Origin of the sequence: [Clostridium] scindens ATCC 35704, from assembly GCF_004295125.1 — a bacterium.
Lineage (GTDB): Bacteria > Bacillota > Clostridia > Lachnospirales > Lachnospiraceae > Clostridium_AP > Clostridium_AP scindens.
The window spans coordinates 2,684,750-2,800,092 of the sequence record NZ_CP036170.1; the positions used below are offsets into that span (position 1 = coordinate 2,684,750).

Annotated in this window: 102 protein-coding genes, 1 tRNA gene, 5 pseudogenes and 1 riboswitch (2 of these 109 running past the window's edge); of the genes and pseudogenes, 94 read left to right on the forward strand and 14 right to left on the reverse strand. The window is 49.1% G+C overall.

Annotated elements, in window-relative coordinates:
* The 7 genes from HDCHBGLK_RS13850 to rseP form a co-directional block, all read left to right on the forward strand.
* Positions 1 to 152: the final stretch of an MATE family efflux transporter gene (locus tag HDCHBGLK_RS13850; protein WP_004607197.1), read on the forward strand. The gene continues 1,192 nt to the left of window position 1, outside the view; 152 of the gene's 1,344 nt are visible here — the last part of the coding sequence; its start codon lies beyond the left edge, outside the window; it ends in the stop codon at positions 150 to 152.
* An 86-nt stretch (positions 153 to 238) separates the two neighbouring features.
* Positions 239 to 937 carry a UMP kinase gene (gene pyrH, locus HDCHBGLK_RS13855; RefSeq protein WP_009249008.1) on the forward strand — a complete coding sequence of 233 codons (699 nt, stop codon included), beginning with the start codon at positions 239 to 241 and terminating at the stop codon, positions 935 to 937.
* A gap of 19 nt (positions 938 to 956) precedes the next feature.
* Positions 957 to 1,508: a ribosome recycling factor gene (frr, locus tag HDCHBGLK_RS13860; protein WP_004607195.1), complete on the forward strand. Its 552-nt coding sequence runs from the start codon at positions 957 to 959 to the stop codon at positions 1,506 to 1,508.
* Positions 1,509 to 1,575: 67 nt separating this feature from the next.
* A complete protein-coding gene (locus HDCHBGLK_RS13865; RefSeq protein WP_004607194.1) occupies positions 1,576 to 2,298 on the forward strand; it encodes an isoprenyl transferase in 723 nt (240 codons plus the stop codon).
* Positions 2,291 to 3,097 carry a phosphatidate cytidylyltransferase gene (locus tag HDCHBGLK_RS13870; protein ID WP_004607193.1) on the forward strand — a complete coding sequence of 269 codons (807 nt, stop codon included), beginning with the start codon at positions 2,291 to 2,293 and terminating at the stop codon, positions 3,095 to 3,097. Before HDCHBGLK_RS13865 ends, HDCHBGLK_RS13870 begins: the two co-directional genes overlap by 8 nt.
* A gap of 47 nt (positions 3,098 to 3,144) precedes the next feature.
* On the forward strand, positions 3,145 to 4,287 hold the full coding sequence (locus tag HDCHBGLK_RS13875) for a 1-deoxy-D-xylulose-5-phosphate reductoisomerase (protein ID WP_004607192.1): 1,143 nt from the start codon (positions 3,145 to 3,147) through the stop codon (positions 4,285 to 4,287).
* Positions 4,288 to 4,295: 8 nt separating this feature from the next.
* Positions 4,296 to 5,327, forward strand: coding sequence for an RIP metalloprotease RseP (gene rseP / locus HDCHBGLK_RS13880; protein ID WP_004607191.1), 1,032 nt, complete (start codon positions 4,296 to 4,298; stop codon positions 5,325 to 5,327).
* Positions 5,328 to 5,412: 85 nt separating this feature from the next.
* On the opposite strand, the gene HDCHBGLK_RS13885 is transcribed toward rseP, so the two are convergent.
* Positions 5,413 to 6,678, reverse strand: coding sequence for a peptidoglycan-binding protein (locus tag HDCHBGLK_RS13885; protein ID WP_004607189.1), 1,266 nt, complete (start codon positions 6,676 to 6,678; stop codon positions 5,413 to 5,415).
* 166 nt (positions 6,679 to 6,844) lie between these two features.
* Between HDCHBGLK_RS13885 and HDCHBGLK_RS13890 the strand changes: the two genes are divergently transcribed.
* The 5 genes from HDCHBGLK_RS13890 (at position 6,845) to HDCHBGLK_RS13910 (ending at position 13,997) form a co-directional block, all read left to right on the forward strand.
* Positions 6,845 to 8,053, forward strand: coding sequence for a transglutaminase domain-containing protein (locus HDCHBGLK_RS13890; RefSeq protein ID WP_004607188.1), 1,209 nt, complete (start codon positions 6,845 to 6,847; stop codon positions 8,051 to 8,053).
* 201 nt (positions 8,054 to 8,254) lie between these two features.
* A complete protein-coding gene (locus tag HDCHBGLK_RS13895; RefSeq protein WP_009249003.1) occupies positions 8,255 to 9,325 on the forward strand; it encodes a carbamoyl phosphate synthase small subunit in 1,071 nt (356 codons plus the stop codon).
* On the forward strand, positions 9,325 to 12,522 hold the full coding sequence (carB, locus tag HDCHBGLK_RS13900) for a carbamoyl-phosphate synthase large subunit (protein WP_004607186.1): 3,198 nt from the start codon (positions 9,325 to 9,327) through the stop codon (positions 12,520 to 12,522). Before HDCHBGLK_RS13895 ends, carB begins: the two co-directional genes overlap by 1 nt.
* A 165-nt stretch (positions 12,523 to 12,687) precedes the next feature.
* Positions 12,688 to 13,206, forward strand: a complete 519-nt coding sequence (locus HDCHBGLK_RS13905) for an RNA polymerase sigma factor (protein ID WP_009249001.1) — start codon at positions 12,688 to 12,690, stop codon at positions 13,204 to 13,206.
* Positions 13,203 to 13,997, forward strand: coding sequence for a hypothetical protein (locus HDCHBGLK_RS13910; RefSeq protein WP_130574615.1), 795 nt, complete (start codon positions 13,203 to 13,205; stop codon positions 13,995 to 13,997). Before HDCHBGLK_RS13905 ends, HDCHBGLK_RS13910 begins: the two co-directional genes overlap by 4 nt.
* A gap of 120 nt (positions 13,998 to 14,117) precedes the next feature.
* Here the strand turns inward: HDCHBGLK_RS13910 and HDCHBGLK_RS13915 are convergent, their stop codons facing one another.
* A complete protein-coding gene (locus HDCHBGLK_RS13915; RefSeq protein ID WP_039909206.1) occupies positions 14,118 to 15,296 on the reverse strand; it encodes an IS110 family RNA-guided transposase in 1,179 nt (392 codons plus the stop codon).
* Between the two features lie 254 nt (positions 15,297 to 15,550).
* On the opposite strand from HDCHBGLK_RS13915, the gene HDCHBGLK_RS13920 reads away from it, so the two are divergent.
* The 9 genes from HDCHBGLK_RS13920 (at position 15,551) to HDCHBGLK_RS13960 (ending at position 24,214) form a co-directional block, all read left to right on the forward strand.
* Entirely contained in the window at positions 15,551 to 16,438 is an 888-nt protein-coding gene (locus tag HDCHBGLK_RS13920; protein ID WP_039909549.1) for an ABC transporter ATP-binding protein, read from the forward strand.
* The gene (locus HDCHBGLK_RS13925; RefSeq protein ID WP_004606346.1) at positions 16,435 to 17,670 is read left to right on the forward strand and encodes an ABC transporter permease subunit; all 1,236 of its coding nucleotides are present in this window, start codon (positions 16,435 to 16,437) and stop codon (positions 17,668 to 17,670) included. The genes HDCHBGLK_RS13920 and HDCHBGLK_RS13925 overlap by 4 nt, the downstream gene beginning before the upstream one ends.
* Positions 17,671 to 17,814: 144 nt before the next feature.
* Complete coding sequence (locus HDCHBGLK_RS13930) at positions 17,815 to 18,453, forward strand: cell wall hydrolase (RefSeq protein ID WP_004606345.1); 639 nt, start codon at positions 17,815 to 17,817, stop codon at positions 18,451 to 18,453.
* A gap of 92 nt (positions 18,454 to 18,545) precedes the next feature.
* Complete coding sequence (locus tag HDCHBGLK_RS13935; RefSeq protein WP_009248996.1) at positions 18,546 to 19,220, forward strand: response regulator transcription factor; 675 nt, start codon at positions 18,546 to 18,548, stop codon at positions 19,218 to 19,220.
* On the forward strand, positions 19,217 to 20,218 hold the full coding sequence (locus HDCHBGLK_RS13940; protein ID WP_004606343.1) for a sensor histidine kinase: 1,002 nt from the start codon (positions 19,217 to 19,219) through the stop codon (positions 20,216 to 20,218). Before HDCHBGLK_RS13935 ends, HDCHBGLK_RS13940 begins: the two co-directional genes overlap by 4 nt.
* 213 nt (positions 20,219 to 20,431) lie before the next feature.
* Positions 20,432 to 21,199, forward strand: a complete 768-nt coding sequence (locus tag HDCHBGLK_RS13945) for an ABC transporter ATP-binding protein (protein WP_009248995.1) — start codon at positions 20,432 to 20,434, stop codon at positions 21,197 to 21,199.
* The gene (locus tag HDCHBGLK_RS13950; protein ID WP_004606340.1) at positions 21,192 to 23,180 is read left to right on the forward strand and encodes an ABC transporter permease; all 1,989 of its coding nucleotides are present in this window, start codon (positions 21,192 to 21,194) and stop codon (positions 23,178 to 23,180) included. The genes HDCHBGLK_RS13945 and HDCHBGLK_RS13950 overlap by 8 nt, the downstream gene beginning before the upstream one ends.
* A 156-nt stretch (positions 23,181 to 23,336) precedes the next feature.
* A complete protein-coding gene (locus HDCHBGLK_RS13955) occupies positions 23,337 to 23,822 on the forward strand; it encodes a cytidylate kinase-like family protein (protein WP_004606339.1) in 486 nt (161 codons plus the stop codon).
* Positions 23,823 to 23,869: 47 nt separating this feature from the next.
* Entirely contained in the window at positions 23,870 to 24,214 is a 345-nt protein-coding gene (locus HDCHBGLK_RS13960) for a cupin domain-containing protein (protein WP_004606338.1), read from the forward strand.
* 87 nt (positions 24,215 to 24,301) lie between these two features.
* Here HDCHBGLK_RS13960 and HDCHBGLK_RS13965 read toward each other — a convergent pair whose 3' ends face one another.
* Positions 24,302 to 25,405 carry a pyridoxal phosphate-dependent aminotransferase gene (locus HDCHBGLK_RS13965; protein WP_004606337.1) on the reverse strand — a complete coding sequence of 368 codons (1,104 nt, stop codon included), beginning with the start codon at positions 25,403 to 25,405 and terminating at the stop codon, positions 24,302 to 24,304.
* 101 nt (positions 25,406 to 25,506) lie between these two features.
* On the opposite strand from HDCHBGLK_RS13965, the gene HDCHBGLK_RS13970 reads away from it, so the two are divergent.
* The 25 genes and pseudogenes from HDCHBGLK_RS13970 to HDCHBGLK_RS14090 all read left to right on the forward strand — a co-directional run bounded on the left by HDCHBGLK_RS13970 (position 25,507) and on the right by HDCHBGLK_RS14090 (position 53,437).
* A complete protein-coding gene (locus HDCHBGLK_RS13970) occupies positions 25,507 to 28,827 on the forward strand; it encodes a DUF5717 family protein (RefSeq protein ID WP_004606336.1) in 3,321 nt (1,106 codons plus the stop codon).
* A gap of 12 nt (positions 28,828 to 28,839) precedes the next feature.
* Complete coding sequence (locus HDCHBGLK_RS13975; protein WP_004606335.1) at positions 28,840 to 30,129, forward strand: DUF5716 family protein; 1,290 nt, start codon at positions 28,840 to 28,842, stop codon at positions 30,127 to 30,129.
* A complete protein-coding gene (locus tag HDCHBGLK_RS13980; protein ID WP_004606334.1) occupies positions 30,104 to 30,886 on the forward strand; it encodes a hypothetical protein in 783 nt (260 codons plus the stop codon). Before HDCHBGLK_RS13975 ends, HDCHBGLK_RS13980 begins: the two co-directional genes overlap by 26 nt.
* Positions 30,887 to 30,987: 101 nt before the next feature.
* Entirely contained in the window at positions 30,988 to 31,839 is an 852-nt protein-coding gene (locus HDCHBGLK_RS13985) for an amino acid ABC transporter substrate-binding protein (protein WP_004606333.1), read from the forward strand.
* Between the two features lie 89 nt (positions 31,840 to 31,928).
* On the forward strand, positions 31,929 to 32,579 hold the full coding sequence (locus tag HDCHBGLK_RS13990; RefSeq protein ID WP_004606332.1) for an amino acid ABC transporter permease: 651 nt from the start codon (positions 31,929 to 31,931) through the stop codon (positions 32,577 to 32,579).
* A gap of 11 nt (positions 32,580 to 32,590) precedes the next feature.
* Positions 32,591 to 33,277: an amino acid ABC transporter ATP-binding protein gene (locus HDCHBGLK_RS13995; protein ID WP_004606331.1), complete on the forward strand. Its 687-nt coding sequence runs from the start codon at positions 32,591 to 32,593 to the stop codon at positions 33,275 to 33,277.
* A 113-nt stretch (positions 33,278 to 33,390) separates the two neighbouring features.
* Positions 33,391 to 34,098 carry a phosphoribosylaminoimidazolesuccinocarboxamide synthase gene (purC, locus tag HDCHBGLK_RS14000; RefSeq protein WP_009248990.1) on the forward strand — a complete coding sequence of 236 codons (708 nt, stop codon included), beginning with the start codon at positions 33,391 to 33,393 and terminating at the stop codon, positions 34,096 to 34,098.
* A 12-nt stretch (positions 34,099 to 34,110) separates the two neighbouring features.
* Positions 34,111 to 35,538, forward strand: a complete 1,428-nt coding sequence (gene purF, locus HDCHBGLK_RS14005) for an amidophosphoribosyltransferase (protein ID WP_004606329.1) — start codon at positions 34,111 to 34,113, stop codon at positions 35,536 to 35,538.
* 42 nt (positions 35,539 to 35,580) lie between these two features.
* On the forward strand, positions 35,581 to 37,014 hold the full coding sequence (gene purB / locus HDCHBGLK_RS14010) for an adenylosuccinate lyase (protein ID WP_039909547.1): 1,434 nt from the start codon (positions 35,581 to 35,583) through the stop codon (positions 37,012 to 37,014).
* Between the two features lie 47 nt (positions 37,015 to 37,061).
* Positions 37,062 to 37,436: a hypothetical protein gene (locus HDCHBGLK_RS14015; protein WP_004606327.1), complete on the forward strand. Its 375-nt coding sequence runs from the start codon at positions 37,062 to 37,064 to the stop codon at positions 37,434 to 37,436.
* Positions 37,437 to 37,499: 63 nt separating this feature from the next.
* On the forward strand, positions 37,500 to 38,870 hold the full coding sequence (locus HDCHBGLK_RS14020; protein WP_004606326.1) for an alanine/glycine:cation symporter family protein: 1,371 nt from the start codon (positions 37,500 to 37,502) through the stop codon (positions 38,868 to 38,870).
* 152 nt (positions 38,871 to 39,022) lie between these two features.
* Positions 39,023 to 39,135: riboswitch (glycine riboswitch) on the forward strand.
* 163 nt (positions 39,136 to 39,298) lie between these two features.
* Positions 39,299 to 39,685 (forward strand): GrdX family protein, encoded by a 387-nt coding sequence (locus HDCHBGLK_RS14025; protein WP_009248988.1) that lies wholly within the window; start codon positions 39,299 to 39,301, stop codon positions 39,683 to 39,685.
* Between the two features lie 73 nt (positions 39,686 to 39,758).
* On the forward strand, positions 39,759 to 41,039 hold the full coding sequence (locus tag HDCHBGLK_RS14030) for a glycine/sarcosine/betaine reductase component B subunit (protein WP_009248987.1): 1,281 nt from the start codon (positions 39,759 to 39,761) through the stop codon (positions 41,037 to 41,039).
* 18 nt (positions 41,040 to 41,057) lie between these two features.
* A complete protein-coding gene (gene grdB, locus HDCHBGLK_RS14035; protein ID WP_082210532.1) occupies positions 41,058 to 42,368 on the forward strand; it encodes a glycine reductase complex selenoprotein B in 1,311 nt (436 codons plus the stop codon).
* Positions 42,369 to 42,395: 27 nt separating this feature from the next.
* Entirely contained in the window at positions 42,396 to 43,340 is a 945-nt protein-coding gene (trxB, locus tag HDCHBGLK_RS14040; protein WP_004606321.1) for a thioredoxin-disulfide reductase, read from the forward strand.
* A gap of 13 nt (positions 43,341 to 43,353) precedes the next feature.
* A complete protein-coding gene (gene trxA, locus HDCHBGLK_RS14045; RefSeq protein WP_004606320.1) occupies positions 43,354 to 43,671 on the forward strand; it encodes a thioredoxin TrxA in 318 nt (105 codons plus the stop codon).
* 64 nt (positions 43,672 to 43,735) lie between these two features.
* Positions 43,736 to 44,206 (forward strand): glycine/sarcosine/betaine reductase complex selenoprotein A, encoded by a 471-nt coding sequence (grdA, locus tag HDCHBGLK_RS14050; protein WP_081702180.1) that lies wholly within the window; start codon positions 43,736 to 43,738, stop codon positions 44,204 to 44,206.
* Between the two features lie 99 nt (positions 44,207 to 44,305).
* Positions 44,306 to 45,844, forward strand: coding sequence for a glycine/sarcosine/betaine reductase complex component C subunit beta (grdC, locus tag HDCHBGLK_RS14055; RefSeq protein WP_025643674.1), 1,539 nt, complete (start codon positions 44,306 to 44,308; stop codon positions 45,842 to 45,844).
* 12 nt (positions 45,845 to 45,856) lie between these two features.
* On the forward strand, positions 45,857 to 47,011 hold the full coding sequence (gene grdD, locus HDCHBGLK_RS14060) for a glycine/sarcosine/betaine reductase complex component C subunit alpha (protein WP_004606316.1): 1,155 nt from the start codon (positions 45,857 to 45,859) through the stop codon (positions 47,009 to 47,011).
* 134 nt (positions 47,012 to 47,145) lie between these two features.
* Entirely contained in the window at positions 47,146 to 48,081 is a 936-nt protein-coding gene (locus HDCHBGLK_RS14065; protein WP_233440693.1) for a hypothetical protein, read from the forward strand.
* 117 nt (positions 48,082 to 48,198) lie between these two features.
* Positions 48,199 to 49,431, forward strand: a complete 1,233-nt coding sequence (locus tag HDCHBGLK_RS14070) for a GNAT family N-acetyltransferase (protein ID WP_004606314.1) — start codon at positions 48,199 to 48,201, stop codon at positions 49,429 to 49,431.
* Positions 49,428 to 49,889 carry a threonine/serine exporter family protein gene (locus HDCHBGLK_RS14075; protein ID WP_004606313.1) on the forward strand — a complete coding sequence of 154 codons (462 nt, stop codon included), beginning with the start codon at positions 49,428 to 49,430 and terminating at the stop codon, positions 49,887 to 49,889. Before HDCHBGLK_RS14070 ends, HDCHBGLK_RS14075 begins: the two co-directional genes overlap by 4 nt.
* A 43-nt stretch (positions 49,890 to 49,932) precedes the next feature.
* Positions 49,933 to 50,118: pseudogene (locus tag HDCHBGLK_RS14080) on the forward strand (hypothetical protein); the annotation flags it as partial.
* Position 50,119: 1 nt separating this feature from the next.
* Positions 50,120 to 51,580, forward strand: a complete 1,461-nt coding sequence (gltX, locus tag HDCHBGLK_RS14085; RefSeq protein WP_039909545.1) for a glutamate--tRNA ligase — start codon at positions 50,120 to 50,122, stop codon at positions 51,578 to 51,580.
* 9 nt (positions 51,581 to 51,589) lie between these two features.
* Entirely contained in the window at positions 51,590 to 53,437 is a 1,848-nt protein-coding gene (locus HDCHBGLK_RS14090) for an ATP-dependent helicase (RefSeq protein WP_004606310.1), read from the forward strand.
* Here the strand turns inward: HDCHBGLK_RS14090 and HDCHBGLK_RS14095 are convergent.
* Positions 53,420 to 53,710: a DUF1292 domain-containing protein gene (locus HDCHBGLK_RS14095; protein ID WP_004606309.1), complete on the reverse strand. Its 291-nt coding sequence runs from the start codon at positions 53,708 to 53,710 to the stop codon at positions 53,420 to 53,422. The two genes, HDCHBGLK_RS14090 and HDCHBGLK_RS14095, sit on opposite strands and share 18 nt — an antisense overlap.
* 149 nt (positions 53,711 to 53,859) lie before the next feature.
* On the opposite strand from HDCHBGLK_RS14095, the gene HDCHBGLK_RS14100 reads away from it, so the two are divergent.
* From HDCHBGLK_RS14100 to HDCHBGLK_RS14165, 15 genes and pseudogenes are all read left to right on the forward strand, one after another.
* Positions 53,860 to 54,870, forward strand: a complete 1,011-nt coding sequence (locus HDCHBGLK_RS14100) for a sugar ABC transporter substrate-binding protein (protein ID WP_004606308.1) — start codon at positions 53,860 to 53,862, stop codon at positions 54,868 to 54,870.
* A gap of 29 nt (positions 54,871 to 54,899) precedes the next feature.
* A complete protein-coding gene (locus tag HDCHBGLK_RS14105) occupies positions 54,900 to 56,591 on the forward strand; it encodes an alpha-amylase family glycosyl hydrolase (protein ID WP_009248981.1) in 1,692 nt (563 codons plus the stop codon).
* A 5-nt stretch (positions 56,592 to 56,596) separates the two neighbouring features.
* Positions 56,597 to 57,271 (forward strand): TraX family protein, encoded by a 675-nt coding sequence (locus HDCHBGLK_RS14110; protein ID WP_004606306.1) that lies wholly within the window; start codon positions 56,597 to 56,599, stop codon positions 57,269 to 57,271.
* 23 nt (positions 57,272 to 57,294) lie between these two features.
* Positions 57,295 to 57,831, forward strand: coding sequence for a DUF5662 family protein (locus HDCHBGLK_RS14115; RefSeq protein ID WP_004606305.1), 537 nt, complete (start codon positions 57,295 to 57,297; stop codon positions 57,829 to 57,831).
* 65 nt (positions 57,832 to 57,896) lie between these two features.
* Positions 57,897 to 57,981 (forward strand) — tRNA-Leu (locus tag HDCHBGLK_RS14120).
* 153 nt (positions 57,982 to 58,134) lie between these two features.
* On the forward strand, positions 58,135 to 58,725 hold the full coding sequence (locus tag HDCHBGLK_RS14125; protein WP_004606303.1) for a hypothetical protein: 591 nt from the start codon (positions 58,135 to 58,137) through the stop codon (positions 58,723 to 58,725).
* A 109-nt stretch (positions 58,726 to 58,834) separates the two neighbouring features.
* On the forward strand, positions 58,835 to 60,361 hold the full coding sequence (gene pap, locus HDCHBGLK_RS14130; RefSeq protein WP_039909544.1) for a polyphosphate:AMP phosphotransferase: 1,527 nt from the start codon (positions 58,835 to 58,837) through the stop codon (positions 60,359 to 60,361).
* Positions 60,362 to 60,364: 3 nt separating this feature from the next.
* Positions 60,365 to 60,637, forward strand: coding sequence for a DUF2804 family protein (locus tag HDCHBGLK_RS14135; RefSeq protein ID WP_004606301.1), 273 nt, complete (start codon positions 60,365 to 60,367; stop codon positions 60,635 to 60,637).
* Positions 60,638 to 60,663: 26 nt separating this feature from the next.
* On the forward strand, positions 60,664 to 60,753 hold the full coding sequence (locus tag HDCHBGLK_RS20095) for a DUF2804 domain-containing protein (RefSeq protein WP_233440694.1): 90 nt from the start codon (positions 60,664 to 60,666) through the stop codon (positions 60,751 to 60,753).
* Positions 60,754 to 60,776: 23 nt separating this feature from the next.
* Positions 60,777 to 61,784, forward strand: a complete 1,008-nt coding sequence (locus HDCHBGLK_RS14140) for a deoxyguanosinetriphosphate triphosphohydrolase (RefSeq protein WP_004606299.1) — start codon at positions 60,777 to 60,779, stop codon at positions 61,782 to 61,784.
* Between the two features lie 47 nt (positions 61,785 to 61,831).
* Positions 61,832 to 63,607: a DNA primase gene (dnaG, locus tag HDCHBGLK_RS14145; RefSeq protein WP_004606298.1), complete on the forward strand. Its 1,776-nt coding sequence runs from the start codon at positions 61,832 to 61,834 to the stop codon at positions 63,605 to 63,607.
* Positions 63,608 to 63,646: 39 nt separating this feature from the next.
* The gene (gene rpoD / locus HDCHBGLK_RS14150; RefSeq protein WP_004606297.1) at positions 63,647 to 64,762 is read left to right on the forward strand and encodes an RNA polymerase sigma factor RpoD; all 1,116 of its coding nucleotides are present in this window, start codon (positions 63,647 to 63,649) and stop codon (positions 64,760 to 64,762) included.
* Positions 64,763 to 64,775: 13 nt separating this feature from the next.
* Positions 64,776 to 65,474: a tRNA (adenine(22)-N(1))-methyltransferase gene (locus HDCHBGLK_RS14155; RefSeq protein WP_004606296.1), complete on the forward strand. Its 699-nt coding sequence runs from the start codon at positions 64,776 to 64,778 to the stop codon at positions 65,472 to 65,474.
* Between the two features lie 25 nt (positions 65,475 to 65,499).
* A complete protein-coding gene (locus HDCHBGLK_RS14160; protein ID WP_009248973.1) occupies positions 65,500 to 66,291 on the forward strand; it encodes a Nif3-like dinuclear metal center hexameric protein in 792 nt (263 codons plus the stop codon).
* Between the two features lie 35 nt (positions 66,292 to 66,326).
* Positions 66,327 to 68,004 (forward strand): annotated as a pseudogene (locus HDCHBGLK_RS14165) (nucleoside kinase).
* A gap of 46 nt (positions 68,005 to 68,050) precedes the next feature.
* On the opposite strand, the gene HDCHBGLK_RS14170 reads toward HDCHBGLK_RS14165, so the two are convergent.
* The 5 genes from HDCHBGLK_RS14170 to aroC form a co-directional block, all read right to left on the reverse strand.
* The gene (locus tag HDCHBGLK_RS14170) at positions 68,051 to 69,937 is read right to left on the reverse strand and encodes an extracellular solute-binding protein (protein WP_004606293.1); all 1,887 of its coding nucleotides are present in this window, start codon (positions 69,935 to 69,937) and stop codon (positions 68,051 to 68,053) included.
* Entirely contained in the window at positions 69,934 to 70,782 is an 849-nt protein-coding gene (locus HDCHBGLK_RS14175; protein WP_039909543.1) for an ABC transporter permease, read from the reverse strand. The genes HDCHBGLK_RS14170 and HDCHBGLK_RS14175 overlap by 4 nt, the downstream gene beginning before the upstream one ends.
* The gene (locus HDCHBGLK_RS14180; protein ID WP_004606291.1) at positions 70,754 to 71,827 is read right to left on the reverse strand and encodes an ABC transporter ATP-binding protein; all 1,074 of its coding nucleotides are present in this window, start codon (positions 71,825 to 71,827) and stop codon (positions 70,754 to 70,756) included. Before HDCHBGLK_RS14180 ends, HDCHBGLK_RS14175 begins: the two co-directional genes overlap by 29 nt.
* A gap of 31 nt (positions 71,828 to 71,858) precedes the next feature.
* Positions 71,859 to 72,398, reverse strand: a complete 540-nt coding sequence (locus HDCHBGLK_RS14185) for a helix-turn-helix domain-containing protein (protein ID WP_004606290.1) — start codon at positions 72,396 to 72,398, stop codon at positions 71,859 to 71,861.
* 163 nt (positions 72,399 to 72,561) lie between these two features.
* Positions 72,562 to 73,662, reverse strand: coding sequence for a chorismate synthase (gene aroC / locus HDCHBGLK_RS14190; protein ID WP_009248970.1), 1,101 nt, complete (start codon positions 73,660 to 73,662; stop codon positions 72,562 to 72,564).
* Between the two features lie 174 nt (positions 73,663 to 73,836).
* Between aroC and HDCHBGLK_RS14195 the strand changes: the two genes are divergently transcribed.
* From HDCHBGLK_RS14195 to HDCHBGLK_RS14245, 11 genes are all read left to right on the forward strand, one after another.
* Positions 73,837 to 75,552, forward strand: coding sequence for a L,D-transpeptidase family protein (locus HDCHBGLK_RS14195; RefSeq protein WP_004606288.1), 1,716 nt, complete (start codon positions 73,837 to 73,839; stop codon positions 75,550 to 75,552).
* A 34-nt stretch (positions 75,553 to 75,586) separates the two neighbouring features.
* The gene (tgt, locus tag HDCHBGLK_RS14200) at positions 75,587 to 76,720 is read left to right on the forward strand and encodes a tRNA guanosine(34) transglycosylase Tgt (RefSeq protein ID WP_004606287.1); all 1,134 of its coding nucleotides are present in this window, start codon (positions 75,587 to 75,589) and stop codon (positions 76,718 to 76,720) included.
* 97 nt (positions 76,721 to 76,817) lie between these two features.
* A complete protein-coding gene (gene yajC / locus HDCHBGLK_RS14205; protein ID WP_004606286.1) occupies positions 76,818 to 77,123 on the forward strand; it encodes a preprotein translocase subunit YajC in 306 nt (101 codons plus the stop codon).
* A gap of 143 nt (positions 77,124 to 77,266) precedes the next feature.
* A complete protein-coding gene (locus HDCHBGLK_RS14210; RefSeq protein WP_004606285.1) occupies positions 77,267 to 78,046 on the forward strand; it encodes an ABC transporter ATP-binding protein in 780 nt (259 codons plus the stop codon).
* A complete protein-coding gene (locus tag HDCHBGLK_RS14215) occupies positions 78,036 to 80,081 on the forward strand; it encodes an FtsX-like permease family protein (RefSeq protein WP_004606284.1) in 2,046 nt (681 codons plus the stop codon). The genes HDCHBGLK_RS14210 and HDCHBGLK_RS14215 overlap by 11 nt, the downstream gene beginning before the upstream one ends.
* Complete coding sequence (locus HDCHBGLK_RS14220) at positions 80,078 to 80,761, forward strand: response regulator transcription factor (protein ID WP_004606283.1); 684 nt, start codon at positions 80,078 to 80,080, stop codon at positions 80,759 to 80,761. The genes HDCHBGLK_RS14215 and HDCHBGLK_RS14220 overlap by 4 nt, the downstream gene beginning before the upstream one ends.
* Entirely contained in the window at positions 80,748 to 81,674 is a 927-nt protein-coding gene (locus tag HDCHBGLK_RS14225) for a sensor histidine kinase (protein ID WP_004606282.1), read from the forward strand. Before HDCHBGLK_RS14220 ends, HDCHBGLK_RS14225 begins: the two co-directional genes overlap by 14 nt.
* Before the next feature lie 72 nt (positions 81,675 to 81,746).
* Positions 81,747 to 83,090: an ABC transporter substrate-binding protein gene (locus HDCHBGLK_RS14230; RefSeq protein WP_039909585.1), complete on the forward strand. Its 1,344-nt coding sequence runs from the start codon at positions 81,747 to 81,749 to the stop codon at positions 83,088 to 83,090.
* 14 nt (positions 83,091 to 83,104) lie between these two features.
* A complete protein-coding gene (locus HDCHBGLK_RS14235; RefSeq protein ID WP_004606280.1) occupies positions 83,105 to 83,947 on the forward strand; it encodes a carbohydrate ABC transporter permease in 843 nt (280 codons plus the stop codon).
* Positions 83,947 to 84,816: a carbohydrate ABC transporter permease gene (locus HDCHBGLK_RS14240; protein WP_004606279.1), complete on the forward strand. Its 870-nt coding sequence runs from the start codon at positions 83,947 to 83,949 to the stop codon at positions 84,814 to 84,816. The genes HDCHBGLK_RS14235 and HDCHBGLK_RS14240 overlap by 1 nt, the downstream gene beginning before the upstream one ends.
* A gap of 58 nt (positions 84,817 to 84,874) precedes the next feature.
* Complete coding sequence (locus tag HDCHBGLK_RS14245) at positions 84,875 to 87,139, forward strand: glycogen/starch/alpha-glucan phosphorylase (RefSeq protein ID WP_004606278.1); 2,265 nt, start codon at positions 84,875 to 84,877, stop codon at positions 87,137 to 87,139.
* Between the two features lie 77 nt (positions 87,140 to 87,216).
* On the opposite strand, the pseudogene HDCHBGLK_RS14250 reads toward HDCHBGLK_RS14245, so the two are convergent.
* Positions 87,217 to 87,732 (reverse strand): annotated as a pseudogene (locus HDCHBGLK_RS14250) (nitroreductase family protein); the annotation flags it as partial.
* A gap of 128 nt (positions 87,733 to 87,860) precedes the next feature.
* On the opposite strand from HDCHBGLK_RS14250, the gene HDCHBGLK_RS14255 reads away from it, so the two are divergent.
* The 3 genes from HDCHBGLK_RS14255 (at position 87,861) to pflA (ending at position 91,325) form a co-directional block, all read left to right on the forward strand.
* Complete coding sequence (locus tag HDCHBGLK_RS14255; RefSeq protein ID WP_004606275.1) at positions 87,861 to 88,184, forward strand: winged helix-turn-helix transcriptional regulator; 324 nt, start codon at positions 87,861 to 87,863, stop codon at positions 88,182 to 88,184.
* 148 nt (positions 88,185 to 88,332) lie between these two features.
* The gene (pflB, locus tag HDCHBGLK_RS14260; protein ID WP_004606274.1) at positions 88,333 to 90,585 is read left to right on the forward strand and encodes a formate C-acetyltransferase; all 2,253 of its coding nucleotides are present in this window, start codon (positions 88,333 to 88,335) and stop codon (positions 90,583 to 90,585) included.
* Positions 90,586 to 90,599: 14 nt separating this feature from the next.
* Positions 90,600 to 91,325, forward strand: a complete 726-nt coding sequence (pflA, locus tag HDCHBGLK_RS14265; protein WP_004606273.1) for a pyruvate formate-lyase-activating protein — start codon at positions 90,600 to 90,602, stop codon at positions 91,323 to 91,325.
* A gap of 96 nt (positions 91,326 to 91,421) precedes the next feature.
* Here pflA and HDCHBGLK_RS14270 read toward each other — a convergent pair whose 3' ends face one another.
* Positions 91,422 to 92,567 carry a glycosyl hydrolase family 18 protein gene (locus HDCHBGLK_RS14270; RefSeq protein ID WP_039909542.1) on the reverse strand — a complete coding sequence of 382 codons (1,146 nt, stop codon included), beginning with the start codon at positions 92,565 to 92,567 and terminating at the stop codon, positions 91,422 to 91,424.
* Positions 92,568 to 92,724: 157 nt separating this feature from the next.
* Between HDCHBGLK_RS14270 and HDCHBGLK_RS14275 the strand changes: the two genes are divergently transcribed.
* The 3 genes and pseudogenes from HDCHBGLK_RS14275 (at position 92,725) to HDCHBGLK_RS14285 (ending at position 96,399) form a co-directional block, all read left to right on the forward strand.
* A complete protein-coding gene (locus HDCHBGLK_RS14275; protein ID WP_004606271.1) occupies positions 92,725 to 92,964 on the forward strand; it encodes a FeoA family protein in 240 nt (79 codons plus the stop codon).
* A 193-nt stretch (positions 92,965 to 93,157) separates the two neighbouring features.
* Positions 93,158 to 95,229 (forward strand): annotated as a pseudogene (gene feoB / locus HDCHBGLK_RS20100) (ferrous iron transport protein B).
* A 45-nt stretch (positions 95,230 to 95,274) separates the two neighbouring features.
* On the forward strand, positions 95,275 to 96,399 hold the full coding sequence (locus HDCHBGLK_RS14285) for a M23 family metallopeptidase (RefSeq protein WP_004606269.1): 1,125 nt from the start codon (positions 95,275 to 95,277) through the stop codon (positions 96,397 to 96,399).
* Between the two features lie 3 nt (positions 96,400 to 96,402).
* Here the strand turns inward: HDCHBGLK_RS14285 and HDCHBGLK_RS14290 are convergent, their stop codons facing one another.
* Positions 96,403 to 96,582, reverse strand: a complete 180-nt coding sequence (locus HDCHBGLK_RS14290; RefSeq protein ID WP_004606268.1) for a hypothetical protein — start codon at positions 96,580 to 96,582, stop codon at positions 96,403 to 96,405.
* A 171-nt stretch (positions 96,583 to 96,753) separates the two neighbouring features.
* Here HDCHBGLK_RS14290 and HDCHBGLK_RS14295 point away from each other — a divergent pair, with 171 nt between their 5' ends.
* The 3 genes from HDCHBGLK_RS14295 to HDCHBGLK_RS14305 all read left to right on the forward strand — a co-directional run bounded on the left by HDCHBGLK_RS14295 (position 96,754) and on the right by HDCHBGLK_RS14305 (position 99,149).
* Positions 96,754 to 97,110 (forward strand): hypothetical protein, encoded by a 357-nt coding sequence (locus tag HDCHBGLK_RS14295; protein WP_004606267.1) that lies wholly within the window; start codon positions 96,754 to 96,756, stop codon positions 97,108 to 97,110.
* Positions 97,111 to 97,254: 144 nt separating this feature from the next.
* Positions 97,255 to 98,403 (forward strand): YibE/F family protein, encoded by a 1,149-nt coding sequence (locus HDCHBGLK_RS14300; RefSeq protein WP_130574616.1) that lies wholly within the window; start codon positions 97,255 to 97,257, stop codon positions 98,401 to 98,403.
* Positions 98,400 to 99,149 (forward strand): YibE/F family protein, encoded by a 750-nt coding sequence (locus tag HDCHBGLK_RS14305; RefSeq protein WP_004606265.1) that lies wholly within the window; start codon positions 98,400 to 98,402, stop codon positions 99,147 to 99,149. Before HDCHBGLK_RS14300 ends, HDCHBGLK_RS14305 begins: the two co-directional genes overlap by 4 nt.
* Positions 99,150 to 99,151: 2 nt before the next feature.
* On the opposite strand, the gene HDCHBGLK_RS14310 is transcribed toward HDCHBGLK_RS14305, so the two are convergent.
* The gene (locus HDCHBGLK_RS14310) at positions 99,152 to 99,826 is read right to left on the reverse strand and encodes an MgtC/SapB family protein (RefSeq protein ID WP_004606264.1); all 675 of its coding nucleotides are present in this window, start codon (positions 99,824 to 99,826) and stop codon (positions 99,152 to 99,154) included.
* 191 nt (positions 99,827 to 100,017) lie between these two features.
* Between HDCHBGLK_RS14310 and udp the strand changes: the two genes are divergently transcribed.
* The 10 genes and pseudogenes from udp (at position 100,018) to HDCHBGLK_RS14360 (ending at position 111,098) form a co-directional block, all read left to right on the forward strand.
* A complete protein-coding gene (gene udp / locus HDCHBGLK_RS14315; RefSeq protein WP_004606262.1) occupies positions 100,018 to 100,800 on the forward strand; it encodes a uridine phosphorylase in 783 nt (260 codons plus the stop codon).
* A gap of 13 nt (positions 100,801 to 100,813) precedes the next feature.
* Positions 100,814 to 101,512 (forward strand): purine-nucleoside phosphorylase, encoded by a 699-nt coding sequence (gene deoD / locus HDCHBGLK_RS14320; RefSeq protein ID WP_004606261.1) that lies wholly within the window; start codon positions 100,814 to 100,816, stop codon positions 101,510 to 101,512.
* A 29-nt stretch (positions 101,513 to 101,541) separates the two neighbouring features.
* Positions 101,542 to 102,203 (forward strand): annotated as a pseudogene (gene deoC / locus HDCHBGLK_RS14325) (deoxyribose-phosphate aldolase).
* Complete coding sequence (locus HDCHBGLK_RS14330; protein ID WP_004606259.1) at positions 102,200 to 102,652, forward strand: cytidine deaminase; 453 nt, start codon at positions 102,200 to 102,202, stop codon at positions 102,650 to 102,652. Before deoC ends, HDCHBGLK_RS14330 begins: the two are co-directional and overlap by 4 nt.
* A gap of 73 nt (positions 102,653 to 102,725) precedes the next feature.
* Positions 102,726 to 103,808 carry a 3-isopropylmalate dehydrogenase gene (leuB, locus tag HDCHBGLK_RS14335; protein ID WP_174722017.1) on the forward strand — a complete coding sequence of 361 codons (1,083 nt, stop codon included), beginning with the start codon at positions 102,726 to 102,728 and terminating at the stop codon, positions 103,806 to 103,808.
* Positions 103,809 to 103,882: 74 nt separating this feature from the next.
* Positions 103,883 to 105,553, forward strand: coding sequence for a dihydroxy-acid dehydratase (gene ilvD, locus HDCHBGLK_RS14340; RefSeq protein WP_004606257.1), 1,671 nt, complete (start codon positions 103,883 to 103,885; stop codon positions 105,551 to 105,553).
* A gap of 23 nt (positions 105,554 to 105,576) precedes the next feature.
* Complete coding sequence (gene ilvB / locus HDCHBGLK_RS14345; protein ID WP_004606256.1) at positions 105,577 to 107,256, forward strand: biosynthetic-type acetolactate synthase large subunit; 1,680 nt, start codon at positions 105,577 to 105,579, stop codon at positions 107,254 to 107,256.
* A gap of 27 nt (positions 107,257 to 107,283) precedes the next feature.
* Positions 107,284 to 108,366 carry a 3-phosphoserine/phosphohydroxythreonine transaminase gene (serC, locus tag HDCHBGLK_RS14350; RefSeq protein WP_004606255.1) on the forward strand — a complete coding sequence of 361 codons (1,083 nt, stop codon included), beginning with the start codon at positions 107,284 to 107,286 and terminating at the stop codon, positions 108,364 to 108,366.
* Between the two features lie 2 nt (positions 108,367 to 108,368).
* Complete coding sequence (locus HDCHBGLK_RS14355) at positions 108,369 to 109,532, forward strand: phosphoglycerate dehydrogenase (protein WP_004606254.1); 1,164 nt, start codon at positions 108,369 to 108,371, stop codon at positions 109,530 to 109,532.
* Between the two features lie 123 nt (positions 109,533 to 109,655).
* Positions 109,656 to 111,098 (forward strand): polysaccharide deacetylase family protein, encoded by a 1,443-nt coding sequence (locus tag HDCHBGLK_RS14360; RefSeq protein ID WP_039909541.1) that lies wholly within the window; start codon positions 109,656 to 109,658, stop codon positions 111,096 to 111,098.
* A gap of 344 nt (positions 111,099 to 111,442) precedes the next feature.
* On the opposite strand, the gene HDCHBGLK_RS14365 is transcribed toward HDCHBGLK_RS14360, so the two are convergent.
* Positions 111,443 to 112,618: a ribose-phosphate pyrophosphokinase gene (locus HDCHBGLK_RS14365; protein WP_004606251.1), complete on the reverse strand. Its 1,176-nt coding sequence runs from the start codon at positions 112,616 to 112,618 to the stop codon at positions 111,443 to 111,445.
* Positions 112,619 to 112,772: 154 nt separating this feature from the next.
* Here HDCHBGLK_RS14365 and der point away from each other — a divergent pair, with 154 nt between their 5' ends.
* The 3 genes in view from der to HDCHBGLK_RS14380 are tightly spaced (at most 28 nt apart) and all read left to right on the forward strand, a layout consistent with a single transcriptional unit that may run on beyond the window.
* Positions 112,773 to 114,101: a ribosome biogenesis GTPase Der gene (der, locus tag HDCHBGLK_RS14370; protein ID WP_004606250.1), complete on the forward strand. Its 1,329-nt coding sequence runs from the start codon at positions 112,773 to 112,775 to the stop codon at positions 114,099 to 114,101.
* A 2-nt stretch (positions 114,102 to 114,103) separates the two neighbouring features.
* The gene (gene plsY, locus HDCHBGLK_RS14375) at positions 114,104 to 114,745 is read left to right on the forward strand and encodes a glycerol-3-phosphate 1-O-acyltransferase PlsY (protein ID WP_004606249.1); all 642 of its coding nucleotides are present in this window, start codon (positions 114,104 to 114,106) and stop codon (positions 114,743 to 114,745) included.
* A 28-nt stretch (positions 114,746 to 114,773) separates the two neighbouring features.
* A protein-coding gene (locus tag HDCHBGLK_RS14380) for an NAD(P)H-dependent glycerol-3-phosphate dehydrogenase (RefSeq protein WP_004606248.1) crosses the window boundary here: on the forward strand, positions 114,774 to 115,343 show its 5' portion. Its footprint extends 444 nt past the window's final position; the window shows 570 of its 1,014 coding nt (coding positions 1-570); it begins with the start codon at positions 114,774 to 114,776; its stop codon lies off the right edge, out of view.

Here is a 115,343-nt window from a genome sequence, read left to right on the forward strand (position 1 = left end):
GAAGCGGGGCGGCCCTTGCAGCCTCCCATTTTGGCAGCTATACAGGCATCTGCCTGGCAAGCCCGGCCGCCTGGGTCCTGGCTGGAACTCTTCTAATCTGGATATATGCCCAGATTATGAAGCAGTATAAATTAAAGGGAATGCTAAAGTAGCATATTCCCTTTTTCAAATTCCTATGCTATACTTTACTGTAAGTATGCGAAGGCATAAAGATAACAGAAGTAAGGAGCTTAAACTTATGAAAAGAGTACTATTGAAACTCAGCGGAGAAGCTCTCGCGGGGGAGAAGAAGACCGGATTTGACGAGGCCACCTGCATGGGAGTCGCCAGACAAGTGAAGCAACTGGTGGATGATGGAATCCAGGTAGCGATCGTAACAGGAGGAGGAAACTTCTGGAGAGGGCGTACCAGCGAGACCATTGACCGTGTAAAGGCAGATCAGATAGGTATGCTTGCCACAGTCATGAACTGCATCTATGTATCCGATATTTTTCGATATGCGGGGATGAAGACAGAGGTATTTACGCCTTTCGTATGTGGCGCGTTTACCACCTTGTTCTCGAAAGATGCGGCTTTGGAGGCTTTGAATAAAGGAAAGGTCATCTTTTTTGCAGGAGGGACCGGGCATCCTTATTTTTCTACCGATACAGGAGCGGTGCTCCGCGCTATTGAGATCGAGGCGGATGCGATGCTGCTTGCGAAAGCCATCGATGGAATCTATGACAGCGATCCGAAGGTAAATCCGCAGGCGAAGAAATATGACGAGATATCGATCCAGGAGATCATAGATAAGAAACTGATGGCGGTTGATCTTACGGCATCCATCATGTGCCTGGAGAACAAGATGCCTATGCTTGTATTCGGACTGAACGAAGAGAACAGTATTGTAGAGACGATGACAGGAACATTTACAGGAACGAAAGTAACTGTATCATAATAAGAGAGGAGAAGTATTTATGAATGAGAGACTACAGGTATATGAAGACAAGATGAAGAAGACGATGGCAAGCCTTGAAAGCGACCTTGCAACAATCCGTGCTGGACGCGCCAATCCCAATGTATTGAATAAGATTATGGTAGATTATTACGGGACTCCGACTCCGATCCAGCAGGTGGGCAACGTATCTGTGCCGGAGCCGCGCATGATTCTTATCCAGCCATGGGAGAAATCGATGGTAAAGGCAATCGAGAAGGCTATCCAGACTTCCGAACTGGGCATCAATCCGACCAACGATGGATCAGCCATCCGGCTCGTGTTCCCGGAACTGACGGAAGAACGAAGAAAAGAACTGGTAAAGGATGTTAAGAAGAAGGGCGAAGGCGCCAAAGTGGCAATCCGCAATATTCGCCGTGACGGCAACGATGCGTTGAAGAAGTTGAAAGGATCAGAAGTGTCCGAGGATGAGATCAAGGATATGGAAGAGGAACTCCAGAAAGTAACGGATAAGTTTGTCAAAAAAGTAGACGAGGCAGTGGAGGCCAAATCCAAAGAAGTAATGACGGTTTAATGAGGATGGGGACAGGCCCAAAGTACACTGGGGCCTGTCCCCCCATTCATGGAAGGAGATCAGCCAAATGAATATACCGCAGCATGTTGCGATTATATTAGATGGAAATGGACGCTGGGCCAAGTCAAAGGGAATGCCCCGCAATTATGGCCACGCCCAGGGAAGCAAGAATGTGGAGCGCATCTGCGAGGATGCATACCGGATGGGAGTAAAGTACCTTACGGTATATGCGTTTTCCACGGAGAACTGGAGCCGTCCGCAGGATGAAGTGGACGCGCTTATGAAACTTCTCAGAAATTATATGAAGACCTGCCTTAAGACCGCTGCGAAAAATGATATGAAAGTACGGGTGATTGGGGACATCAGCCGCCTGGATGAGGATATCCGCACTAGGATCCAGGAACTTACCGAGGCTACTAAGGACAATGGCGGGCTTAATTTCCAGATAGCCATCAACTATGGAAGCAGGGATGAGATTTTAAGGGCCGTCAGAAGACTGGCGGGAGACTGCGTGGAAGGAAGGCTTGCTCCGGGACAGATTGATGAGGCAGTTTTCGAAAGTTATCTGGATACCCATGATATCCCCGATCCGGATCTGCTGATACGCACCAGCGGGGAACTGAGGCTATCCAATTATCTGCTGTGGCAGTTGGCATATACGGAATTCTATTTTACCGATGTTCCGTGGCCGGATTTTACGAAGGAAGAACTGGCAAAGGCGATCGAGCATTATAATGCCAGGGACCGGCGATATGGAGGAGTAAAGGAGGAACAGAAAGAAGATGTTTAAGACAAGGCTGTTAAGCGGCATCGTACTGGTAATCGTACTGATCGTTACGGTCGGCTATGGAGGCAATCTGCTGTTTGCCTTTCTGGGAATCATCAGCCTGATCGGGCTTACGGAGTTATACAAGGTTGTAGAAGTGCAGACGAAAGCGCTGGGAGCTGCAGGATATTTGGCGGCAGTCGTTTATTATGGGATGCTGCTTACAGGGAATATGGAATATGTGATGATGCTCTCCATCCTGTTCCTGATCCTGGTGATGGCGGTCTATGTATTTACCTTTCCCGCGTACCGGGCAGAGCAGGTCATGACTGTGTTCTTTGGATTTTTCTATGTGGCGGTCATGCTTTCCTTCGTGTACCAGACCAGGATGCTGGCTGACGGAGGCGTAGTCGTATGGCTGATCTTCCTGAGTTCCTGGGGATGCGATACCTGTGCTTACTGCGTGGGAATGCTGATTGGCAAGCACAAGATGGCGCCGAGACTGAGTCCCAAGAAATCGGTGGAGGGCGGAATCGGCGGGGTGGCGGGCGCTGCTCTTTTGGGCGTATTGTTCGCGCTTGCTATGAACCAATGGGGAGGCGCGCAGGCCAATCCGCTTCACTATGCGATCATCTGCGCCGCAGGAGGCATGATATCCCAAGTGGGCGATCTGGCGGCTTCTGCAATTAAGCGCAACCACGACATTAAAGATTATGGCAAGCTGATCCCTGGCCACGGAGGAATCCTTGACCGGTTTGACAGCGTTATATTTACGGCGCCTGTAATCTATTATCTGGCGGCGCTGCTTGCCGGGAATATTTGATACTGACAGAGAAAGTATTGCCATATAATATCTAAGAGAGGTAATTTATGAAAAGAATAGCCATATTAGGATCCACCGGCTCCATAGGAACCCAAACGCTTGAGGTGGTCAGGGAAAATGGGGATATTGAAGTCCTAGGGCTGGCGGCAGGAAGCAACATCACTCTTCTGGAGGAGCAGATCAGACAATTCCATCCAAGACTGGCAGCCGTATGGTCCGAGGAGAAAGCCATAGAACTGCGGACGCGTATTGCCGATACGGATACGAAAGTCGTATCCGGGATGGATGGACTGATTGAAGTATCAATCCTTAAGGATACGGAGATACTAGTGACAGCCATAGTGGGGATGATAGGCATCCGTCCTACCATTGAGGCGATCAAGGCGGGAAAAGATATTGCGCTTGCCAACAAGGAGACGCTGGTTACGGCAGGACATATTATCATGCCGCTGGCCGCCGAAAAGAACGTATCCATCCTTCCGGTGGACAGCGAGCACAGCGCGATCTTCCAGTCCTTGCAGGGAAATGAGCACAAGGCCATACACAAGATCCTTCTGACAGCTTCCGGAGGGCCTTTCAGAGGAAGGACGGAAGAGGAACTGCTGGATATCAAGGTGGAGGATGCTTTGAAGCATCCCAACTGGTCCATGGGGCAGAAGATTACTATAGATTCCTCTACCATGGTGAATAAAGGACTGGAAGTCATTGAGGCAAAGTGGCTGTTTCAGGTGGATGTGGATCAGGTACAGGTAATCGTGCAGCCCCAGAGCATCATCCATTCTATGGTTGAGTATGTAGATGGCGCGATCATGGCAGAACTTGGGACGCCGGATATGAAGCTTCCAATCCAATATGCGCTCTACTATCCACACCGGCGATATCTTCCAGGCGAGAGGCTTGATTTCTATAGCCTTGGGAGACTGGAATTTGAGAAGCCTGATATGCGTACCTTTTATGGGCTGGCTCTTGCCTACGAGGCCGGAAGGGCCGGTGGAACGCTGCCTACGGTATTTAATGCTGCAAATGAATTGGCAGTCAGCCAGTTTTTGAACCGTCAGATAAAGTATCTGGAGATAATGGAAATCATCGAGGACTGTATGCAGGCCCATAAAAACATAGAGAATCCGACCCTTCAGCAGATTTTGGATACGGAAGCGGCAACTTATGAAAGAATTAACAGCAGGAGGTAGTTTACAACTTGGGTATTATATTAGCAATATTGATCTTTAGCTTCATCGTGTTTTTTCACGAACTGGGGCATTTTGTACTTGCGAAGAAGAATGGGATAGACGTTGAGGAATTCGCGATCGGTATGGGGCCGCTGCTGTATTCCCGGGAATACAAAGGGACGAAATACGCTGTCAGGATACTGCCGATCGGGGGATTCTGCGCGATGGGAGAAGATGAGGAGGCAACAGACTCTCCGAACAGCTTCAACAATAAATCTGTCTGGGCAAGGATCTCTGTCATAGCGGCAGGACCCATCTTTAACTTCATACTGGCCCTGGTATTTGCCGTTATACTGACCGGAATGATCGGATATGACAAGCCGGTGATCGGCGAGGTAGAGCAGGGATATCCCGCAGCGGAGGCAGGGATCAAAGAAGGGGACATCATCGTAAGGATGGGAGATAAGAAGATCAATGTATTCCGGGAGATCAATACTTATAACCAGTTCCATCAAGGAGAGAAGACGAAGATAACATTTATCCAGGATGGAGAGACAAAGACAGCGACCTTGACGCCGAAGATGGATGAGGAACTGAACTATTACCGGTTCGGCATATCCTCCAGCGGCTATACCAAAGCGGGGCTTCTAAGCGCATTGCAATATGGCACCTATGAGGTAAAGTACTGGATATGTACGACGCTTGAGAGCCTGAAGATGCTTCTGACCGGGAAGATCGGACTCAACCAGCTCTCAGGCCCGGTAGGAATTGTAGATGTGGTAGATGATACCTACAAGGCAAGCAAATCTTATGGAGGATTCGCAGTGAGCGTCCAGCTCCTGAATATCGCGATTCTTCTGTCAGCCAACTTGGGGGTTATGAATCTTCTGCCGTTGCCGGCTCTGGACGGAGGAAGGCTTGTCTTCCTGTTTGTAGAAGCCGTGCGCCGCAAACGTATTCCTCCGGAGAAGGAAGGATACGTGCATCTGGTAGGGATCGCCCTCCTGATGGTGCTGATGGTGTTCGTCATGTACAATGATATCAGAAGAGTCTTCTTCTGATGGAATCAATAAGAAGCCGGATGCCGGAAAAGACAGTGAGGTAAGACTTTCTGTCTTTTCCGGCATCCGGCTTCTTTTATATGGCTTACTGTAGTTCGGCAATGCGGGATACGCCCACATAGACCTCGGATATTTTGTACCAGGTCCTGTAATCCACGGTTCCGGTCTGGGGCAGGCCGAATATGGATTGGAACTTTTCCACGGAAGCAGCAGTCGCGGGACCGTAGATGCCATCGGCATTGATTTTGGGAAGGGCAGGATAGGAGCCGGCGATTACATTAAGTTGCTCCTGCATCTGCCGCACCTTGCTGCCGGAAGATCCGATTTCCAGCGTATAGCCGGGCCAGGACGATGGAATGCCGGAGATAGCTTCCGCCGTATTGATGTACATATCGTCCCCATAATAGTAGCGTAGGATTTCAATGGCAGAATAACCCTGATCGCCCAGAGCCTTCGAACCCCACTGCGTCATCCAGTTGGGACACTGCACCTGCCTGCCGTCGCAGTACTGGGTGAGGATTGGCTGACGCACATTGGGACGGGAGAGATAGTCCGCAAATAGTTCGTCTACAATGCCGGATATGGTGTCGAAGATGTTGCGCTCCGGAATCCACTTGTGGTCAAACGCGGTGGAGGAGGTTATGGTGAAATCATAGCCCTGATTGCGATACCATTCCGTATAGACCCGATTCAGGGTGAAGGACATGATCGCCAGAATATTAGCGCGAATGGTGTTGGTCGGCCAGGTGGCATAGATCTCGCTGGAGGCTACATTTTTGATATAGTCTTTGTATCTGACATAATAGTTGCTGGCAGTGGTGTCCCGGGGACTTCCGTCATGGACGACGATAAACTCTGGCACGACAACGCGGCTCAGGACGATCTCGCCGGTCTCGGTTACTGGCTTTATCTCGTCTTCGGGTATTTTAGGAGGGTAAGTTCCATATAATGTATGTGCAGGTATGACGAATATCCGTTCAGAGGGCTGAGGCGAGTCCATGGGCTTCAGAGTCAGGTTCTGCACGGCGGTTACCGTAGGAAGTATCTCGGCGCCGGCAATGCTGACAGGCTCATATCCCGGAGCCTCTATCTGAAGTGTGTATTCGGAATAGGGCTGTTCCTCGATCTCGGGGTTCAGACTGTAATCCAAAGGCGGAGCAGCAAGTTCGATCGTCTCTGTCTGTCCGGAAGAGTCGGTGGTCAGCTGTTCCAGCTGGCTGTCAGGGACTCCGGTATAGGAGATAGAGACGGTAGCGCCGGCCACGGGACTGGCGGTGATATCAGATGTAATATTAATCTGCAGCCGCCCTTTATCTGGAGTGTCTGGCTGGGTTGGATTTACGATATTCATATAAGTACCTCATAGAGACTCTATTACTGTTATCATATGAAATAAGGGAGAAAAAGTTACTCTATTGTACAATCAGGCAAAAGCGAATATAATGTTTTAAATGAATTGGCGGATACATTGGAAAGACGGATGCAGGAAGGCAATAAAGAGGATATAAGGAGCATATATGGGAAGAAGGAAGAAAAAGGGGTATCTACATATCGTAACGAGAGGAATGGCAGTTCTTTGTCTCTTTCTCGTGGCCGCCTGCGCTGCCTGCATCGGCAAGGATGTGCGGAAAGGAATTGAGAAGGGCCTGAAGCAGAACGGGAGCATTCCCTATCAGGAAGTGGGTATATCGGATGACGAGCTGAGTCAGAAGTATTATTACCAGCAATTGGAAGATGGAGAGAAGCAGGCGTATAAAGAGATTGTCCAGGGGGTGAAGGAGAATGTAGAGGAGATCTATGTCCATGCATCCGATGCGGACAGGACAAATATGCTGTTTCAATACGTACTGAAAGATTTCCCGGAGATATTCTGGTGCGATGGGATGACTACTTCGACTTCCTATGAGGGAAGCGAGGATTATACGGTTCTTAAGCCGGTCTACCTGTATGATGCCGGACAGAAGGAGGCAATGAAGGAAAAGATCGAAGCTTCGGTGAATGAATGTCTGGCAGCCATGCCTGCAAAAGATACAGATTACCAGAAGATCCTATATGTCTACGAATATATTGTAAACACGGTGGATTATGACCTTGAGGCAGCAGACAATCAGAACATATACAGCGTATTTGTCAACCGCCATTCCGTATGCGCGGGATATTCCAAGGCTACCCAGTATCTGCTGGAAAGGCTGGGAGTGTTCTGCACTTATGTGACAGGAACTACCTTGGACGGCCAGAGCCATGCATGGAATCTGGTCAGATGCAGCGGCAATTACTATTATGTGGACACTACGTGGGGAGATCCCGTATTCCAGGCGACAGAAGGGGAAGAGGTGAATCAGAAGCAGATGATCAGCTATGACTATATGTGCTGCAATGATGGGGAACTGTTCAAGACCCATACGCCGGATCAGGATGTAGCGCTGCCGGCCTGTCAGTCTATGGCGGAAAACTATTATGTTGTCAATGGCATGTATTATGAATCTTATGACAGCAAAGGGGCGCTTCAGAAAATGAATGAAGTCATATCATCCAAGTCCAATCCGGTGGTCTTTAAGTTTGCCGATAACGGATTGTACGGCCAGGCCCATGACTCCATCCTGCAGGACGTAGTGCGAAGAGCTGCCCAGAATCTGGCAGACTGGTATGGGCTTCAGGAGGTGAAATATCAATACATGGATGAGCCGGAATTGAATAAGATTACGATATTCTGGCAGTACGAATAAAAATTATGTTGAAAATTCATACTTTTTGTAGTATAATTTTAACAATTTGTGAAGACAAGGATTGTCGATGATAAAATGGTACAGGAAAAGGCAGTTGTGTGCTCGCACAAACTGCCTTTTTTACGAAAGCGGCAGCCTCAGGCTCCTGGATACAGGCAAGGAGCCCGCAATAGCAACAAAAGGAATGGAAAGGGTGGATATATGAAAGCATTTCTAATACTAGAAGATGGGACCGTCTTTACCGGAACCAGCATTGGTTCCACGAGGGATATGATTAGCGAGATTGTGTTTAATACTTCAATGACCGGATATCTTGAGGTGTTGACCGACCCTTCTTATGCCGGACAGGCAGTGACAATGACCTATCCGCTGATTGGGAATTATGGCATTACGCCGGACATGGAATCGAAGAAGGCGTGGCCCGATGGCTACATTGTAAGGGAACTATCTCGAATGCCGAGCAATTTCCGCTCGCAGGGTACGATCCAGGAGTTTCTGGAAAATCAGGACATTCCCGGTATCGCAGGGATTGATACCCGGGCGCTGACTAAGCTCCTAAGGGTAAAGGGCACGATGAACGGAATGATTACAACCAATGAGGACTATGACATCGATGAAGTGATAACCAGGCTGAAGGCCTACATAGTTGGCGACGTCGTATCGGAAGTCTCATGCAATGAACCATTCGTTTTAGAAGGCAATGGACCAAAAGTCGCTCTGATGGACTTTGGAGCAAAGAATAACATTGCCCGATCTTTAAGCCGGCGAGGATGCAAGGTGACGGTATATCCGGCCCATACTTCCGCCGAAGATATCATAAAAGCAGATCCGGACGGAATCATGCTGTCCAACGGACCCGGAGACCCAAAGACCTGCGTATCTATTATTCAGGAAATCAAGAAATTATACAATTCAGACATTCCAATATTTGCTATTTGTCTGGGGCATCAGCTGATGGCTCTTGCAAATGGCGCAAAGACATACAAATTAAAATATGGCCATCGGGGAGGAAACCATCCGGTCAAGGATCTGAGCAGCAACAGAGTGTATATCTCGTCCCAGAATCACGGATATGCGGTGGATGCGTCCACCATGGATCCATCCATTGCTAAAGAGGCTTTTATAAATGTGAATGATGGCACGAATGAGGGGCTTTCCTATGAGGGGAAGAATATCTTCACCGTGCAGTTCCACCCGGAGGCGTGCCCGGGACCGCAGGATTCCGGCTATCTGTTTGACCGGTTCATGGATATGATGAAAGGAGCGAGATAATGCCTAGAAATAAAGAGATAAAGAAAGTATTGGTAATCGGCTCCGGCCCGATCATTATCGGCCAGGCCGCGGAATTTGACTATGCCGGCACACAGGCCTGCCGTTCCTTAAAGGAGGAAGGGCTGGAAGTAGTGCTTCTGAATTCGAACCCTGCTACCATCATGACGGACAAGGACATTGCGGATCGGGTATATATCGAGCCTTTGACGGTAGAAGTAGTTGAGCAGCTGGTCTTAAAGGAGAAGCCGGACAGCGTGCTTCCTACCCTGGGAGGGCAGGCTGCCTTGAATCTGGCCATGGAACTGGAGGAAAATGGCTTCTTAAGGCGCAATAATGTGCGCCTGATCGGAACCACCTCCGAGACTATCAAGAAGGCGGAAGACCGTCTGGAATTCAAGACTACCATGGAGAAGATCGGGGAACCCTGCGCGGCATCCCTGGTGGTGGAATCTGTGGAGGAAGGCATCGAGTTCGCGGAGAAGATCGGCTATCCGGTGGTCCTGCGTCCGGCCTATACGCTGGGCGGCAGCGGCGGCGGTATAGCAGGAGACAGGGTGCAGCTGGTGGAAATCCTGGAAAATGGCCTTCGTCTGTCCCGTGTGGGGCAAGTCTTAGTCGAGCGGTGCATTGCTGGATGGAAAGAGATCGAGTATGAAGTGATGCGGGATGGAAACGGCAACTGCATCACTGTGTGCAATATGGAGAATTTGGATCCGGTAGGCGTGCACACGGGAGACAGCATCGTAGTAGCGCCTTCGCAGACGCTAGGTGACAAGGAATACCAGATGCTGCGTACGTCTGCGCTGAATATTATCAGCGAACTGAACATTACCGGGGGATGCAACGTGCAGTATGCCCTCCACCCGGAGACATTTGAATACTGCGTGATCGAAGTAAATCCGCGTGTCAGCCGTTCTTCGGCCCTGGCATCCAAGGCCACCGGCTATCCCATTGCCAAGGTTGCGGCCAAGATTGCCTTGGGCTATACGCTAGATGAGATACGAAACGCGGTGACCCGGAAGACGTATGCAAGTTTTGAGCCCATGCTGGACTACTGCGTGGTAAAGATTCCAAGGCTTCCTTTTGATAAGTTTATAAGCGCGAAGCGTACGCTCTCTACGCAGATGAAGGCGACAGGGGAAGTGATGAGCATCTGCGATAACTTTGAGGGGGCGCTGATGAAAGCCATCCGTTCGCTGGAACAGCATGTGGACAGCCTGATGTCTTATGATTTCACCCAACTGACGGATGAGGAACTGCAAGAGGAACTGGCCGTCGTAGACGACCGCCGCATCTGGAAGATCGCGGAAGCCATCCGCAGAGGGATGGGGTATGAGGAGATACATTACATCACGAAGATTGATAAATGGTTTATCGACAAGATCGCCATTCTTGTAGAAATGGAGCAAAAATTGCAGAACAGTTCTTTGAACGCGGAGACATTAAGGGAGGCCAAGCGCCTGGAATTCCCGGACAGCGTGATCGCAAGGCTGACAGGCAATACGGAGCGCCAGATTCATGATATGCGGCTGGAGTATGGAATTACGGCGTCCTATAAGATGGTTGACACCTGCGCTGCAGAATTCGCGGCGGAGACTCCGTACTATTATTCGGTATTTGGCAGTGAGAATGAGGCGGTACAGACTTCCGGAAGGAAGAAGGTTCTTGTTCTGGGCTCCGGTCCGATCCGTATCGGACAAGGCATCGAGTTTGACTTCTGCTCCGTACACTGTACCTGGGCATTTGCCAAGGAAGGGTATGAGACGATCATCGTCAATAATAACCCGGAGACGGTCAGCACCGACTTTGATATCGCGGATAAACTTTACTTCGAGCCCCTTACGCCGGAAGATGTGGAAAGCATCGTAGATCTGGAGCAGCCGGACGGGGCTGTGGTCCAGTTTGGAGGCCAGACAGCCATCAAACTGACGGAGGCGCTGATGAAGATGGGCGTTCCGATTCTTGGGACATCCGCAGAGAATGTAGACGCGGCGGAAGACCGGGAACTGTTCGATGAGATTCTGGAGCAGTGTCAGATTCCAAGGCCTACAGGCGGGACCGTATTTACGGCCGAAGAGGCCAAAGAAGTTGCAGGCAGGCTGGGATACCCGGTTCTGGTAAGGCCATCCTACGTTCTTGGAGGCCAGGGGATGCAGATAGCCATCAACGACCATGATATCGACGAGTTCATCGGCATCATCAACCGGATTGCCCAGGATCACCCGATTCTGGTAGACAAATATCTCCAGGGAAAGGAGATCGAGGTGGATGCCGTATGTGACGGGGAGGATATCCTGATACCAGGCATTATGGAGCATATAGAACGGGCCGGAATCCATTCCGGCGACAGCATCTCCGTGTATCCGGCACAAAGCATAACGGAGAAAACAAAGCGCACGATTGAGGATTATACGAAGAAACTGGCGCGCTCTTTGCATGTCATTGGGCTGATCAATATCCAGTTTATCGTGTGCGGGGAGGATGTGTATGTAATCGAGGTGAATCCTAGGTCCAGCCGTACGGTTCCGTATATCAGCAAGGTAACAGGGATCCCTATCGTTCCCCTGGCAACGAAGGTCATCATCGGACATAAGATCCGGGAGTTGGGATATGAACCCGGACTTCAGCCGGAAGCGGATTATTTTGCCGTCAAGATGCCGGTATTCTCTTTTGAGAAGATCCGGGGAGCGGATATCAGTCTTGGACCTGAGATGAAGTCCACCGGCGAATGCCTCGGAATCGCAAGGACCTTTGACGAGGCCTTGTACAAGGCCTTCCTTGGCGCAGGCATCAAACTTCCCAAGCATAAGAATATGATCCTCACGGTGCGAGATGAGGACAAGGAAGAGGCGGTGGAAATCGGCCGCAGGTTTGAGCGGATCGGATACCGTATATTTGCCACCAGAGGAACGGCAGAAGCCCTGAAGTCAGGAGGGGTGAAGGCCAATGCGGTCAATAAGATCGAGCAGGAGTCCCCGAACCTTATGGATCTGATTCTGGGACATAAGATTGATCTTGTCATAGACACGCCGCCTCAGGGAGCAGACCGTTCCAGGGATGGATTCGTTATCCGCAGAAATGCCATTGAGACCGGCGTCAATGTGCTTACGGCCATCGATACGGCAAAGGCTTTGATCACCAGCCTGGAGAACACGGATATTAAGAAACTGACGTTGATCGATATCGCCAGGATATAAAGATAAAAGAACCAGAGTCTCAAAAACTCTCTTTCAGAGAAACAAGCGATATGACAGGCTTGCTTTCCTGGAAGAGAGTTTTTTTAAATATTTTGCAGATGATCTGATCATTTTGCTTTCCTCACCCGTTATCTATATAGGGGACGCCCTTAAGGAGGATTGGTTTTGACGCGCGAAAATGAACTGTTACGGAAAATTGAAAAAGGCGATGCATCATGCTGGGAAGAACTGGCGGCCATGTACTACGACGACATCCTCCGCTACTGCCTGTACCATACCAGGGATCGGGAAACGGCAGAAGATGCCGTGCAGGAGACGTTTCTTAAGGTGATCCGCTATTTCCCGAGATATAAGAATAAGGGGAAGTTCCGGGCATTCCTATATAAGGTGGCTTCCAATACCTGTGTGGACACGTGGAGGCAGAGCAGGGAAATGCATCTGACGGAACAGATCGAATATCAGGAGGCAGGGTTTGCGTATTCTGAATCCGAGGAAGGGTTCCGGCAGATCGTGGAGACGCTGCCCGAAGACCAGAGGGAAGTCATATACCTGCGTTTTGCCCATGATCTTACCTTGCGGGAGACCTCCAAAGTATTGGGAATCCCGATGCGAACCGTCCAATCCCGGCAAAGAGCTGGATTAAAAAAGATTGAAGAAAAGATCGGAAAGGAGGAAGCACGTTGAGAAAAGCGTTAGAAAAAGAACTGGCTGCAGCGCTGAAAGCAAAACTTCCAGAGAATACAAACGAGCATAAAGAGCAGATGCTGGAATCCATCCGGCGGATGCAGGCGCTGGATCAGAGAGGAAGAAAGATAGGGTTTGTAAGATTCCTCCTTCGGCAGGTCCTATTTTTAGGAAAAAGGCTCTGGGCGATGCAGGGACTTATGGCAATGGCAGTATTTGCAGTCTTATACAGTACGCTGGACGGGAATCTTTCGTATCTTGGAATCCGTCATATCCCGGCCATGCTGGGAGGGCTGGCGGTATCTCAGATCATGATGGCGGTTCCGTTCATGCAACGATCATTCCAGTACCGCATGTATGAGATTGAAGCGTCTACCAGGCTGTCCTATACAAGCCTTATCATGGCTAATATGATCCTGATGGCGGCAGGCAGCATGGCCGTATTTTCCATCTGTGCCGCGCTGATCGCGAATGGTCTGAAAATGTCAGGCATGGATATGGCGCTGTATTTCCTTCTTCCATTTCTTGTGGCAGGCAGCGGATGCTTCTGGATACTGAATAGAAGTGGAAAGTCAGGGAATCAGGATGTGGGGACCGGAATCTGCGAAGGATACTGTGCGGGCCTTATGGTGGCATTGCTGCTTCTAGCCAAGGCGATGCCCCAGGTCTACGAAACGATGGCCGCGTGGCGCATAGCCATACTGATCATGCTGCCGGCGGCAGCCGTATCCGTATACTGTATTATCAGACAATCCTCGCCAGAAAGACTAACTATTAAAAGTCAAGTCTAAAATGAAAGTTTTATGAATGAATTGCAGAAATGCATTTCAGATATTTTTGAACCTTGAAAACTGCATGACAACAAGAGCATCTTTACAGGTGCTCTAAAAGGAGATATTTACAGAAAAGAATTAAGTTGTTGGAAGGTATGCTTGTCCTGATTTTTCCAGTGCAAAAATCAATCGCACAAGTTTCTTGGAGGTATGAGATAATGCAACATTATAATGCTTGCCTTCTGAACGTTTCTTTTCTAGATATACACGAAAGGATTCATCCCACTGGCAGACATATTTTGTGGCATTGTAAAGGGCATACCGAAGGTATCTGGAACCTCGTTTCTCCATATGGGAATAACAGTTATCTAACTGTCCCGATTGATAAGTGGAGGGAGACATTCCTGCATATGCGAGTATCTTATCTGCGGAATCAAAACGAGAGAAATCCCCAATCTCAGCAATGATCATTGCGCCCATCCGGTAACTGATACCAGGAATGGTAAGGATGGGAGAATGGATCTCTTCATCCATGATTCGTTTGATGGCTGCTTCGATTTCATTAATCTCAATCGTTAATTCCTGAATGAGCTTGATGGTGTGTTTTAGTTCCAAAGACTTTGCAGGCATATGAGAACCGATAGAACCTCTTGCAGCGTCACGAAACATGACAGCAGTATCTTTCCCATATCTGCCTTTAGAACTTTCAGAGAGCAGGTTGGAAAGCCTTGTGAGGTGTGCGTTTGCAACAGCATCTGCACTTGGAAATTCAGAAAGTAAAGCATAAATGGATGCCATATGAAGCGTAGGAACGAGTTTTTCCAGTTCTGGGAAAAGAATACACACAAGTCTTGAAACAGAACTTTTCAGCTTTGCCCGTTCTTTGACTTTATCAAAACGATAACGAGTGAGTGACTTTAGCTCCTCATTGTGGTAAGATGTGTTTGAGTAGGACTTTAAGTTCATGTCAGACATCATCATAGTAGCAATGGTACGGGAATCAACTTTATCCGTTTTCGTCTTTCTAAGGCTGAGACTTTTTCTGTAAAGATTCGTATGTAACGGATTGATAACATAGGTCGGCAAACCTTTATCAAGAAGAAATCCCAGAAGATTGTAACTGTAGTGTCCGGTGGCTTCCAGTCCTACTTTTACTTTGTTTAAATCATCTGATACGGATGAGATTCTTTCAAATAAGGTTTCAAAACCTTCGCGATTATTAGAGATGGTAAAGGGCTTAAATAATACTTCGCCATCTGAGTTCGTAATAAAGCAGTCGTGCTTATCTTTGGCAACGTCAATTCCAACGTAAATCATAAGAAATCTCCTTTGAATAAATTTGATACTGTTTAGAGCCACAGGTACTCCTTGCGATTGTAACCTCGTTCTAAATAAACCGTCATGCGGTATCTAACTGATTAACAACTATACAAAGAGACTGTGGTTGTAGCCTTTCTGAAACCATCAAGTGGTAGGAGTGATTAAACAATCCACAGTATCTCCAACAGTATAGCATACAGTCCTTGGAGAGGGACTATAAACACTACTACTTTATAATACGAGGAGTGCTTATGAAATTAGAAATCTGTGATATTACAAAGCAATACAAAGACAAGCGGGCAGTGGATCATGTATCCCTGACGCTGACGCCCGGCATATGGGGGCTTTTGGGAGCCAATGGCGCAGGAAAGACCACCCTTATGCGTATGATAGCAGGAATCCAAAAGCCTACATCGGGATGTGTCCGGTATGATGGCATTGAGATTGGAACGTTAAAGGAATCCTACCGGGATGTCTTTGGATACCTGCCGCAGGAGTTTGGATTCTATCCGGGCTTCCATGTGTGGGAGTATCTGGAATATATCGCGGCCCTCAAAGGCCTTGGAAAGGCGGAGACAAAGAAGAAGATTGAAGCGCTTCTGGAAATGCTGTCGCTTCAGGAGGTAAGAAAGAAGCAGATATCCAAACTGTCCGGAGGAATGAAGCGCAGGGTTGGAATTGCGCAGGCAATGCTCAATGATCCGGAAGTGCTGATCTTAGATGAGCCTACCAGCGGGCTGGATCCAGGAGAGAGAGTCCGGTTCCGCAACCTTCTCTCAGAATTTGCCAGGGGCAGGATCGTACTGATATCCACGCATATCGTCTCAGATGTGGAATATATTGCTACCTGCAATGCAATCATGAAAGAAGGGAGGATCATTGCCACTGGGAAGACGGAAAAACTGGTACGGGAAGTGGACGGGAAGGTATGGAATGCCCAGATCGATCCCAGGGAACTTGCGGCTTTTGAACAGCGGGTGCCAATTTTGAATGTCTATAATAAGGAGGATGGAGACTTGCAGGTCCGCTATCTGGCGGATACGGCTGTTATACCAGGCTCGATAAAAACGGAGCCCCGAATGGAAGACTTATATCTGTGGCTGTTCCCGGAACATGCAAGAGAGGAGGAAGTAATATGAGACTGTTATGCTTAGAACTAAAGAGGCTTGTAAAGACCCGCTCAACCTGGATGCTTCTTGCTGCCGCCTTAATCCTGTCAGCGGTATTGGCATATTTTCCCATATCTTTCGTGACTTCCTATAAGACAGATGCAAGGGGGAATACGGTGAAACTTACGGGGATAGAAGCAATCCAGAATAAGAAGGAGCAGGAGCAGGCCATAGCCGGATTGATAACGGAGGAAAAGGTGGCAAAGGCAGTCAAGGACTTTCGGGAATGTTATCAGGAATATGGAAGCGCTTTTCCTCCGGAGGTTCCGATGGAGGTGTATAATGAGAAGATAGCGCCCCAGTATCCGGTTCTGGAACGGGCAGCCAGGGTGCTTGCAGATTCTCAGGTGTACGTGGATACCATGACGGACGCGGATATTTCTCCCGAAGATGTCGCTGGGTTTTATGAAAAATACCGGGAACGTTTGAAACAGATGGGAAAGGATGAGAAAGAGCAGGAAGAAATTGAAAGGCTCAGCGCGGATATTGAGACGCCGTTTACCTATGTGCCGGGGTTTTCCGCGGAATCCTATGATTATCTGGTCTTGTATCTGTTTCTTTTGATGTTTATCTTCGCGGTTATCGCAGCGCCTGTGTTCTGCGCGGAGTATCAGACCGGTGCTGACAGCATCCTTCGCTGCGCCAGGCATGGACGCATGCGGCTGGCTGCTACAAAGATCGGAGCCATGCTGATCATTTTTCTGGCGACGTTCGGTGCGGGAACCGCGGTCTTCCTTCTTATTACGAATCAGGCCTTCGGATGGGAAGGACTTCAAACTTCCCTGCAGATGCTGCGGTCAGCATTCGTGATGCCTCAGATGACGCTGGGAGAGGCCTGGACAACTGTCGTGCTGGCAGGCTTATGCTCCCTTCTTGCTACAGTCTGTGCTGCCCTATATTTGTCTTCCAGGTGCAGAAACGTGCAGGCTGCCATCATAGGAAGCATTGTACTGTGCATGCTGCCGACCATCATTTATATGGTGTCAAGCAGCAATGTGGCAGACATTCTAAGATGCATATTCCCATCAGGGGGAATCGGCCTGACGAATAGTTTTTTCTATGAAATGATGGGACTGCATTTTATCCGCCTTGGCACTGGATATATCTGGACGCCGTATCTGATCATGGGCGCCGCAATCCTTGAGATTCCGCTGTTTCTGGTGTTGACCGCAGTGACTTACTGCCGTCGGGAATCCATTTAGATTTGACAGAAATGTGAAGATATGTTACGATACCCACCGTTGCAAATGTAACAAATTTGTAATAATTGTAATAAAGTTGAAATTTTTGAATATACTTTATTAAGACAATGTTCATGCATTGCAATAATAGGAGGGTATAAATTTATGATAAAAAATAAGAGACTGAGTTCGATGTTCGCGCTGTTTTCAGCCTGTTCATTGATGACAGTAGGATTTACCAGTCAGGCAGCCTCTTTACAGCCGGAAGTAAAGACTGCGGTAAGTACGAAGGAGAATATAGCGTCTGAAATACAATTGAATGCCTTGCAGGCAGTTCCGGCCAATATAGTAACAAGTGCCAATTCGGCAGTAGACGAAGAAGTGAAAAGAGCCGCCGAGGAGGCGGCAAGAAGAGAGCAGGAGGCAAGAGAGCAGGCAGAGCGGGAGGCCGAGGCTAAAAGAGCCGCAGTTCTTAAGCAAAGCCAGACGCTTCTTGCGTCCATCATATTCTGCGAGGCCGGAAACCAGCCTTATGAGGGACAGGTAGCCGTAGGAGCGGTGGTTATGAACCGCGTAAACAGCGGCATCTATCCGAACAGCATAGAGGAAGTCATCTACCAGCCCGGCCAGTTTGGCCCGGTGTCCACAGGATGGCTGGACAAAGTCAGAAGTTCCGGCGGCTATACCGATTCGGCCATGCAGGCGGCGGCAGACGCGCTGTCAGGAGCCAACCCTGTGGGCGGATGCCTGTATTTTGACCAGGGCGGCTATGGCATGAGGATTGGAGACCACTACTTCCATTGATTTGACAAAACCACAAGAATTGTATAGGATGAAAGAGCAGGGGATGTTCAGTCTTCTGCTCTTATTTTAACTTGCAGGATGGAGGATAATCCGTGTATAGAATATTAGTGGTTGAAGACGACATGACCATCGCAAAAGCGCTGGCATCCCATTTGCGTAAATGGGACTATGAAGTAGCATGCGTAGAAGACTTTAAGAACGTAATGGAAATATTTGCGGAATATGATCCGCAGCTGGTGCTGCTGGACATCGTGCTGCCATTTTTTAATGGGTTTCACTGGTGCCAGGAGATCCGTCGGCTGTCAAAGGTGCCTATCATCTTTATCTCATCGGCGGGAGACAATATGAACATTGTTATGGCGATGAATATGGGCGGGGATGAATTTATTGAAAAGCCCTTTGACCTGAACGTGGTGACGGCGAAAGTCCAGGCAATGTTGAGGAGAACCTATGCATTTCATGGCTCTGCCAATATCATTGAGCATAATGGACTGCTGCTGAACCTGGGGGACGCCTCTCTTTCCTACCAGGGCGAAAAGATCGAGCTGACTAAGAATGAATTTAAGATATTCCAGACCCTGCTTGAGAACGCGGGCAAGATAGTCCCGCGGGATGATCTGATCACCCGGCTGTGGGAGAGCGACGAGTTCATTGACGAGAATACGCTAACGGTGAATATCGCGAGGCTCCGGAAGAAGCTTGGCATTGCGGGCCTGGAAGACTGGATCGTAACGAAAAAAGGAATAGGATATATGGTGCAGGCATGAGATTGACAGGAAGATATATCAGGGATCATATCAGGGGAATAGGCATGTACGCCGGGATCATGGCCATATTTGCCTTGCTATTCTATTTGTATAATATCCCAATGGATGCGCTGGAATACGCCTTGCTTCTGAGTCTATTGTGGATTCTCGGATTTGTGGCGGCGGATTTTATGAACTGCAGAAGAAAGCACAGGGAACTGTTAAGGATGAAAGGAATCCTCCAGGTAAAACGGGAAGAATTGCCGAAGGCGGATACCCTGGCAGAATGGGACTACCAGCAGATAGTAAATGCGCTGTTTGAGAGTAGAAGCGAACTGGAGTCGGCGGCGCAGTTAAGCAGGCAGGACATGCTCGACTATTATGTGCTGTGGGCCCATCAGATCAAGACGCCGATCGCCGCCATGCGCATCCTTCTGCAGTCCCAGGACCTGACGGAAGAAAACGAAGAAGCGGTTAAGACTTTGAAGATGGAACTATTCAAGATCGAGCAATATGTGGAGATGGTGCTGACCTATCTTCGGATGGAGTCCATGTCCTCGGATATGGTGCTTCAATGGTATGCCGCGGACGATATCGTGAAGCAGGCAGTTAAGAAATACTCCCAGCTGTTTATCCTGAAGAAGATCGCGCTTCGGATGGATGTGCCGGAGGAGATGATCCTAACGGATGAGAAGTGGATGGCCTTTGTCGTAGAGCAGATCCTGTCCAACGCGCTGAAGTATACCAGTGAAGGCACAGTGGCCGTCTATATGAAGGAGAAGGAACTGGTCATTGAAGATACGGGCATCGGGATCCAGGAAGAGGATGTTCCACGGGTGTTTGAAAAGGGATTTACCGGATTTAATGGACGAAGAGACAAGAAGTCTACCGGCATCGGGCTGTATCTGTGCAAGACGATTCTGGACAGGCTGGGACACGGCATCCGTATAGAGTCGAAGGTGGGGGAAGGCACAAAAGTATTCCTGTATCTTGAGAGAAATGTGCTTGACCCAGAGTAAGCGGCCGCCCGGCAAATCACAGAAACTGTTCCAGTCCCTGATGGTCAAGCAGGATCAATACATGCCCTTTAATGCGGAAATAGGCTCAGTTTGTGACAAATTTGTAAGGTTGGGCCAGGAGAATGTAACCTGATTCGATGGAAGGAGAGTTCTGGATAATCTATAATATGATTTGTAATAAACAAAGAATAGATGAAAGGACGGGAATATAAGATGGCTTTATTAGAGGTAAAGAATGTAAAGAAAATATACACTACCCGGTTTGCCGGAAATCAGGTGGAGGCATTAAAGAATGTAAGTTTCTCCGTAGAACCAAGAGAATACGTAGCGATAATGGGAGAATCTGGGTCAGGGAAAACGACGCTTCTTAATATCCTGGCTTCGCTTGACAAGCCGACGGGAGGCAAGGTGTACTTGAAGGGGAATGATCTGGGAAAGATTAAGGAAAAGGAGATGGCGGCATTCAGGCGGCAGAATCTGGGTTTCGTGTTTCAGGACTTTAATCTTCTGGATACGTTTTCTCTTAAAGATAATATCTTCCTTCCGTTGGTTCTTTCCGGGAAGAAGTATGACGAGATGGAGAAGAAGATCAAGCCGGTAGCCCAGCGCCTTGGCATTGAGAAATTGCTGGAAAAATATCCCTATGAGGTATCCGGCGGCCAGAAACAGAGGGCAGCGATCGCAAGGGCAATCATCACAAGACCCCAGCTGATCCTGGCTGACGAGCCTACCGGCGCGCTGGATTCTAAGGCGGCAGACGAGTTGCTGACGCTTTTTAATGCCATCAACGAAGACGGGCAGACAATCCTGATGGTTACCCACAGCGTCAAGGCCGCAAGCCATGCCAAACGGGTACTGTTTATTAAGGACGGAGAAGTGTTCCACCAGCTGTATAGGGGAAATCTTACAAATGAGCAGATGTTCCAGAAGATCTCTGACACGCTTACCGTGTTGACAACAGGGGGTGAGCAGGTTGAATAGTTCAGTTTATGGAAAACTTGCGGTCACCAACCTGAAGAATAACCGGAAAACCTATATTCCTTACATGCTGACGGCGATCCTTACGGTCATGATGTTCTATATTATAGACGCCTTGTCCAGAAATAAGAGCGTGGGAGACGGGAATCTGCGGCTCTGCCTTGCCTGGGCGACGGTAGTCATCATTGTATTTGCCGTAATCTTCCTGTTCTACACCAACAGTTTCCTCATCAAGAGAAGGAAAAAGGAAATCGGCGTCTACAATATACTGGGAATGGGCAAGCGGCATATTGCCAAGATGCTGACCATTGAGACTTTGATAATAGCGGTTATAAGCATTGTCGTCGGACTTGTTGCAGGAATCATATTCAGCAAGCTGATGTTCCTTGCTCTTTTGAAAATCATACATTATGACGTAAATATGGTATTTGAACTCTCGGTCAGAGCACTCCTGAATACGCTGCTCCTTTTTGCCGTCATATTCGCCATGACGCTGATCTACAATCTGCTCCAGATCCGTCTCTCCAACCCGGTGGAGCTGCTAAGAGGCGGAAGCCAGGGAGAAAAAGAGCCAAAGACAAAATGGCTGCTGACCATATTTGGAGTGGTTGCCATCGGGATCGGATATTACATCGCGATTACAACGGAATCTCCGCTTACCGCGATCACGAAGTTCTTTCTGGCAGTCATCTGTGTCATCATAGGAACCTATGCGCTGTTTACGGCGGGCAGCATCGCTTTGCTGAAACTTCTGCGGAAGAATAAGAATTACTATTATAAGACCAGCCATTTTACTTCCATATCAGGCATGATCTACCGGATGAAGCAGAACGCGGTAGGACTTGCCAACATCTGCATCTTAAGTACCATGGTGCTGGTGATGATTTCCACCACGATCTCCCTGTATACCGGAATGAACGACGTGCTGGAAACCAGATTCCCCACGGAATTCGAGGCAAGGAACTATAACGCTACCAAAGAAAATATGGATAAGATCGACCGGATTATAGAGGAAGAGTCCAGAAGCGCAGGTGTGAAGGTTAAGAATATGACCAGCCACAGACAGGCAGACCTGTCTGCCATCCGTACGGGAAGCGATTTTTCCCTTATAGAGACGGGAAACTATGCGGCAGAGGATCTGTGCTCGCTGATTTTCATCAGCCAGGATGAATATAACAGGCTGGCTGATGAAAACGTATCCATCGCGGAAGACGAGATACTAGTCTTTGTGGATACTATGGATACCTATGGCAAGGATACGGCAAAGATCGGAACTGCCACCTTCAAAGTAGCCAAAGAGTTAAAGAAGTTCCCATTGGCAAAGAAGAGCCAGGGGCGGCTGGCGCCTACATTTTATATGGTTGTCAACAATGAGGAAATCATGCAGCAGTTCCTGAATGAGGCTTACGCAGACAGCGACATGCAGGTTGACTGGAAGGAACAGCATATCAATATAGACTATATTGTCACATTTGATCTGGAGGGCAGCCAGAAGGCGTGCATGAAAGCGGAGGAAACGATCAAGAGCCGGATAGAGTCCGAGACCACTCCGTCATTCTGCGACAGCCGGGAACTGAACCGGGAAGGGTTCTATATGCTGTACGGCGGCCTTTTGTTCATCGGCATCTATCTGGGCGTCATGTTCCTGATGGCGACTGTGCTGATTATCTACTATAAGCAGATATCCGAGGGATATGATGACAAGGAGCGTTATCAGATCATGCAGAAAGTCGGCATGAGCAAGAAGGAGGTAAGGCATTCCATCAGAAGCCAAGTGCTTACCGTGTTCTTCCTTCCTCTTATCACGGCCATCATCCATATCATCGTAGCCTTTAAGGTAATCACCAAATTGCTGGCCGTGCTGAACCTTGTGAATGTGTCGCTGTTCATGGCGTGCACCATCATCACGGTGGTTGTATTCGCAGTGTTCTATGCGATCGTATACAGCCTGACTGCCAGGGAATACTATAAAATCGTGAATTAGAATCAATGCCGGTCATGCGGGCAGGGATATAGCATTTTAAAATCATGCGTCCCTGCCCGCGTTTTATCCTGGCTTAAAAGTTTACGTGCCTTTTTATGATTTTAGTGTTATAATAATACCTACTTACATAAAACACTTAACGAAGGAGGAATTGGTATGAAATTGGTGATTACGATGAGCCGCAGATATGGTACCGGAGCAAGCGTTATTGCAGAGGAACTGTCGAAGAGGCTTGGGATTCCGGTATATGACAAGGTGAACGTGGAACAGGAACTAAGCAGGAATACCTATGAATCCGAAGTGGAAGCGATCAAAGGGCTGGCACAGAAGCCATGCATTATCCTTGGGCGGTGCGCGTCAGAGATATTGAAAGACAGGCTTAACGTGTTCAATATCTATGTGTGTGCTGACAAGGAAGACAGGATCGAACGTATTATGAAGAAGGAATCTCTTACATATGAAGAGGCTGCCCAGAAGATTGACGCGAACGACAGGGAGCGTTCCAGGTATTATCATGAGCACACGGGCAAAGCCTGGGGTGACGTGAATAACTATCATATGATTCTGAATACTTCCGATCTGGGCGTGGAGAACTGTGCGGATATCCTGATGAGATATTTTGAGCAGAAAGAATATATCTAATAAAAATATTCTGATAAATCATGTTAAGAAAGAGGAGGAACAGCACAATGACAAAAGCAGGAGAAAGAGAAGTAGTAAAGGTAGAGCGCGTAAATGGCGGAGCGGGCTTCATTATGAAGGAAGGCCTTATAAGCCAGGAGGAATTAGGAGAGCACTGCAAGATGTTCAGCAAGGTGACGGTGCCTGCCAACTGCGAGTTGGGACATCATGAGCATCACGGGGAGACGGAGACCTATTACATCCTTAGCGGAACAGGAATGTACGAAGACAATGGCAAGGCAATTCCCGCAGAGGGAGGAGACGTATTCTTCTGCAAGGACGGAGACGGCCATGGAATTAAGAATACAGGGACAGAAGATCTGACATTTGTGGCATTGATCCTTAAGAAGTAAGAAGGAAAAGAAACAGGCAGGGAAGGCCGCCAAAGCGTGGAGCAGCATATCCACAGCTTGGCGGCCTTTCTTTTCTCATCGCCGGTCTCATTGCCGGGACTTAAGCGCACGCTTCAGGCAGTCGATCAGCCGGTCGTTCTCTTCCGGCATCAGGAAGCAGAAGCGGATATACTCGCCTTCCAAGGTCTCGAAAGAGGAACAGTCCCGGATCATCAGGTTTTCATGGATGGCCGCCTCAAACAGGTCAAAGGAAGTAAGGCCGTCTTTCAGAATCCGTATCAGGACGAAGTTGGCATAGGGCTTATATATCTTTAAGCCGTCTATGGCATTTAACTCCTGGCAGACCCGGGTACGCTCGGAGTCGATCAGATTCCAGGTAGCCTGTATATACGCGCTGTCTTTGAGCATCAATTCCCCGGCGTAGGCCCCGATGCTGTTGAGGCTCCAGGGGTTCTGGTGGAGAAGGAGGGCATAGAGGAGTTCCTTGCTGCCAGTAATTCCGTACCCGAATCTTAAGCCCGGGGAGGCAAAAAACTTAGAGACGCCGCGGATCACCATGAAGTTATCGTATCTGCCGGCAAGGGGAATTGCCGTAATAGCAGAAGGATCGGGCGCAAACTCCGCATACGTTTCGTCAATCATGACGAAGATTCCTTTTTTCTTGCAGGCGCCTATAATACGCTCCATATCCGCCTGATGTATGGCGGAAGAGGTGGGATTATTGGGATTGCAGAGGATGACCAGGCCGATGCCATCCGTCAGCGATTGAAGAAAATCAGGGATGTCCAGCACAAAATCCTGAGATTCCTTCAGATGGTAGTACTGTAAAGCGCCGCCGATCAGGGAAAGTTCCCTGGCGTATTCTGAATAGGTGGGGCCGAGGACCAGGGCTTTCTTGGGTGAGAGCAGGCTGATCAGAAGAGAGATCAGTTCTGTAGAACCATTGCCAACCACGATATGCCCGGGATCGGCGTGGCAGTAGGCCCCTATGGTCTCATGAAGACTTGTATAATCCCGGTCGGGATAGCGGGTGATGACATCCAGATTGGCGGCAAGCTGGCTCTTTACCTTTTCTGACAATCCAAGGGGATTGACATTGGCGCTATAGCAGATGATATCCTCCTTGCGCATGTGATAATAACTTGCGATCTTTTCCAGATCGCTTCCGTGAAATTCAGGCTTCTTTTCCATATCTATACATCCTATTCATATATTTTCGAGATTTTGTATTTCCGGCATTGCCATTACTTATGAAACAATGCTATAATTCATTATAGTATGTTTTTTGAAAAATGCAACGAAAGAAGCAGGTGTCAGACTTGAAAAATAAAATCCAGAAATTTTCAAAAGGAGACTTTCAGTTAATACGACCTGATGTCATATTTGATGAAACAAATCTGGTTCTCATAATAGGAGAAGGGGAAGTATACAGGGGAAGTTTTACAATGAAGACGAATAGCAAAGGAACGATACGGGGACTTGTATACCCGTCTTCTTTTCGTGTTCATTTTAAAGACCAGGGATTTGAGGGGAATCCAGCAAAAGTAGAGTTTACGTATGACGGCAGGGGACTGCGCCCTGGCCATGTGGAGGAAGGCAAGTTTACCGTCGTGTGTACCGGCGGAGAGTATGAACTGTCTTTTACCGCCATTATAGAAAAGCCGTATGTCATGACCTCCTATGGGAAGGTGCAGAGCACGGATGATTTCCGGAAACTGGCGATCAAGGATTTCTCAGAAGCGGGGAGGCTGTTCCGTTCCCGGGAATTCTATGAGATATTGAAGTATGAGAATGAAAGGATATTCTACCTGTACGACAATATGCGCAAATGGTCCCTTGGGGAGCAGGCCATGGAGGAATTCCTGGTAGGCATCAAGCAGAAAGAGTGCATCTTCCTGACCCTTCCCGGGGAGGGAATGCTGTTTGAAGACATCGGGGAGCCGACTAAGGGCACGCTTACGCTGATGAAGAACACCTGGGGATATATGCCCATCCGGATCGAGGCAGAGGGAAACTTTATCAAGGTCCTGCGCCCGGAGATCAGCACAGAGGATTTCGTGGGTAATGCCCATGAGATCGAGTATGTGGTTCGGCCGGAGCGGCTGCACGGCGGCAGGAATTATGGCGCTTTGAAGTTCGTGACCCCCTATGAGACGCTGACCTATGAGATCGAGGTGCTGCAGAATCAGGAGTATGACGAGGATCATAGAATCCCGGAACTTTTAAGCGCTCAGATATTGAAGGAATATATCGGCTATGTAGGCGGAAGGATCGAACTGAACAACTGGGTGGAGAGCGCGGTTGAGAAGATGGCCGTCCTGAGAAAAAAGGAACCCCAGAATGAAGTATACCAGCTCCTTCAGGCCCATATTTACCTGATTGGAAATAAGGTCGAGGAAGCCAAATGGATTCTGGAGAACTATAATTACAACAGGTTCGCCATCGGCAAGGATCCGGTGACGAACTGCTACTACTTATATCTGACCGCGCAGATCAGAGGCCAGGGAAACCATGTTGACCGGGTGCTTGACGAGATAGGGAAGACTTATATGCGGCATCAGGATTCCTGGGCTCTCCTTCGCATGATCCTGTATCTGGATCCGCGGTATAAAAATCCTTTTAAAAAGATCGAAGTGTTAGAACAGCAGTTCCAATATGGCATCCATGAGGTCCTGTTTTATCTGGAAGCCTATATGTGCTATCAGGAAAAGCCTACGCTTCTTAAAAAACTGGGCGCTTTTGAAATACAGGTTCTGAATTTTGCTTCTAAATATCGTCTGATGACGAAGGAACTGGCGCTGTATGTTTCCAATTTTGCCAGCCAGCAGAAGAACTACAGCGATGCCATGTTCCGGATATTGGAACGCATCTACAAGATGTACAGCGAGCCTATGATACTGAATACGATCTGTACGTTGTTGATCAAGGGAAACAAGACGCAGCAGCGCTATTTTGTGTGGTATCAGAGGGCGGTGGACGCTGAACTTAAGATTGCCCAGCTGTATGAGTATTATATGATGACCATAGACGAGAATTCCGCAAGAGGGCCGCTTCCGAAGACCATCCTGCTCTACTTCATGCATGGGAATTCTCTGAATTACCGGAAGGCGGCATTTCTGTACGCCAATCTGGTCACCTACGAAGAGACTGCGGGGGATCTGTACCTGAATTACCGGGAGCAGATGGTCGCGTTTACCTGGGAACAGTTGCTGAAGCGGCATATTACGGAGCCGCTGCGGATCCTGTACAAGAGGTTCTGCCAGGAAGAAGAGATGACGGCAGAGCGCATGGAGGCCATGCGTGATATCTGCTATTCTTACGAGATTACCACGAAGGTGCCGAACATGAACTGCGTTCTGGTGATTGAAAAGGATGGCGCCATCCGCCAGCGGGTGCCTTACGATGAGGATGAGGGTGCCGTTATCTGCCTGTATGATAAGGAATCCAGAATTGTATGGGAGTCTATCGAAGGGCGTCACTATACGGATTCCATTGCCTATGAGACCAGAAGGCTGTTCTACGAGCCGAGATTCTTAGATATGTGCCGCAAGTATGCGGCATCCACCGGCGTGTGGAAGCAGGAGAATGAAAAGGAAGAGCCTACGTTTGAGAATCTGCGGATCAAAGGAATCAGCGCTTTTGATGAGAAGGATGTCTTCCGCCTGTGCAGCAAGCGGATCCGGGAAGACAACTACGAGGAAGATGAATTTCTGAATTATCTGTGCTTTGAACTGTTTAAAATGCAGCAGTATGATAAGGTGACTTTAATGTATCTGGCCAATTATTACTGCGGGGCTACCAGGGACATGAAGCGTCTGTGGAAGATCTTAAGGGAATACGCAATCCCTTCCTGTAAGGTAGGGGAGCGCATTATTACGCAGATGGTCTTTTCGGAGAACCTTTTCGCGGAGGAGAAGATATTTGAAGATTACTATCTGTCTGACAGCGTGTATTTTCGGCTGAAGCAGGCCTATCTTGCCTATGTTTCCAGGGAATACGTAGTATTCGGAAGGGACTTGGATCTGTGCGTGTTCGATATGATAGCCAACGAGTGCGACAAGAAGGAGTATCTGCCGGATATCTGCAAGGTCGCGCTTCTGAAATACTATTCCAGCCGTGATTATACGGCCGAGTTAGAAGACGTGCTTCACTACGTCCTGCGGGAGATGTGCGAGAAGCAGATCGTATTTCCATATTACCTGAAGTATAAGGAAGAATGGCTGAGGGAAGTCCAGCTCTATGACAAGGTGATGATCTCCTATCAGTCCAGGCCCGGCAGCAGGGTAAAACTGTATCATAAGATGAAGCAGGGAATGCGGGAAGGACTGGGCTATCAGTCGGAGATTCTGATGCCAATGTATGAGAATCTGTATGTAAAGCAGTTTGTATTATATAAGGATGAATCCATCAATTACTATTTCCAGGAGACGAATGGGAAAGACACGATCACGACAGAGAAAAAGGAACTGCGCAATGAGAGAGAATTTCCTGACATCGGCAAGTTTGGAAGGTTGAACGGAATGGCTTTGATGGGCCCTGCGAACCGCAGGCAGGCGATGCTGGAATTCCAGGAAGAAGAAATCCTGGCGGACCAGATGTTCAAGATATATTAGAAGAAGGAGGATATGATAGTGAGAACAGGCAGTATTCTGGGGTATGACCTGAATGAAAAGCATTGTCAGATCAGTTATTACGATGAGACCAAAGACGAGCCGGAGACATTGGAAGTAGCCGTAGACAATTATCAGATTCCTCTGATGCTGGGATACTATAAAGACCACTGGGTCTACGGGAAAGAAGCCAAACGGCTGGCGGCCATCAATGAAGGCTGCACCGTAGCGGACCTGTTTGGCAAGGCGGTAAGGCAGGAAAAAGTGAGGGTAGGAGCCAAGACCCATGACGCGGTGTGGCTTCTGGCCAAATTCGTAAGTCTTACGCTGGAAAAATTCAAAGAGATCGCATTCATCACCTTTTCGGTGCCTTTTACCAACATTGACATGTCGAAGATGCTGAAAGGAATCGGGCATCATCTGGGCGTGCCAAAGGAGTACGTGTATGTGCAGGATTATAAAGAAAGTTTCTGCCAGTATATGTTCTACCAGCCCAAGGAACTGTGGCAGTATGAGTCTGCCCTGTTCTACTGTGATGCCCAGGAGATCCGGGCGTATATGCTCAGAAAACTGAACACCATCAGCGGACGGGGAAACGATATGTTCGTAACCGTCGACGAAGTGGCAAATGCTCATATGAAAGAACTGGCAGCCATCTATCCGGTGCTGAATGTGGACAAGGCAAAGGATGCGGATGAAAGGTTCAAGGGCTTCATCCAGAGCGTGTTTGAAAAGAAGGTGGTATCTTCTGTGTATCTTACGGGGGAAGGGTTCGAGAATAACTGGTATCCCAATTCCCTGAAGGTGCTGTGCAATGGCCGGAGGGCATTTCTTGGCAACAACCTGTACAGCAGGGGGGCCTGCTATACATCCATGCGTAAATGCAAGGATTATGATGAGGGGCCTGTATACCTGGACGATACAAAGATGACGGAGCAGATCTGCCTGCGCATGCGGGTGAACGGGCAGGAAGGATGGCATCCCATTGTCGCCTGGGGAACGCACTGGTACGAGGCGGACGGGCAATGGGAAGTGATTCTGGAGGATACGTCCGACATCGAGATCCATGTGGAGACGCTGGCAGGCGAAGAACTTCAAGTGGAGACCATATCTTTAAAAGGTCTGCCGGAGCGGCGGGACTATTCCCTGCGCCTTCAGATAGAAGCGCTGTTTATGGATGAGCGTACCTGCAAACTGACGTTCAAGGATGTAGGGTTCGGAGAGTTCTATCCTCCGACAGGATTTCAGGTGGAAAAGGTATTACATTTAGGAGGAATCAATGGGCAGTTTAATTCTATGTCATAAGAAGCGCGCCAAACAACCCTATGAGATATCCAGGGTTCATATGAGAATATATACGATAGAGGAATTATGTTACTATATCTGCAATAACCTCTATCTTATTGATTATACGATTATAAACAGACAGTTGTGCGACTGGATCGGAGATGAACTGGAACTTTCCGGACTTGCGGAGACGCTGCGGGAAGAATTGCGTCAGAACTGCTCCATGGAGCAGTTCGTGCTGACCATATTGAAGGAATCTACCATATATGCAGCCGCAGACATCAACCGGATCCAGAATATTCTGGAACATCTGCAGAATCAGAAGGATGTGGAGAGGACGAAGTATAAGGCAGACAGCCTGCAGGGCAGCGGCGAGTATGAGACTGCTATACTGGTGTACCAGTCCATCATCAACAAAGAATGGGATGACTCTGTGGAAAAGACTTTCTATGGGCATGTGTATGCCTGCCTTGGAGCAGCCTATGGACACCTGTTCCTGTATGAAGAGGCGGCCCGCATGTATCAGGAAGCCTACCGCATCTGCGAGGAGCCGGATATGCTCAAAGCCTATCTCTACTGCTGTTTCAGGGTACTGCCCGAGGCACAGTATGTGAAGATGCTTTCCGGCAATCCCATCTATCTGAGCATGGATTCGGTCCTGCGCGAAGAGATCAAGAAGGCGCGCCAGGAAGTGGATATCGACATGCCGGAAGAACAGTTCCTGAAATGGAAAAAGCAGTATCGCAGGATTGACAAAAGCCGGGGAATATGCTAATATAACAGAACAATTTAGCGTGGTAAAGTAATCAATTGATAACATGATAAAAGAGTGCAGTGATTGCGATTCCACAATACTGTAATGCAGGAGGAAAAGGTATGAAGAAGAGAGCAACATTGCTGCTTGCCCTTGCCATGCTGGCGACAACGGTCCTGGCAGGCTGCGGCAGCAAGGAAGACAAGAGTGCAGACAACAAGAAGGAAGATAAGAAGGAGGCAAAGGTCGAAAACGATGACGAGACATTGATCGTGGGATTCGATGCTTCCTTCCCGCCATATGGATATAAGGATGACGATGGCGAATATGTCGGATTTGACCTGGAACTTGCACAGGAAGTATGCGACAGAAACGACTGGAAGCTTGTAAAGCAGCCGATTGACTGGGATGCCAAGGATATGGAGATTGACTCCGGAACCATCGACTGTATCTGGAACGGTTTCACCATGAACGGACGCGAGGACGAGTATACCTGGTCAGATCCATATATCGACAACAAGCAGGTGATCGTCGTTGCAACAGATTCCGGTATCAATAGTTTTGATGACCTCTCTGGAAAACTGGTAGAGACCCAGGCGGATTCATCCGCATTGGCAGCCCTCCAGGGAGACCAGAAGGAACTGGCGGGTACATTTGGAAGCCTGACAGAGATTGCGGAATACAATACAGCGTTCATGGATCTGGAATCCGGCGCGTGCGATGCGATCGCAATGGATATCGGCGTTGCATACTACCAGATTAATTCCAGAAAGAATCCGGATGATTACAAGGTGCTTGACGAAGAGATCTCTTCTGAGCAGTATGCTGTAGGATTCAAACTTGGGAATGAAGAATTGAGAGACAAAGTCCAGGCTACATTGGATGAGATGGCGGAAGACGGAACGGTTGCAAAGATTGCAGAGAAGTATGAAGATTTTGGCGTGCCAGGATCCCTCTGCATCGGAAAGAAATAGTAAATACGTGAATGACTGGCAGGGGTCAGCCCCAGATATAAGGGACTGGCTCCTTTGCCGCGTCTTTTGAGAAGTTGGAGGAAAACCTGATGGATTTTGGAACGCTTATTAGAGAGTTGAGCGGCGGAATGCTGATATCGATTGAAATATTTGTGCTGACGCTGGTATTTTCATTGCCTCTTGGCCTGGCGGTGGCATTTGGAAGGATGTCGAAGATCAAGCCGGTCCAATGGCTCGCTAAGATATACATATCAATTATGAGAGGGACGCCGCTGATGCTGCAGCTGATGGTCGTTTATTTTGGGCCGTACTATATTTTCGGAATCCGAATTTCCAGCACCTATCGCATGACTGCCGTGCTGATTGGATTTGCGATCAACTATGCCGCTTACTTTGCGGAAATATACCGGGGCGGCATCGAGTCCATGTCCGTGGGACAGTATGAGGCGGCAAAAGTGCTGGGATATTCCAGGCCTCAGACCTTCTTCTGCATCATCTTTCCCCAGGTAATCAAGAGAATACTGCCGTCCGTGACGAACGAGGTTATCACGCTTGTCAAGGATACTTCTCTTGCGTTCGTGCTGGCAGTGGCCGAGATGTTTACGATCGCGAAGCAGATTGCGGCCGCGCAGACTTCCATGGTGCCATTTGTAGCCGCGGGAATCTTCTATTATGTATTTAACCTGATTGTAGCAGTCGTTATGGAAGCGCTGGAAAAGAAATTGAATTACTATCGTTAGGAGGACATGCCATGAGCTTGTTAGAGATGAAAAATATAAAAAAGAGCTTTAACGGAGTGGAAGTGCTCAAAGACATTTCCCTTACGGTAGAAAAGGGGGAGGTGCTGGGAATCATAGGGCCTTCCGGCTCTGGAAAGTCTACGCTGCTTCGGTGTGCCACGAACCTGGAGACGCCGGACGCAGGCGAGATTCATTATGAAGGGACGTTTGGCCTGGTATTCCAGAGTTTTAATCTGTTCCCTCATTATTCCGTTATAAGAAATATCACGGATGCCCCTATTCGCGTACAGAAACGTAAAAAAGAGGAAGTCTATAAAGAGGCCAGGGAACTATTGACCAAGATGGGGCTGTCGGACAAGGAGGATACCTATCCGTACCAGCTCTCGGGAGGCCAGCAGCAGAGGGTATCCATAGCAAGGGCCCTTGCGATGAACCCGGACATCCTGTTCTTTGACGAGCCTACGTCGGCCCTGGATCCGGAACTTACAGGAGAGATCCTTAAGGTAATCAAGGATCTTGCGGCAGAGCATATGACTATGGTGATCGTTACGCACGAGATGAATTTTGCGCGGAACGTATCGGATCATATCATTTTCATGGACAATGGATACATTGCCGTCCAGGGAACCCCGGATGATGTTTTTGGCTCTTCCAATGAAAGAATGCAGGAGTTCTTAGGAAAATTTGGTGATAATTAATAAAAGGCAGAATATTGCTTTTCCATCTGCCTTGTATTATACTAATACGTGCACAACGTGTCCGACAGACGTGCAAACCAGATGATAAAATTGAGAAAAGGATGGGTGTTATCATGCAGAAATTAGAACAATTGTATGAAGGCAAGGCAAAAAAGGTCTTTAAGACAGATGATCCGGATATTGTAATTGTAGATTATAAGGATGATGCCACAGCATTTAATGGCGAGAAAAAAGGAACGATTGTTGGAAAAGGCGTAATCAACAACCGCATGACAAACTACATTTTCCAGGTCCTGGAAAAAGAAGGCGTTCCTACACATTATGTAGAAGAATTAAGCGACAGGGAAACTGCCGTAAAGAAAGTGGAGATCGTGCCATTGGAAGTGATCGTGCGTAATGTGGCTGCAGGAAGTTTTTCCAAGAGGCTGGGCATTGAAGAAGGAACAAAATTGCTGGCACCTACGCTTGAGTTCAGTTATAAGGATGATGACTTGGGAGATCCATTGATTAATGACTATATGGCAATCGCGATCGGCGCATCTACAAGGGAAGAGATTGAAAAGATTACAGAATACACCTTTAAGGTGAATGAAGTCCTGAAGAAGTTCTTTGCCGATGCAGGAATCGAGTTGATCGACTTTAAGATCGAGTTTGGCAGATTCCACGGCAATGTTATTCTTGCAGACGAGATATCTCCGGATACATGCAGACTGTGGGACATCAATACCCATGAGAAGCTGGATAAGGACCGTTTCCGCAGGGATATGGGGAATGTAGAGGACGCGTATCAGGAAGTATTCAGGAGAATCGGCATAAAGTAAGGAGTTGCATTCATGAACAAATTGGAGAAAGTGACAACCGGTTTGGGAGAAGAATGCGGCGTATTTGGAGCCTATGATATGGATGGGGGCGATGTAGCCCCGTCCGTATACTATGGGCTTTTTGCGTTGCAGCACAGAGGACAGGAAAGCTGTGGTATTGCAGTGACGGATACCTATGGCGAGCGCAAGGTACATTTTAAGAAGGGCCTTGGACTGGTCAACGAAGTCTTCGATGAAGAATCCCTTCAGACCTTAAAAGGCAACCTCGGGGTGGGACATGTCCGTTATTCCACTGCCGGGGGCTCCAAAGTTGAAAATGCTATGCCGCTGGTTATCAATTATGTAAAAGGAACGCTGGCAATCGCACACAACGGCAATCTGACCAATGCCATCGAGCTGCGCAGAGAACTGGAATATACGGGGGCGATCTTTCAGACGACTATTGACTCGGAAGTGATCGCCTATCACATCGCAAGAGAGCGCCTGAACGTATCGATGGCTGAAGAGGCTGTCAAAAGAGCTATGGGCAAGATTAAAGGCGCTTATGCGCTGGTGGTAAGTTCGCCCCGCAAAATGATCGGAGCCAGGGATCCATTTGGCCTGAAGCCGCTGTGTATCGGAAAGGAGGGAAATACGTATTTCCTCGCTTCTGAGAGTTGCGCGATCGCGGCGGTGGGCGCGGAATTTGTCAGGGATGTAGAGCCAGGCGAGATTGTGACGATTACAAAGGATGGCATACATTCTGATCTGTCAATGGCCATTGCGCCGCAGAACCAAGCAAGATGTATCTTTGAATATATCTATTTTGCCAGGACGGACAGTACGATTGACAAGGTAAACGTGTACCATTCCAGGATTATTGCGGGAAAAGCGCTTGCGCAGTCCTATCCAGTCGACGCGGATCTGGTGGTGGGCGTGCCGGATTCGGGTCTGGTAGCTGCAAAGGGATATTCAGAACAGTCGGGCATTCCCTACGGAATGGCCTTTCACAAGAACAGCTATGTGGGAAGAACGTTCATCAAGCCCAAGCAGAGCCAGCGGGAAAGCAGCGTAAAGATCAAACTGAATGTAATTGAAGAAGTCGTAAGGGACAAGAGGATCGTCATGGTGGATGATTCCATCGTGCGGGGGACCACTTGTGCCAATATTATAAAGATGCTGAAAAGAGCAGGCGCGAAAGAAGTTCATGTGCGGATCAGTTCCCCGCCGTTTCTGTATCCTTGCTACTTCGGCACGGACGTACCATCCAATGAGCAGCTGATCGCCCATTCCCATACCACGGAGGAGATACGGGAACTGATAGGGGCAGATTCGCTGGGGTATATGAAGATTGATAAATTAAAGAATATGGTGGGCAGCCTGGGATACTGTGACGCCTGCTTTACCGGCAACTATCCCATGGAGGTTCCGGGCAGGGATATATCCCATGCTTTCGAGTAACATGCCCGGCTTTCTATAAAAAAGATTAGGAGAACAATGACGATGACAAATGACAGATACCAAAGCCCTCTTTCTGAGCGGTATGCAAGCAAGGAGATGCAGTACATCTTTTCCCCGGACAAGAAATTCCGCACCTGGAGAAGACTGTGGATCGCCCTTGCGCAGACAGAAAAAGAACTGGGCCTGCCAATTACGGATGAACAGATTGAAGAATTGAAAGAACATGCAGATGATATCAATTACGATGTGGCAAAGGAAAGAGAGAAGATTGTCCGCCACGATGTAATGTCACACGTATATGCTTATGGACAGCAGTGCCCGAAAGCGAAAGGAATCATACACCTTGGGGCGACATCCTGCTATGTGGGCGACAATACGGATATGATTCTGATGTCTGAAGCCCTGGATATTGTCAGGAAGAAATTAGTAAATGTAATAGCAGAACTTGCAAAATTCGCAGATGAGTATAAGAATCTGCCAACGCTTGCGTTTACCCATTTCCAGCCGGCGCAGCCTACGACGGTAGGAAAGCGCGCTACCTTGTGGATGCAGGAATTCATGATGGATCTGGAAGATCTGGAATATGTAAAGGGAAGCCTGAAACTTCTGGGATCAAAGGGAACTACCGGAACGCAGGCAAGTTTCCTGGAATTATTTGATGGGGACCAGGAAACGATTGATAAGATAGATTCGATGATCGCAGAGAAGATGGGATTTGAGGCCTGCTATCCGGTATCCGGACAGACCTATTCCCGCAAAGTGGACACCAGAGTGCTCAACGTCCTTGCGGGAATTGCGGCCAGCGCCCACAAATTCTCTAATGATATCCGCCTGCTTCAGCATTTGAAGGAAGTGGAAGAGCCGTTCGAAAAAACGCAGATTGGCTCATCCGCAATGGCATATAAGAGAAACCCTATGAGAAGCGAAAGAATCGCGTCGCTGTCACGCTATGTAATGGTGGACGCCCTGAATCCGGCAATCACATCCGCGACCCAGTGGTTCGAAAGAACCCTGGATGACTCCGCGAATAAGCGTCTCAGCGTGCCGGAAGGCTTCCTGGCTATTGACGGCATCCTTGACCTTTGCCTGAACGTGGTGGATGGCCTGGTAGTATATCCGAAGGTGATTGAAAAGCGCCTGATGTCTGAACTTCCATTCATGGCGACAGAGAATATCATGATGGATGCAGTGAAGGCAGGAGGAGACAGACAGGAACTTCACGAAAGAATCCGCGAACTGTCCATGGAAGCGGGCAGGAATGTAAAAGAAAAGGGTCTGGATAACAATCTGCTGGAACTGATCGCTAAAGATCCGGCATTTAACTTAAGCGAAGAAGAATTGAAGAAGACTATGGATCCAACCAAGTATACGGGCCGCGCCTGTGTACAGGTAGAGGCATTCCTTAAGAATGTAGTAAATCCTATGCTGGAAGAGAACAAGGATTTGCTGGGAATGTCGGCAGAGATTAATGTGTAAGGGATTTTTGATGATGTAGGGTGTATGCTTTTTGCAGGACGTCCGTCGTGGGAGGCGGGGAGGGGTTCCTCCCCGCCTCCCACGACGGACTGGCTCTGGCAGACCATTACGCTTCTGCATCATCGGGGAGAGAATCGTCAGCGAATTTCCGGAGATTTGCTGAGAAGAAATTCAGAAAGGGCTTCGACGATTACAGAAGAAAGACGTACCGTAACGCAGGCACTAGTATAGGATTTGCCAACGAGATCCCGCGAGCGCCGCCACAAAAATTCCCTCAAAAAATAATTGGAAGTTTTACACAAATTTCATATTTTAGCACAACGAAATTTCAATGTGAAATTGACACAATTGAAGAAATCTCACCAAAAATAATTATTCGTGCAGAATGGTATTGCAAAAATATTGACAATATTTTATCATAGACATATCAAATGATTCCAAGGAATCATCACTGAAATCTATGAGAGAAGGAGGGAACTATTAACATGGAGACATTGAATAACATTGTTTTGACAATCCAGCATTATCTTGCGGATTACATTCTGATCATTGCGCTTCTTTTAGGAGGCCTGTGGTTTTCATTCCGTCTTGGCTTTATCCAGGTGAGGGGATTTGGCGAAGGCATGAGGCGGACGTTCGGGGGACTGTTCCACAAGAAAGGCGAGGCGGGAGCGGACGGCATGTCTTCTTTCCAGGCACTGGCGACAGCGATTGCCGCACAAGTAGGAACCGGCAACATTGCAGGAGCGGCTACAGCGCTGGCGGTAGGTGGCCCAGGAGCAATCTTCTGGATGTGGATCGCGGCTTTCCTTGGAATGGCTACGATCTTCGCAGAGGCTATTATGGCTCAGAAGTATAAGCAGGTAGGAAAAGACGGTGAGATTACAGGAGGCCCTGTATACTATATCCGCGCTGCATTCAAAGGGACCTTTGGAAAGGTGCTGGCTGGCATTTTTGCTGTTCTGATCATCTTGGCGCTCGGATTTATGGGAAATGCCGTGCAGTCTAACTCTATTGCGGCAGCCTTCCATACCGCATTCGGTATTCCGCAGGCAGCTATGGGAGTCGTTATTGCCATTCTGGCATTATTCGTGTTTGTTGGCGGAATGAAGCGAATCGCTAAAGTAACAGAGACGATCGTTCCAATCATGGCAGCCCTTTACATAGTTGGCGCGCTGATCGTAATCATCTATAACTATAAGAATATACCATACGCATTCCACGCGATCGTAGTTGGCGCGTTCAATCCGGCAGCCATCTCAGGCGGCGCTGTCGGCGCTACGATCAAGCTGGCCCTGACCAAAGGCGTGGCCCGCGGATTGTTCTCCAACGAGGCAGGTATGGGTTCGACACCGCATGCCCACGCGGTGGCAAAGGTGGATCATCCGGTTGAACAGGGATTTGTTGCCATGGTGGGTGTATTTATCGATACATTCATCGTTCTGAACCTGACCGCCCTTGTGATCATCACGACAAAGTCAATTCCTACCGGCAAGACAGGAGCGGAACTGAGCCAGTACGCATTCTCGACACTGTATGGTAAGGGCGGAGACATTTTTATTGCGATATGCATGTTCTTCTTCGCGTTTTCCACGATCATAGGCTGGTATTTCTTTGGCCAGGCTAATGTGAAATATTTGTTCGGGCCTAAGGCAGTCAAAGTATATTCCTTTCTTGTGGCCGGATGCGTAGTGCTCGGATCACTTGCGCAGGTTGACCTTGTATGGAACATGGCAGACTGCTTCAACTCTATGATGGTATTGCCGAATATCCTGGCGTTGTTCGCCCTGAGCGGCATGATCAAGAAGGTGCACGACGATTACTATCATAACTTTTTAAGAAATAAGAAAAAGTAATATTGCATAAAAATCCACCTAGAAATTTATGGAAAACAACTAAAATAAGTTTGATTTTCCTTTGAGGTTGCAAAAAAAATAACGATAGGTTATTATAGGGATAGGCGATAGGTTATATTCATATTGTCTATAAGTAAAATTGAAAAGTGGGATGATGTTTCTCAAGAGAGAGTTGGAATATCCAACCGCCGAAGAGGCAAGCCGGGCGTATGATGGTGAGCGCATGCAAGGTGAAACTTTCAGGCAAAAGGACTGGGAAACGTACCGCATTCTGAATCTTGTGCTGTATGGTAAGGCGTATTTTTTAAAACATATTATCAGGGCAAAAGACAGAAAGGACGATATATGCACAAGATGTGTTTAAATCGTCCTTTTTTAGTGGGCTTAAAAACCTAACGAAAATGTACCGAAAGGAGAAGGTGGAGAAGATGAGTCAGGGCAATTATTTTATAATAACCAATAATCCACTGGTTTTAAAAAAGCTTGGCGAGACGCACAATGTAATATATCAAGAGATTTCCTATGAAGAGGTTCTTAAGGAAGTCAGAGACAGAATTCACGAAGGGCACTTGCTTTTATCACATCCCTTATCCGGAAGTGTGAAGCCTAATGAAACACCATACAAATCAGTTATGCTGTCAAAGGGAAAGGGGGAGATGGACGAAAGGTCATTGTCAATTATTGAAAATGCCATACAGGCCTGCGGCAAGTTCCAATTCAGGTCCGACAAGTACAAGCCCGAGGTATACGCGGACTTTCAGTTGATTGACTGGACCTTGATAGAAAGTGGATTGGCATCGGCAGATGCTTGGTAGGTCTTTTTGAGAGAGGTTGTAAAGCATTGCAGCTTAAACAATATTAATATTCTTTTGAAGGAGGGAATCACAAGTGAGATTAGAAATGGGACACATTTACATTAAGGATATCCAGTTCGCTTCAGAGTCCAAGATTGAAGACGGAATCCTCTATGTATCCGAAGAAGCCGCTAAGGCGGTTGCTCTTGAAGACGAGAAGATCAAGAGCGTATCATTTGACATTGCAAAGCCAGGAGAATCAGTAAGAATCACGCCGGTTAAAGACGTTATCGAGCCGCGAGTAAAAGTTGAAGGAAGAGGGGGAATCTTCCCGGGCGTTATCTCGAAGGTTGATACGGTAGGCGAAGGAAAGACATACGCATTAAAGGGGATGGCTGTAGTAACAGCAGGAAGAATCGTAGGATTCCAGGAAGGAATCATCGATATGACCGGTCCTGGAGCAGATTACACTCCGTTTTCCAAGACGCTTAACCTGGTTATGGTATGCGAGCCGGTTGATGGAATCAAACAGCATGATTACGAGAAGGCCGTAAGATTCGCAGGATTCAGAGTCGCTGCATATATTGGGGAATTGGCACGTGACCTGACGCCTGACGAGACGAAGGTATATGAGACATGCACGATCAAGGAAGGCCTTGAGAAATATCCGGAACTTCCAAGAGTTGCATATGTACAGATGCTTCAGAGCCAGGGACTTCTGCATGATACATACGTATACGGCGTAGACGCCAAGAAGATTGTTCCTACCATCTTAAGTCCAACGGAAGTTATGGATGGAGCCATCGTATCCGGTAACTGCGTATCCGCGTGCGACAAGAATCCGACTTATGTACATCTGAACAACCCGGTTGTTGAAGACTTGTTCGAACAGCACGGAAAGACATTGAACTTTGTATGCCACATTATCACCAATGAGAACGTTTATCTGGCAGACAAGCAGCGTTCATCCGACTGGACTGCAAAACTCTGCAAGATGTTAGATCTTGATGGAGCCATCGTATCTCAGGAAGGATTCGGCAATCCGGATACGGACCTGATCATGAACTGCAAGAAGATTGAGGCAGAAGGCGTTAAGACCGTCATCATTACAGACGAGTATGCTGGACGCGATGGAAAATCCCAGTCACTGGCAGATGCAGATGCGGCGGCAGATGCAGTTGTAACCGGCGGTAATGCAAATCAGGTAATTATCCTGCCGAAACTTGATAAAGTCATTGGAACCCTGGACTATGTTACAAAGATTGCAGGCGCAAGCGAGGAGACCCTTCGCGAAGACGGCTCCCTGGAAGTCGAACTTCAGGTACTTACAGGTGCAACAAACGAGACTGGTTTCAATAAACTGAGCGCGAGATAAGGAAGGGAGGATAATATAATGGCTAAAATTAAAGTTGTTCATTACATCAATCAGTTCTTTGCACAGATTGGTGGAGAAGAAAAGGCAGATTATCCGGCAGAGCTTCGCGTGGGCGAGGTGGTTGGACCGGGTATGGCATTTATGGCAAATTTTAAAGACGAGGCAGAGATCATCGCTACGATCGTATGCGGAGACTCTTACTTCAATGAGAATCTGGACAAGGCAAAAGCAGATGTCCTTGCAATGGTAAAGGAGCAGAATCCTGACATATTCGTAGCAGGGCCTGCATTCAATGCAGGACGTTACGGTGTTGCTTGCGCGACGATCGCGGCAGCGGTGCAGGAAGAACTTGGAATTCCTGCACTTACAGGAATGTACATTGAAAACCCTGGTGCAGATATGTTCAAGGACAAGGTATATATCGTATCTACCAAGAACAGCGCGGCAGGCATGAGGGATGCTGTTAGCAAGATGGCTCCTCTGACACTGAAGATCGCAAAAGGAGAGCCAATCGGCGCTTCCGCAGAAGAAGGATATATCCCGAACGGCGTACGTGTGAACTTCTTCGAGAAGGAGAGAGGATCTAAGAGAGCAGTCAAGATGCTGATCAAAAAGTTGAATGATAAGCCGTATACCACAGAGTATCCGATGCCAGACTTCGACAGGGTTGATCCGAATCCGGCAGTCAAGGATCTTGCACATGCCAAGATCGCACTGGTTACTTCCGGTGGAATCGTGCCGAAGGGCAATCCGGATCACATCGAAAGTTCCAGCGCTTCCCACTACGGAGAGTATGATATCGCAGGCGTTATGGATCTGACAGAAGAAACCTACGAGACCGCTCATGGCGGATACGACCCGGTATACGCAAACGAGGATTCTGACCGCGTGCTGCCGGTAGACGTTCTCCGTGATATGGAGAAGGAAGGAATCATTGGAGAACTGCATCACCTGTTCTACACCACGACAGGAAATGGTACAGCCGTTGCATCCGCAAAGGCATTTGCAGCAGAGTTCTCTGCAAAGCTTAAGGCAGACGGAGTAGACGCAGTAATCCTCACTTCTACGTGAGGTACCTGTACTCGTTGCGGTGCAACAATGGTTAAAGAAGTAGAGAGAGCAGGAATCCCTGTCGTACACATCTGTACGGTAACGCCAATTTCCATGACAGTAGGCGCAAACAGAATCGTTCCGGCAATCGCCATTCCTCATCCACTTGGCAATCCGGCTCTGGATAAAGACGAGGAGAAGGAACTTCGCCGCCACATCGTTGAAAAGGCACTGAAGGCTTTGACAACAGAAGTAGACGGACAGACAATTTTCGACTAGTAAATAGGTGAAGGAGAATAACAAAAAATGAGCAAGATTTATGATGTTATTATCCTGGGTGCAGGTCCTGCCGGTTTGGCGGCAGGACTGTACGCAGGCAGAAGCCGTCTTTCCACGCTGATCATTGAGAAGGGCCAGGACGGCGGACAGATTGCGATCACAGATGAGATTGAGAACTACCCGGGACAGATCGTGGAAGGCGAGTCCGGCCCATCCCTGATCGCAAGAATGACACAGCAGGCAGAGAAGTTCGGCGCAGAGCGCGTGTCCGACACGATCAAGGAAGTACAGCTGGAAGGCGATGTAAAGGTATTAAAGAGTGAAAAGAATGAATACCAGGGCAAGAATGTCATCATCGCGACAGGAGCATATTCAAGGCCGATCGGATGCAAGGGAGAGGCAGAGTTCATGGGCAAGGGCGTATCTTACTGCGCTACCTGTGATGCCAACTTCTTTGAAGATTTCGAGGTATATGTTGTTGGCGGCGGAGATTCCGCAGTGGAAGAAGCAATGTATCTGACGAAATTCGCAAGAAAGGTAACCATCATCCACAGACGGAATGAACTTCGTGCTGCAAAATCCATTCAGGAGAAGGCATTTGCCAATCCGAAGATTGATTTCTTCTGGGATTCCGTTGTAGAGGAAGTCTATGGAGATGACATTCTTCAGGGAATGATCGTAAAGAATGTCAAGACAGGCGAGACGAGAAAAGTCGAGGCTGATCCGGAAGATGGCATGTTCGGCCTGTTTGGATTCATCGGAACGGTTCCGAATTCCAAACTGTTCGAAGGAATCATTGATATGGACGAAAGAGGGTATATTAAGACGGATGAAGATATGCACACCAATATCCCGGGCGTTTATGCAGCCGGAGATGTGCGCATCAAGAGTCTGAGACAGGTTGTGACTGCAGCGGCCGACGGAGCAATTGCAGCAGTTCAGGTAGAAAGAAGCATGTCAGATTATTTTTAAGGAGGATGTTACCATGTTAGATTTAACGAAGGAAAATTTTGAGGAAGAAGTATTAAAGGCAGAAGGATATGTATTCGTAGACTTCTACGGAGACGGATGCGTGCCATGCCAGGCATTAATGCCAAAGGTACATGAATTTGCTGATACCTATGGAGATAAGATGAAATTCACATCTCTGAATACGACAAAGGCACGCCGTCTTGCAATCGCACAGAAGGTTCTGGGCCTTCCTGTTATGGCTATCTATAAGGATGGAGCCAAGGTTGAGGAAGTAGTAAAGGATGACGCTACTCCGGAAAATATTGAAGCGATGATTAAGAAATACATCTAAAGGATGGTTTCTGAATCATAGATAAACAACATGTTTACCACACAAGAAAGGAGAAAGCATAATTATGGCTATTTTAGAAGGCAAAAAAGCAATAATTATCGGAGACCGTGATGGAATTCCAGGCCCTGCAATCGCTGAGTGCGTGAAAACTGCTGGCGCTGAGATCGTATTTTCATCCACGGAATGTTTCGTCTGAACGAGCGCAGGCGCAATGGACTTAGAGAATCAGAAGAGAGTTAAGGAATTCGCAGAAGAGTATGGTGCAGAGAACTTAGTAGTAGTTCTTGGCGCAGCAGAAGGCGAAGCTGCAGGGCTTGCAGCGGAGACTGTTACTTTAGGCGATCCGACTTTCGCAGGTCCATTGACAGGGGTCCAGCTTGGACTCGCGGTATATCACGTATGTGAACCTGAGATCAAAGAAGAATTCGACGAAGCAGTTTATGATGAGCAGATCAGCATGATGGAAATGGTTCTTGACGTAGATGACATCGTATCAGAGATGACAGCGATCAGAGACCAGGTAGAACAGGCTTAAGTAAGCCGCGTCAGGCGATTGAGGAGGGGCAGGCCTACGCGTACCCGCTAAGGGGCCGTCCCTCTTCTTATGAATAAGCTGAAGAAAGGTGGCAAACCAATGAATAGTGTAATCAAAGGAGCAAGCTACGTATTAGTACATACTCCTGATATGGTTTTATATAATGGAACAACCCAGACAACAGAGAGAATCGTAAATCCGGATTCCGAATATCTGAAAGAAGTGCCGAAGCATCTGCGCTCTTATGAGGATGCAGTTGCTTACTGGCCGAATCAGACGTACATCGGCAATGTTCACCCGGACGAACTGTCAGAGGTAGAGTTCCCATGGTATGATAAGAAAAAAGAAGGCGCCCAGCGCTATGGAAAATATGGCGAGATCATGCCGGAGGAAGAATTTCTCTTCCTGGTGCAGGCTAGCGACATGTTCGAAGTAGTAAAACTGGACAAAGAATTTGTAGCAAAGTATAAAGACGCATTTGCCAAGAATCCGATCATCTCCGAAGATATCGTTGAGAAGATTACGGATGGAGTGGAACTTGCCGAGATCGAGCATCTGATGGCAGATGACCATGCGGAAGGACTTTATTTTGAAGATAAACTGGTAGGCTGCGTGAAGCCTGCACACGATATCGATGTAAACCTATCTGCTCATGTAATGCATGAGAACCTGATGAGCAAGGCATCCAGCGTTCTTTCCATTCTCTATGCGGTACGCAACGCGGGAATTGACAAGGCAGATGTAGAATATGTAATCGACTGCGCAGAGGAAGCATGCGGCGATATGAACCAGCGCGGCGGCGGCAACTTCGCAAAAGCGGCAGCTGAGATCGCAGGCTTGGTCAGCGCATCCGGATCTGACGCAAGAGGGTTCTGCGCAGCTCCTACCCATGCGATTATTGAAGCGGCTGCACTGGTTAAGTCCGGCGCTTATAAGACGGTTATCGTTACGGCTGGCGGATGTACCGCCAAACTTGGAATGAACGGCAAGGATCACATCAAGAAAGGACTTCCGATCCTGGAAGACTGCCTTGGGGGATTTGCCGTAGTAATCTCCGAAAATGACGGCGTAAGCCCTGAGATCGACTTAGGCATGCTCGGACGCCACTGCGTGGGAACAGGATCTGCCCCGCAGGCAGTTATCGGAAGCCTGGTATCAGATCCGCTTGACAGAGTCGGAATGAAACTTACGGATATCGACAAGTATTCACCGGAAATGCAGAATCCGGATATCACGAAGCCGGCAGGAGCAGGAGATGTTCCGATGGCTAACTATAAGATGATTGCAGCGCTTGCGGTAAAACGTGGCGAGCTTGACAGGAAAGAACTGGCTAACTTTACGAAGGAGCATGGCCTTACCGGATGGGCTCCGACACAGGGACACATTCCGTCAGGAGTGCCTTATGTAGGATTTGCCTGCGAAGATATTAAGGAAGGCAAGATTAAGAACGCTATGATTATCGGAAAGGGAAGTCTGTTCTTAGGACGTATGACGAACCTGTTCGATGGCGTTTCCTTTGTAATCCACGGCAACACAGCTGCACAGGAAGAAGCAGCAGCCGGAGTATCCGAAGAAGAAGTCAAGGGACTGATTGCCAAGGCTATGAAAGACTTTGCTTCTACCCTGATGGCAGAGTAAGGGGTGGTGACTATGGCAAATAATATTGAAAAGATGATTGCCACCACGTTCATGGAGATGGCAGAAGGCCTGGAGACAGGAAGTTTCGGCAAGAAGCCGAAGATTGCCCTCACCGGCATGGGCAGCGAGCACGGGGAAGCGAACGCCATGGAAGCGGCAGTTGCCGCAGCAAAAGAGGGGATTGACGTATACTACATTGGTACATTAGAGGCCGAAGGAGTAACAACGGTCAAAGTGGCCAATGATGAAGAAGGCCACAAGAAGATGGAAGAACTTCTGAAGAACAAGGAAGTGGACGGAGCGGTCACAATGCATTTCCCATTCCCGATTGGAGTATCCACTGTGGGGCGTGCGATTACGCCAGCTAAGGGAAAAGAGATGTATGTGGCAACCACCACAGGAACTTCCAGCGCAGACCGTATCGAGGGCATGATCAAGAATGCCATCTACGGAATCATCGCGGCTAAGGCTTGCGGCAATGCGAACCCGACCGTAGGCATACTGAATGTAGACGGCGCCCGCCAGACGGAGATCGCGTTAAAGCAGCTGAAAGAAAATGGTTATGACATTACATTTGCGGAGTCGGCAAGAGCAGACGGAGGATGCGTCATGAGAGGCAACGATGTCCTTCAGGGCTCTCCGGACATCATGGTATGTGATTCATTGTCAGGAAACATCCTGATTAAGATGCTGTCTTCCTATACGACAGGAGGAAGTTTCGAGGCATCCGGATACGGATATGGACCGGGAATCGGTGAAGGCTATGACCAGCTGGTCATGATTGTATCCCGTGCTTCCGGCGCGCCGCTGATCGCTGGAGCGATCCGCTATGCGGCACAGTTGGTAAGAGGCAAGATATTCGAAGTTGCAAAGAAGGAATTCGAGGCTGCCAACAATGCAGGCCTTAAAGATATTCTTGCAGCGAGAAAGGCTGCCGATAAGCCGGCTGCAGCGCAGGAAGAAATTACGGCACCTCCGAAAGAGGTAGTAACCTCGCAGATAGCAGGAATCGAGATCATGGATCTGGAAGACGGCGTAAAAGCCCTCTGGAAGATCGGCATCTATGCAGAGAGTGGTATGGGCTGCACAGGACCGATTATCCTGGTATCTGACGCGAATCTTGCAAAGGCAGAAGAAGAACTGAAAAAGGCAGGATATATTAATTAGCATTTATTCGGTGATAACACCAGATTGTTTAAGGGAAGTGGCATCTTGATGTGTCAAGATGCCACTTCCCTTTATCCCCTTATGGTTTTATAATGAAACCGTGAGGTGTTAATAGTATGGAAGCGGTTATAAAAATGACGGTTCCAGCAGTAAGGCACCACGTTCGCTGGAGGCAGATTGCGGACGGAGTCTTGCTGGCTGGAGTATTAGCGACCCTGTATATCTATGCAAGAGTTCAGGGATCGACATGTGCGAAAATGTCGGGAAGCGCTGGAAATGGATATGAAATTTCGGATGGGGGAATGTCCATTCCCGCGCAGGAACTTCCGGATACGGCGATAGGAGTGATCGATATCTCCGGGCTTGGAGGGCTGATCGCGGTCAGAAGAAGTATGGAGCAGGCTCCCGTGTCGGTGGACGAGGACAGTCAGGCGCTGCCGTTCGCGGCTCCAATACCGGACATAACCTTGCAGGTGCCTGAGACAGGCTTGAACGGTGGCGGCAAAGATGAGGAAAATGACGTTTCCATAACGGCTTTGACGGTATCTGTATATGGCAATAGTGGCATTCCGGAACTTACTACATTTACAGTAGAGCAAGAGAACTTCGATGCAGCGTCCCTTGAGATTCCAAGAAGGCTTGGAAAGGAGTTTGACGGCTGGTATCTGGATGCCGACGGTACAAAGCCTTTTGAAGGGCTGGCAGAGAATCAGAAGGCATTAGAATTGTATGCAGGCTGGAAAGAGTTCGACGGATTTATCTGTAATGATGAGGGACATGTCACTAGCTACACGGATCTTTCTGTGGCAACGGGTGGAATCCTGGCATTTCCCAGAAGCCCGGACTGTACAGGAGTAGAGTACGGCTCTTTGGAAGGCCTGGAAGATATTGTGATGGAAGTCTATATCCATACCAATATTACTTATATCGCGCCGGAAACCTTTGATCATCTGCGCTTTCTGATGTACATCGAAGTGGCGCCGGGGAATCCCAATTACTACAGTGAAGACGGAATCTTATATTCTTCCTCAGGGGAACTGGTGGCTTATCCGAATGGAAGAAATTTATAGAGGGCAGGACCTTTTGCAGTTTGAAAGGTCTTGCCCTAAAATTTACAAAAATATACTATAATTTTAGGTATGCCGGTGCTATAATAGATTGGATTAAATTTTTACAGGGAGCAGGATATGAATATTCAACTGATAACCGAAGGCAAGAAAAACTATATGGATATGCTGCTGATGGCCGACCCGCAGGAGGATATGATTGACAAATATCTTGATAAAGGAGAGATGTTCATTCTGATAGATCAGGGCGAGGTCAGGACAGTCTGTGTCGTGGAACTGCTGAAAAACAGGAAATGCGAGCTGAAGAATATCGCAACTAGGGAAGGCGACCAGGGAAAAGGCTATGGAAAGTATATGATCCATTTTATCTGCGAGCATTACAGCAACCGATGCGATACCATGTATGTAGGTACGGGGAACTGCGCGAAGTCTATTGGATTCTATGAAAAGTGCGGATTCGCCAATTCCCATATTTTGGCTAATTTTTTTACGGATAATTACCGAGAGCCAATCTATGAAGACGGCGTCCTTCTTACGGACATGGTGTATCTGAAGAAGAGCCTGGATTCCGAGATAGATGTAAAGAAAGTGGTGGATATTGCCCTGGAGGCAGGAAGGATCCTGCTTAAGAATGGAGCCGAGATCTTCCGCGTGGAGGAGACGATTACCAGAATCTGCCACCGGTTCCATGTGGAGCATGTAGATATATTCACCTTAAGCCACGGTATCTTCATCAGCGCGGAGAACGGCCTGGAAGAGGCTTATACGAAGGTGAAGCATGTCCCGCTGTCCGCGCCCCATCTTGGCATCGTGGCAGAGGTTAATGACTTATCCAGGGAGATCTCGGGCGGATACGTTAGTATGGAAGAGGCGGAAGAGAGGCTGAAAGAGATCGACCGGATACCGCCGAAAAAGGATTATTTCCAGATCCTGGCGGCAGGAGTCGGAAGTGGCTTTTTCGGATATCTTCTTGGAGCGACGGCGCTGGAAAGCATGATCGCCTTTTGCATAGGATGCATACTGTACATGTGGGTGCTGGCAGGGAAAAAGCACAATATGTCAAAGATCATTATTAATATTGTAGGCGGCGTGATCATCACGACCCTTGCCATCTGCGCCAAGCATGTACCGATATTTGGCGAGGTGAAGATGGAGGGGATGATCATCGGATCCATCATGCCCCTGGTACCGGGAGTGGCGTTTGTCAATGCCATCCGGGATATTGCGGACAGTGATTTCCTGTCGGGCACTGTACGCATGATTGATGCCATTCTGGTCTTTGTTTACATCGCCATTGGGGTCGGCTTTACCTTAAGCGTATATAACAACATGATCGGAGGGCTGGTATTATGATGCATGAGTTTATGATAAATATAGTCTGCCCTTTTATGGGCACAATGGGATATGCCGTGCTGTTTAATGTCCCCAGACGCTTTTATTTAAGCTGCGGGATGACGGGAACCGCAGGCTGGCTGGTATTCAAGGCAATGCAGGGATACGCTTCCGCGGCGGTTGCGTCTTTTCTGGGGGCTTTGGTAGTGGTGCTGATATCCCGGATGCTTACGGTTAAGATGAAGTGCCCGATCACCATCTTCCTGGTATCGGGAATCTTTCCACTGGTGCCGGGAGCTGGCATATATTATACGGCCTACTACCTGGTAACCAACCAGCTGGCGCTGGCGGCGCAGAAAGGCCTGGAATCGGTGAAGATCGCGTTTGGCATCGTGCTTGGAATCGTATTCATCGTATCCATTCCAAGAGAAGCATTTCGAATCAAGTATTGGAGGCAAAGAAGGCTTAGAAAAGGTTGATACAGGCGAAGCGGATGTGCTACAATATGTTTACAATCCAGAGAGCTTGTTTGGCGAGATGGTAGACAACCGGATCATGACAAGAGCGGCAGAAGAAGTACAAAGGGCCGATGTGCTGCTGGTGCTGGTCAATGCGGTACCCCATTTCTCCGATCGGCTTGCCGATATTTCCATCAATGACAGGGTGGATAATACTTTGGAAAAAATATTAAAAGAATTAGGAGACTAACATGAGCAAGGTAAGAACAAGATTTGCACCAAGCCCCACAGGGAGGATGCATGTAGGAAACTTAAGAACAGCGCTTTATGCTTATCTGATCGCAAAGCATGAGGGCGGAGATTTTATGCTGAGAATCGAGGACACGGATCAGGAACGCTTTGTGGACGGAGCGTTGGAGATTATTTATCATACATTGGAAGAGACAGGGCTTATCCATGACGAAGGCCCGGATAAGGATGGTGGCGTAGGCCCTTACGTACAGAGCGAGAGGAATGCTTCCGGCCTGTATCTGCAGTATGCGAAGCAGCTGATCGATCAGGGGGATGCCTATTATTGCTTCTGCGACAAGGAGAGGCTGGATTCTTTAAAGAGCAAGGTATCTGAAGATGGCGGTACGGAGATCGTGGTCTATGACAAGCATTGCCTGGGACTTGGCAAGGAAGAGGTAGAAGCCAATCTGGCGGCAGGCAAGCCTTATGTCATCCGCTTCAACATGCCGACAGAGGGTACCACTACATTTCATGACGAGATATATGGCGATATCTCCGTTCCCAACGAGGAACTGGATGATCTGATACTGATCAAGTCAGACGGATATCCGACGTACAATTTTGCCAATGTAATCGATGACCATCTGATGGGAATCACCCATGTGGTCAGGGGGAATGAATACCTATCCTCTGCCCCCAAGTATAATAAGATCTATGAGGCATTTGGCTGGGAGGTTCCGGTATACGTGCACTGCCCGCTGATTACGGATGAGAACCATAAGAAGTTAAGCAAGCGCTGCGGGCACTCTTCCTACGAGGATCTGATCGATCAGGGATTCGTCAAGGAGGCAGTGGTAAACTATGTAGCCCTGCTGGGCTGGTGCCCTTCCGACAATCAAGAGATATTCTCTCTTGAGGAACTGGTGAAGGCGTTCGACTATCGCCATATGAGCAAGTCGCCGGCCGTGTTCGATATCGTGAAGCTGAAATGGATGAATGGAGAATATCTGAAAGCCATGGATTTTGACAGATTCTATGGCATGGCAGAGCCTTATATCAAGGAAGTGGTTACAAAGCCATATGACCTCAGGAAGATCGCATCTCTTGTCAAGACGAGGATCGAGATATTCCCGGATATCCGCGAGCAGATTGATTTCTTTGAGGAACTGCCGGAGTATGATACAACCATGTATTGTCACAAGAAGATGAAGACCAATGAAGAAAACTCTCTGGAAGTATTAAAAGACGTGCTTGACATTCTAAAAGGCCAGGATGACTTCAGCAATGACGGGCTGTTTGCGGCTTTGAAAGGATATGTGGATGAAAAAGGCTATAAGACCGGATTCGTGATGTGGCCGGTAAGGACCGCAGTATCCGGCAAGCAGAACACTCCTGGAGGAGCAACGGAGATTATGGAGATTCTCGGCAAAGAGGAATCTCTTGCACGTATCAGAAAAGGCATTGAATTATTAAGCAAGTAAGGGGAATCTATGAGTTTAAATCATGCTCAGGCAGAGGCAGTCGCCCACAAGGAAGGACCCTGCATGGTCCTCGCCGGTCCCGGTTCCGGGAAAACTCTTACCATAGCAAAGAGAATTGAATACCTGATAAGAAAGTACAAGGTAAGGCCAGAAGAAATTCTGGTCATTACCTTTACTAAGTATGCGGCAAAGGAGATGAAGGAGCGTACCAGGAGGCTTCTTGGCGAGGAAGCGCAGCCGGTTACCTTCGGTACCTTCCACGGCATCTATTATGGCATACTGAAATGGGCTTACAGCCTGAATCAGGCAAATCTGCTGACGGAAGAGGAAAAATATGGCCTGATCAGGCAGGCTGCGGCGAAAATAGAGTGGGAAGAACTGGAAGATGCCGGTGAAGAAAAAGACAATCTACAGGATCTGGCCATAGAGATTGGCAATGTAAAAAACAACTGCCTGGATATTAAGACCTTTGAATCCATACGATTCGGGGCAGGACCGTTCCGGGAATTATACCAGGCCTATGAAGAGGCGAAGCAAAGACTACGCAAGCTAGATTTTGAAGACATGCTGCTGATGTGCAGGGACCTCTTTTTAAAAAGGCGGGATATCCTCGAAAAGTGGCAGCAAAAGTTCCGCTATATATTGGTGGATGAATTCCAGGATGTGAACCAGGCCCAGTATGACGTGATCCGCATGCTTGCGGCGCCGGAAGACAATCTGTTTATCGTAGGGGATGATGACCAGTCCATCTATGGGTTTCGGGGGGCAAAGCCAGGCATTATGATGGAGTTTGCAAATGATTATCCGAATGCCAGACAGATCCTTCTGAATGTGAATTACCGGTCCAGCGCCCACATTGTCAATGGCGCGCTGCGGGTGATCGGACATAATAAGACTAGGTTTGACAAGGAGATCGCAGCCAAGCAGAAGGCCGGAGAAACCATCCATGTACAAGAAGTAAAAGATCCGGTAGAAGAGAGCAGATACGTGCTGGAGCGGATACAGGAATATCAAAGCCAGGGAATCCCATACAGCCAGATGGCCGTGCTGTACCGTACCAGCCTGGATGCCAGGATGCTGTCAGAGACTTTGATGGAGTACCAGGTTCCATTTACGATGAAAGAGCGCTTGAATAATATCTACGAGCATTTTATCGGAACGGATATCAGCAGTTACTTTCATCTGGCTAAGGGAGAGCAGGAACGCAAATATTTCCTTCAGATTGCCAACCGTCCTAACCGGTATATCGGACGTGACAGCATGAGCGAAAGCAAGGTCACTTATGAGACTCTGCGGAATTTTTACTGCGACAAGGCGTGGATGCAAAACCGCATTGACCAGCTGGAGTGGGATATGAAGATGATCTGTAATAAGACGCCATATGCGGCCATCCAGTATATCCGCAAAAGCATGGGATATGACGAATACCTGCGTGAATACGCCGTGTATCGGCAGATGCAGCCGGAAGAACTGATGGCAGTCCTGGAAGAGATCCAGCAGAATTCCAAAGAGTATCAGAGTATTGACGAATGGTTCGAGCACGTGGAAAGATACAAGGAAATGCTGACAGAGCAGGCAAGGAAGTCCCGCAGCCAGGGAGGGGAGGGCGTGGCGCTGATGACCATGCATGGCGTAAAAGGGCTGGAATACGACACGGTTTTCATCATACAGGGAAATGAAGGAAGCATTCCGTATAAGAAGGCAAAGTCGCCGGATGACATCGAAGAAGAGAGAAGGCTGTTCTATGTGGCTATGACCCGGGCCAAGAGAAAGCTTATCATAAGTTATGTAAAAGAAAAAAACGGGAAAAGCCTGAGCCCTTCCCGCTTTGTAAACGAACTATTCATCGTCGCCTGATTCTTCGAATTCCTGGGTATCCATCCATTCGTCGAAAGCATCGGCAGCGATCTCATATTCATCGTCATCTTCGATATTCTCAAGTTCAGGCTCGCCGTTGGCATCTTCTGTATAGCGGTAAAGATATACGTCTCCGTCCTCGGTCTCCCCATCCTCATTCAGAGGAAGGAGGGCGATATATTCCTTGCCGCCTGCCTCAAATAAAGTGAGGATCGCGCATTCAACGACTTCGTCGTTATCAAGTGTCAGTTCCACGGTCATGTATTCATCCATAGTAATACTCTCCTTTGCATAATAGATACCTTAACTGTACCAAAGGAACCTGCAAAAAGCAAGGGGAAATGAAAAGAGTAGCCAAAACAGTAAAAATGTTGTAAAATGTACCTGTGCGTGTAAAACGATGCATAAGGAGGAAGACTATTATGATGAAAAAGAGAATGTTAAGAGTATTGGCTTTAATGCTCGTATGCATTTTCGCTTTGTCTGGATGTAAAAAGAATGTGGGTACCCCGGAGGATAACGCGGTGAAGGAAGACTCGCAGGATGGCGAAGATGCAGAAGAGGAAGAGGATACATATTCATTTGGCTTTTCAGCCATAGACATGGAGAATCCATATTTTATTACCCTGGAGGCTGCAACAAGGGAAGCGATCGAGAAGGAAGGATACCGGATGATCACCAAGGATCCGGCAACAGATCCAGATTTGCAGGCGGCGCAGATCCAGGAGATGATTGATGAGGGGATCGACGCCATCTTCCTGTGCCCGGTGGACTGGGAGGCGATCACGCCGTCCCTGAAGGCGCTTAAGGATGCGGATGTGAAGATCATCAACGTGGATGCCCAGGTAAAAGAGATGGAATATGTGGACGCCTACATTGGCTCCGACAATCAGAACGCAGGCTATATCTGCGGCGAGGACCTGATTGAGAAGGCTCCGGATGGAGGAAAGGTGGCAATCCTTGAGTGTCCGACTCAGAACTCTATCAATGACAGGATTACCGGGTTTGAAGAAGCCATATCCAAAGCAGAGAAGGGCTTTGAAGTAGTGGCAAGAGAAGATACCAAGGGAGAGTTTGACAAGGCTCTGGAAGCAGTCAAATCTATCCTTGCCGAATATCCGGATGTGACCGCCATCATGTGCGGCAATGACCAGCTGGCGGTAGCCGCCAAGACAGCGGTGAACCTGGCGGGCCTTGACAAAGTGATGATCTATGGAGTGGACGGCTCCCCGGATATTAAGAAGGAACTGAAGAAGCCGGAAACCCAGATAGCTGGAACAGCGGCGCAATCGCCGATTAACATTGGAAAGAAAGCCTCTGAGGTTGCCATCAGCATATTGGATGGGGATGACTATGAGAAGGAGACTTATGAAGAAGTATTCATGATCAATAAAGACAATGTGGACATGTATGGAACCGACGGATGGCAATAATCATAAACGGACGACAGGAAGGATTAGGCATGAAAGAGATAAAGGGGCGGCCCTTGCCGTTAGGCGTTACAATTTTAGAAGATGAGGTGAATTTTTCCGTGGCTGTGCCGGAGGGAAAGGAATGCCGGCTATTGCTGTACCGGACAGGAGAGAGCGAGCCTTGCGCGGCCTATCCGATGGATATGGATGTAGGGGAAGTGCGTTATCTTGCTCTTAAGGGGCTTGCGCCATCCGACTATGAGTATAATTATATGATCGACGGAGAAGTCGTGGCAGATCCCTATGCGAAAGCGCTTGCAGGCAGAGAAGTGTGGGGCAGAAAAAGAGAGATGCAGAACCACGAAGTCCGCGGGATCCTCTATGCCAGGGAATATGACTGGGAAGGGGACAGGCCCCTGAGGCTTCCATACCACAGAGTGATTGCCTACAGCCTGCATGTGCGTGGGTTTACAAAGCATTTTTCTTCCCAGGTAAAGAATAAAGGAACATTTCTCGGCGTAGTAGAAAAGATCCCTTATCTTACAGAACTGGGGATTAACCAAATTCATCTGATGCCGGTATATGATTTTGAAGAATGTCTGCAGTACAGGAATTACTGGGGATACGGGGATGCCTACTGCTTTGCGCCAAAGGCGTCGTATTCCGCATCCGGCGATGCTGTCCGGGAATTGAAGGATATGGTGAAGGCTTGCCATAAGGCGGGAATAGAAGTCGTGCTTGAGATGCCTTTTACTGGGACAGTCCCCAAGCAGATGATCGAAGAGTGCCTGCGGTATTACATGATGGAATATCATGTGGACGGATTCATCCTGAACCCTGTGGTAGCGCCCATGGAAGGTATTTACGCAGATCCGGTTCTAAAGAAGACCAAGATCATGGTCCATCAGCTGGGCTTCCAGACCGTCATGCGCCGTTTCCTGAAAGGGGACGAGGGCATGGTGCCGGAGGTCATGCATTGGCTTCGGCATAATTCCAGAGAGGAAGGAATATTTAATTATATAGCGAACCATAATGGCTTCACCTTGTGCGACCTGGTTTCCTATGATGGCAAGCATAACGAAGCCAATGGGGAGAATAACCAGGATGGACCGGACTATAATTTCAGCTGGAACTGCGGGGCAGAAGGGCCTACAAGAAAAAAAGGCGTCCTGGAACTGCGCGACAGGCAGATGAAGAACGCGTTCGCCCTTGTGCTGCTGGCGCAGGGGACGCCCTGCATTCTGGCAGGCGATGAATTTGCCAATTCCCAGAAGGGTAACAACAATGTCTATTGCCAGGATAATTTGACGGGATGGCTGGACTGGCGGAAACTGGAACGGGAAGAGGAACTTTTTGCTTTTGTCAAAGGGTTGATCGCCATCCGCAAAGGATATCCGGTTTTCTGCCCGGAGGAAGAACTTCGGGGAATGGATCAGACCTGCTGCGGCGTGCCTGATGTGTCTTACCATGGGGAAAATGCCTGGCAGGCGCCATCGGAGGTATCCAGCCGCCAGCTGGGCGTGTACTATAGCGGTGCGGTTCTTGAAGGAGAAGATTGCTTTGTGGCGTACAATATGCATTGGCTGAAGCATACATTTGCCCTGCCCGCGCTGCCAAAAGGGAAGAAATGGTATAAGATTGCCTCCACAGAAGATGGAATACTTAAGAAGGCGGAATTGCTTAAAAATCAAAGAAGCGTAGAACTGGACGAACGGACAGTAATGATGCTTGCAGGCAGGTAAGGAATATGGCTAATAGTACGGAAGGCATGAATTGGAAGGCTGGAATTACTTCATATCAGTTGAAATGGATTGCCATTGTGACGATGGTGATTGATCATATGGGAGCAATCCTGTATCCTACAGAGATGGTATTCCGATATATAGGAAGGATTTCATTTCCGATATTCTGTTTTCTGCTGGTAGAAGGGTTCTGTCATACCCACGATATCTTCGGGTATATGGCGAGGCTGGGCGCTTTTGCGCTTATGTCGGAGATTCCTTATGATCTGGCTTTTAATGGCGAGGTACTGGAATTTACGCATCAGAATGTTTTTTTTACGCTTCTCCTTGGCGTGATTCTGATGTATGTCCTGGAGAAGGGCGGGGAATGGCCTCAGAAGGCAGTTGAGGTCTTGCTGGTTATGTGGATGGCAGTGTTTTTTCATACAGATTATGGCTACAGGGGAATCCTGCTGATATTTATATTCTACCAGCTGCGGCGCTTCCGGTGGGCAAAGCTTGGATGCGGAGCGGCCTGGAATCTGATCTGGAATCGGAGCATACAGGGATATGGCGCATTTGCCATGATTCCGATCGCATTATATAATGGAAGCCGGGGCAAGAAGATGAAGTATTTCTTCTATATCTTTTATCCGGCCCATCTTTTGATTTTGTTTGTTATTAGCAGATATATAGGATAACAGGGAAAGAAAAAGGAGTAAGTATGAAAGTTTGGCAGCATTTGCGCACGATTAATCATCATAAATCACTGGTCATGAAGCATTGTTTTAAAGTTGGGCTTTATAAACAGGGACTGCTTCATGACATGTCGAAGTATTCGCCCACAGAATTTCTGGTGGGATGCAGGTATTATCAAGGGACCAGGAGCCCGAATAACGCCGAGAGGGAGGCGACAGGCTATTCCAAAGCCTGGCTGCATCACAAGGGAAGGAATAAGCATCATTATGAGTACTGGATTGATTACAGCGTCGATCCGGGAGAAGGCATTGTGGGTCAGAAGATGCCCATAAAATATGTAATCGAGATGTTCATGGACCGGGTGGCGGCATCTAAGACTTATCAGGGCAGTAATTATACCGACAGGCAGCCGCTGGAGTATTATGAAAAAGGAGCAGCCAAGCTTGGCAAGATGATACACCCGGAGACAGCAGCATTGCTTCACTTTTTATTGAAGATGCTGGCGGAGGAAGGAGAGGAAAAAACCTTCCGATATATCCGGAGAAAAATTTTAAAAAAATGAAATTATTTATTGACATTTTAGGCCCTATATAGTAATATATTCTTCGGACGGTTCAAGCGTCACTTGCGGAAGTGTCGGAACTGGCAGACGAGCAAGACTAAGGATCTTGTGAGCAATGCGCTCGTGTGGGTTCAAGTCCCATCTTCCGCAGTTAACACCCCTAATTTACTGGATTTCCGGTAGATTAGGGGATTTTTGTATTATCTTTTTTGTATTTCTCTGGCTGCAGCCGGCTATTCTTTTAAAGTTCCTTTTCGCCATAATCCGCATATATTGTAATAAAACGATTGGTGGTAACATGTTATGAATAATGATCCTCGTGGCACTATGATCCAGCAGGGAAACACGATGCGGATAAATAATGGCTTTGTGGAAGACGTATCCTGTTTTAATAATGCGAGAGGGCAAATCCTTGTCTCTTATGCCGTGCAGGAAAGAAACAATATAACTTCCATCCAGGATATCCAGCTGAATATTGGCAGAGGCACTGTGATCCTGAATTCTTTCGGACAGCGTATGTGCCTATGCTGCATCCAGGCAGGATCCTGGGTAAATGCCACATTTTCCGCACGTATGACAAGAAGCATTCCGCCCCAGGCGAATGCGTTCCTGGTTACCGTTCTAAGAAGCCCCAGGCCTTCATCCTCGGTTACGATAGGCAGGATTATAATGATTGATTTTGACAATAACTTTCTGATTACGGAAGATCCAGACAACAGCGACAATCAGATGAAGTTTATAATTACAAATACGACTTCATTTACCAGCCGTTTTGGGGCTCCGATCAGATTCAGCTTGCTCTGGCCAGGCCAGATGGTTCGCATAACCCATGCAAACTTCCAGACACCAAGTATTCTGCCTCAGACTACGGCGTTTAATGTCCAGTTAATATAAGATAAAGACGAATAATTCTGTATTTAATTAAAAATACTTAATTTATTGCGTATATGGTGTATAATGGGCATAAGAATCAGAAAACCTAAAGAGCAGGGAGGGAATGCCTATGCTGGAGAAACTGGATTTAACGAAGACGCTTAGCAAGTCGGAGTATAAAGAGAAGATAATGGAATTGGAGCCGAAGATCGGGAAACTCCAAAGGGAATGCAAGGATCTGGGGATTCCGGTCATGATAGCATTTGAGGGATATGACGCAGCCGGCAAGGGCGTTCAGATCGGAGAATTGATAAAAGCTCTGGATCCAAGAGGATTCGAAGTACATGCAGTAAAAAAGGAGACGGAGGAAGAGCAGATGCATCCTTTCCTCTGGAGATTCTGGACCAAGATGCCGTCAAAGGGACGGATTGCCATATATGACAGCAGCTGGTACCGCAAAGTGCTGATTGACCGGTTTGACAAAAAGACCAAGAAGAAAGAAGTGGCGGATGCCTATCGGTCTATCTGCTCTTTCGAAGAGCAACTGACGGATGATGGAATGGTGCTCATAAAAATATTCCTGGCAATTGATAAAAAAGAGCAGAAGAAACGGCTTGAAAAACTTTTGAGTTCCAAGGAGACCTCCTGGCGCGTAAGCGAAGGTGACTTAAAGCGCAATAAGGAGTTTGGCGAGTATGAGGCGATCAATGAAGAGATGCTGATGCGCACAGATATGGAGTATGCGCCCTGGAATATCGTGGAAGCGGTGGACCGGAGGTTTGCCACGGCTAAGATCTATGCGATTGTCGCCCAGACGCTGGCCGGGAAGGTCGAGGAAGTAAGAAGGAAGGAACGCCTGGGGCAGTTTAAGGAAGAGGAGATTACGGAACCAGAAAAGGAGACTGCTCAGGATAAGAAACTGACCGAATCCATTCTTGCCAAGGCGGACTTAAGCCTGTCCTATTCCAAAGAAGAATATCGGAAGCGGCTGGAGCAGCTGCAGAAGAAGATGGAGAAACTTCACGGAGAACTGTATCGGAGAAGGATTCCGGTGGTGCTGGGATTTGAAGGATGGGATGCAGGAGGCAAAGGCGGCGCCATCAAGCGACTGACACAAAAGATGGATCCGAGAGGCTATGTGGTGCATCCCACAGCCTCTCCGAATGATATCGAAAGGGCTCATCATTATTTGTGGAGGTTCTGGGTGGATATGCCAAAGGCTGGGCATATTACCATATTTGACCGAACCTGGTACGGCAGGGTCATGGTAGAGCGGATTGAAGGATTCTGCACGAAGCAGGAGTGGCAGCGTGCCTACAAAGAGATCAATGATATGGAGCATGATCTGGCAAGCGCAGGCGCGATCGTCTTAAAATTCTGGATGCAGATTGATAAAGACGAGCAGGAGAGAAGGTTTCGGGCAAGGCAGGAGAACCCGGACAAACAGTGGAAGATCACAGACGAAGACTGGCGTAACAGAGAAAAATGGGACCAGTACGAGGAGGCGGTCAATGAGATGCTGATCCGTACTTCTACGCCGGACGCGCCTTGGATCGTGGTAGAAGGAAACTGCAAATACTATGCAAGGATCAAGGTGCTTCAGACGGTGGTTGACGCGATAGAGGCCAGATTAAAGGAAGAGAAGAAAAAGAGGTAGGCTATGAGAAATCATGAAGTGACCAGACGACAGGCTCTGTTAAAAGAGGACGGCTCCTTAAGGGAGCCGGGATGGTCCAGGCAGCTGGTGCAAAGATATGACCGAAGTCAGATAAAGGCGCCAAAGTTCCGCATTAAGGAGTGGGATTATTATCTGGTGCTTAATGAAGAATTTGCCGGGGCATTTACCATATCGGATGACGGGTATATCGGCCTTCCGGCTACTTCTGAGGAGGGCAATACCGGGCAGCGAAGACGTCGGCGCTTGTCATCGTGACAGACCAGCATCAGGTGTTTGGCAAGATGAGCGGGAGGGCGGTCATGGATGATGGAAGGGTAATTGAAGTCAGGGATTTGATGTGTTTTGCAGAAGATGTACATAACAGGTATTAGAAGATGGATGGGAGAGCAGTCCAATGACGATCAGGGAACAGTTAGAACTTAGGGAGATTGAATATTTAAGTCCTTATGCAACGCTAAGCAAGGATTCAAGGGGAAGAGAGCGCGCGGAAGAAGAATGCGATATCCGTCCCGTCTTCCAGAGGGACCGGGACCGGATCCTTCACAGCAAGGCTTTTCGCCGCCTAAAGCAGAAGACGCAGGTATTCCTTCTTCCGAAAGGAGATCATTACAGAACCAGGCTGACCCACACGCTGGAGGTATCCCAGAACGCTCGAACCATAGCCAAGGCTCTTCGTCTCAATGAAGATCTGGTGGAGGCGATCGCGCTGGGGCACGATCTGGGACACACGCCTTTCGGCCATGCAGGAGAACGGGCGCTTGACGAGGTATGCCCTCTGGGGTTCCAGCATAACGAGCAGAGCGTAAGGGTGGTGAAGCGTCTGGAAAAGCAGGGCGAGGGACTGAACCTGACCTGGGAAGTGCGTGACGGAATCCTGAATCATAAATCCGCGGGCACGCCGCATACGCTGGAAGGACAGATCGTACGCCTGTCGGATAAGATTGCCTATATCAACCATGATATTGACGACGCGATCCGGGGAGGAGTGCTCAAAGAGGAAGACATTCCGAAAACATATCGGGAGATTCTTGGAAATTCTACCAGAGTCCGCCTGGATACAATGATCCATAATGTGATCATCAACAGCATGGACCAGCCGGAGATCCGGATGTCTCCGGAAGTGGAGCAGGCTACCATGGCCCTTCGCGCCTTCATGTTTGAAAATGTGTATAAGAATCCGGTAGCAAAAGGCGAGGAAGAGAAGGCCATTAACATGGTGACCAATCTCTATGAATATTATTGGAAGCATATCCGGCTGCTTCCAGACCAGTTCCTTGAGATGCTGGAGGAAGAAGGGGGTACGCCGGAGCGGATTGTCTGTGATTATATTGCGGGAATGACGGATACATACGCGATCAAGAAGTTCGAGGAATATTTTATTCCGGAATCTTGGAAAATTTAAAGGAAATCAAGTACTTTTGTCGAATATTATATATGAGGGTGTAAATTATGTATTATTCCGATGAAGTAATTGAAGAAGTAAGATCAAGAAATGATATTGTAGATGTAATCTCTGGCTATGTGAAACTTCAGAAAAAGGGAAGTTCTTATTTTGGACTCTGTCCATTCCATAATGAGAAGTCTCCCTCTTTTTCTGTGAGCCAGCAAAAGCAGATGTATTATTGTTTTGGCTGTGGGGCGGGCGGCAATGTATTCACATTCCTGATGGAGTATGAGAATTATTCCTTCGTAGAAGCGCTTAGGTATCTGGCGGACAGAGCAGGCGTGGAACTTCCGGAGCAAGAATACTCAAAAGAAGCAAAGGCCCGTGCGGATACCAAGGCTATTTTGCTGGAGATCAACAAGGCAGCTGCGCAGTATTTTTATGCACAGCTAAAAGGCAGCCAGGGCGCCCAGGCGCTCTCTTATCTTAAGAATCGGGAGCTTGGGGATGACACCATCAAGGCGTTTGGCCTGGGATATGCCAACAAGTACAGCAATGACCTCTACAAATATCTTCGTTCCAAAGGATATCAGGATGAGATGATCGCAAAGGCCGGACTGATTACCGTGGATGAAAGGCAGGGGGCTTACGACAAGTTCTGGAACCGGGTCATGTTCCCGATCATGGATGCCAACAGCCGCGTCATAGGCTTTGGCGGCCGTGTTATGGGAGACGGAAAGCCCAAATACCTGAACTCGCCGGAGACTATGATATTCGACAAGAGCCGTAACCTCTATGGACTGAACCGGGCGAGGAGCACCAAGAAGCCATATTTCCTTCTCTGTGAAGGATATATGGATGTGATATCCCTTCATCAGGCGGGATTCGCCAATGCGGTTGCTTCCCTGGGAACGGCGCTTACGCCGGGACATGCATCGCTGATCAAGCGGTATGTGCAGGAAGTCTATCTTACATATGACAGCGACGAAGCCGGCACCAAGGCAGCGCTTCGGGCTATCCCCATTCTGAGGGATGTGGGCATCACAGCCAGGATCATCCGGATGGAGCCCTATAAAGATCCGGATGAGTTTATCAAGAATCTGGGAGCCGAGGCTTTTGAAGAGCGGATCGGCAAGGCGAGGAATGGATTCATGTTCAGCCTGGAGATTCTGGAGAAGAATTATGACATGCATTCTCCGGAGGGAAAGACTGATTTCATGAAAGAAGTCGCCAGGCGGCTTGCGCAATTCGATGAAGAGATTGAGCGCGGCAACTATATAGAAGCGGTGGCTGGCGCCTATCATGTAGGGTTCGAAGATCTGCGCAAGCTGGTGGGCAGGATGGCGATCCAGACAGGACTGGCCAAGCCTGTGGAGAGGCCGAAGAGCACCCAAGGCAAGAAGAAGGAAAAGGAAGATGGGATTCTCAAGTCCCAGAAGATACTGCTGACTTGGCTTACATCAGACGAGGCGGTATTCCGTCAGATTGAGAAGTATATCACGCCTGCGGATTTTTCAGAAGGAATCTACAGGACGGTGGCACAGCTGCTCTATGAGCAGTACGAGAAGCATGACGTGAACCCGGCAAGGATCATGAATCATTTTACGGATGAAGAAGAACACCGCGAGGTAGCCAGCCTGTTCCACACAAAGATTAAGGAACTGACGACGGCAAAAGAGCAGGAAAAGGCATTGCAGGAAACGGTTATCCGGATTAAGAATCATAGTATAGAAGAGGCGACTAAGATGCTGGACCCCACGGATATCAAGGGTCTTCAGCAGTTGATGAATGCAAAAAGGGAACTACAGGACCTTCAAAAACTGCATATTTCTATTAATTAAGGATAAAATATAAACAAGCAATGAGAGGATGGACGCTACATGGAAGAAAACACAGTGAAATTCGAGGAGAAATTAAAAGAACTGGTATCTCTTGGAAAAAAGAAGAAAAGTATTCTGGAATTACAGGAAATCAATGATTTCTTCTCGGATATGGAACTTGAGGCCGAGCAGATGGAGAGAGTGTTCGAACATCTGGAGTCCAATAACATTGATGTCCTGCGTATCAGCGGCGACGAGGATGACGATATCGACGATGTGGATATCGTGATCGCGGAAGAAGACGATGTGGACATGGAGAAGATCGACTTGAGCGTGCCGGATGGCATCAGCATTGAGGATCCGGTCCGCATGTACCTGAAAGAGATTGGGAAGGTTCCGCTTCTGACCGCAGAAGAAGAAGTGGATCTTGCGAAACGGATGGCTGACGGTGATGAAGAGGCCAAAAAGCGTCTGGCAGAGGCCAATCTGCGTCTGGTTGTCAGCATTGCGAAGCGTTATGTAGGGCGCGGCATGCTGTTTCTGGATCTGATTCAGGAAGGCAATCTGGGCCTGATCAAGGCGGTTGAAAAGTTTGACTATCATAAGGGATTTAAGTTCAGCACATATGCCACATGGTGGATTCGCCAGGCAATCACAAGAGCAATTGCAGACCAGGCAAGGACGATCCGGATTCCGGTCCACATGGTGGAGACGATCAACAAGCTGATCCGCGTGTCCAGACAATTATTGCAGGAATTAGGTCGCGAGCCTACGCCGGAAGAGATTGCGGCGCAGCTGGACATGCCGGTTGAGAGGGTCCGGGAGATTCTGAAGATTTCCCAGGAGCCGGTATCTTTGGAGACGCCCATCGGCGAGGAAGAAGACAGTCATCTGGGAGACTTCATACAGGACGACAATGTGCCAGTGCCAGCTGAAGCGGCTGCACAGACGCTGTTAAAGGAGCAGCTGGATGAGGTTCTGGACACATTGACGGAAAGAGAGCAGAAGGTATTGCGGCTGCGGTTCGGAATGAATGACGGGCGCGCCCGTACCCTGGAAGAGGTTGGAAAGGAATTCGACGTAACCCGCGAGCGTATCCGCCAGATTGAGGCGAAGGCGCTGCGCAAGCTCAGACACCCCAGCCGGAGTAGAAAATTGAGAGATTATCTGGATTAAGAAAGAGGCGCCTATGGAACTATCAAAAAGACTTACCAAAGTTGCAAGTCTTGTGACAGAGGGCGCCTCTGTTGCAGATATTGGAACGGATCACGGCTATATTCCCATCTATCTGATCGAGAATCAGATAGCCGCAAGGGCGATTGCCCTGGATATCAATAAAGGGCCTCTGGAGAGGGCCAGAATGCATATTGTGGGCCACGGGCTGAAAGGGCAGATCGAGACCCGGCTGTCTGACGGGCTTAAGGAAGTGAAGCCCGGAGAAGTGGACACGATGATTGCCGCCGGGATGGGAGGCGGCCTGGTTATCAAGATACTAAGAGAGGGAAAGCCTGTGGTGGATACGCTTAAGTCCTGTATCCTGCAGCCCCAGTCAGAGATACATAGAGTCCGTCGTTATGTGGCAGAGAACCAGATGAAGATCGTGGCTGAGGATATGGTGGAAGAGGATGGCAAGTTCTACCCTATAATGAAAGTGGAGCATGGAAGCAGCGCGCCTTATACGGAGTGCGAATACCTGTATGGCAAATGCCTGCTGGAAGAAAAGCATCCGGTGCTTAAAAAGTACCTGGACCGGGAGATGGGCATCAGGGAAAGTATCTTTGGCCAGCTGAGCAGGCGAAAAGGCAGCGAAAGCGCTGCCAGGCGTATGGAAGAGGTACGCGAGGAGATCGTGATGATTCGGGAGGCTCTGGAGTATTTTGACAGATAAGGCACAGGAAGAAGGGAGAATGCATATGCTGTGTAAGGATGTAATGGATGTGATCGAAGCGGCTTATCCAAGAGAGTATGCGCTGGATTGGGATAATGTAGGCCTGCTGGTGGGAAGAGATGATAAGGAAGTAAGGCGGATCTATATTGCCCTGGACGCGACGGATGAAGTTATTGACGCGGCGATCGAAAGCCAGGCCGACATGCTGGTGACCCATCACCCTATGATATTCGGCGCATTAAAAAGAATCAATAATCTGGATTTTATAGGAAACAGGATACTGAAACTGATCCAAAGCGACATCTCTTACTATGCAATGCATACGAACTACGACGTGCTGGGAATGGCCCGGCTGTCAGGAGAGAAGATGAATCTTTCTAAGGCAGAGGTCCTGGAAGCCACCTGCGAGAATGGACCTTCGGATAACGGCGAGGAGGGGATCGGGAGAGTGGCAGATCTGGATCACCCGGTAACTTTGCAGGAATGCGGCCATGAGGTGAAGAAATCCTTCCAACTGAACGCCGTCAAGATATTTGGAGATCTTGATGCCAGAGTGCGCAGGATCGCCATCTCCCCCGGGTCTGGCAAGAGCATGATAAAGGCGGCGCTTGATAAGAAGGCGGATGTCCTTATCACAGGAGATATCGGCCATCATGAAGGGATTGACGCGGTGGCCCAGGGGCTGGCAGTCATTGACGCAGGTCACTATGGCATCGAGCATATTTTTATGGAAGATATGAGGCAGTATCTGGGCAGTCATCTGACGGATGTGGAGGTGATGGCGGCTCCGATCGTACATCCATTTACAATCATGTAGCAGGAAAGAAATCAAAGAAAAGAGGCGGTTATAAGATGGAGAAGAAAATGTACAGCGTGCAGATAGGGGATGAAATCCGGCAGTACGAGGCTGGAACTACATACCGCCAGATTGCCGCAGAGCACCAGAAGGACTATGAGGATGATATCGTGCTGGTATTTATCAACGACCGGCTGCAGGAACTGCATAAGACGCTGGAAGGAGACTGCGTCATGCGGTTTGAGACTACGTCCGGGCCGATCGGGCATAAGACCTACAAAAGAAGCATGAGCCTGATGCTGGTAAAAGCGGTCTATGATGTGGCAAACCACGATGATATCGATAAGGTCCGAATCCATTATTCTGTCAGCAAGGGCTACTACTGTACGATTGAGGGGAATATTCGTCTGGATCAGGAATTCCTGGAGCATGTGGAGGCGAGAATGCGCGAGAATGCGCGAGATGGTGGAGATGGATATGCCCATTAATAAGCGGAGCATCCATACGGACGATGCCATCGCCTTATTCGGACAGCACGGGATGCATGACAAGGAGCGATTATTTGAATACCGGAGGGTATCCAAGGTCAACATATATAGCATGAATGAGTTTGAGGATTATTATTATGGCTATATGGTGCCTAGCGCCGGATATCTTAGGTATTTCAAACTCTATCTGTATGATGAAGGGTTCGTGGTGCAGATGCCTACCCAGAAGAACCCAAGAGAGGTGCCTCCATTCGAGCCTCAGAATAAGTTGTTCCATGTGCTCAAGGAATCCACCCAGTGGGGCGATATGCAGGGCATAGAGACGGTTGGCGCGCTGAATGGCAAGATTACCAACGGCGACGGATTACAGGTGGTACTGGTTCAGGAGGCGCTGCAGGAGAAGAAGATCGCGGAGATCGCGGCGCAGATTGCCGAACGCAGAGAACGAAAGTTCATATTGATTGCAGGCCCGTCGTCTTCGGGAAAGACGACGTTCTCCCACAGGCTGTCCATTCAGCTTCGGGCTAACGGGCTGATTCCCCACCCGATCGCGGTGGACAATTATTTTGTGGAACGGGAAGTAAATCCGAGGGATAAGAACGGGGAATATGACTTTGAATGCCTGGAGGCAGTAGACGTAGAACTGTTTAACCGGCAGCTTAAGGAACTGCTGGCAGGAAAAGAAGTGGTGATACCAAGGTTTAATTTTGTGACCGGACATAAGGAATATGGGAGCGGCGTTAAGAAACTGGGAGAAAATGACGTGCTGGTGATAGAAGGCATCCATTGCCTGAATCCCAAACTGACGGAGAGCCTGCCGGATGAGAACAAGTTCAAGATATACATCAGCGCCCTGACACAGTTGAACATAGACGAGCACAACCGGATTCCCACCACGGATGGCCGCCTGATACGAAGAATCGTCAGGGATGCCCGCACCCGGGGATCTTCCGCTAAGCGGACGATCAGCATGTGGCCGTCTGTCAGAAGAGGAGAGGAGCGCAACATCTTCCCTTATCAGGAAGAGGCGGACGTCATGTTCAATTCAGCGCTTATCTATGAACTGGCGGTATTGAAGCCTTACGTAGAATCGCTGCTCTTTGGGATTGACCGGGACTGCCCGGAATATCTGGAAGCCAAGAGGCTTCTGAAGTTCCTGGATTATTTTGTGGGAATCGGAAGCGAGAATGTTCCTACCAATTCCCTGCTGCGGGAGTTCATCGGCGGTGGCTGCTTCAATGTATAAGGAATGGGGATGCGTAAGGCATCCCCATTTTTATGCGTCATTATGCTTATTTTGACTTGACTTCCCGCCACAGTTCGTTGTAGAGGGCGTCGTTTTCATCTCCCAGGAATTTGAAGGTCTCACAGTTCGCCAGTTCTTCCGGATCCGGGAAGGCTATGGGGCTGTTTCGAAGAGCAGGGTCTTCAATCAGCTGCCTTCCGGCCTCATTCGGCGTAGAGTAGGTGATGTAGTCAAAGTTCATCTTCGCGATATCCGGGCGGCAGATGAAGTTAATGAATTTCTCGGCATTTTCCTTGTGCTTGGCGTTCTTTGGAATGACCCAGGAATCAATCCACACATTGGAACCTTCTTTTGGTATCACGTATTCCAGATTGGGATTCTCCCACTGGGTGTAGATGGCTTCACCGGAGTAGATGACGCCAATGGCGGCCTCATTGCCAATCATTTTGTCTCGCACCTGGTCGATAACGTAGGCCTGCACAAGAGGCTTCTGCTTGATCAGCAACTTCTTGGCCGCCTCCAGTTCATCCAGGTCGGTGGAATTAAGCGAGTAGCCGAGATATTTCAGCGTGACTCCAAACGCGTCGCGCACGCTGTCCTGCATCAGGATATTATCCTTGTATTTCTCATCCCACAGTACGGACCAGCTGTCGATAGGCTCATCCACCATGGTCTTGTTATAGAGGATACCTACCGTTCCCCAGCAGTATGGCACGGAGTACTTGTTCTCCGGGTCGAACTGCCTGGACTGATCCATATAAGTATCGCCGATATTCCTGATATTTGGGATGTTGTCAAAATCAATCTCTGCCAGCAGGTCATTTTCTATCATTCTCTGTATCATGTAGTCGGAAGGGCAGACCACGTCATAAGCAATGGCGCCGGACTGGATCTTGGGATACATGATCTCGTTGGTCTCGTATTCCTCATAGACGACCTCGATCCCCGTCTCTTTCTCGAACATGGTGATAGTCTCCGGGTCCATATATTCTCCCCAATTGTAGACAATCACTTGATTATCGCCTCCTGTGGCTGCCTTGGAGCCATAGAAGAAGCCGCCCACGATTACCACCAATGCCATCATGACAGGAACGACCTTGCGAAGAAGGAAGCGGCCGGCCTTATGGCGCCTTATGCTTCTTGCGGTAACGGCCTTGTGCTTATCCGGCTTTTCATCCGGCGCGATGTTGACCAGAATGAGCAGCAGGAGCACGGACAGGAAGAGTATGGTGGAGAGCGCGTACATTTCCGGCTTGATGCCTTTTCGAACTTCACTGTATATCTTGGTGGACAGGGTGTCCACTCCAGGGCCCTTGGTAAAATGCGTGATGATAAAGTCATCCAGCGACATGGTAAAGGCCAACAGGAATCCGGATGATACGCCTGGAAGGATATCCGGGAATACCACCTTGAAGAAGGCATAGACCGGAGAAGCCCCCAGGTCCAGGGCCGCCTCGTAAGTGCTTACATTGGTCTGCTTTAGCTTGGGCATGACGCTTAATATCACATAAGGAATATTAAAGGTAATGTGAGCCAGCAGTATGGTCGAGAATCCCAGCGAAAACCGAAATGCGATGAAGAGCAGCATCAGGGAGATGCCGGTCACAATATCCGCATTCAGCATGGGAATGTTGGTAACCCCCATCATGGTGGTGCGGAATTTCCGGTGCATGGCCTGGATCCCGATTGCCGCCGCCGTTCCTATGATCGTCGCGATCAGGGCGGACAGAAGAGCTATGATCAGGGTCGTATACAAGGCATTCATAATCTGCTCGTTCTTGAATAACTCTACGTACCATTTGGTGGTAAATCCTCCCCATTTGGAGCGTGTCTTCGATTTATTGAAAGACAGCACCATCAAGGTTACGATAGGAGCGTACAGAAGCACGAAGATGAGCACCAGGTAAAAACGCTGTAAGATTTTCTTGATCAAAATACAGTTCCCTCCCCATCTTTATCGTATTTGGCAATCAATGCCATACTGATGATAATAAAAATCATAAGTACCAGGGACAGGCCGCTTCCCACATGCCAGTTGCTTCCCTGCTTGAATTCCTGCTCGATGACATTGCCGATCAGCAGGATCTTGCTTCCGCCAAGCAAATCGGAGATGACGAAAGTGGTCAGCGCGGGCACGAATACCATGGTAATTCCGCTGATGATCCCAGGCACGCTTAAAGGCAGGATGATGCGCAGGAATGTCTGCACATTATTGGCGCCCAAGTCCCTCGCGGCCGCTATGACATCCTTGTCGATCTTGGCCAGCACGTTATAGATCGGAAGGACCATGAAGGGCAGGAAGTTATAGACCATGCCCAGAACAATGGCATAAGGCGTATTGATGATCTCCAGGGCAGGAAGGTTCAGGAAATCCAGGATCACATTGATGACTCCGTTCTTCTCCAGAAGATTCTGCCATGCCAGGGTACGCAGAAGGAAATTCATCCACATGGGCAGGATGAAGATCAGCACGATAAAACTGGACTGGTTAACGCCCAGGTTGGACAGGATCATCGCCAGAGGATAGGCCAGGAGCAGGCAGACCACGGTGCTCACAAAGGAAAGCAGGAGGGCAAGCCCCAATGCTTTCAGGTTCTCCGGCGTCGTAATATTTGCAATATTCAATAACGTAAAAGCCCCGTCCTTGTCGGTCAGCCCATAGTAAAAGATCATAAGGAGAGGGATGATGATAAAGGATACTGACCAGAAGAGATAAGGTCCGGCCAGCAGCCGCTTGAATTTTCTTGTCTTATTCCTCAATTGTAACCGCCTCCGCATCTTCAGACTCAGGTTTCTTCATAATCTGTATATCGAAAGGATCTACCTTGATTCCTACCTCTGTTCCTACCGGGAACATATCGGTGCTGTGTACCAGCCATTCGTAGTTATTGGCCAGTACTTCCATCTCATAATGCACGCCCTTGAAGATCAGATGGGTGACTACGCCCTCCATGATGCCTTCTTCCGGCTTCACCAGATCAATATCCTCCGGCCTTATAACTGCGTCCACCGGCTTGTTGCGTCCAAAGCCTTCATCCACGCAAGGGAAATTGACGCCCAGGATCTTAACCAGCCGGTCTTCTACCATGGTGGCAGGAAGAATGTTGCTCTCGCCGATAAAGTCGGCAACGAAAGCATTCTGCGGCTCATTGTAAATGTCCTCCGGCGTTCCGATCTGCTGGATGTAGCCCTGATTCATGACTACGATGGTATCGGACATGGTGAGGGCTTCCTCCTGGTCATGGGTAACATATACGAAGGTGATGCCAAGCTCGTTCTTGAGACGGATCAATTCATACTGCATATCCTGACGCAGCTTTAAGTCCAGCGCGCCCAGCGGCTCGTCAAGAAGAAGAACCTTAGGCTCATTAACGATGGCCCGTGCGATGGCGATACGCTGCTGCTGGCCGCCGCTTAAGGAGTCGGGAGTCCTGTCTTCAAATCCCTCCAGATTCACCAGTTTCAGGGCATAACGAATCTTGTCATTAATGTAGGACTGGGATTTGCCCTTGATCTTCAGGCCAAATGCGATATTCTGGGCAATGGTCATATTGGTAAAGAGGGCATATTTCTGGAATACGGTATTGAGCTGCCGCTTGTTGGGGGCCAGTTCCGTAATATTCTTTCCGTCAAAGATGACCTTTCCGGTATCCGGGGACTCAAAGCCGCCCAGAATCCGAAGAAGGGTGGTCTTTCCACAGCCGCTGGGCCCAAGCAGGGTCAGAAATTCATTTTCTCGGATATACAGGTTCAGGTCATCCAGGACCAGGTTTTCTCCAAAGGATTTTGAAATATTTACAATATCGATTAATTTGTGTGACATGATAGTCCTCCCGTATCATTTATTCTTATCTTTAGAAACTGGGCGGCGTGCTGACCCAGATGATGGTGGCGCCAGTGCTGTTTGGAGCCTCTATATAATGCTCGGAATGTGGGGTGAAGTAAAAAGATTCCCCTTTTTTGGCAGTGTAGACTTTTTTCCCGATATGGATCTTAACGGTACCTTTTAGCACATATCCGAACTCTTCCCCTTCATGGGGGACATCCCGGTAGGTGGAACCGCCTGGCTTGAGCGTGAGGCGGATAGGCTCCATCATATTCTTCTGGGCGTTGGGGATGATCCACTCGGTCTTATTCAAAAGTTCCGTATCTTCCTTTTCAAAATAATCTTCATAGTGGAAGACGACCTGCTCTTCCGGGTCTTCGCTGAAGAATTCATTGATGGTAGTCCCCAGGCATTGCAGAATGTCTACCAGGGTAGCAATGGAAGGAGAAGTAAGGTCCCGCTCCAGCTGGGAGATGAATCCTTTGGACAGTTCCGCCCGGTCCGCCAGTTCTTCCTGGGTAAGATTCTTGGCAATTCGCAGTTCTCTTAATTTCGGGCCTATTTCCATAAGTACCTCCTTTTTGCTGCGTGACAGTAAAAATAAACATAGAGTTTAGTATTTCTTAACTCGTGCGCAAGGCTCATTATACTATATATTTATAAAAAATCAAGAGATTTCTGGGAAAAAGTTAAAGTCCGGGCGCAGGAGGAACTGCGTGCCCGGACTGGGACTATTTTTGATAGATTTTCAGAAGGTTCTCCATGTTGCTGGACATGCCGGTCATCAGAAGATCCGCTATAGTGATCGCGGCCATGGATTCCACCACCACCACGGCTCTTGGAACGATGACGGGGTCGTGCCTGCCGGTGATAGTGATGGTGGTCTCTTCGCCTTCCCGGGTCACCGTCTGCTGAGGCTTTGAGATGGAAGGCGTAGGCTTGATGGCTGCCCTTAAGATGATGGGGCTGCCATCGCTTAAGCCGCCCAAGGTTCCGCCAGAATGATTGGTCTTCTTGCAGATATTGCCCTGGCAGTTTAAGAAGGCGTCGTTGTTTATGCTTCCCTTAGAGGCGGCGGCCTCAAAGCCGTCGCCGATCTCGATGCCCTTTACTGCGCCAATGGACATCAATGCCCTGGCAAGGCAGGCATCCAGCTTCTGGAAGACAGGATCGCCGATACCGGCAGGCATGCCGTTGATGCGGCATTCCACGATTCCGCCGGAAGAATCCTGCTCTTTGATGCATTGTTCCAGGTAAGCGGAAGCCCTTTGTGCATAATCGTCGCTGGGCATGTATAGACTATTATGGACAATGCAATCATAATCATAGGCAGATTCGGGAACCACGATGCTGCCGATCGCCTTGGTGTAGGCTCTTAGATGGATCCCAAGCTGATCCAGCATCTTGGAAGCGATGGCTCCGGCGGCAACCCGCCCGATGGTCTCCCTGCCGGAGGTGCGTCCTCCGCCGCGATAGTCGCGGAATCCGTATTTGGAATCAAAGGTATAGTCGGCATGTCCCGGACGGTAGCAGTCCTTGATCTTTCCGTAGTCCCTGGAACGCTGATCCTGGTTGCGCACCATGAGCGAGATGGGAGTACCGGTGGTGCGCCCTTCGAACACGCCGGAGAGGATCTCCACCTGATCTGATTCGCTGCGGGCAGTGGTATATTTGCTCTGTCCGGGCTTCCTTCGGTCAAGGAATCTCTGGATATCGCCTTCTGAGAGAGGAATCCCTGCCGGACATCCGTCGACGACGACGCCGATTGCCGGCCCGTGGGATTCCCCCCAGGTAGTCATTGTAAATAAGGTTCCATAAGTTGATCCAGCCATAAGTAAGTCTCCTTCATATATAATAGATATTCTTATTATATTAGAAAGGGGGCAAGCCTGCAATTATAAAATATTCAGGAAATCTTCATTATTTTTTTGTGATTTTTCCTGTACTTTTGCATATATGCATATTATAATGTTAGCGTGTGAGATTTTGAAAGAGGAGTAATATCTATGGGTGATACAGGAAAAAGAGCAGATGAGATTATTGAAGAGACCATGAAAGAAATCTATGATGACCTCAATAGTTCTGATGCTTTTAAAGAAACGGATGATGATTATGAAGATTCCCAGGAAGAAGAAATTGATATGGAAGATGATGATAGCGCTGACATATCTGCTGATGACGGTGTTCTTGAGACAGACAGATTCGATGAGATAGACGATGAAGATAGTCTGGAAGAGTTTGACGATATAAAAGACGAAGAATTAGAATATGATGAATTGGAAGATGACGATATGGAAGAGACCGATATAGTGAAGGCGGCAAAGAAAAAGAAACGCAAGAAGACGGCGGCGATCGTGGCAGGCATCATTATCGGAGTCCTGGTCCTGATCTATGTGGGATTTGCCATATTCTTTAGCAGCCATTTCATGTTCTTTACGAAGATCAATGGGACGGACTTCTCTCTGAAAAGCGTAAGCCAGGTGGAGGCCTATATGAAGCAGCAGGTGGCGGATTATGTCTTAACGCTTAAAGAATCTGATGGCGGAAGCGAGAAGATCAGCGGCTCTGATATCTCTCTTGTGTATGTTCCGGGCGAACAACTTGAGAAACTGGCTAAGAAGCAGAATAATTTCCTTTGGATCACTTCCCTGTGGAATCATCCGAAGATTACATCAGAGATTGGCGTGGAATATGACAAGGATGCCCTTGCAAAGATAACGGAAGGCCTGGAATGCCTGAAGCCGGAGAACCAGACTGTTTCCGTGGATGCCCATCCGGAATTCCAGAACGACAAGTTTGTAGTGGTTCCAGAAGTGGTAGGCACCCAGATTGATACGGAGAAGTTTAATGAGGCCGTGACCAAGGCCATCAATGGATTCAAGCCGACTTTGGACCTGTTCAAGACAGGATGCTATATATTGCCAAGGTTTGTATCTGATTCACAAGAAGTCGTAGCGGCTACAGATGCCATGAACAGTTATCTGGGAGCAAACGTTACATATGACTTTAATCCGGCTACGGAAGTGGTGGACGCTTCCGTCATATCCCAATGGGTAACCGTGGATGCAGATATGAACGTGACTTTTAATGAAGAAGCGGTAAGAGCCTTTATCCAGTCCCTGGCGGATAAGTACGATACCAAGGGCAAGCCCAGGACATTTACGACGGCAACCGGCAATACGGTAAATGTGACAGGCGGAAGTTATGGATGGAAGATTGATCAGGAGGCAGAGTACAATGCGCTGATTGCTAATATCCAGAATGCGGAGACCGTTACCAGAGAGCCCAATTATGCGAGCCGCGCTGCAAGCCACGAAGGAAATGACGTGGGCAGCACCTACGCGGAGGTGGACCTGTCTAACCAGATGATGTATTTCGTTCAGAACGGCCAGGTGGTACTACAGTCAGGAATCGTGACCGGGAATCCGAACAAAGGAAACGGAACGCCGCAGGGAGTCTATTCCCTGGCATATAAGGCGCTGGATCAGGTGCTGAGAGGAACCAAGAAGCCGGATGGAACCTATGAGTATGAGACGCCGGTGAAGTTCTGGATGCCATTCAACGGAGGAATCGGCTTCCATGACGCTACATGGCAGTCATCCTTCGGCGGATCCAGGTATCAGACCAATGGCTCTCACGGATGCGTAAACCTGCCTTATGACGTGGCAGCCCAGCTTTATAACCTGATCACAGCGGGAACGCCGGTGGTGTGCCATTACTAGACGACGAAGAATATAGAAAAATGAGGATAAGATCATGTATGAATTATTAAAGAAGGATGGTCTTGCCAAAAGAGGAAGATTGCATACAGTACATGGGGTCATTGAGACCCCTGTATTTATGAATGTGGGAACAGCGGCTGCCATAAAGGGAGCCGTCTCGACCACGGATTTACAGGAAATCAAGACACAGGTGGAACTTTCCAACACTTATCATCTGCATGTCCGTCCGGGAGATGAAGTGATAAAGAAGTTGGGAGGCCTTCACAAGTTCATGGTCTGGGACAAGCCGATCCTGACGGATTCCGGCGGGTTCCAGGTTTTTTCTCTGGCAGGACTTCGAAGAATCAAGGAAGAGGGAGTGTATTTCAACTCCCACATTGATGGCAGGAAGATCTTCATGGGCCCGGAAGAGAGCATGCAGATTCAGTCGAATCTGGCCTCTACCATCGCCATGGCTTTCGATGAATGTCCGTCAAGCATAGCCGAGAAGGACTATATTGAGAAGTCGGTGGACCGGACGACTCGGTGGCTGATACGCTGCAAGAAAGAGATGGAGCGTCTGAACAGCCTGCCGGATACGATCAATCAGGAGCAGATGCTCTTTGGAATCAATCAGGGAGGCATCTATGAAGATATCCGTATCCGCCATGCCAAGGAGATCGCAGATCTTCATCTGGACGGGTACGCCATTGGAGGGCTTGCTGTCGGCGAGTCGCATGAGGATATGTACCGGATTCTGGACGCTGTCGTGCCGCATCTTCCGCAGAATGCGCCTACTTATCTGATGGGCGTGGGAACGCCAGCCAATATTCTGGAGGCTGTGGATCGGGGGGTAGACTTCTTTGACTGCGTATATCCCAGCAGAAACGGCAGGCACGGACACGTGTATACCAGGCACGGGAAGTTAAACCTTTACAATGCCAGATACGAACTGGATGAGCGCCCGATCGAAGAAGGATGCAGATGTCCTGCCTGCCGCACATATTCAAGAGCCTATATCCGCCATCTGCTGAAAGCAAAAGAGATGCTGGGAATGAGGCTGTGCGTGCTGCATAACCTGTATTTCTACAATTCTATGATGGAAGAGATCCGCCAGGCAATTGAAGAAGGACGGTATCAGGAGTATAAAAAAGAGAAGCTTGATGGGCTTATGTCCGGCAGGGAATAAATGTAAAATTTACATGAATTATACAAAATGACTTGATGAATGCAGCATTATTGTGTATGATAGCAATAGTGTTTAATGAGATTTAGGAGGAATTAGTATGTACACATTAGCAGCACAGAGTTCAGGAGGAAGTTGGGCATTACTGTTTGTAGTATATGCAGTAATCTTTGGCGGTTTCTGGTTTATCTTTATAAGGCCACAGAAGAAGGAACAGAAGAGAGTTCAGTCCATGATTTCTGAGATGGAAGTAGGAGATACCGTTCTTACGACCAGCGGTTTTTATGGAGTTATAATCGATATCAGCGATGACGATGTTATCGTAGAATTCGGAAGCAACCGGAATTGCCGTATTCCGATGCAGAAAGCAGCGATCGCTCAGGTAGAGAAGGCTTCTGCCGAGTAAGTATCGCGTGATAGAAGAGAATCCTGACAGGGAGACGTTTTTAAGACGTCTCCTTTTTTATTGAAACCTTACATCGTCTGTAAGTATGATTCGGTACGGCCATTTGCTATAATAAAAACAAAGAAAGGCAAGGGGGAGAAACGATGGATTGGAACAAGATACTTCAGGTCAAGAATGTCACCAAGAATTACGGGAAGGGCGAGAGCAGGACGGCAGCGCTTCGGGGCATCAGCTTTGACGTGCTGGAGGGAGAGTTTCTTGGGATCATGGGAGACAGCGGTTCCGGGAAGACCACGCTTCTAAACTGCATAGCCACCATGACCAGGCCCACGTCAGGAGAAATACTGCTAAACGGCGAGGCTATCTCTGCCTTCAAGGGAGCCAGGCTTGCAAAATACAGGGGAGGAAAGATCGGCTATCTGTATCAGGAATTTGAACTTTTGGATAACCTGACGGCGAGAGAGAATATCTTGCTGCCGCTGGCGCTTCATGGAATCACGCAAAAGCAGGCACAGGGGAGTCTTATGGAACTGGCGGGCCGGTTGGACATTGTTCCAGTGCTGGACCGGTTCCCTTCTCAGATGTCCGGGGGACAGAAGCAGCGCGTGGCGGCTGCCAGAGCGCTGATCACGCAGCCGGAGATCCTGCTGGCGGATGAGCCTACTGGAGCCCTGGACAGCCGCAATTCGAAGATTCTGCTGGATAAGATGGCGATTATCAACCGGGAGCAGAAGAAGACGATCATGATGGTGACCCATGATGCCAATGCGGCAAGCTACTGTACCAGGATTCTGTTCATACAGGATGGCCGCCTGTTCCACGAACTCAGAAGGAATCCCCGCAAAGAGGATCGCGAATCTTTCTACGAGAGAATTGTGGCAGTCATGGCCCAGCTGGGAGGAGGAAGCGCAAATGTTCTTTAGGCAGATTCGGCGAAGCGCCGCAAAGAACCGGAAGAATAACAGCCTGTTTTTTGGAACTCTGGTGGCTGCAATTGTAGCCTTCTATACTTTGCTCTCACTTGAGAGCCAGGATGTCATTCGCTTCCTCAAGACGTTGGAAAGCGATGCGATAGAGAGGCTGATGCTGCTGATTCCAGTCGTATATGCAGTATCTTTGTTCTTCGTATTTTTTCTGGTCTACTTCGCGTACCGCTATCAGATGGATGGGCGAAGGAAAGAATTCGGCCTTTACCTGATGCTGGGGATGGGCCGCGGCAGGCTATTTGCCATGCTTATGGGCGAAACGCTGTGGAACAGCCTGGTCTCTGTCCTGGCCGGGCTTCCGATAGCCTTGCTTCTTACAGAAGGAATCAGCCTGGCAACAGCCAAGGTAATCGGGCTTGGTATCGTCGGGCATAAGATATCCCTGTCCTTACCCGCCGTGCTGTGGTCCGTGGCAGGATTCATCCTTGTGCAGTGCTTTGCAATGCTGGTCTTATGCGCCCAGTACAGCCGAAAAGAGCCAATGGAGCTGATGCAGGCAGTCGGGCCAGAACGGCAGGCAGCGGCGGGCGAAAAGAGGAGGAAAGCCAGCCTGATTCTTGGGCTCCTTCTTCTTTTGATGGCTTACGGGGCAGGGATCCTGCTTCTTCGTGGCTTTGGCCTGCCAGTGATCGCGCTGATCTTTCTGCTTGGAGGAAGCGGAACTTTCCTGGTGTTTCAAGGCATTGGATCCTTGATTGGAGAGCGCATACAAAGAAAGGGGCCCAGCCAGCCCGGCCTTTATACCTTTACTGGCAGACAGATCCAGGAAAGCGTGGTAGATCAGTATAAGGCATTGGCTGTAGCCTCGCTGTTGCTTTTGCTGGCGCTTGCGTGCATCTCCTTTGGCATTGGCATGGCGGCAGGAAGAGGCTCGGGCGAGACAAGGACGGCGGACTTCTCGGTCAAGGGGACAGAGGCTGAGATTCAGGAAGGCATCCGAAGGCTTGACGATCCGTCCATGATAGCGGGGTATTATCCGATGTATCTCGGACATATGGATATAGATGCGCATGCATATTCCTTAAAAGGCCTGCAGGAAGCGATCCTGAAGCAGCCAGATAGTACGCAGAAAAGCAGCCTTCAGGATCATCTGGGGTATGGACTGGAATATGTCATTTCCGAGGCCAGTTATAACCAGTTGCGCGCCTCCATAGGAAAAGATCCTATAGAACTGGGAACGGATGGGATCGGGCTATATACATCCATGAAGGATGACCGGGCATTTACAGACCTTCTGGAACACACGTTAAAGAGCAGGCCCGAAGTGAGCATCGACGGGCAGGATTACAGGCTGCTTACAGAACTTTACAGCGATAATGTGGTAGCGGACAGGGAAATTACGCTCTATATAGCCTTTATCGTTCCGGATGAGAAGTATCTGGCTTGGACCAAAGACGGGCAGGCGCCCTTCTGCTGGAATATAACGGTGAGCCAGGAGGCTGTAGATGAACTAGGGCTTATGCAGGCAATCCAGAAGGTGGATGAAAGACTTTCCTTTACCGGACTGGAATATGAAAGCTATCTCAGCGGGATTGGCAGGAACCTGTTCTATACAGTGGCATCCAGTTATCTGTCCATCTATCTTGGCGTCCTGTTCCTGCTGATCTCCAATACGGTTATCGGCCTTAAGTATCTGATGCAGCAGCATGCCTGCAGGCAGCGGTACCGGACGCTGCTTATGCTGGGGGCAGGGACGAAAGAACTGTGCAAGTGCGCGGGGCGCCAGATTGGCATCTTTTTCCTGCTGGCCATCGGCGTGGCGGCCGTCAACTCCATTTTTGCAGTGTGGTCCATGTTTGGCAGTTTTATGAGGCTGCCGGCGGGGACGGCTGCTTCCAAAGTTTTTTTGATGGCAGGGGTTGCATTTCTACTGTTTCTTGTGTTTGAATGGATCTATATCCATGTTGTCATAAGCGCCAGCCACCGGGAGATACGGACGCTTCGGGCAACGGACGGGAGGAATGCCTTGTGAGCAGGATTATAGTAGTGGAAGATGACAGATATCTAAGAGAAGAATTGGTAACGACATTTGAAAGGAAGGGATACTCGGCGTGGAGTATCTCTTCCTTTGATGAGGCGGAAAAGGAAATCCTTGCGTACGCCCCGGATCTGGCGGTGCTGGATCTCAACCTGCCTGGAAGGTCAGGATTCGAGCTTTGCAGGCGGCTGAAGGCAAGGGCGGCATTTCCTATTCTGATTTTGACGGCCCGGGATGCCCTGGCAGATGAACTGCATGCGTTGGGACTTGGGGCAGACGACTTTCTTACGAAGCCGTGCCATCCTGATCGGCTAACAGCCCGTGTGGCCCGCCTGATAAAGACCTATGGAAGAGTGCACGATTCCTTGCAGGCAGGGAGCCTGATCCTGGATTTGGACGCAGGCAGGGCGGCCTTTAAGGACAGGCATACGGATCTGACGGAGACAGAAGGAAAGATTCTTAAGACGCTGATGGAATATTATCCGCAGACGGTTCCAAAAGAAGAATTATTCGAAAGGCTGTGGGGCGGCAGCGAATTTGTAGATGACAACATTCTGCAGGTGAATATGGCAAGGCTTCGAAAGAGCATGGACCACATCGGCTTGCGGGAGGCGATCCGCACGGTGCGCGCCCAGGGCTATCGGCTGGAGGTGGAAAGATATGAGGGAGAATAGATGGAAGATCAGGCAGGAACTGCCGTGGATCATTCTGGTGGCTGCAAGCGAAGGCTTTTTTACCTTCGTACTGTGGCTGACAGCGCCGGATGCCTTCGGAAGCGTCGCTGTGATGGCTGCCATCTTTGCCGTGCTGGTCATCGCGTCCGGGTGCATCATAGGGAAGAAGCGACAGGAAAGGCAGATGGATGCGCTGCAGGCATGCCGCGAAGAACTGGAAGAAGCGGCTAGGAATTGTCAGGCGCAAGAAATGCAGGTTTACCAGGAGTATATCGAGGCATGGACTCATGAAGTCAAAACGCCGCTATCTCTGGCTACGCTGGTGCTTGATAACCACAGGGAAGAGATGTCTCCCTATGTCTATGACCGGATGGCTCATGTCCATCATGCCATCAGCGGCAATGTGGACAGAATCCTGTACTATGCAAGGCTTCAAGCGGACCATGTGGATTATAAGTTTGAGAGGCTGGATCTGGAAACTTGCGTCAGAGAGAGTCTGGATGATTTCCTTCCCATCGCAAAGGAACGGGGAATTGACGTAAAGACTGATATTGCGTCCATAGAAGTGATAAGCGACCGGAAGGTGCTAGCCTTCATGCTTGCACAGATCTTGAGCAATGCACTCAAGTATGCAGACCAGGAATCCGGCCGGGTAAGCGTGGATGGCTGGATGGATGCTAAGGAAGAAGGCAAGGCACATCTGAAAGTCAGGGACAACGGAAATGGCGTGCCTTATGAAGATCTTCCCTTTATCTTCGATAAGGGATTCACCGGGCATAGGGCAGACTTCCGGAATTCTACAGGCATGGGACTTTACTTTGTAAAGAAGTATGCGGAAAAACTGGCAATTCAGGTGAAGATCGACGAGGTGCCTACGTCTGACAGCGGATTTGGGATTGAATTGATTTTATAAAGTAATATTTTCCTTGAAAACAGGAATACTTACAATATGTATTCCAAATATTTCAAGGAAGGGAGAACTGTTATGAAATTAAAGAGAATCCTGGCTGCAGGATTGGCATTATCTATGGTTGCCGGCATGGCTATGACTGGGTGCGGAAAGAAGGAGGAAGGAAAAGCATCCATCTATTACCTGAATTTTAAGCCGGAGGTGGCAAAGCAGTGGGAAGAGATCGCGAAAAAGTATAAGAAAGAGACCGGGGTAGAGGTAAAGGTGGTGACAGCGGCCTCTGGCACTTATGAATCCACGCTTAAGTCCGAGGTTGCCAAGAAGAATCCGCCGACTCTGTTTCAGATAAACGGGCCCATCGGCTATCACAACTGGAAGGATTACTGCCTGGATCTGGCAGATACGGAAGTCTATAACAATCTGACGGATAAGGATATGGCGATCCGGGGCGTGGACGGCAAGGGCGTCTATGGAATCCCTTACGTGGTAGAGGGGTATGGAATCATCTATAACGATGCGATCATGGAGAAATATTTTGCGCTGCCACAAAAGGCGGTAGAGATCGGTTCGGCAGAAGAGATTAAAGATTTTGAAACCTTGAAGGCAGTAGTGGAAGATATGACCAGGCATAAGGACGAACTGGGCATTGAAGGCGTATTCTCATCCACTTCTTTTGCTGCAGGGGAGGATTGGAGATGGCAGACCCATCTTGCCAACGTTCCGATCTACTATGAGTATCAGGAAAGCGGGGTGACAGACAAAGAGAAGATTGACTTTACCTACAACAAGAACTTTCAGAATATCTTCGATCTGTACCTGAATAACTCTTGTACGGAACCTGGACTTGTGGGCTCCAAGACGGTGGAAGACTCCATGGCGGAATTCGCTCTTGGCAAATCAGCCATGGTCCAGAACGGCAACTGGGGATGGGGACAAGTCTCTGACGTTAAAGGCAATGTCGTAAAGGAAGAGGATGTAAAATTCCTTCCAATCTATACAGGAATGAATGAGGATGCAAAACAGGGCCTGTGCATCGGCACAGAGAACTTCTGGTGCGTCAACAGCAAGGTGGATGAAGCCAAGAGGCTGGCTGCCATTGAATTCCTGAATTGGCTGACCAATGAGGAGAAGGGCAAGAAGGAAATGGTCAAACTTGGATTCATCTCCCCATTTAAGACGTTCAGCGAGGATGAGCAGCCGGACGATCCGCTGGCAAAAGAAGTAGTTAGATATATGAATGACAATGGACTTGAAACCATATCATGGAACTTTACCTCATTTCCAAGCCAGACCTTCAAAGATAATTTCGGCGCGTCCTTGTTGGAATACGCCCAGGGAAGCAAGGAATGGAAAGCAGTGGTATCTGATATGAAAAAGGACTGGGCTGCGGAAAAAGCCAATTCATCGGACGGTGAATAGGGAAGGAGCAAGTTATGCAGAAGACCTTAAAGAGATATTTTCCTATTTTCGTGCTTCCGACCCTGCTGGCATTTGCGGTCGCGTTCCTGATTCCGTTCGTAATGGGAATCTATCTGTCGTTCTGTAACTTTACAACCGTGATCGATGCAAGATTCACAGGCATCAGCAATTATACGAAGATGTTCTCAAACCAGGACTTCCTGTCAGCGTTGTCCTTTACGGCAAGATTTACAGTTGTTTCAGTCATCCTGATCAATGCAGGCGCTTTTCTTCTGGCGCTTGCGCTTACAAAAGGAATCAAAGGAACCAATCTTTACCGAACCGTATTCTTTATGCCCAACCTGATCGGCGGCATCGTGCTGGGATATATCTGGCAGCTGATCATCAACGCGGTGCTTCTGCGATCCGGGGTTACCATAACCACCAGCGCAAAGTACGGCTTCTGGGGGCTGGTGATCCTCATGGGCTGGCAGATGATCGGATATATGATGATCATCTATATCGCTGGCATTCAGAACATTTCCACAGAACTGATGGAAGCGGCAAAGATAGACGGGGCTACGAATCTTCAGATATTGGGAAAGATTACGATCCCGCTGGTCATGCCCTCCATCACCATCTGCCTGTTCCTTACGCTTACCAACTCCTTCAAGCTGTTTGACCAGAATCTTGCGCTGACCGCCGGACTGCCGGGGAGGCAGACGCAGATGCTGGCGCTTGATATCTACAATACCTTTTATGGTAGAACCGGCTGGGAAGGCGTAGGGCAGGCCAAGGCCGTGGTATTCTTCGTGATGGTCGCGGCGATCGCGCTGCTGCAGCTTTATTTTACCAGACGCAGGGAGGTGGAGAACTGATGGGAAGGAAAAAAGCAAAGAAAGAGGAGGACGTAAGCGAACTGTCCCGGAGAGCAGGCGTGACGCTGACCGTGGGAATCGGAGTTCTGGCGGTGATTTTCCTGCTCCCCATTCTGGTGGTGCTGCAGAATTCATTTAAAAGCAAGCTGTATATCAGCAATGAACCCTTTGCTTTACCGGTTGGCAATCTGTTTGCAGGGCTTGAGAACTACGTGGGAGGGGTAGAAAAGACCGGATTTTTGTCCGCATTCGGGTATTCCCTATTCATCACAGTATTTTCGGTAGCCCTCATCATACTGTGTACTTCGATGACCGCCTGGTATATCATAAGGGTTAAGAATCGATTTACCACGGCGCTCTATTATCTGTTCGTCTTCGCGATGATCGTGCCCTTCCAGATGGTGATGTTTACGATGACGAAGATCGCCAACATGCTGTATCTGGATAATCCGGTGGGAATCATATTTCTGTACCTGGGGTTTGGCTGTGGCCTTTCAGTCTTCATGTTCTGCGGATTCATCAAGTCCATCCCGCTGGAGATAGAAGAGGCGGCGATGATTGATGGCTGCGCGCCTCTTCAGACATTTTTCAGGATCGTGCTTCCGATATTGAAGCCGACGGTGATCACCATCGCAATCTTGAATGCCATGTGGATCTGGAACGACTACCTGCTTCCTTATCTGGTCATCGGCAGCGACTATAAGACGATCCCCATCGCGGTCCAATATCTGAGGGGCGGGTATGGCTCCGTTGATATGGGCGCTATGATGGCGATGCTGGTACTGGCCATTCTTCCGATCATTGTCTTCTATCTGCTTAGCCAGAAGCATATCATTAAAGGTGTTGCCGCGGGAGCGGTAAAGGGATAGTGGAAAAAAAACTGGATTTGTGTTAGAGTGTAGAAGAAATGGCAAAAGGAGGAAGATTATGTTAGAAAATGAATTGACGGCCTTGGTGCAGACAAAATTAAATAAAGAGATGAAAGATGCAAGCGATAAGGAATTGTATTATGTCCTGCTTGCCTATACGAAAGAAAGACTGAAAGAGACGCCGGCGATTGAGGGCGATAAGAAATTATACTATATTTCCGCAGAATTCCTGATTGGGAAGCTTCTGTCTAATAACCTGATTAATCTTGGCATCTATGAAGAGGTGGCAGAAGTCCTGAAGAAAAATGGCAGGGAGCTTTCCCGGATTGAAGAAGTGGAGCCGGAGCCGTCCCTTGGAAACGGCGGACTTGGAAGGCTTGCCGCCTGCTTCCTGGATTCCATCGCAACTTTGGGCCTTGCCGGCGACGGAATCGGCCTGAACTACCATATGGGCCTGTTCCGCCAGGTATTTCAGGGGCACAAGCAGAAGGAAGTGCCGAATCCATGGATAGAGCCCGAGAGCTGGCTTACGGATACGGGAATTAGATTTGAAGTGCCGTTCCGTGATTTTACGCTGACTTCCAGGCTGTATGACATTGATGTTGCGGGCTATGAGAATGGGAAGAACAAACTGCACCTTTTTGATGTGGAAGGCGTGGACGAGAGCATTATCGGGGACGGGATCAACTTTGACAAGCACAATATCGGCAAGAACCTGACGCTCTTTCTGTACCCGGATGACAGCGACAAGGCAGGCAACCTTCTTCGGATCTACCAGCAGTACTTTATGGTATCCAACGCGGCCCAGCTGATCTTAAAGGAATGCAAAGAAAAGGGATATGACCTTCGCCGGCTGCATGAGCATGTGGCGATCCAGATCAATGACACCCACCCGTCCATGGTGATCCCGGAACTGATCCGTCTGCTGGTGCAGAATCAGATCGACTTTAATGAAGCCATCGAGATCGTGCAGAAGACCTGCGCGTATACGAACCATACGATCCTGGCAGAAGCGCTGGAGAAATGGCCGCTGGATTACTTAGAGCAGGTAGCGCCGCAGATCGTGCCGATTATCAAGGATCTGGATACGCGCGTCAAGGGAAGATACCAGGATCCAAGGGTTGCCATTATAGATGAACAGAACCGCGTCCACATGGCACATATGGACATCCACTTCGGGCACAGCGTCAATGGAGTGGCGGCTCTTCATACGGAGATACTGAAGAATTCCGAATTGAAGCATTTCTATGATATCTACCCGCAGAAGTTCAATAACAAGACGAACGGCATTACCTTCCGCCGGTGGCTTCTGCACTGCAATAAGGAACTGGTGCGCTGGATCAGCGGGTATGTGGAGGAAGACTTCCGAAAGGATGCCAACAAGTTGGAGAAACTGCTGCGCCACATCGACAGCGAGATCGCATTAGAGAAACTCCTGGATGTGAAGCACCAGAAGAAAGTGCAGCTGGCGGAATATTTAAAAGAGACGCAGAGGCTGGAACTGAACCCGGATTCTATCTTCGACATCCAGATCAAGCGCCTGCATGAGTACAAGCGGCAGCAGATGAATGCCCTGTATGTGATCTATAAATATATGGAAATAAAGGCCGGAAAGAAGCCGCAGATACCGATTACCATGATCTTCGGGGCAAAGGCCGCGCCGGCATACACCATCGCAAAGGATATCATCCATCTGATCCTGTGCCTGCAGGAACTGGTAGATCATGATCCGGATGTGGCGCCATACCTCAAGGTAGTCATGGTGGAAAATTATAATGTAACCATGGCTGAACATCTGATACCTGCCTGCGATATCTCCGAGCAGATATCCCTGGCCTCCAAGGAAGCATCCGGAACGGGCAACATGAAGTTCATGCTGAACGGGGCGGTGACGCTTGGCACGGAAGATGGGGCCAACGTGGAGATCCACGAACTGGTGGGGGATGACAACATCTATATCTTCGGCGAGTCCAGCCAGCAGGTCATTGACCATTATGCGAACCGGGACTACCGGGCGGTGGATTACTATATTAATGACGAGCAGATCCGCTCCCTGATCAACTTCATTATCAGCCCAGAGATGATGAAGATCGGCGATCCTTACCATCTGCTTCAGATTCATGCGGAACTGATCCAGAAGGACTGGTTCATGACACTTCTGGACCTGAAAGACTATATTGCCACCAAGAACCGCGCATACGAAGAGTATGCGGATCGCAAGGCGTGGAGCAAGAAGATGCTGACCAACATCGCGATGGCAGGGTACTTCTCCTCCGACCGGACGATAGCGGAATACAATAAAGATATCTGGCATCTGAAATAATTTGAAATAATAGGAATATGGGCAGCGTGATTCGTCTTAAATCGCGCTGCCCCTGTGCTTTTATAAATGGTTAAATCAAGTTTTTCATAGGATACCAATTGGCCCAATGGGATACGCGTTGCCAAATGGCGTTCTGGGTCTGCCGGCGCTTCATCCGCATAGCCGATAGCCAGGATATTGATCGGCTCAAGAGAATCCGGCAGCTGAAATTCTTCTTTTATAATGTCTGGCTTGAAGAAACATATCCATACAGAACCCAGGCCAAGTTCCGTAGCTTCTAGCATCATATGGTCTGTCAAAATAGAAGCATCAATATCCGTGGTTTTTTTGCCGTCAAAAGGACGTTTCCATGCCTTGGAATGGTCGGCGCAGACAAGGATCGCTAAAGGCGCCCCATGTAGATTAGCAGCCTTGGAAATCTTTTTTAACCCTTCTTCTTGTTGTATGACCAGCAAGCGCACGGGCTGTAGATTAGCGGCGGTAGGCGCTACATGTGCAGCGTTTAAAATTTGATCAAGTTTTTCTGCCTCTACTTTCTTGTCTGTATATTTTCTTACAGAAAAGCGTGTTTTTGCAATATCCAAAAAATTCATAAAAAATCCTCCTTGATTTGTCGTTGTGTATCAGGTTAACCTATACTATAATTATACCTGCAATAGATTATATGACAAGAACGCACTATTAAGTTATATACTACCCAAAAAGAAAGTATGGTGATTTGATGAATACCAAGTGTTGTGAATTTACTTGTCCTGTCGAAGCGACAATCCAGCTGATTGGCGGCAAGTATAAATCGGTCATCCTGTGGCATTTGATGGGGAAGACATTGCGTTATAGCGAGATTCACAAGTTAATGCCTAAGGCGACTGATAAAATGCTGGCCCAACAGCTTCGTGAATTAGAAAAGGATGGACTTATAAATCGAAAGGTATATCCTGTCGTACCGCCAAAAACGGAGTATTCGCTTACGGATTTTGGCAATACCCTTTCGCCTATACTGGTCGAAATGTGTAACTGGGGCAAACAGTATTTGGACTATCAATAAATGCTATAAGCCTAAAGCATATTGCACAAAATTGCATACATGATTAGTAATGAGAACAATTATCAGAATAAGGCTTGATATTTTTATTTCCGGGTGATATACTGTGCGGGAAAATGAAAACCTGATACACGAAAGGGGATAAATTAGAATGGCACAGTATGAACAGTGGGAAGGTTTTAAGGGAAGGCTATGGAAAGATGACGTTGATGTAAGAGACTTTATCCAGAACAACTACGTTCCGTATGAAGGCGACGCGTCATTCCTGGCAGGCGCTACAGAAGCAACCGACAGACTATGGGGCAGATTGCAGGAACTTCAGAAAGAAGAGCGTGCTAAAGGCGGAGTACTGGATATGGAGACAGAGATCGTATCCGGGCTTACGGCTTATGGCACTGGATATATTGAGGAAGATATGAAGGATCTGGAACAAGTGGTGGGCCTTCAGACGGACAAGCCGCTGAAGCGCGCTTTTATGCCCTACGGCGGTATCCATATGGCGGAGAAGGCCTGCACCACCTATGGCTACCAGCCAAGCGAGAGACTTCACGAGATATTTACCAAATACCATAAGACGCACAATCAGGGCGTATTTGATATCTATACGCCGGAGATGAAAAGGGCGCGTCACAACAAGATTATTACAGGCCTGCCGGATACGTATGGCAGGGGACGCATCGTAGGGGATTATCGGCGCGTGGCGCTCTATGGCATCGACTACTTGATCGAGCGTAAGCAGCAGGACTTTATCCGCGGCGAGAGGCACGGCATGAAGGGTACGGACTTCCGCCTGCGGGAAGAGATCGCAGACCAGATCAAGGCATTAAAAGAAATGAAAGAGATGGCTTGGGTGTATGGCTATGACATCTCGCAGCCGGCCAAGGACGCGAAAGAAGCGGTGCAATGGCTCTACTTCGGCTATCTTGCAGCCATCAAGACCCAGAACGGGGCAGCTATGAGCGTAGGACGCATTTCCACATTCCTGGATATCTATATGCAGAGAGACTTGGAAAAGGGAACGCTTACTGAGACGCAGGCTCAGGAATTGATCGACCACATGGTTATGAAGTTTCGGATGGTGAAGTTTGCAAGGATCCCGTCATATAATGAACTCTTCTCCGGAGATCCGGTCTGGGCGACCCTGGAGGTGGGAGGACTCGGACAGGATGGACGCTCTATGGTGACGAAGAACGATTACCGATTCCTTCATACCCTGGAAAACATGGGTCCATCGCCGGAGCCGAACCTGACGGTGCTCTATTCCCCGCGCCTGCCGGAGAACTTCAAGAAGTATGCGGCCATGATATCCGTGACCACAAGTTCCATCCAGTATGAAAATGATGATGTCATGCGCCCGGTATGGGGGGACGACTATTCTATCTGCTGCTGCGTGTCAGCCACCCAGACAGGCAAGGAGATGCAGTTCTTCGGCGCCCGCGCCAATCTGGCGAAATGCCTGCTGTATGCCATCAATGGCGGTATCGATGTAAAGTCGAGAGAGCAGGTAGCGCCGGCGTACAGGCCGATCACCTCAGAGTATCTGGATTACGATGAAGTTATGGAACGATATGACGCTATGATGGAATGGCTGTCAAAACTGTATGTGGACACCCTGAATATGATTCACTATATGCATGACAAGTACAACTATGAGGCAGCGGAGATGGCGCTTATCGACACGGATGTAAGACGTACATTCGCCACCGGGATCGCCGGATTCTCTCATGTGGTCGATTCCTTGAGCGCGATCAAGTATGCCAAGGTCAAGGTGATTCGAGACGAGGACGGCCTGGCGGTGGACTTTGAGACGCAGGGAGACTTCCCAAGATACGGGAATGATGACGACCGTGCGGACGAGATCGCAATCTGGCTTCTCAAGACATTCATGCATAAACTTAAGAAATGCCATACCTACCGGAATTCTGAACCCACAACCTCAATCCTTACCATTACGTCCAACGTAGTATATGGCAAGGCTACCGGATCGCTGCCGGATGGAAGAAAAGCAGGAGAGCCACTGGCGCCTGGGGCGAACCCATCATACGGCGCGGAGAAGAACGGGCTGCTGGCGTCTCTGAACTCTGTGGCGAAGCTTCCTTATGAACTTGCCCTTGACGGAATCTCTAATACGCAGACCATCAGCCCGGGCGCGCTTGGGCACAGCGATGAGGAGCGCACGGACAATCTGGTAGGCGTGCTGGACGGATATTTCAGCCAAGGAGCGCATCATCTGAATGTAAACGTGTTTGGCACCGAGAAACTAATTGATGCTATGGAGCACCCAGAAAAGCCGGAATACGCCAATTTCACGATTCGCGTGTCCGGATATGCGGTTAAGTTCATTGACCTGACCAGGGAACAGCAGATGGACGTTATCGCCAGAACCTGTCACGATAGAATGTAAGAAGGAGCAAGAGTATGACAAAAGGATACATTCATTCTTTGGAAAGTTTTGGCTCTGTAGATGGACCAGGCGTCCGCTACGTGATATTTACCTCCGGCTGCGCCATGCGCTGCCAGTTCTGTCACAACCCGGACACCTGGAATAAGAGGGCAGGAACCCCTTATACTGCGGATGAACTAATAGAAAAGGCGCTAAAGTACCGCTCTTACTGGGGAAGCAAAGGCGGGATCACAGTCAGCGGAGGCGAGCCCCTCTTACAGATCGACTTCTTATTAGAACTATTCGAAAGGGCCAGGCAGGAAGGTATCCATACTGCCCTTGATACCAGCGGAAATCCATTTACAAAAAAAGAGCCGTTCTTTGGAAAATTCCGAAAACTGATGGAGTACACCGATCTGGTGCTGCTGGATATCAAGCATATCGATGACGGACAGCATAAGATTCTGACCGGACAATCAAACCAGAATATCCTGGAACTGGCAGGATATCTCTCAGATATAGGAAAGCCAGTCTGGATCCGCCACGTCCTGGTTCCGGGAAGAAGCGATGAAGATGCATATCTCATAAGACTTCATGACTTTATCGCGACCCTGAAGAATGTAGAAAAAGTAGAAGTTCTTCCCTACCATACGCTGGGCGTATATAAATGGAAAGAACTGGGGCTTGAGTATCCCCTGGAAGGGGTGGAGCCCCCCACAACAGAACGCGTGGAGAACGCCAAGCGTATATTGAACACGTAACAAAATGAAGATGTGCACGTAACACTTTTGAAAAGTGTTACGTGCACATCTTCATTTTGTTACGTGTCAACTTGCCTCAACTGGTGCGTAAAATCGTCACAACTGGTGTGTCAAATTGAACCGGTCAGCCAGAAGGAGCCAGTTGGCTCGAAATAGTTGCATTATCTGCCAGTAGGATACGCCTCTTAGGCCGAACTCTTCGACAAGGTCAAATTTCCTATTCAAGCTGCGGACATCTTCGAACCACACTTCGTGTTCTGTTCCGTTGGACCAGTAGCGGAAGAAAGGAGACTGGGCGATATCGTCAAATTGGATGGCCGCGCCTCGGGAAATGGCCAGCTGCACGGCTTCCACATTGCCGATGGTGCGGGCGCGGGAGGTGCCTCGCACGAAGGGCAGCGTCCAGTCATAACCATAGTTGGGTATCCCCAGATGGATCTTGGAAGGGGGGATCACGGTGACCGCATATTCCACCACCTCCCGGACCTTATTAAGTGGGGCGACTGCCATGGGGGGCCCGTAGGTGTAGCCCCACTCGTAAGTCATTAAAAGGACATAATCCGCAGTCTCGCCCAGCCTCCGGTAGTCTTTGCCCTCATAGAGAAGCCCGGTCTGGGTATCCGAGGTCTTCGGTGCCAGAGCGACGCTGGTTGGATACCCGAGGGCGCTTACGGCTTCTTGCATATAGGCGACGAAATCTACAAAGGCATCCCTGTCATTGGCGAGGATATATTCGAAGTCGATGTCCAGCCCCTGGAATCCTCGGGTCGTGATCTGCTCCACAATCGCATCTTTAAGCCGCCTTCTGGCATCCAGGTCATTCACAACCTGGGAAATCAAGGAATTGTTAAAACGTCCGTCCGGCCCAAAAGGCGTCAAGGTAAGAATTGGCGCTGTACCAAAGGCTCTGGCGGTATCAATCATCCAGGCGTCATCCAGCAAAGGCCCGATCAGCTCCCCTTCCATTGTAAATCCATAGGAAAATATATAGAGATAGGAGAGATAAGGGAGCGTCTCCCGAAGAACCCACGGGCTGATAAAGGGATAGGCATATCCGCCTGCATAGATTGAAGAGCGGGGAGAAGAGATACCCGCAGGCGTTGGAAGCAGCAGGGCTTCGCCTATGGCAAGCCGGTATGGATAGGGAATCTGGTTCAGATAGACAATTGTAGAAACAGGAATGCCATAGGCGGCAGCAATGCTGTCCACGGTATCTCCTGGCTTAACGGTATAGATGAGCATGGCAATTCTCCCGAATAGTCGATTCAGATAATCGTATGAGAGTGATGGCAGATATATAACTATAATTTCGAACCCCAAACCTCCTTTTTGCATATAGTAGAATAAGGCTAAAGGCTCGCTTATCGCAGAGCCTTTTACGAATACAGGAAGTGACGGCATGAAGTATTGCAGGCATATGGCGGATTTAAGCCCGGGGGATAGGGCTGTTGTGACAGACATCTGCATGAATACGGATATGCGCAGACGTCTGCAGGACATGGGGCTGATAGAAGGAACTCTGGTAGAATGCGTGGGTATCAGCCCTCTTGGAGATCCATGCGCATATTTGATTCGCAGGACGGTAATTGCGCTTCGCAAGGAGGATGCCAGCCAGGTGAGGATCAGGCTGGTCGCATAGGGGCACTGGCCTTTCTAATGATAAAAAGAAGACATTTATCAAGAATATCTGCATGGACCGCACAGGACAGACGTAACTTTCATATACTATTATAAGGCTATGGCCCAAGCAGGACTGCTGGGGCTTTTTGTGAAATAAGGCGGTGATCATATGATTCGTTACCTGCATATGGAAGAGGGGCGGTGGTGTCAGAATGGGTAAGGTTCTTGCACTGGCGGGGAATCCTAATGTGGGAAAGAGCACGGTGTTTAACGCGCTGACCGGGCTGAAGCAGCACACGGGAAACTGGCCGGGAAAGACGGTGAGTAATGCCCGAGGCACTTGCGACTATAATGGAAGGCAGTATGAACTGGTAGATCTTCCGGGATGCTATTCGCTTATGGCACATTCCGAGGAAGAGGAGATTGCGCGGGATTACATATGTTTTGCACATCCAGATGTAGTCATTGCCGTCTGTGATGCCACCTGCCTGGAGCGGAACCTGAATCTGGTGCTTCAGATTATCGAAGCGGCTGAGCAGGTGATCGTATGCGTGAATCTGATGGATGAGGCGGCAAAAAAGCAGATTCATATAGATATCAAGGGGCTTTCAAAAGAATTGGGCGTGCCTGTGATCGGAATCACCGCAAGGGAAGAAATCGGCTTGGAACGCATCTTTCTAACGCTGCAGCAGATGGAAAAGCAGAAGAGTCATAAGCTCTTGGCCTTTGTATATGAAGGACCCGTGGAACGGGCAATCGGCATGCTGGAGCCAGCGGTAGAGTGGGCGACAAAAGGAGAAGAGAATACCAGATGGTTCTGTGCCCGCCTGCTGGATGCGAACAGCAATCTTCTGGATTCCATGGAGGAATATCTAGGTTATTCCCTGGTGGAGGATGCGGAGGTTGCAGGAGCACTGAAGGAGGCGGTAGAATACCTGGCCCAAGCCGGATATTCGAAGGAGAAGATCAGCGATGCCATCGCCGCGTCCTATATCCGCAGGGCAGAACAGATCAGCAGGAAGACGGTACAGTACGGGAAGAAGGATTATGACCGCAAGGATCGGAGGCTGGACTGGATCTTTACCAGCAAGAAGACCGGATTCCCGATCATGTTCCTTATGCTTCTTCTGGTGTTCTGGATTACCATCTGCGGGGCCAACTACCCGTCCCAGCTGCTCTCGGATGGGCTGTTCTGGGGGAAGATAAACTGGTACTGGCGGTGCGGGCGGCCGGCGTCCCGAAGATGATATATGAGCCGCTGATCTATGGCGTATACCGGGTTGCCGCCTGGGTGGTATCCGTTATGCTGCCTCCGATGGCAATATTCTTTCCGTTATTTACGCTGCTGGAGGATCTGGGGTACCTTCCAAGGGTTGCGTTTAATCTGGACCATTGCTTCCAAAGATGCCATGCCTGCGGCAAGCAGGCGCTGACTATGTGCATGGGATTTGGCTGTAACGCTGTGGGAGTGACGGGATGCCGTATTATAGATTCTCCCAGGGAACGGCTGATCGCCATTATCACCAATAACTTTGTCCCTTGCAATGGCAGATTTCCCATGCTCTTGTCCATTATATCCATGTTTCTGATTGGAAATGCGGCGGGCATATTTTCCTCTTTTTTATCGGCTTTGCTGCTGGCAGGCGTCATTGTGCTGGGAATTCTGATGACGCTGCTAGTATCCCGAATCCTGTCGGGAACCATCCTAAAAGGGCTTCCTTCGTCATTCACCCTGGAATTGCCGCCATACCGCAGGCCGCAGATTGGCAAGGTGATCGTGCGTTCCGTGCTTGACAGGACAGTCTTCGTGCTGGGAAGGGCGATCGCGGTGGCAGCCCCGGCAGGGCTTGTCATCTGGCTGATGGCGAACTTTAAGGTGGGAGACGCCACGGTGCTGGCCCGCTGCGCCGACTTCCTGGATCCATTTGCCCGGCTGATGGGGCTGGACGGCATCATACTGCTGGCCTTTATCCTGGGGATGCCAGCCAATGAGATTGTAATGCCCATTGTGGTCATGTGCTATCTGGCTCAGGGCAGCCTGCTGGAACTGGGAGACAGCCAGGCCATGTGGACGCTGCTATCCCAGAATGGATGGACCTGGGTCACGGCAATCAGCACCATGCTGTTTTCACTGATGCACTGGCCCTGTGCTACCACCTGCCTTACCATACGCAAAGAGACGGGAAGCCTTAAGTGGATGCTCCTTTCCATTCTGGTCCCAACGGTGGCCGGCATTGCCGCGTGTATGGCATTTACGTTCATAGCCGGGCTTGTCATGGCATAGTTTTGTTATGATAAGAATAGTGCAGGTTACGGGGGAGATAGGAAGATGCATATAAACGAGAAGCAGGGGGCCATGCTGGAAGTTTTCCTTTTATGCCTTATGCTGGCAGGAGGAGGCATTCTAAGCTGGAATAGGGGGGATGCCGATACGGAGAGCCAGGTAAGGTCTGTCCGTCAGGAGAGTTCTGAAGAAAAAGTAAAGGATCCGGGCACTTCTGGAAAGGAGCGGGCACAGGAAGAAGAGAAGGATTACATAAAATGGGTGGAATTCAACGTAACTTGCGAGGCAATGAAGAAGGCGTACCAGTATGATCTGGATAGTTATGGAAAGGATCCGCATCTTCATTGGGTGGATCTTCTGGCAATTCTAGGCACCAAGTACGGTGGAGACTTCACCAGGTACCAGGAGGAAGATCTGGCGGATATCGCCGAAAAACTGCTGGATGGAAGCCAGACGGTTGAGGAAATGACGAAGGATATGGAGTATTATCCCTACTACCGGGAAGCATACGGCGCGGTCCTTGACGGGATGGTGGGGGAATTCCAGTACGTACATCCGAAGAAGAAGGTTTATGGACTGAAGGCCTACAGCCCGATTGCGAAGGAATTTCCCTATTCGGATTATGATGACTTTGGCGTGTCCAGAAGTTATGGATATAAGAGAAATCATCTGGGGCATGATATGATGGGGCAGGTAGGAACGCCTGTGATCGCCGTGGAATCCGGCTATGTATCAGCGTTTGGATGGAACCAGTATGGTGGCTGGCGCATCGGTATAAACAGTTTTGACGGCAGGCGCTATTATTACTACGCCCACTTAAGGCAGAACCGCCCTTATGCAGAAGGTTTAAAAGAAGGAGCGGTGGTGCAGGCAGGGGATGTCATCGGATATATTGGCAGAACCGGCTACAGCACGGAAGAGAATACGAATAACATCGATGAGTATCATCTGCATTTTGGCCTGCAGTTGATTTTTGACGAATCCCAAAGGGAAGGAAATAACGAGATATGGGTCAGCTGCTACGAATTGACCAGATTTCTTTCCCAGAACCGCTCGGAAGTACAGCGCGATGATGAAACGAAGGAATGGACCCGCGTCCGCCAGATAAAGGACCCGGAGGCAATCCGCTATCGGAACGAGCAAAAAGAAAAATCAGGGACAGAGCAGTAAACTCTATCCCTGAAACATATTTTCCACGTAACTGTTCATTTCTTCCCGGCTTTTGACCTGGCGGGCTCCATCCACGATTCTTTCCTGCTCCTGTTTCGAAAGAGAGGCAAAACGGCTGAGAATGTCGGAATGCTGGGCCAGAGACATGGTAAAGCCAATGGGAAGCTCTTCATTGTCTATCATTTGCTATCACCTCATAGTTAGGATGTGCAATAACAGGAAATTTATGAGACTGAATTGAAATCAGAAATTTTATTAAAATCATATAAATAGATTGACTAAATAAACTGAAAAGGCTAATATAAAGATAACAAGAGGATATTTACCTACACAGATGAGAAAGGGGTTGTTGGTATGCCTGAAACAATTCGAATATTTGTAATTGTCACATGCGTAATCTTGATCGGAGCGCTGCTTATCTTGTATATAGGCGGCCGGGCGGATGCTAAGAATAATCTGCTTCACAGGGCTTGGAACTCCTTTTTATGTGCATACCTGAAATTGGATATCCATATGAGTTATGGAGCCGATTATCTAAAGAATGGACGCAGGACCACATATGAGGAGGAATTCGCAGGCTACCGTCCGCAGGGAGAAGCAGGAGAGGGGATCCGCAGAAAGAAGATGCGTCTGGAAGAATTGCAGAAGACGGGAGGCAATCGGCAGGAGTTAGGAAAGAAGGATCGGTATAATCTTAAGATATTAAAATAAAGCTCTATAAACATTTGAAGATGGGGACGTCCCCCATGATCTAGAGGATCGTGGCCGGGACGTCCCCGTTTCTTTGCGAGGCTTGCATTTCGCGGGAGAATGGTATAATATCAATTGCGACTAGAAAGAAGTTGGTGGATGATTATGAGATTAAAGAAGAAGATGCCTTACCGGGAGCGCATACGAAGGTTCTACAGGCGTTTCTGGTGGCAGCTGTGGCTTCTGGCGGCGCTGGCCGCAGCGGCTATATTTGCGTTCCATAACGAAGGGCTCTATGATACGCCCGTGGGAAAGATCGTGAAGGTTGACACGCAGCAGTCGGGAACGGCTACCAATTATAATTCCCTGTCTGAGAATGACTCGGAACCTGTCTACCGCCAGAAGATGACGGTGAAGATACTCAATGGCAGGCATAAAGGAAAGCGAGTTACGGTGGCGGGAGAATACGACTATACAGGCATGGATAAGGAAGCATACAGGAGGGGAGACAAGGTGTTCCTAAGTCTCTCGGGAGAAGACAAGATATCTTCTGCCAGCATCAAAGGGGTGAAAAGAGACCAGTACGCCGTTCTACTGGCAGTCATCTTGGCCTATCTTGTCATCATCCTTGGCAAAGGAAGGGGGATTCTCTCCCTGTGCTCCATTGGCATGAATATTGTCATCTTTCTCTATGGGCTGGCCCGCTATGAGGCGGGGGATGACCTTATGGGGATCTGCGTGGCCATGATCGTGGCACTCACGGTGCTGACCTTGTTCCTGGTAAATGGAGTGAACCGCCGATCGCTGGTGGCGATTCTATCCGCGCTTGCGACGGCCGCCCTGACGATGGAAATTTTTCTTCTGGCTATGGAATATGGAGGAGAGATAGACTATGCGGCTCTTGACTATGTGGCGGGAGGACAAGATCTGGAATCCATCTTTATCGCAAGCGTGGCTATTGCCGGACTCGGAGCAGTAATGGATGTGGCGGTGTCCATTGCGGCTGCTTTGAATGAACTGATCTTAAAGGATCCCGGGATCTCTGTAAAGAGTCTGGCCCGCTCAGGAAGAGAGATCGGGCATGACATCATGGGGACCATGATCAATGTATTGCTTTTTACCTATATCTGCGGGCTGATTCCGCTTATGATCATGAAGATGAAGAATGAGGTAAGCTTGCTGACGATCGTTCGCCTGCAGATACCTTTTGAAATCAGCAGATTTCTGATCGGAGGCATCGGAATCGTGCTGGCAATCCCAGTCAGCATCGCATTGTCCTCCATAATACTGAAGATAGGGAGGAAAAAGACATGATCTATATTCTGGCGGCTGTATTCTTCCTCCTTCTGTTGATTGTAGGGGGAGACAGAGGCGCGGTATCTCTGATAACCCTGGTTGGAAATATGCTGGTATTTCTGGCGGCCGTGGTGGCGATGGCAGCCCGGATCCATCCAATCCTCGTGACGGTGGCAGGAAGCGTGGCAGTCAACTGCATCACCATCCTCTATCAGAACGGAACCGGGAAGAAGTCCATCTCCGCACTTTTATCCGTAGGGGCGGTCATGCTGGCACTTCTGGTATTCGTTTTCTGGATTGGGGGGAAGATGCACATTGGCGGATTGAATGAGATTGATATGAAGAGTGATCTGAGTCTGTACTATTCCTTTAATATCCATGTGGATATGCGGATGGTATGCATATCCATGATTATCATCGGGCTACTGGGAGCGGTGATGGATTCGGCGGTTGCCATTTCCTCCTCCATCTATGAGGTGTATGACAACAACCCTGATCTGGGGACGAAAGAACTGTTTGAGTCTGGAATTGCCATGGGCAAGGATGTGATGGCGACCACGCTGAATACGCTGAATTTTGCCTATATAGGGGAGGCGCTGATGCTGATATTGTACTTGAGGCAGTACCATTATTCCTTGGTGTCCATGCTGAATGCCAAGGCATTCCTCCAGGACTTTGCCTGCATCGTGATCAGCGCCATAGGCTGTATTCTTGTGATTCCGGTATGTGCCGGGATCACCGCCAAGATCCTGAAGGAGCAGTAAGGTCAGATGTCGATGGACTTGATCTGCGGATACTCCTTTAGTAATTGAAATATATCATAGATATCGTAGGCTTCAGGGAAGCGTACATACAGCCGGATCTCCAATGTTGCTGCGTCCACACGCTTGGCAGTAATATTGGAGATTTTTATCTTCTTAGTGGCAAAGATGTCAGTTAATAGGACCTTGATGTCCTCGGATCCGTCTACCAGGATGGTGATCTGCTCGATGGATGAACTTCTGGGGTGGAGGAATCGGGTATGGAACAGAAGTTGAAACAGGAGGATGAGCAGGGTGGAAGCGGCGCTTAAGATATACATGCCTGCGCCGAACGCCATGCCGATGCCTACCGTTGCCCAGATTCCGGCAGCAGTGGTGATGCCCATTACATTCATGTGGCGGGTGAAGATGACGCCGGCCCCCAGAAAGCCGACGGCAGTAACCACTCCGGCAGCAATACGGGAGGGGTCAAGCCCGATATGCTCCATAAAGAGTATGTCGTAGAATCCATATTTGGATATGAGCATCATTAAGGAGGAGGCCAGAGCCACGATAGCATGAGTACGGATGCCGGCCATCTTCATATGGCTTTCCCGCTCATAGCCGATCATGGCGCCGCAAAGGGCTGCCCCCAAAAGACGCAGAAAATAGATCAGTTGAATATTCATTGTAAAAGCCATGCAGGCACCTCCTGATTCTTGCCGGATATGATCGCTTCCAAAGTTCCATTCGTATCTACTATCTATTATAAGCGAAACTGGGAGGAAAAACTACCAGTTTTGATGAATGACTGGTGGAATCAGCGGCATAATGGTATGATATAGGCAGCAAGTCTGCATAAATAAGAACATAGAAAGAGAGTGAAAAGCCTATGATTAATTACTCTGAAGATAAGGACAGGCAGTATCATATCCAGGTAGCGCAAGGAGAAGTGGGAAGATACGTGATCCTACCGGGAGATCCGAAACGCTGCGCAAAGATCGCGGAACACTTTGAGGAACCCAGGCTCATAGCTGACAGCAGGGAATATGTGACCTATACCGGCTATCTGGAAGGGGAAAAGGTAAGCGCAACTTCCACCGGCATCGGAGGGCCGTCCGCGTCCATCGCCATGGAAGAACTTGCAAGAGTCGGAGCGGATACATTTATCCGGGTAGGCACTAGCGGCGGCATGGCTCTGGATGTAAAGAGTGGGGACGTGGTGATCGCCTCCGGGGCAATCCGGATGGAGGGAACGAGCAAAGAGTATGCCCCCATCGAATATCCGGCAGTTGCGGACATCCAGGTGACCAATGCCTTGATCCAGGCAGCAAAGAAGCAGGGGCAGGATTACCACGTAGGCGTGGTGCAGTGCAAAGACGCTTTCTATGGGCAGCATTCGCCGGAAACCAAGCCAGTGGGCTATGAGTTGAAGAATAAATGGGATGCCTGGGTCAAATGCGGATGCCTGGCATCAGAGATGGAGTCGGCCGCCCTATATATCGTGGGCAGCTGTCTGAGAGTCAGGGTCGGCACGGTGCTTTTGGTGATGGCCAATCAGGAGCGAGCGAAGAAGAACCTCCCCAATCCAGTGGCACATGACGTGGAGGCACCTATCCGCACGGCGATCGAGGCGCTTAAGACGCTGATCAGAGAAGATAAGAAGCAGGATTAAGGAGGAAAGATATATGGGAACACCACATAATGCAGCAGAAAAAGGAGAGATAGCCAGCACGGTACTGATGCCGGGAGACCCGCTTCGGGCGAAATACATCGCAGATACTTATCTGGAAGATGCCAGGTGCTTTAATACGGTGCGGAACATGCTGGGATATACAGGAACTTATAAAGGCCGGGAAATCTCAGTTATGGGGGGCGGCATGGGGATGCCGTCCATCGGAATCTATACGTATGAACTTTATCATAGGTATGAGGTGGAGGCAATCATACGGATTGGCTCTGCCGGCGCGTTAAGGGACGATATCCAGTTGAAGGACGTGGTGATCGGCATGGGAGCCTGCACGGATTCCAATTATGCCGCACAGTACCAGCTGCCCGGCACATTTGCGCCGATCGCAGATTACAGGCTGCTTGAGAAGGCGGTGAATACCGCAAGGGTCCAAGGAGTCAACGTGAAGGTGGGAAATATCCTGTCCTCTGATATTTTTTACAATGATGACGATGAAGTAAATGCGAAATGGAGGAAAATGGGCGTGATGGCTGTGGAGATGGAAGCGGCGGCCCTCTATATGAACGCGGCCCGGGCAGGGAAGAAGGCGTTATGCATGCTGACCATCTCAAACCATCTGTTCCGGCAGGAGAGCATAAGCGCCAGCGAACGGCAGTCAGGATTCGGACAGATGATGGAGATCGCGCTGGAATTATAACAGTACAAGGAAAAGGAGTGTTGGATGATATGGAGATGCAGGAGATATTAAGACATGTGGATCATACATTGCTGTCACAGACGGCTACGTGGGAAGAGATCAAGACGCTGTGCGACGACGCCATCGCCTATGGGACCGCATCGGTATGCATTCCCCCATCTTATGTTAAGCAGGCAAAGGCATATGTAAAGGAACGCATGACAGTGTGCACGGTCATCGGCTTTCCCAATGGATACAATACCACGGCTGCCAAAGTATTTGAGACCGCAGAGGCGGTAAAGGACGGCGCGGACGAGGTGGATATGGTCATCAATATGGGGTGGGTCAAGGACCGGGAGTATGGCCGGATCACGCAGGAGATCCGATCCGTCAAAGAGGCGGCCGGCAGCCGGATATTGAAGGTAATTATCGAGGCCTGCTTCCTTAAGGAAGAGGAAAAGATACGGATGTGCGAGGCCGTGACCGAGGCTGGTGTGGACTTTATCAAGACCTCTACGGGATTTGGAAGCGGAGGCGCGACGTTTGAGGACGTGAGATTGTTTGCGCGCCATGTAGGAGAAGGCGTTCAGATTAAGGCGGCGGGGGGATCAGTTCCATTGCGGATGCCGAGAAATTCCTAAGGCTTGGAGCCTCCCGCCTGGGGACCAGCCGGATTGTCAAGATTGCAAAGAAAGAGGGACTTAGGGAATGAAGTTACAGGAAAGCATGAGAGAGGAACTGATCCGCCGGGCATTTGGAGTACTGGAATATGCCTATGCTCCTTATTCTAAATTCAAGGTGGCAGCAGCCCTCCTTACCAAGAGCGGGAAGATCTATACTGGCTGCAATATCGAAAATGCGGCGTTAAGCCCGGGAAACTGCGCGGAGCGGACTGCGATCTTCAAGGCGGTAAGCGAGGGGGAGAAAGACTTTGCCGCCATCTGCATCGTGAACGAGGATGCGCAGGGGAATCATGACTACTGCCCGCCCTGCGGCGTGTGCCGCCAGGTCATGATGGAATTCTGTGATCCCGGCGAATTCACGATTATTTTGGCGAAGGACGAAGGCGATTATCAGGCGCATATGCTGGCAGAATTGCTGCCTCTCGGATTTGGCCCCGGGAACCTAAAAAAACAGACAGATGACGATTTAGTTGATTAAAGTCTTGAAACAACCATTAAAATAGGATATTATATGTTCTATAGATTTTTTTAACAGAGGAAGGAAAATGAATATGAACCTGAATATTGGAGTGATAAAAGGGGATGGAATCGGGCCGGAGATTGTGACGGAAGCAATGAAGGTTCTGGATAAAACTGCAGAGAAATACGGCCACGCCTGCAAGTATACCCAGCTTTTGCTGGGCGGGGCCTCCATAGACGTACATGGGATTCCGCTGACTGACGAGACGGTGAAGCAGGCAAAAGCATGCGACGCAGTGCTGATGGGCTCCATCGGAGGAGATGCAAAGACTTCACCCTGGTATCGGCTGGAACCGTCCAAAAGGCCGGAGGCAGGACTTTTAAAGATTCGTAAGGAACTGAACCTTTTCGCCAACTTAAGGCCAGCCATCCTGTATGATGAACTGAAGGACGCATGCCCGCTAAAGGAAGAGATTACCGAGGGCGGCTTTGACCTGATGATTATGCGGGAACTGACCGGCGGGCTGTATTTCGGAGAGCGCAGGACAGAAGAGATCGACGGCGTCCTGACTGCCTTTGACTCCCTTACATATAATGAGAATGAGATTCGCCGTATCGCAAAGCGGGCGTTCGATATTGCCATGAAGCGCGGCAGGAAGGTGACAAGCGTAGATAAGGCAAACGTGCTGGATTCCTCCAGGCTCTGGAGAAAGGTCGTGGAAGAAGTGGCTAAGGATTATCCGGAGGTTGCGCTGGAACACATGCTGGTAGATAATTGCGCAATGCAGCTGGTGAAGGATCCGAAGCAGTTTGACGTGGTACTGACGGAGAATATGTTCGGCGATGTCCTGTCGGATGAAGCCAGCATGGTCACCGGCTCCATTGGGATGCTGGCAAGCGCGAGCCTGAATGAGACCAAGTTCGGACTCTATGAGCCAAGTGGCGGCTCAGCCCCGGACATTGCCGGCAAGGGCATTGCCAATCCAATCGCCACTATTCTGTCCGCGGCAATGATGCTGCGGTTCAGTTTCGATCTGGACCAGGAAGCAGATGCGATCGAGGAGGCAGTTAACAAAGTCTTAAAAGAAGGCTGCCGTACCATTGATATCATGTCAGAGGGCAAGACCCAGGTAGGAACCGCGGAAATGGGAAGCCTGATCGCGGAGCGTATATAACAGGTACAAAGACAAGAGGAAGCAAGGATAGCATAAGATATAGACAGATAGAGAAAGATTCAGGAGGTAGTAGGATGAAAAGCGATACAGTTACAAAGGGAAAGCAGCAGGCGCCCCACCGTTCATTGTTGAACGCCCTGGGCCTGACGCCGGAGGAGATGGAGCGGCCGCTGGTTGGAATTGTCAGTTCTTATAATGAGATCGTGCCGGGGCATATGAACCTGGATAAGATTGTAAATGCAGTGAAGCAGGGGGTTGCCATGGCAGGCGGAACGCCGATCGTATTTCCGGCCATCGCCGTATGCGACGGGATCGCCATGGGACATATCGGCATGAAATATTCTCTGGTAACCAGAGACCTGATTGCGGATTCCACGGAAGCCATGGCTCTGGCCCACCAGTTCGACGCTCTGGTCATGGTTCCCAACTGTGACAAGAATGTGCCGGGACTTTTGATGGCGGCAGCCAGAATCAATGTACCTACCATATTCGTAAGCGGCGGCCCTATGCTGGCAGGCCATGTCAAGGGAAAGAAGACCAGCCTTTCCAGCATGTTTGAGGCAGTTGGAGCCAACGCGGCGGGCCTGATCACGGACGATGATCTTCTGGAATTCGAGAATAAGACCTGTCCTACCTGCGGATCCTGTTCCGGCATGTACACAGCCAACAGTATGAACTGTCTGACGGAAGTACTTGGCATGGGACTTGGCGGCAACGGAACCATTCCGGCAGTCTACTCTGCAAGGATCCGACTTGCGAAGCAGGCAGGCATGAAGGTCATGGAACTGTGGGAGAAGAATATCCGCCCAAGAGACATTATGACAGAGGATGCCATCCTCAACGCGCTGACGGTGGATATGGCCCTGGGCTGCTCTACCAACAGCATGCTGCATCTTCCGGCAATCGCCCATGAGATTGGCATGGATTTTGAGATTGACTTTGCGAATGGAATCAGCGAAAAGACCCCGAACCTCTGCCACCTGGCACCGGCAGGGCCTACCTACATAGAAGACCTGGATGAAGCCGGCGGCGTATATGCGGTGATGGCGGAACTGAATAAGAAAGGGCTCCTCCATACCGACTGCCTGACGGTTACCGGCAAGACGGTGGGTGAGAACATCAAAGACGCGGTGAATAAGGATCCGCAGGTAATCCGACCCATTGACAATCCATACAGCCAGACGGGAGGACTTGCGGTACTCAAAGGCAATCTGGCGCCGGATGGCAGCGTGGTAAAACGCTCTGCGGTCGTAGAAGAGATGCTGGTGCATGTTGGCCCGGCAAGAGTATTTGACTGCGAAGAGGCCGCAATCGAAGCGATCAAAGGCGGCAAGATCGTGGCGGGAGACGTGGTAGTTATCCGCTATGTGGGCCCGAAAGGCGGTCCGGGCATGCCGGAGATGCTGAATCCCACTTCTGCCATCGCAGGCATGGGACTTGGATCCAGCGTGGCGCTGATCACGGACGGACGCTTCAGCGGAGCCTCCAGAGGCGCATCCATCGGCCATGTATCGCCGGAAGCGGCAGTGGGAGGCCCGATCGGACTGGTGGAAGAAGGAGACATGATTAAGATTGATATCCCAAACCTGAAGTTGGAACTGGATATATCCGAGGAAGAGATGGCGAAGAGAAAGCAGGCATGGCAGCCTAGAAAGCCGAAGGTAACCACAGGATATCTGGCAAGATACGCCTCCATGGTAACTTCAGGAAACAGAGGAGCTATCCTGGAAATACCGAAGAATTAAGATAGAATAGGAGAACAAAAGGTATGCAATTAACAGGATCAGAGATAGTAATTGAATGTTTGAAAGAGCAGGGCGTGGATACCGTGTTTGGCTATCCTGGCGGGGCTATTTTGAATGTTTATGATGAATTATATAAACATAGCGATGAGATCACCCATATTCTGACCTCCCATGAGCAGGGAGCCGCCCATGCCGCTGACGGATATGCCAGGGCAACGGGAAAGGTAGGCGTCTGCTTCGCCACCAGCGGCCCGGGAGCGACGAATCTGGTTACGGGAATCGCGACGGCTTACATGGATTCTATTCCGATCGTAGCGATTACCTGTAATGTAGGCGTGTCGCTTCTTGGAAAAGACAGTTTCCAGGAGATTGATATTGCAGGTATCACGATGCCGATCACGAAGCATAACTTTATCGTCAAGGATGTAAAAGATCTGGCGGAGACCATAAGAAAGGCTTTCGTGATCGCGAAGAAAGACCGTCCCGGCCCGGTGCTGATCGATATCCCCAAGGATGTGACGGCGAACAAGGCAGAATATAAGAAAGAGTCTATCAAGCCTGTCGAGCCTTCCAGAGACATCTTCGAAGACGATATTCAGACGGCATTAAAAATCATAACAAAAGCAAAAAAGCCATATATCTTTGTAGGAGGAGGCGCGGTACTCTCAGGCGCCAGCGAAGAACTCTATACATTTGCCAAGAAGGTGGATGCCCCGGTTACGGATTCCCTCATGGGCAAAGGCGCATTTCCGGGCACCGATCCGTTATATACAGGCATGCTGGGAATGCACGGCACGAAGACGGCTAACTATGGCGTCAGCGAGTGCGACCTGCTGATCGTCATCGGAGCCAGATTCAGCGACCGCGTGACAGGGAATGCCAGAAAGTTTGCCAAGAACGCCAAGATCCTGCAGTTTGATATCGATGCTGCGGAGATGAACAAGAATGTACTGATCACCGACGGCGTAGTGGGCGATATCAAGACCGTGCTGGGTATCCTCAACGAGAGGCTGGAGCAGCAAGATCATGCGGAATGGGTAGAGAAGATCATGGATTACAAGAAGAGATATCCATTATCCTATCATCCGGACGTACTGACCGGCCCATATGTGGTTGAGGAAATCTACAGACAGACCAAGGGGGATGCCGTCATCGTGACCGAAGTCGGCCAGCATCAGATGTGGGCAGCCCAGTTCTATAAATTTACAAAGCCAAGGACATTACTGACGTCCGGCGGCCTGGGAACCATGGGATACGGCCTGGGAGCCTCCATCGGTGCCAAGACGGGACTGCCGGATCGGACAGTTGTCAATATAGCAGGTGACGGATGTTTTCGTATGAATATGAACGAGATCGCCACCGCCGTGCGCCACAGTATTCCAATCATCCAGGTAGTCATTAACAACCACGTGCTTGGAATGGTGCGCCAGTGGCAGGATCTGTTCTACGGAAAGCGTTACTCGGCGACGGTTCTGAATGACGCCGTGGACTTCGTGAAGCTTGCGGAGGCTATGGGGGCAAAAGGAATCCGTGCAACCACCCAGGAAGAATTCAAAGAAGCATTCGAAAAGGCCCTGACTCTTAACAGGCCGGTCGTCATTGACTGCCAGGTGGACAGCGATGACAAAGTATGGCCCATGGTAGCCCCAGGCGCGCCGATCAACGAAGCATTCGATGAAAAGGACCTGAAAAAACAGAAATAACAGAACAAGGGAAATGGAGGAACAACAATGAGCAGAGTGTACAATTTTTCAGCAGGACCGGCAGTATTACCGGAGGAAGTATTAAAAGAGGCAGCAGAAGAAATGCTAGATTACAACGGGACCGGAATGTCCGTTATGGAAATGAGTCACCGCTCGCAGTCGTTCCAGGAAATTATTGATACAGCAGAGGCGGATCTTCGGGAACTGATGGGCATACCTGACAACTATAAGGTATTATTCCTGCAAGGAGGGGAGTCCCAGCAGTTCGCCATGGTTCCTATGAATCTGATGAAGAACAAGGTGGCAGACTACATCGTTACCGGACAGTGGGCCAAGAAGGCAGCCGCCGAAGCAAAAAAATACGGAAAGGTCAATATCGTGGCATCCTCAGAGGATAAGACATTCTCCTATATCCCGGATTGCTCTGACCTTCCCATTTCAGAAGATGCAGACTATGTGTACATATGTGAGAATAATACCATCTATGGCACCAAATACAAGGAACTTCCGAATACCAAGGGAAAGACCCTGGTTGCCGATGTATCATCCTGTTTCCTGTCAGAGCCTATGGATGTGACCCGATATGGCCTGATATGCGGAGGCGTGCAGAAGAACATCGGTCCCGCCGGAACCGTGATCGTGATCATCCGAGAGGATCTGATTACCGAGGATGTGCTTCCGGGGACGCCTACCATGCTCCAGTATAAGACCCATGCAGATGCCAAGTCTCTTTACAATACGCCGCCGGCGTATGGAATCTATATCTGCGGCAAGGTATTCAAATGGCTGAAAAGGCAGGGCGGCCTTGCGGCAATGAAAGAGCGCAATGAAACGAAGGCGAAGATCCTGTATGACTATCTGGATCAGAGCAGGCTGTTTAAAGGCACTGTGGAGCCAAAGGACCGTTCGATCATGAACGTGCCTTTCGTTACAGGAAGCAGCGAGCTGGATGCGAAGTTTGTAAAGGAAGCCAAGGCGGCCGGATTCGAGAGCCTGAAAGGACACCGCTCGGTGGGCGGCATGAGGGCCAGCATTTACAATGCGATGCCGATGGAAGGCGTAGAGGCACTGGTGGCATTTATGAAGAAGTTTGAAGAGGAGAATGCATAGTTATGTATAAATATTATTGCTTAAATCAAATATCCGAAGTGGGTATGAAACAGTTTACGGAAGATTATGCGCCGGCTGGCGGTCCAAAGAGCGCGGATGCCATCCTTGTAAGAAGCGCGAACATGCATGAGATGGAGTTTGGTCCTGAATTAAAGGCGATCGGAAGGGCAGGCGCGGGGGTGAATAATATTCCCCTTGAAAAATGCGCGGAACAAGGAATCGTGGTATTCAATACGCCGGGAGCCAACGCCAATGGCGTGAAGGAACTGGTGATCGCAGGAATGCTGCTGGCTTCCAGGGACATCATCGGCGGCATCAACTGGGTGCAGGAAAACGAAGAAGACGGCAACATCGTAAAAGAGACGGAGAAGGCCAAGAAAGCATTTGCAGGCTACGAACTGGAAGGCAAGAAACTGGGGGTCATCGGCCTTGGCGCCATCGGCGTGCTGGTGGCCAATGCGGCCATGCACCTGGGAATGGATGTCTATGGCTATGACCCGTATGTATCCATTGATTCCGCGTGGAGACTGTCCCGGAATATCATTCATGCAAAAACCGTGGATGAACTGTATAAAGAGTGCGACTTCATCACCATCCATGTGCCCGCGCTTGAGAGCACGATAGGAATGATCGACAGAGATGCCATAAGCCTGATGAAGAAAGGCGTGGTAGTCCTGAATTTCGCAAGAGACCTGCTGGTGGACGAAGAGGCTATGGTTGACGCGCTGGTAGCCGGACAGGTAAAGCATTATGTGACAGACTTTCCGACGCCTGTCATCGCAGGGGTAAAGGGAGCCATTGTAATCCCGCATCTGGGCGCTTCGACGGAAGAGTCCGAAGATAACTGCGCCAGAATGGCGGCAAAGCAGATCAGGGCCTACTTGGAGCATGGCAATATCCAGAACTCCGTGAATTATCCGGACAGCGATATGGGATTGAGGGGCAAGAATACCAGGATCGTCCTTCTGCATCACAATGTGCCGAACATGATCGGACAGTTTACGAAGATCTTGGCGGATGACAATATGAATATCGCAGACATGAGCAATAAGAGCAAGGGCGGCTATGCCTACACGATGATAGACATCGACAGCCCGGTTCCTGAGAAAGTGGTGGATGATCTGAGGAAGGTCGGCGAAGTACTGCGCGTGCGCGTAATTGAATAACGGGTAATAATATTTAACAATTATTAAGAATTGTTCATATAAGATTCATTGTGAAACGTGTCGAATTACGTTATACTCAACTACATAGATGGATGTTTGATGATGTGTAGGGGAGACATACGGATGACAAATGAAAGAATTAGCGAGCACAAGAAGCATATACATAAAAAAGCAAGAAGAGTAAGAGTCCCTTTGCGGATTTTTGCTCTTTTTGTAGTTTGCGCTCTTCCATTCTTTCTTTTTCGGACTGCGGCGGCATCCCAGCAGGAGGCGGAGATATTCCTTGCGGTAAAGAGCAATTCTATATTGCAGGGGGAAGACCTTCCCAAGTTCGGGATCACGGTAGAGACCAAGGGGAATACGAAGGCCGTGCTGGATGCAAAAACCGGCTATACAGTAAGCGACCTGGCAAAAGATCTGGAACATGGGAAGCGCTATGCCATCGGCTGCGAAGCGGATACGGCTGTGGAAGGAGATTATCCGGTAACCCTGACGCTGGAGGATGCGGTCAGAGGATTCCTGGAAAAGGACTGGATCGGGCTGGTCAGAATTGATACTGCCGATGGCGTCCTGACAATTAAGAATAAAGTCGGAGAGTGGGAGGGGGACAAGTTTAAGCGCTATGATGGATCCTATGTCACTGATGACTTCGTAGTCTCAAAAGGGAACACCTATTACTTTGACGGAGACGGCAAGAAGGCGTCCGGCTGGCAGGATATCAACGGTTCCAGATATTACTTTGACAAAGATGGAATGATGAAGACCGGATGGCTTGACAGCGATGATGGAAAGTATTACCTGGGTGCGGACGGCAAGGCTTATATCGGCTGGCAGGATATCGACGGTTCCTCCCATTACTTTGAACAGGATGGCAAGATGGCGACGGGAGAGGTGTGGCTGGGGCTTACGCTGTGCGTATTTGATGAGAACGGCGTGCTTATCTCCAAGAAGGAGAGCGCCATAGACCCGAACAAGCCGATGGTAGCCCTGACCTTTGACGATGGCCCTGGCCCGCGCACCGGCGAACTGGTGGAGGCACTGGCGAAGTACAATGCCCATGCCACATTCTTCATGCTGGGAAAGAAAGTGCCATCCTATCCAAATGTGATCCAGAAGATGAGGGAGGTGGGCTGCGAACTGGGCAATCATTCCTATGACCACGCAGATCTGTCGAAACTGGATGCATCCGGCATACAGAATGAAATAGGAGGGACCAATGGCAATCTCCAGAATATCGTAGGGCAGGGAGCCACCCTGATGCGTCCGCCTTACGGGGCTATCAGTTCTACGATGAAAGGAACCGTGGGAATGCCAATGATCCTGTGGAATATCGATACGCTGGACTGGAAGACCAGAAATGCGCAGGCCACGATCGATTCCGTCATGGGAAGCGTAAAAGACGGGGATATCATCCTGATGCACGATATCCATACGGAGAGCGTGGACGCAGCCCTTGCACTGATACCGAAACTGATAGATGAGGGATACCAGCTGGTAACCGTCTCCGAGATGGCGAGAGCCAAAGGAGTCGAACTGAAGGACGGAGTTAGCTATACAGATTTCTAGTCCTTTCGGAATAGAAAAAGAATGTTAAAAAATACACAAAAAAGTATAGAAAAATTAGAAGATCTTTGTTAAAATAATATCTTTACAAATGGAGTGCTAGGTGTTAATCTTTTAACGGAATAAGATATACGAATTCAGTATGAAGGAAGTGAGTTTTGATGAAAGGTTTATTCGCAGCACTCAAGGAATACTTTACCGAAGAAACCGCTTTAACCACATATATGGAGCAGCGCTAATTAAGAAAGTATTGAGAGGAACATAAAAGGATGTCTCGTCTAAGTGGATGAGACATCCTTTTTATCTGCATTATAAAAGATATGAGACTGCAAAGTTTGTTAAATTAATTACAAGGAATTGCGGTGCTTTTCCAATAATTTGTGAATCTTGTCTGTCGGATTGAGGACAGCGCCGATGGAAATATCGTGGTTGAATGAATCGATAATCAGCGCGATATATTTGCTCATATCCGCAATTACAAAATAAGGCTTTTCATGTACGGCCGGCGGAAGATAAGTAAGGTTCGTGGTAATCACGCGGTCGATGTAGCCCTTTTCATAATATTCATCAAACATATCAAATCCTTCTGTGAACAATCCAAAGGAAGTGCAGACGAATACCCGGTCCGCGCCTCTGTCCTTGATCTGTCTTGCAACATCCAGCATACTTTCCCCAGAGGATATCATATCGTCCACGATAATGACATTCTTGCCCTTGATATCATCGCCCAGGAATTCATGGGCCACGATGGGGTTCTTGCCGTTGATTACGGTAGAGTAGTCACGGCGCTTATAAAACATTCCCATATTGACGCCGAGAACGTTGGAGAAATAAACGGCACGGTGCATTGCTCCTTCGTCCGGGCTTACCACCATCAGGCGCTCCTTATCGACGATCAGTTCCGGCTCTGCCCGAAGAAGGGCTTTCATGAACTGGTAAGGAGGATTGAAGTTGTCGAAACCGTGCAGCGGAATAGAATTCTGGACTCTCGGGTCATGGGCATCGAAGGTAAGAATATTGGTGACGCCCATGTCGACCAGTTCCTGAAGCGCCAGGGCGCAGTCCAGGGATTCGCGCTTCGTACGCTTGTGCTGGCGGCTCTCATACAAGAACGGCATGATGACATTGACACGGTGAGCCTTGCCGTTGGCCGCTGAGATAACGCGTTTTAGGTCTTGATAGTGGTCGTCCGGGGACATATGGTTCAAGTGACCATTTACTGTATAGGTCAGGCTGTAGTTGCAGACATCGACCATGATGAACAGATCTTTTCCGCGGATCGACTCTCCGATAATTCCTTTGGCCTCCCCGGTTCCGAAACGGGGGCAGTGGCAGTCGATCAGGTAATTGTCCAGCTGATAACTGGAAAAAAGCGGCGAATCCAAAGATTCTTTTAACGTATCCTGCCTGAATCTGACAATATAATCATTTACTTTCTGGCCCATCACCTTGCATGAGTCAAGGGCCGCGATCTTTAGGGGCGCTACGGGAAGCGCCGTCTCCATTAACTTAATATTTGGCATGATAATCTCCTGTATCTTTCGAATTTATAGTAATCACTATTAATATTTATATCACTTTTCCTATAAAAAGGTCAACAACAGATTGGACTATTTGGGAAAGGTAATGTATAATGGAGTATGGTCAACGAAGAAAGTAAGATAGAGGAGATATAAAATGAGTAAACCAGTAGTAGCAATTGTGGGAAGACCCAATGTTGGAAAATCGACCCTTTTTAATGTATTGGCAGGTGGTATGATATCCATCGTCAAGGATACGCCCGGAGTGACCAGGGACCGTATCTACGCGGATGTGAACTGGCTTGATAAGGACTTCACGCTGATTGATACAGGCGGGATCGAGCCGGAGAGCAAAGACATCATCCTGTCCCAGATGCGCGAGCAGGCACAGATTGCCATCGACACGGCAGACGTGATCATTTTCATTACTGACGTGCGCCAGGGACTGGTAGATTCGGATTCAAAGGTGGCGGACATGCTCAGGCGCTCCGGCAAGCCGGTAGTCCTGGTGGTTAATAAAGTAGATAATTTTGACAAGTTCATGCCGGATGTATATGAGTTCTATAATCTGGGGATCGGCGATCCGGTGCCCATCTCTGCGGCGTCCCGCCTGGGGATCGGCGATATGCTGGATCAAGTGGCGGAGCATTTCCCGGAGCATGGCAGGGAGGAAGAAGAGGATGAGCGTCCAAGGATAGCGATCGTAGGCAAGCCGAATGTAGGAAAATCCTCCATCATCAACAAACTCTTGGGAGAGCAGCGCGTCATCGTATCGGATATCGCGGGAACGACCCGGGATGCTATCGACACAGATATCGTGTACAATGGGAAGGAATATGTATTCATAGACACGGCCGGCCTTCGCAGGAAGAACAAGATTAAAGAAGAACTGGAACGCTACAGCATTATCCGTACGGTAACGGCGGTAGAGCGGGCAGACGTGGTGCTGATCGTGATCGATGCCACCGAAGGCGTGACAGAGCAGGATGCGAAGATTGCGGGAATTGCCCATGAGCGGGGCAAGGGCATCATCATCGTGGTAAATAAATGGGATGCCATAGAAAAGAATGACAAGACCATGCGGGAGTATGACAGTGAAGTCCGTCGCGTGCTGTCATTCATGCCTTATGCGGAGATTATGTATGTATCTGCCGAGACAGGGCAGCGCTTGAACAAATTATATGATAAGATAGACATGGTAATTGAAAACCAGACGCTCAGGATAGCTACCGGCGTGCTCAACGAGATCATGGCCGAGGCCGTGGCAATGCAGCAGCCGCCGTCAGACAAAGGGAAAAGGCTGAAACTGTACTACATTACCCAGGTGGCTGTGAAGCCTCCGACATTCGTCATATTCGTTAATGACAAGGAATTGATGCATTTCTCCTATACCAGGTATTTGGAGAATAAGATTCGCGAGGCATTTGGATTCAGAGGAACTTCGCTGAAGTTCTTTGTACGGGAAAGAAAGGATAAGGAGCGCTAGTTATGGAACGTTTCATATGTGTGATTATAGGATACGCATTTGGATTATTGCAGACAGGATATCTGTACGGCAAGCTGCACCACGTGGACATCAGAAAGCAGGGGAGCGGCAATGCCGGAACCACCAATGCCTTGCGCACTATGGGCTGGAAGGCAGGCCTTGTGACGCTGCTGGGCGACTGCTTTAAGTGCGTGTTAGCGGTGGTCGTGGTGCATCTGCTCTATGGAAAGAGCCATGCGGACATGATGCCGCTTCTTGCCATGTATGCGGGCATGGGGGTCGTGCTGGGACACAATTACCCATTCTACCTGAAATTCAAAGGAGGCAAGGGAATTGCAGCTACGGCAGGGCTGATCGTAAGCACCACCAATGTGTGGATGGTACTGATCTGCCTGGCGGCTTTCGTGGGAGTTGTGGGGATCACCAGGTATGTGTCGCTTGGCTCTCTTTTGGTGGTCATCATCTATCTTGCGGAGGTGGTGATCTACGGACAGATGGGAGGATTCCATGTAGCGCAGAATTATCTCTACGAAATGTATGGGATTGCGGCATTTTTGATGCTGTCTGCTTTCTTTAAGCACAGGGAGAACATTAAGAGACTATTAACCGGCACGGAGAATAAGCTAAGTGTCGGCAAGAAATAGCACAAAGTATGAAAGGAACGTAAACATTATGGCAAATGTAGGTATTATGGGAGCAGGCAGCTGGGGTACCGCACTGGCGCTTCTGCTCCACAAGAACGGGCACAATGTGACGGTATGGTCCATCAATGACGACGAAGTGAAGATGCTTTCCATAAAACGGGAGCATGAGTCCAAACTGCCTGGCGTAAAGATTCCAGATGATATGGAGTTTACATCGGAGATGGAATCCGCCATCAAGGGGAAAGACTTTATTGTTCTGGCTGTGCCGTCTCCATTTACACGCAGTACGGCGCGCAATATGAAGCCTTATGTAGCAGAGGGGCAGATTATCGTGGATGTGGCAAAGGGAATTGAAGAAAGCACTCTGATGACCCTGTCCCAGCAGATTGAAGAGGAGATCCCGCAGGCGAACGTGGCTGTATTATCGGGCCCCAGCCATGCGGAAGAGGTAGGCAGAGGGCTGCCGACCATCGTTGTGATCGGCGCTAAGACGAAGGAGACGGCAGAGTATCTGCAGGATATGTTCATGAACGAGGTGTTCCGCGTGTATACCAGCCCGGATATGCTGGGGATGGAACTGGGCGGATCGCTTAAGAAT

Bases quoted from the DNA above. Each gene is read 5' to 3' on its own strand.
- HDCHBGLK_RS13885 (WP_004607189.1), bottom strand. From the start codon at position 6,678: ATGAATATCGTAAATCCAACCCAGCCAGACACTCCAGATAAAGGGCGG.
- HDCHBGLK_RS14240 (WP_004606279.1), top strand. From the start codon at position 83,947: ATGGGAAGGAAAAAAGCAAAGAAAGAGGAGGACGTAAGCGAACTGTCC.
- HDCHBGLK_RS14355 (WP_004606254.1), top strand. From the start codon at position 108,369: ATGTATAAATATTATTGCTTAAATCAAATATCCGAAGTGGGTATGAAA.
- HDCHBGLK_RS14360 (WP_039909541.1), top strand. From the start codon at position 109,656: ATGACAAATGAAAGAATTAGCGAGCACAAGAAGCATATACATAAAAAA.
- ilvB (WP_004606256.1), top strand. From the start codon at position 105,577: ATGCAATTAACAGGATCAGAGATAGTAATTGAATGTTTGAAAGAGCAG.
- pap (WP_039909544.1), top strand. From the start codon at position 58,835: ATGCTGGAGAAACTGGATTTAACGAAGACGCTTAGCAAGTCGGAGTAT.
- HDCHBGLK_RS14210 (WP_004606285.1), top strand. From the start codon at position 77,267: ATGGATTGGAACAAGATACTTCAGGTCAAGAATGTCACCAAGAATTAC.
- HDCHBGLK_RS14075 (WP_004606313.1), top strand. From the start codon at position 49,428: ATGATGCATGAGTTTATGATAAATATAGTCTGCCCTTTTATGGGCACA.
- HDCHBGLK_RS14230 (WP_039909585.1), top strand. From the start codon at position 81,747: ATGAAATTAAAGAGAATCCTGGCTGCAGGATTGGCATTATCTATGGTT.
- HDCHBGLK_RS14195 (WP_004606288.1), top strand. From the start codon at position 73,837: ATGGGTGATACAGGAAAAAGAGCAGATGAGATTATTGAAGAGACCATG.
- HDCHBGLK_RS13960 (WP_004606338.1), top strand. From the start codon at position 23,870: ATGACAAAAGCAGGAGAAAGAGAAGTAGTAAAGGTAGAGCGCGTAAAT.
- HDCHBGLK_RS14105 (WP_009248981.1), top strand. From the start codon at position 54,900: ATGAAAGAGATAAAGGGGCGGCCCTTGCCGTTAGGCGTTACAATTTTA.
- HDCHBGLK_RS13945 (WP_009248995.1), top strand. From the start codon at position 20,432: ATGGCTTTATTAGAGGTAAAGAATGTAAAGAAAATATACACTACCCGG.
- HDCHBGLK_RS14330 (WP_004606259.1), top strand. From the start codon at position 102,200: ATGAAGTTACAGGAAAGCATGAGAGAGGAACTGATCCGCCGGGCATTT.
- HDCHBGLK_RS13865 (WP_004607194.1), top strand. From the start codon at position 1,576: ATGAATATACCGCAGCATGTTGCGATTATATTAGATGGAAATGGACGC.
- HDCHBGLK_RS13995 (WP_004606331.1), top strand. From the start codon at position 32,591: ATGAGCTTGTTAGAGATGAAAAATATAAAAAAGAGCTTTAACGGAGTG.
- HDCHBGLK_RS14185 (WP_004606290.1), bottom strand. From the start codon at position 72,398: ATGGAAATAGGCCCGAAATTAAGAGAACTGCGAATTGCCAAGAATCTT.
- HDCHBGLK_RS13890 (WP_004607188.1), top strand. From the start codon at position 6,845: ATGGGAAGAAGGAAGAAAAAGGGGTATCTACATATCGTAACGAGAGGA.
- HDCHBGLK_RS14020 (WP_004606326.1), top strand. From the start codon at position 37,500: ATGGAGACATTGAATAACATTGTTTTGACAATCCAGCATTATCTTGCG.
- HDCHBGLK_RS14235 (WP_004606280.1), top strand. From the start codon at position 83,105: ATGCAGAAGACCTTAAAGAGATATTTTCCTATTTTCGTGCTTCCGACC.
- serC (WP_004606255.1), top strand. From the start codon at position 107,284: ATGAGCAGAGTGTACAATTTTTCAGCAGGACCGGCAGTATTACCGGAG.
- leuB (WP_174722017.1), top strand. From the start codon at position 102,726: ATGAACCTGAATATTGGAGTGATAAAAGGGGATGGAATCGGGCCGGAG.
- ilvD (WP_004606257.1), top strand. From the start codon at position 103,883: ATGAAAAGCGATACAGTTACAAAGGGAAAGCAGCAGGCGCCCCACCGT.
- HDCHBGLK_RS13895 (WP_009249003.1), top strand. From the start codon at position 8,255: ATGAAAGCATTTCTAATACTAGAAGATGGGACCGTCTTTACCGGAACC.
- HDCHBGLK_RS14225 (WP_004606282.1), top strand. From the start codon at position 80,748: ATGAGGGAGAATAGATGGAAGATCAGGCAGGAACTGCCGTGGATCATT.
- plsY (WP_004606249.1), top strand. From the start codon at position 114,104: ATGGAACGTTTCATATGTGTGATTATAGGATACGCATTTGGATTATTG.
- HDCHBGLK_RS14180 (WP_004606291.1), bottom strand. From the start codon at position 71,827: ATGTCACACAAATTAATCGATATTGTAAATATTTCAAAATCCTTTGGA.
- HDCHBGLK_RS14245 (WP_004606278.1), top strand. From the start codon at position 84,875: ATGTTAGAAAATGAATTGACGGCCTTGGTGCAGACAAAATTAAATAAA.
- HDCHBGLK_RS14155 (WP_004606296.1), top strand. From the start codon at position 64,776: ATGGAACTATCAAAAAGACTTACCAAAGTTGCAAGTCTTGTGACAGAG.
- HDCHBGLK_RS13870 (WP_004607193.1), top strand. From the start codon at position 2,291: ATGTTTAAGACAAGGCTGTTAAGCGGCATCGTACTGGTAATCGTACTG.
- pyrH (WP_009249008.1), top strand. From the start codon at position 239: ATGAAAAGAGTACTATTGAAACTCAGCGGAGAAGCTCTCGCGGGGGAG.
- HDCHBGLK_RS14095 (WP_004606309.1), bottom strand. From the start codon at position 53,710: ATGGATGAATACATGACCGTGGAACTGACACTTGATAACGACGAAGTC.
- trxB (WP_004606321.1), top strand. From the start codon at position 42,396: ATGAGCAAGATTTATGATGTTATTATCCTGGGTGCAGGTCCTGCCGGT.
- gltX (WP_039909545.1), top strand. From the start codon at position 50,120: ATGAGCAAGGTAAGAACAAGATTTGCACCAAGCCCCACAGGGAGGATG.
- HDCHBGLK_RS13920 (WP_039909549.1), top strand. From the start codon at position 15,551: ATGAAATTAGAAATCTGTGATATTACAAAGCAATACAAAGACAAGCGG.
- HDCHBGLK_RS13940 (WP_004606343.1), top strand. From the start codon at position 19,217: ATGAGATTGACAGGAAGATATATCAGGGATCATATCAGGGGAATAGGC.
- HDCHBGLK_RS13925 (WP_004606346.1), top strand. From the start codon at position 16,435: ATGAGACTGTTATGCTTAGAACTAAAGAGGCTTGTAAAGACCCGCTCA.
- HDCHBGLK_RS13985 (WP_004606333.1), top strand. From the start codon at position 30,988: ATGAAGAAGAGAGCAACATTGCTGCTTGCCCTTGCCATGCTGGCGACA.
- grdC (WP_025643674.1), top strand. From the start codon at position 44,306: ATGAATAGTGTAATCAAAGGAGCAAGCTACGTATTAGTACATACTCCT.
- HDCHBGLK_RS13875 (WP_004607192.1), top strand. From the start codon at position 3,145: ATGAAAAGAATAGCCATATTAGGATCCACCGGCTCCATAGGAACCCAA.
- HDCHBGLK_RS14310 (WP_004606264.1), bottom strand. From the start codon at position 99,826: ATGGCTTTTACAATGAATATTCAACTGATCTATTTTCTGCGTCTTTTG.
- HDCHBGLK_RS14365 (WP_004606251.1), bottom strand. From the start codon at position 112,618: ATGCCAAATATTAAGTTAATGGAGACGGCGCTTCCCGTAGCGCCCCTA.
- rpoD (WP_004606297.1), top strand. From the start codon at position 63,647: ATGGAAGAAAACACAGTGAAATTCGAGGAGAAATTAAAAGAACTGGTA.
- HDCHBGLK_RS14025 (WP_009248988.1), top strand. From the start codon at position 39,299: ATGAGTCAGGGCAATTATTTTATAATAACCAATAATCCACTGGTTTTA.
- HDCHBGLK_RS14175 (WP_039909543.1), bottom strand. From the start codon at position 70,782: ATGCGGAGGCGGTTACAATTGAGGAATAAGACAAGAAAATTCAAGCGG.
- aroC (WP_009248970.1), bottom strand. From the start codon at position 73,662: ATGGCTGGATCAACTTATGGAACCTTATTTACAATGACTACCTGGGGG.
- yajC (WP_004606286.1), top strand. From the start codon at position 76,818: ATGTACACATTAGCAGCACAGAGTTCAGGAGGAAGTTGGGCATTACTG.
- purC (WP_009248990.1), top strand. From the start codon at position 33,391: ATGCAGAAATTAGAACAATTGTATGAAGGCAAGGCAAAAAAGGTCTTT.
- HDCHBGLK_RS14135 (WP_004606301.1), top strand. From the start codon at position 60,365: ATGAGAAATCATGAAGTGACCAGACGACAGGCTCTGTTAAAAGAGGAC.
- HDCHBGLK_RS14090 (WP_004606310.1), top strand. From the start codon at position 51,590: ATGAGTTTAAATCATGCTCAGGCAGAGGCAGTCGCCCACAAGGAAGGA.
- HDCHBGLK_RS14160 (WP_009248973.1), top strand. From the start codon at position 65,500: ATGCTGTGTAAGGATGTAATGGATGTGATCGAAGCGGCTTATCCAAGA.
- HDCHBGLK_RS14290 (WP_004606268.1), bottom strand. From the start codon at position 96,582: ATGATAGACAATGAAGAGCTTCCCATTGGCTTTACCATGTCTCTGGCC.
- deoD (WP_004606261.1), top strand. From the start codon at position 100,814: ATGGGAACACCACATAATGCAGCAGAAAAAGGAGAGATAGCCAGCACG.
- HDCHBGLK_RS14140 (WP_004606299.1), top strand. From the start codon at position 60,777: ATGACGATCAGGGAACAGTTAGAACTTAGGGAGATTGAATATTTAAGT.
- HDCHBGLK_RS13980 (WP_004606334.1), top strand. From the start codon at position 30,104: ATGGGCAGTTTAATTCTATGTCATAAGAAGCGCGCCAAACAACCCTAT.
- tgt (WP_004606287.1), top strand. From the start codon at position 75,587: ATGTATGAATTATTAAAGAAGGATGGTCTTGCCAAAAGAGGAAGATTG.
- HDCHBGLK_RS14300 (WP_130574616.1), top strand. From the start codon at position 97,255: ATGAGATTAAAGAAGAAGATGCCTTACCGGGAGCGCATACGAAGGTTC.
- HDCHBGLK_RS14100 (WP_004606308.1), top strand. From the start codon at position 53,860: ATGATGAAAAAGAGAATGTTAAGAGTATTGGCTTTAATGCTCGTATGC.
- HDCHBGLK_RS14270 (WP_039909542.1), bottom strand. From the start codon at position 92,567: ATGCTCATCTATACCGTTAAGCCAGGAGATACCGTGGACAGCATTGCT.
- dnaG (WP_004606298.1), top strand. From the start codon at position 61,832: ATGTATTATTCCGATGAAGTAATTGAAGAAGTAAGATCAAGAAATGAT.
- purB (WP_039909547.1), top strand. From the start codon at position 35,581: ATGACAAATGACAGATACCAAAGCCCTCTTTCTGAGCGGTATGCAAGC.
- pflA (WP_004606273.1), top strand. From the start codon at position 90,600: ATGACAAAAGGATACATTCATTCTTTGGAAAGTTTTGGCTCTGTAGAT.
- HDCHBGLK_RS14285 (WP_004606269.1), top strand. From the start codon at position 95,275: ATGCATATAAACGAGAAGCAGGGGGCCATGCTGGAAGTTTTCCTTTTA.
- carB (WP_004607186.1), top strand. From the start codon at position 9,325: ATGCCTAGAAATAAAGAGATAAAGAAAGTATTGGTAATCGGCTCCGGC.
- HDCHBGLK_RS13970 (WP_004606336.1), top strand. From the start codon at position 25,507: ATGCAACGAAAGAAGCAGGTGTCAGACTTGAAAAATAAAATCCAGAAA.
- HDCHBGLK_RS14215 (WP_004606284.1), top strand. From the start codon at position 78,036: ATGTTCTTTAGGCAGATTCGGCGAAGCGCCGCAAAGAACCGGAAGAAT.
- HDCHBGLK_RS14275 (WP_004606271.1), top strand. From the start codon at position 92,725: ATGAAGTATTGCAGGCATATGGCGGATTTAAGCCCGGGGGATAGGGCT.
- HDCHBGLK_RS13915 (WP_039909206.1), bottom strand. From the start codon at position 15,296: ATGATTTACGTTGGAATTGACGTTGCCAAAGATAAGCACGACTGCTTT.
- HDCHBGLK_RS13955 (WP_004606339.1), top strand. From the start codon at position 23,337: ATGAAATTGGTGATTACGATGAGCCGCAGATATGGTACCGGAGCAAGC.
- HDCHBGLK_RS13930 (WP_004606345.1), top strand. From the start codon at position 17,815: ATGATAAAAAATAAGAGACTGAGTTCGATGTTCGCGCTGTTTTCAGCC.
- HDCHBGLK_RS14110 (WP_004606306.1), top strand. From the start codon at position 56,597: ATGGCTAATAGTACGGAAGGCATGAATTGGAAGGCTGGAATTACTTCA.
- HDCHBGLK_RS14115 (WP_004606305.1), top strand. From the start codon at position 57,295: ATGAAAGTTTGGCAGCATTTGCGCACGATTAATCATCATAAATCACTG.
- der (WP_004606250.1), top strand. From the start codon at position 112,773: ATGAGTAAACCAGTAGTAGCAATTGTGGGAAGACCCAATGTTGGAAAA.
- HDCHBGLK_RS14305 (WP_004606265.1), top strand. From the start codon at position 98,400: ATGATCTATATTCTGGCGGCTGTATTCTTCCTCCTTCTGTTGATTGTA.
- purF (WP_004606329.1), top strand. From the start codon at position 34,111: ATGAACAAATTGGAGAAAGTGACAACCGGTTTGGGAGAAGAATGCGGC.
- HDCHBGLK_RS14255 (WP_004606275.1), top strand. From the start codon at position 87,861: ATGAATACCAAGTGTTGTGAATTTACTTGTCCTGTCGAAGCGACAATC.
- HDCHBGLK_RS14125 (WP_004606303.1), top strand. From the start codon at position 58,135: ATGAATAATGATCCTCGTGGCACTATGATCCAGCAGGGAAACACGATG.
- HDCHBGLK_RS13990 (WP_004606332.1), top strand. From the start codon at position 31,929: ATGGATTTTGGAACGCTTATTAGAGAGTTGAGCGGCGGAATGCTGATA.
- udp (WP_004606262.1), top strand. From the start codon at position 100,018: ATGATTAATTACTCTGAAGATAAGGACAGGCAGTATCATATCCAGGTA.
- HDCHBGLK_RS14065 (WP_233440693.1), top strand. From the start codon at position 47,146: ATGACGGTTCCAGCAGTAAGGCACCACGTTCGCTGGAGGCAGATTGCG.
- HDCHBGLK_RS14295 (WP_004606267.1), top strand. From the start codon at position 96,754: ATGCCTGAAACAATTCGAATATTTGTAATTGTCACATGCGTAATCTTG.
- frr (WP_004607195.1), top strand. From the start codon at position 957: ATGAATGAGAGACTACAGGTATATGAAGACAAGATGAAGAAGACGATG.
- HDCHBGLK_RS20095 (WP_233440694.1), top strand. From the start codon at position 60,664: ATGAGCGGGAGGGCGGTCATGGATGATGGAAGGGTAATTGAAGTCAGG.
- grdD (WP_004606316.1), top strand. From the start codon at position 45,857: ATGGCAAATAATATTGAAAAGATGATTGCCACCACGTTCATGGAGATG.
- trxA (WP_004606320.1), top strand. From the start codon at position 43,354: ATGTTAGATTTAACGAAGGAAAATTTTGAGGAAGAAGTATTAAAGGCA.
- HDCHBGLK_RS13975 (WP_004606335.1), top strand. From the start codon at position 28,840: ATGATAGTGAGAACAGGCAGTATTCTGGGGTATGACCTGAATGAAAAG.
- pflB (WP_004606274.1), top strand. From the start codon at position 88,333: ATGGCACAGTATGAACAGTGGGAAGGTTTTAAGGGAAGGCTATGGAAA.
- HDCHBGLK_RS13965 (WP_004606337.1), bottom strand. From the start codon at position 25,405: ATGGAAAAGAAGCCTGAATTTCACGGAAGCGATCTGGAAAAGATCGCA.
- HDCHBGLK_RS14070 (WP_004606314.1), top strand. From the start codon at position 48,199: ATGAATATTCAACTGATAACCGAAGGCAAGAAAAACTATATGGATATG.